The organism is Atopostipes suicloacalis DSM 15692, assembly GCF_900129085.1.
In the GTDB taxonomy this organism is placed as follows: Bacteria; Bacillota; Bacilli; order Lactobacillales; family Carnobacteriaceae_A; genus Atopostipes; species Atopostipes suicloacalis.
This window is the reverse complement of sequence record NZ_FQUF01000002.1, coordinates 42,786-153,404: the sequence shown is the minus strand read 5'-3', so window position 1 is coordinate 153,404 and position 110,619 is coordinate 42,786. Positions and strand designations below refer to the sequence as shown.

Below are 110,619 nucleotides of genomic sequence, written 5' to 3'. Positions count from 1 at the left end.
TAGATGACAAAGTACCATATGACGAAAAAAGAGCACTAGGTCTGCGGCAACAGAAACTAGTACTCAATTAAGTAAATATTTTTAAAATTTTCATGATTTAATTATACCATGAGAGGTGCTTTTTTGTCTCTTTTTAGCATTTTCTTTTCAAATAAAATAACCCCCATAAAGTTAGAATTTTCACTCTAACTTTTGGGGGTCACCTCAATCACATAATTTTCTTCTCTTTTTAATTAATATTCGTAGTCATCAAACCAATGTTGTGTTTTATTTGCAAATCTGACCAATAGTAACATCGTGGGAACCTCTATCAGCACACCGACAACAGTTGCTAAGGTTGCTCCCGAGTTTAATCCAAATAAAGCGATCGAGACAGCTACAGCTAATTCAAAAAAGTTACTCGTTCCAACCATAGCTGCTGGTGCTGCAATAGAGAATGGCAATTTACATGCTTTTGCTCCACCATATCCGAGGAAAAATATAACAAGATTTTGAATGATTAGTGGAATAGCAATTAACAAGATATGAAGTGGATTGTTTAAAATTTGATTCCCTTGGAAAGAAAAAATGATGATTAACGTTAATAATAAACCAATCCGTGTGGTTCCATCAAATTTATCGATAAAATCTTTTTCAAAATAGTCTGTTCCTTTTTGCTTCACCACATATTTTCGAACAATAATTCCTAGAGCCAAAGGAATTACTATAAATACGAATATGGAAAGAAACAGCGTGCCCATCGGTACAGAAACATTACCTACCCCTAATAAAAATGCAACGATTGGCGCATAAAGAAAGAGAACAATAATATCGTTTATAGACACTTGCAAAAGTGTGTATGCTGGATCACCCTTTGTTAATTCACTCCAGACAAATACCATAGCTGTACAAGGCGCAGCGCCTAAAAGAACGGCTCCAGCTATATACTCTCTCGCTAGTTCTGGACCTAAAAATGGTTTGAATACCACTAAAAAGAAAAAGGCAGAGATAGCAAACATTGTAAATGGTTTAATCAACCAATTAATGGTTGTTGTTAAAATTAATCCTTTGGTTTTTTTGGTTGCATTGACGATACTACTAAAATCAATTTTTAACATCATTGGAAAAATCATTAACCAAATTAAGATCGCCGTTGGAATAGATACATTATAATATTCAAATTGACTTAAAAATTCTGGAATTGCAGGTAAAACTTGACTTAATAATACCCCAGTAATCATCGCAAGTGCTACCCAAAGACTTAAGTAACGCTCCCATAGCCCCATACCGCTATTTTTTTGTGATACTGTTTCTTGTACTTCATTTTCCATCATGACTTTCCTCCAAATTTTACTTTTTTGATCAAGAACGAAAGAAGCCAAACTGCCTTACTTCGCTCTACTTTCTTTTGCTTTACAGACACAATCAGTTGAATATAGTAATAAATAAATCGTTCCTTAATTGTCCTGTTCTGAAATTTCTTCATTAACTGATTCATGCTGCCAGATATTATTTTTTAGAAAAAACCTTTCCTACGTTCACTAATATCTCGATATAGTGGGATAAAGTCGGTTATGTGAAAACAAAAACCTTTAAAATATAACGGCTCCACATTTCTTCGCATGTCAGCATGTCCAAAACCTTTCCTCATCTTGGTTGGGACAAGGCTTAATTCTTTTGTATATTCTTCGTAATTTATTGCGTTAATCTTTCTATTAAACTATAGAGTCTTCAGTTTCTTGCAAAGAAACATCTAACCAATCAGCAATTTCTTCATTCGTTGGATAAGCACCGGTTTTAACAATTTCTCCATCTAACACAGTAATTGGAAGAGAGTCTTGTCCTTCATTTTGCATGGTGTCTATGACGTTTTGATTTCGTACAAACGAATTAGGATTGGAGGCAAGATTGTAACGGACCATCATTACATCGTCTTCTTCTTTCACTTGTTTCATAACACCCGTAATACGTAGTAAATCCTCGTCTACTGAAGGACCGCAAACTCCGGTACTACAGCATAGAGCAGGTTCATAAAGGGCTAACTTTTTCATATTGATCTTCCTTTTCATTTATTGTTGTATGACAAATACATCTTTCCGAACTTGAGAAAACACTTTGAAGGACTTCTGTTATCTCGGTAGATAATTCTCGATTCACAGAATAATGATGCCAAGTTCCTATTTTTTCTGTAACAATTAAATCCGCATCTCTTAATACTTTTATATGATGGGAGAGAGTTGGTTGAGTGAAGTCAAAATGTTCAAGCAAATCACAGGCACATAAAGTATCGCAGGATAGTAAATCGAGTATCTTTACTCGATTTGGATCAGATAAAGCTTTCATTTTTTCAGCAAATAATTCATAATTCATTTATATTCTCCTTTGAGATTAAACAATTGTGGCAAGAACATCCTCTTTTAACTCAAAAGGACTCCAGTCGATGACCGCAAAATGTCCATTTGATAATCCATCGACACGTTGAATCCATTCTTCTTCCGATTTTGCACGAGCTAACAATGTTTCATTTGTAGTCCCTGTTGATAATAAACTGTTATTAACCACCCACCAAGTATGTGCAATACCTGCACGATCTAAATCTTCTTGCAGACGAATGGATTCATAGACAGGTGTATTTTCAGGTAATGTAACCATAACCACTTCTGTTTGGTTGTGATCTTGTAAAATAGGCAGGAGTCGGGTAATAGACTCTGGTACTTCTCCAGAAGTTCGCTCCACTTCTTGGGCGTAACTTTGAGAAGATTCTAAAAGTAAAAGTGTGTGTCCCGTAGGCGCAGTATCAATAACCACCACATCTGCTTCCGTCATCGAAACAATTTCAGCAAATTTTCGAAATACCGCAATTTCTTCTGTACAAGGTGAGTTTAGATCTTCTTCTACATAAGCTAAGTCCTCTTCTGACATCGATTCACGCGCTTTAGCTAAAACTTCATTTTGGTAAAGCTCTAACTCTTTTTTCTCATCAATATGACTAACTCCAAGAGTATCTGATTCATGGACAATATAATTTAAGTGAGCGGCAGGATCGGTCGTTGTTAAATGCACTTTTTTACCTTTTTCTACAAGACCTTTCGCAATGCTGGCTGCAATGGTTGTTTTCCCTACGCCACCTTTACCCATTGTAAAGACAACTCGTTTGTTTGTGTTGTATAAATCATCAATAACAGTTTGTAAGCGTGGGAACTCCTGAGCCTGCACTTCTTCATGCTTGATTTCAGGTTGTTCTTCACTAAGTAATAAACCGATACTTTCAATACTTGCTAGATTATATGGTCTTAATGGAATTTCAAAAGTAGGCAAGTTTTTAAGATTTTCAGGCATTTCACTTAAAGCCTCTTGTTGAATGTCATAGTATGTTTGAGAAATCGTATCTGTTGGATTTTCTAAAAGACCATTCACAATCAATTTTTGGTTTTCAACCCCTAATGCTCGTAATTCTTCGGACGCACGATTGGCTTCGACTAATGGTCCTTCTTGCGGACGAGTCACGAGTAGTAAAGTTGTCATTTCAGAATTAGCAAGTGTTTCTACTGCCAAACTATAACTTTCTCTCTCTTCATCTAAACCAGATAATTGACCCATACAGCTTGTGCCAGTTGTATTTTCATCAAAGAAGTTTGTCCAAGCAGAAGGTAATTGTAAGAGTCTTAATGTATGGCCGGTAGGTGCTGTATCAAAAATGATATAGTCGTATTGGTCAGATATATCAGGGCTTGTTAAGAATTTTGCGAACTGATCAAAAGAAGCAATTTCTGTCGTACATGAACCACTTAATTGTTCTTCCATATTTTGTACCGCAGCGTCTGGTAGAATCCCACGATAAGGACCCACAATGGATTCTTTATATTCTTCTGCAGCACTGACTGGATCAAAGTTAGCGACGGTTAAGCCAGGTATTTCTTCAATTTCTGTTCCGTTATCATCTAATTCTCGTTCAAAAACATCTTGTAAATTACTGGCAGGATCTGTACTCACTAATACAACTTTGAAACCATCATTCGCTAATTGAATGGCCGTTGCACTAGCGGCAGTTGTTTTCCCGACGCCACCTTTACCCGTATAGAATAAATACTTTGTATTAATATGCTCTTTTGGATTAAAAATTTCCATTCTATTTTCCACTCCTTTATTAAACAATTTGGACGAAATGATTGATTTTTCTTCAACCATCGACTAACCACGTATATAGGTGATTGTCTATATAATGAATATATAGGCACCTATCTATGTATTGTATGTAAATCGATCTCTATGATGCAAGAAAACTTGCAATCTTTCTCTAGATTTCATATACTTTACTCACATAGATACTTGTCAATGTATTAAATATAGATGAATCTCTATGTTTAGTCAAGCCATCTTATCATTTTTATTTACTTCATTTTATCGAAGGGTAATTAGGGATATCTCTTGAAAAATCCCTATCTCCTTTAGCTACAGGTAAATAATAAATGAATACAAAACTATCAGGAGGAGTACCACAAATGAAAAAAATAAATCACAAAGATATCAATGATCAGCAACTGGTTGATGTTCGAACACAACATGAGTACCAAGCTGGACATCTAAAAAATGCACTTAACCTGAATCCAGGCAACTTCAAAAAGTATGCGACTTATTATCTCGATGTAAATCAACCAGTTATCTTTATCGTTGGTTCTGAGGAAGAAAGTCATTTAGAAGAACTTTCTGAGTCTGCTGATGAATTAGGTTTTACTCAAAACAATGGATATCTTTTGATAGATGAAGTCCCCAAAGAAAATCTACAAACAACTGGAACTATTCCAGCTGAAGAATTTCTCAATAAAAATGATGACTATATCTTACTTGATGTCAGACATCCAGATGAAATTACACGACCAGCACCTGAGAAGAATTTGGTCAATATTCCATTTGAGGATTTAGTTAATGATTATCAATCACTGGATACGAGCAAACAAATTTTTACGCTTTGTGGATCTGGTAACCGAAGTACTGCAGCGGCTTCTTTCCTTGAATCAAAAGGATTAAATCCTAAAGTAATTGAAGGCGGAATGAAAGCCATTCAAGAAATTGGTAAATAATAAATTATAAGATATTTTCAAAAAAATGGCTTTGCAGATTCTTACAGAAACTGCAAAGCCATTTTTTTATGTTTTATTGTTAGTAAAGATTGCTGTAACAAGCATTTTGAAGGCATTTCAAGTCAAGAGCAAGGTAGTTGTCTGTTTGCTTTTCTATAAACGTTCATTAGAAAAAGGCACTTTCCACTTGCACTATTTTACCCTGCACAACACGATAATTTTGAAATATCATTATTATAACCAAGCGCTGCAAGTTTCAATCCTTCCACCATCGTTAAATAGGGAGCCATTGTGTCCGTTAAATCCTCGATTGTTAACCCAAATTTAACAGCTAATGTGCCTGCATAAATGACTTCACCTGCATTTTCAGCGACGATATGAACGCCTACTATTTGTTGATTTTGAGTATTGACAACAAGTTTGATTAATCCAGTTGTATCATGATTAGCTAATGCCCTTGGCACATTATCTAAATCTAGGATTGATGTTTTAACATCTATACCTATATCTTTTGCTTGTTCCTCTGTTAACCCAACTGTACCTACTCCAGGATTTGTAAATATTACTCCAGGAACAGCGGATAGATCGATCTGTTTATTTAAACTACCAATTGCATTATCTGCTGCAATCTTGCCTTCATATGCTGCTACATATACAAATTGAGGGCCTAAGGTAACATCTCCTGCCGTATAAATCCGATCATTGCTTGTCTGCCCATATTCATTCATTAAAATTTCATAGTTTTCCCCGATATCAACACTAGCGGCACTTAAATTTAAGGCGTCTGTATTCGGACTTCGACCGGTCGCAACTAATACTTGGTCAGACTCAATCGTTTTTTGAATACCGTTTTTAGTGAGTGTTAGTTTTTTAATATCACCGTCTTGTACGATATGGTCATAATTTATACCCGTAATAACCTGTATGCCTTGTTCATGCAGGGCTTTTTCGACTGCTGCCGAAACTTCTGGATCATAATCTTTTAGTAATTGTTTACTTCTCTGTACTAATGTTACTTCGGCACCTAAATTGTGGAATAATTGACCGAGCTCTAGCCCAATATAACCTGCCCCAATAACAGTCAATCTTTCTGGAACTTCTTCTAGCTCTAATAAAGTTGTACTCGTTAAATAATCGACATGTTCAATTCCAGGAATTTCAGGAATGAATGAAGTTGCACCTGTTGCAACTAAAAAGCGTTTTGCAGTTAATTTTTCTCCATTTACTTCTATGGCATTATCCGCAACAAATTTTGCTTCGCCTTCAATTAAATCAAAACCATACTCATCGATTAAATCAATATATTTTTGCTGACGTAGTGTATCGACTAATTCATCTTTTTGTTTCACTAATGCTTTTAAATCAACTTCTCCAGCTGTTGTTTTTAATCCATTGAATGGATTTTCTTTAACTAACTGATTAATGGAACCTGCTCGAATCAGCGTTTTAGATGGAACGCAACCAATATTTACACAAGTTCCACCGATTGTATCACGCTCAACCATCCCTACTCTCGCGCCATATTCAGTCGCTTTAATGGCCGCTGAAAAAGCTGCACTTCCAGAACCTATAATCAGAAAATCATAGTCATAATCTTTTTCATTTTTAAGTGCCAACACGGGTTGAGAAGATATTTCTTCAATTTTTTCTATCTGATAATGTGTTTGTTCAATCGCTTTTTTAATATTTTCAATTTCGACAGTGTCAGCTAAATCAAATTCTGTTTTTCCTTCACGATAACTCGTTTTTATATCTTTTGCACCAATGTTTTTAAGTGCCCTTGTCACATGTTCTTCACAACTTGTACAAGTCATACCCTGAATACTTATCTTATATTTCTTCATACGGAAACTCCTCTATTCATCATTAATTAATGTTTCAATAATCGGACAGGCATACATTTCTTTCTCATTTGGACAACATTCTTTTAAGTCGCCTAACATTTTTTCAATCCGTTTTAAATCTTCTATTTGTTTTTGGACTTCTGCTTGCTTTTGAGAGACAAAATCAAACAAGTTTTGGCAACGAACACTATCTTGATCGACTACACCTAGCAATTTATAAATTTCTCTTAGAGAAAAACCAAGGTCTTGTATTTGTTTAATGAATTTTACTCGTTTAATATCCTCATCTGAATACAATCGATAACCAGAATCTGTACGAGTTGGTTCTTCTAATAATTTTTTGTTTTCATAATATCGTATTGTTTCTTTGTTAACGCCACTTTTTTCAGCAAACTCACTAATAAGATACATCATTTTTCACCTCTATACTATTATAAACCATGTACTATGGTACATAGTCAAGGTATATTTATATTTTTTAAGAAAACTTACTCTTTTAATTTTCTCCTTTTAATTTTCTGGAAGATTTTTTAATTTTCTGTTGAAAGTCATTATATTAATTTAAGAAATCTATTATTGCAAGAAAATCAAATTATTAATAATCAAACGAACGTTTGACTATCTCCTCATGCCTAATGTATAATATCCATATCATAATCAAATGGACGTTTGAATGAGAGGTGAATGAAATGACTGAAGTCTGCCAAACGACGATCATACATCCTGAAAAAGTAGATGTAGTAAAGAATAAATTAGAAAATAAAGATTTGTCGAATTTACTTGTGTTAGGAAAATGTTTTAGTGATCCTTCTAGAATTAAGATATTCTATGCTTTAGAAACCTTCAAAGAAATGTGTGTCTGTGATTTAGCCGAAGTATTAGACGCTAGTATTGCTACGACGTCACACCATTTGCGCTATTTAAAAAAGCAAGGCGTGGCGAAATCACGTAAAGACGGAAAAGAAGTCTACTACTCTTTAGCGAATAAAGAAATCCTTTCGACTATTCGTATAGTTTTAGACATGCCAAACAGCTTATCTTTGACGTCTTAGTTTGGAGGAAAATATTTTGTTACAAACTATTTTTTCAGCGATCGCTGTGTATATCTCTACCAGTATCGATTATTTATTTATCTTGCTGATTATTTTTTCTCAAAGTCAGACAAAAAGAGGTCTTCGTCAGATTTATTTAGGTCAATATCTTGGGACAGGTATTTTGGTAGCCGTTAGTTTATTTGCTGCTTATGTGCTGAACTTTATTCCCCAAGATTGGATCATTGGACTGCTCGGACTCATTCCCATTTATCTGGGTATCCGAGTCGCTATGGGAAGTGAAGAAGAAGCAGAGGAAGATGAAGTCATGGAGAAGTTAGGGTCCAGAGGGTCTAACCGCTTGTTTTGGACTGTCGCTTTAATAACCCTAGCTTCAGGAGGGGACAATTTAGGGATTTATATTCCATATTTTGCTTCTATCTCTTTTTCAGAAATTATCCTTGCTTTAATCGTTTTTGCTATCTCAATTGCAGTGCTTTGCTATATCAGTTATCAATTAGCAAAAATTTCTTTTGTCGCCGAAACGTTAGAAAAGTACGAACGAATTATTGTACCTATTGTATTTATTGGATTAGGAATCTTTATTATGTTAGAAAACGGGACCATTCAAACAATATTCGGTTTATAAGGCTCGTTGTTGAAAGGAAGAAAATGATGAATGAAGTTAACACCTCACATAAGTGGCTCTTAGAAGGAATAGATTGCGCCAATTGTGCTGCTAAAGTGGAAAGCGCTGTGGCGTCAATTCCAGGAGTCCAAGAAAGCAATGTGAATTTCATGACAGAAACCTTAAACTTTGAGGTTTCTGACAAAGAAGAACAATTAGTTTTAACTAATGTACAAGAAAAAATTAACAAGTTGGAACCAGCTGTTACTTTAAAAAATAAAGCAGATGGGCAATTGATTAACATGAACTCATCAATTACTTTGGGAAGCAAGCCCAAAGAAGATGAACAAAGCCATCATGAATGGCTTTTAGAGGGAATAGATTGCGCCAATTGCGCCGCAAAGATTGAGAATGGCGTGTCTGAAATAGATGGTGTCATGAATAGTAATGTGAACTATATGACCCAGACATTGAGTTTCGATCTTGTCGCAGAAGATGATGCAAAAACACTTTCTTCGGTTAAAACAAGAATCAAAAAATTAGAACCTGATATCACCCCTCTTATAAAGGCAACAGGTCAAAAAGTAGGAGAAGATAAGGTTCTTCAATCAGAAAAAACAGTTCAAAAGCAGAGTCGCAATAAACCAGATAATTTGGGGATTAAATTAACCATCGGTCGCTTAATTCTAGCGCTTACGGTGCTTCTGACTGCAAGTTTTGCGCCAGTCGCCCCTTCCCTTTCCTTTGGTTTGTTTGTGGTCGCTTACCTTGTTGCCGGCTATGATGTTATCTGGCGAGCGATTCGGAATATTTTTAATGGACAAGTCTTTGATGAAAACTTTTTAATGACGATCGCTACACTTGCTGCCTTCTATGTGCAAGAATATCCTGAAGCAGTAGCCGTCATGCTTTTCTACCAAGTAGGAGAGCTTTTCCAAGATGTGGCTGTAAACAAATCACGTCGCTCCATCGCAGATTTGATGGATATTCGTCCTGATTATGCCAATGTGAAATTAGCAGATGGCAGTACTCGGCAGGTTTCCCCAGAGTCAATCAAAGTTGGCGATACGATTTTAGTGCGTCCAGGAGAAAAAGTCCCCTTAGATGGAAAGGTGATCGTCGGCTCTTCTGCTATGGATACCTCTGCTTTAACGGGTGAGTCAATGCCTCGAAGTGTTGAAGAGGGTGACGATGTTTTAAGTGGTTTTATTAATAAAAACGGCTTGCTAGAAATAGTGGTTGAAAAGCCATTCTCAGAGTCAACCGTGACAAAAATTCTTGAGCTCGTTGAGAATGCGAGCAGTCGTAAAGCACCGACAGAACAATTCATTACAAAGTTTGCTCGATACTATACGCCGATCGTGGTCATTTTAGCTGTCTTATTAGCTGTTCTTTTACCATTGATTATTCCTGAAATGACCTTTAATGATGGAATTTACCGGGCAGCCATTTTCTTAGTTATTTCTTGTCCTTGTGCCTTAGTTGTTTCTATTCCTGTCGGTTTCTTCGGTGGCATTGGTGCTTCTTCACGGAAAGGTATTTTAGTGAAAGGTGCCAACTTTTTAGAAGGTTTAAACGATGTCAAATATGTCATCATGGATAAAACAGGTACCTTAACCAAAGGAAAATTTGAGATTACCGATATAGAAGCTTCAGAAGGCTTTAGTGATGAAGAACTCTTAGAACTAGCAGCTTATGCTGAAACCCATTCTTCGCACCCGATTGCGGATTCCATCAAAGAGCGTTATGGGAAAGAAATTGATGAACGTCGAATTGATGAATACAATGATATTTCAGGTCATGGAGTTCAAGCGATTGTTGATGGAAAAGAAATATTAGCAGGAAACGCAAAATTAATGGCCAAATATAGTATTCCCTTTAAAGCAGTAGAGGAAGTCGGAACGATTGTTTATCTAGCCATTGATGGAGCCTATGCTGGTTACCTTTTAATTGCCGATACGATTAAAGATGATGCTGCAGAAGGCATTAAGTTAATGAAAGAAAAAGGTGTCGAACACATTATCATGCTTACAGGCGATTCAAAAGCGGTGGCCGAAGCTGTTGGGAATAAATTAGGGATCGATGAAATCCACTCGGAACTTCTTCCGCAAGACAAAGTCGAGAAAATGGAAGAAATTATGGCGTACAAAAACGAAAAAGAAAAAGTCGCTTTTGTGGGCGATGGTATCAATGATACGCCCGTACTGGCCCGTTCAGATATCGGGATTGCGATGGGTGGCTTAGGATCAGACGCAGCCATTGAAGCGGCGGATATCGTCATCATGGACGACAAACCTTCTAAGATTGGAACGGCTATGCAAGTCGCCAAAGATACTCGCCAAATTGTCTGGCAGAACATCATTCTGGCTATGGCCATCAAAGGGGTATTCTTGATTTTAGGTGCCTTTGGTGTCGCTTCGATGTGGGAAGCTGTCTTTGCAGATGTAGGAGTAACAGTAATAGCAGTACTGAATTCTATGAGGATATTAAACAAATAACATTTTCAATTCGTTTTTACAATCTATAGGTTACCAGAAAATTTAATAGCTAGTGACCTATTTTTACAAATCGAAATGAACAAAAAAGGCAGCGATTGTAGTTTATCGCTGCCTTTTTTGATTCTAAAATAGTCCTTTTTTCAATATATAAATACTTTAACTGCCATAAGCATACCCTTTTTCCAGTTCGTCTTTACTTGTAGTTATTTCTATTGTGATATGATTCTTTACACCCGATGTATGGGCAAGCTCTGCAATTTCTTCTTTGATTTCCCTAGTCTTGTTTATATCGGAAGAGTCTATAAGAACCGTAACGATAAGGGCATTTTCTTCTCCGTCCAGTGACCAAATGTGAAAATGAGAGAGGTCCTTTACAGCAGGAATATTGTTAATGGAGTTCGCCAGGTTCTCTACGTTTACATTTTCCGGCGAACCGTTCAATAAAATTTTCATTGTACTGAAAAATTCAGGTACAGTTTTATAGAGGATATAGAGTGCTATCAAAATCGATAAGATTGGATCCAATCGATAAGCCTCGGTAAAGTTCATTACGATACTCACAACCAAGACCCCAATCCACCCTAATACATCTTCTAGCATATGCAGGTTCAACATGCCTTCGTTTTTAGATGACCCTTTGCTTAGAATCCAAGCCGCATATCCATTCAATCCAATAGCCACGAGTGAAAGCCAAAACATGCCACTGTAATTAACCGGTTGCGGATCAATCAAACGTGGGATACTTCGGTAAATCATAAAAAATGAGCCGCCGATCAGTACTACTCCAGTTATCAACGCCCCTAATAATGAAAAGCGGTTATAACCAAAAGTGAACTGTTCATCTTGCTGCTTTTCTGAGTACCCCTGGAAAAACCAAGCGAATCCAATAGAAATGGAATCTCCTAAATCATGAACGGCGTCGGACATAATTGACACACTATTGAAAAGAGACCCAAAGAAAAATTCAATCATGGAAAAAATAAAGTTGGTGAAAAAAGCAATTTTAATATTCTTATTCGGTTGATTTTGGTGCGAGTGATTTTCTTGTTTCTCTGACTTTGAAATTTTAAAAACCTCTATTTAGTTTTATACCTTATTAGCTTTTATTGTTCTAGTTCGTTGATATGAGTTAAGACTTGTTCGAGAATACTGAAAACATGAAGATCATCAAGACTGTAAACCATGCTTTTCCCTTCTCTCCTTGCCTTCACTAAATGCGAATCTTTCAATATTTTTAGTTGGTGTGAAATCGCGGACTGTTCCATATCCAATGCAAGCACAATGTTTCCAACACTGAGTTCTTTTTTCTGTAAGAGAAAGAGAATCGACAAGCGTGTAGGGTCACTAATCACTTTGAATAATTTGCTTATTGATTGAATCTTCTCTTTATTGATTGGCGAAGATGTTGATGTATCCATATGCTCTTATTCCTCTCATATGATTTTCCGTTCATATATATAATACCACATGAGTAAAACGATGCTAGTTTTTTGTTTATAGACAAAATTAAGACTTTTGTATTCATAATAGTAGTCCATTTGAATAAGAAGCATCTTGTCTTGACAAAACTCATACAGTGAGTTAATATGATTTTGTAAACATATGAATGCAACTTCATATTTAAATCATAATCATTCCGATTTACATATGGGACAACTGAAAGGAGTCAGAGACAATGGAAATTACATGAATACTTCTCTTCTTTTAGTGGGAATTTGTGTGATTTAATAAGTAAATGAATGGAAATCAAAGGAATTATATAGGAAGGTGATAAAAATGGAAACTATCGAAGAACAACAATCACAGGAAAAAGAGAAACATAACCATAACCACGACCACGATCACGGAAAGATGCCTATTGTTTTATACTTTATTGGTTTGGCATTGGCAATTGTTTCGCTGTTCTTAAGTGACGAATATCAAACCGTAAAAAACATCATGTTCTCACTCGCCACAATTAGTGCGGGCTATCATGTCATTATTCTGGAAGGTCTTGGAGAGACAATTGAGAATACAAAAACAAATAACAAGTTCACGCCTAATTCTCATATTTTAATGGGATTAGCGGCTATAGGAGCTTCAGCAATGGGGAATTTTTGGGAAGGAACGTTGTTGATTCTCATTTTTTCAGGCGCACATTTTCTGGAAGATTACGCTGAAGGAAGAAGTAAACGAGAAATAACGAAATTACTCGAAATGAATCCAACGACTGCTCGGTTAATTTTGCCTGATGGGAATACAAAAATTGTTGATGTCAGTGAATTAACAGTGGGAGACCAACTTCAGGTATTAAATGGTGACCAAGTACCCATTGATGGCGTCATTTTATCTGGCTCTACTTCCATTGATGAATCGTCTATTAATGGTGAAAGTATACCCAATGAAAAAACAAAAGGAGATACCGTTTTTGGGAGTACGATTAATGGGACAGGTACGTTTACAATGGAAGTCACCAAAGAAAACGAAGATACAGTCTTTTCAAAAATTTTACAATTAGTGAACCAGAACCAAGACAACCAAACAAAAGCTGCGAGTATAATCCAAAAATTTGAACCGAAATACGTTACAGTTGTTTTAATTGCCATTCCGTTATTCATGTTATTGGCTCCTTTTCTCCTAGACTGGACATGGTCACAAAGTATCTATAGAGGATTGGTCCTTTTAGTGGCAGCTTCACCCTGTGCTTTAGCAGCGGCTACTGTATCGGTAACTTTATCGACGACTTCTAACTTGGCCAAAAATGGAGTCCTTTCAAAAGGTAGTTCTTATCTGTCTCAATTAGCCGATACTCAAGCCATTGCATTTGACAAGACAGGAACCTTGACTAAAGGAAAACCTGAAGTAACCAATTACTATTTTGCTGATTCCGTGAACGAAGAAAACATGATTGATATCGTAGTAGCTCTTGAAAAAGAATCCAATCACCCTTTAGCAGATGCTATTCTAAGAAAGTTTGAGCAAAAAAATAAACTAACTATCGAAGTAGAAAACCAGATCGGCAAAGGATTGACAGGAGATTACAACGGCAAAAATTATCGTATAGGAAAACCGACTTCGTTTGACGATGTTTCAGATGAATATAGTCGTTTAAATAATCAATGGGCATCAGAAGGTAAAACTGTCGTATACGTAGCAGAAGATGAGAATGTCATTGGACTTATAGCTCTCATGGACGTTCCAAGTGAACATGCAAAAGACACTATTAAATACTTTAAAGAACAAGGCATACACACCACTTTAATCACTGGCGACTCAGAAATGACAGGAAAAGCAGTTGCTAAACAATTAGGAATAGATGAAGTAATCGCGAATGTCATGCCAGAAGATAAATCTCGAATTATAGACGAGCAAAAAGAGAAATACGGCGTAACAGTAATGGTGGGTGATGGTGTAAATGATGCCCCAGCCCTTGTGAATGCAGATGTAGGGATTGCCATGGGAGACGGAACAGATGTAGCAGTAGAAGTGTCTGATTTAGTTTTAATGCAGAATAATTTATCCAAATTGGTACAATCTCATAATATTGCAACCAAAATGAATCGTGTCATTTGGCAAAACATTCTTTTTTCAATGGCAGTCGTAGCCTTTTTAGTAGTAGTGAGTTTATTAGGTCTAACAGATATAGCGATCAGTGTCATTATTCATGAAGGAAGTACTTTGGTCGTTATCCTGAATGGACTCCGATTGTTATCCGCCAAATAATTAAATAAATCAATGTTTAAGAATGGAAATTGTCACTTTAGACGTTATATCCTACTTGTTGTGGCTGATGTTTTGCAATTTAAATATAATAATTGATATGTTCTAAAATTTTGTATATTAAATAAATTAAAACCTAAAAAAGGGAAGCAGATCCTAGGGGAACTGCAAAGCATTTTTTTATTTTATTGTCGATAATAATTGCTGTAACAAGCATTTAGAGCGCATTTCAATTCGAAAGCAAGGTAAGTGGTCTGCTCACTTTGCTGTAAACGTTCATTAGAAAAAGGCACTTTCTACTTGTCCAGTTTTACCCTGCTCATTCTGATGTGACCCCCAAAAGTTAGAGTTGAAAATCTAAACTTTTGGGGGTCACATCATTCTCGTTCTTTTTTATAGTATCTTCATTGATTTACAAAAACATTTTTCAGAATTGTTAGTTACTTAGTAACTTTAGTTGCTTCAATTCACAAACAGAATATTCATATCTAAAAAACAAGTCATCAGTCAACTTTAATTTTTCTTGGAAGTGATTTCCTTTTTAAGTTACAAAAATTCAAACCCAAAAAATACACATGATTAGATACAAATAAGTCGGGAATAACTTAGAGGTGCTTCCTCAAGTTATTCCCGACTTATTTTTATTTACTTTTTAAATCTTTGGCTTGAAAACATCTACTTAAATCCATTATTGAAACTAAAACTTATCGTAGTATCTCAACAGAACATCGTTACTCCACTAATATCTGCCCCATCATTCCATTGTCCTCATGTTCCAAGATATGACAGTGCATCATAAAAATTCCTGGTTGAGAGAATTCAATTTCGATTTTGATAGCTTCGCCAGGCGGAACGAGGATAGTATCTTTCCACCCTGATTCATAGGCTTCTGGAGGACTTCCGTTCCGAGAAAGTATACGAAATTGGACACCGTGGACATGAAATGGGTGGGGCATGTCCCCCATCATCATAGAGGTATTCGGCACTGCAATGTCCCAGACTTCCTTTTTATCTTGTTCAACGGTAAAGTCAATGCGTTCCAAATCAAATTTTCTTCCGTTTAGTGTCACCATGTGTCCCATTCCACTCATCTCAATTTGTCGATCTGGTAAGGAGTCAGCTTCCACTGGCGGTAAATCATTGAGTTTTTCTGGTAAAGGCTTAAGACTTCCTGACTTATCTCCTGTTATTTGAAGTGCTAGGATTTCTGTTGTCGAGATGTCAACAAGGGAAACTTCCTCTCCCACTTTATACTTACTCATGTCCACTACAATTTCTGCCCGTTCCCCCGGTGAGAGAAGGAACTCTTTTCTTTCTACAGGTGTTTCTAGGAAACCGCCATCTGTAGCGATCTGGTAAAAGAAAGATTCATCAGAAAGACGCAATTGATAGTTTCGAGCATTGGAACCATTGACGACACGCAAGCGAACCCATTCCTGTCCTACTTCGATATAGGGACGAATCGTCCCATTTACCAATGGGGTGTCTCCCGTGGTCCCATCAAAATTATAGACCGTATCATAATTAAACTGGTTATCCTCATCAAAAAATCGTTCTTGTAGAATGAGGGGAAAGTCATTGACTCCATACTCTTTCGGGAGATCCAAAGAGTCCGAATGCTCATCTTCCACAAAAATCAATCCAGAGAGACCATTATAGACCTGTTCAGCAGATTTTTGGTGTGCATGCGAATGGAACCAAAGGGTCGCCGCTTCCTGATCCACTGTAAAATCTACCTCTGCGCTACCTTCTGCTTCAATCGCATGGTGAGGGCCTCCATCTACATCAGAAGGGATCTTCAGTCCATGCCAGTGAAAAGTGGTCTCCTCTTCCAATTTATTTTGAAGATTGATATGAACCTGCTGACCTCTTCGCACTTGTAAAACAGGCCCCAAATAAGAACCATTATATCCGTACGTCTCTGTGAGTGGTCCTTCACGGAAGGAAGTCTGACCTTCATCGGCTACTACGGTATAGGAAACTTCCGTATCGGTCTCATAATCGCTCTTAAGGAGAGTGGGTAAGTGTAATTTGCTAGACGGCTGCTCGGGTGCCTTTAATTCTACTGTGTTTGTTTCCCTATTCATGCCGTTTCTGCTTTCCATCATGTCCCCCATAGGTGTGTCATGAGGAGAAAAGGACGGACGGAAATTTATCTGGAAGAAAGTGAAAAAAAATAAAACTTAGTAAAAGTAGAGCAACGGCAACGGAAAACAATAACGGGATCCAGCGTTTCTTTTTCATATAAATTCTCCTTCTCTTCATGAGAATTCTATCAGAAGGTTAAGCCATTTGTCTTTATGCCTCTATCAACTTAAAATTAGCTACTAACAACTGCAAACGACTTGTCGCATAAGTACTTTATGCTTATCAGTAAGCAGTGTCAATCATTTGTACTTAAAACATTTCTAATTCCCTTTAGAGAATCACTTCCGTCAGGACACAATATCTATCTCTGTATCTTCAGAATTTTCAGAGATAATTTCAATTAACAGTCGATGTGGAATATTCAAACTCGTCTCACCGGGACTTTGTATCCAACCCGTTTTAACGGAAATTTGTTGCGGGCTATTGTCTTCCTTGTTCCGAATTCTTTCTCCATCGATTTCGATGATGTTATATTGACCAGGAGCAGGGTAATAAGTAATCAGTTTATGTTCTTCGTTTCCTGTTAAAAGGAAACGATCGACTTCTTCGCCGTCGATCGATATAACGGCGTATATCTTATTGCCTTCATTTTGAGAATTCTGAACAGTAAAGATAGCTATTGGACTAAAAGAAAGGGCCACCAACAGAAAAATAATGATAACGTCAAAAGGTTTCATCATTTTTACCAATTTTTTGATTACAATCCCTCCTTGCCTTTTATATTTTCTGCGAATTTTAATCACTGAAGATATTTTTTTCTTATTAAATATTCTGCTTCTGTTATATTGCCTCTAGCGAACTCTTTTTGAAGGATTTCTAACGGTGTTTCGTGATAATCTGAATAAGCAAAGCTCGATAGCCATTGACCAATCAAGTAGACAGCCAGAACAACTAGCCCTATCCAAAAAAGCCCTTCTAATAGAAATGAACTTATTCCAAGTTGGTTCAACGAATTAAAAAAATCACCCAACTGTTATCTCCTCCTTAATCATAAAAAATATGTTCCTTTCTGATTATCTAGACGCAATTAAACCTTCCGAATAATAAGGTTTTGTAGGATAGGCTCTCCGACGATAAATCCAGAGCACGATTGCGCTAATAAACAGCACGAGTGATAGCACTTGGGAAGCTCGCATAATATCCCCAATCCACAAACTATCGGTGCGCATGCCTTCTATAAAAAAACGTCCAAATGAATACCAGATGACATAACTAAGAGCAACTTCTCCTCGACGTAATAGGCCTTTCTGATTCCTTAGGATAATAAGAAGGATAAAACCTAATAAACTCCATAACGATTCATACAAAAATGTCGGGTGGTAATAGGTACCGTTGATGTTCATCTGTTCAATAATAAACTCTGGTAAATAAAGAGTTTCTAAAAATTGGCGACTCACTGCTCCACCGTGGGCCTCTTGATTGATAAAATTTCCCCAGCGACCAATCGATTGAGCTAGGAGGACACTAGGTGCCAGTATGTCTAGTAAAAGAGTTAGCGTCATTTTCTTTCTTCTTGCAAACCAGTATACTGCGAGACCACCCGCAATTAGCCCCCCATAAATGGCAATTCCACCATTCCAGATTGCGATGATTTCACTCGGATTCTGTATATAGTAGTCCCATTTGAATAAAACGTAATAAAGTCGGGCACCGATAAAGCCAATTGGTATGGCCCATAATGCCATATCTACCATGGTATCTTCTTCAAGTCCCAGTTTTTGAGCTTCCTTTGTAGCTAATGAAATGCCGATCAGCATCGCTAGAGCAATAATAATTCCGTACCAATAAATTTTTATCGGCCCAATTGAAATAGCAACTGGATCGATTACACTAAGTAAAACATTCATTCTTCAATCCCCTTCATAGCTTACATTAGTTAATTGTTTTAAATCACATAATTTAAGTTCAATTTGTGTAGTTATTTGTTTACAGACAATAAACCCTCATTTATATTGTCAAACACATTGTCAAAATCCCCTTCACCATTGATAACGTAAAGCAGATTTTGCTCCTTGTAGAAGTGAATAAGTGATTCCATTAATTCCTTATTAATGTGTAGCCTATTTTCAATCACTTTTGGTTTGTCATCCAGTCGAATTTTTTCCCTTTTTGCTTCGATTTGGGAATTTCCTTGTTTTTCTTTTGAACGAAGATTCCCTCGTTGCGCTAACCGATGTCTTAACGTATCCTGACTTACATCTAAAAAGAAAATAGCGTCTAAATTCTGATTTTGACTTTGTAGGTAAGCTTCGAGCACTTTTGCTTGCTGTAGGGTACGTGGGTAACCATCCAGAACAAAACCATTTTCAACATCTTTTTCTTGTAAGCGACTCTTAACCAATGAGTTTATCCACTCATCTGGAACTAGCTCTCCTTTATTCATATATTCTTGCACTCTGAGTCCGAATGTATCTTTCTCCTTGGCTGCTTCTCGTAACATTTCACCAGTTGAAATAGCCGTCAGGTGGTACTTCTCTGCGATTCTTTTAGCTTGAGTGCCTTTCCCAGCACCGGGTAACCCTAAAAGGACCAGCCTCATAATTTTTCCTCCTTATAAACTAAAAAAGGAAGAGATGATTTTTTAAATTATTCCATCTCTTCCTTTCCTGTGAAACTATTGTATTTTTACACGATAAGGTCATTCAATTATTTCATGTGCCAAATAACTGTTTATTTTGGCTCTAATTTCAATGTCATAGCATTGATGGCAACAATTACAGTCGAAAGTGACATCAAGACGGCACCGACTGCTGGGCTTAATGTTATGCCGATTGGTGCTAAGATTCCTGCAGCTATTGGGATTGCGATAAAGTTATACCCTGCTCCCCAAACAAGATTTTCTTTCATCTTACGTGTGGTCTTCTGAGCCAACTCGATAAAGGATTCAATGTCGCCCGGGTCTGACTGTGTCAAGATGACATCGGCTGAATCCAATGCTACTTGAGTTCCCGCACCAACAGCTATACCAACGTCTGCCAATGCAAGAGAAGGTGCGTCGTTGACCCCGTCACCGAGCATGATAACTTTCTTTTCTTCTGCTTTAAGTTTTTCAACTAATTCATATTTGTCTTGAGGAGATTGATTAGCCAAATAATCAATACCTAAAATTTCTGCCGCTCCTTGAGCCGCTTTTTCATTGTCACCCGTTGCCATAATGGGTTGAATGTTGTTCTTTTTAAGGGCTTGTATTAATTCTTTACTTGTTGGTTTTAATTCATCCCCTAAAGCTACAGCACCGATTGCTTCGTCGTTTTCTACTAAGACACTGAGGGTTGCTCCTTTTGGAATATCCATATCTAGATTACGTCCGTATGCTTTTTGACTGATTAATTGATAACGATGTCCGTTAGCTTGACCTTCTACACCAGCGCCAGAAATAACATCAATCGAATCAAAACTTACTGGACGTATACCTTGCTGTTCTGCGTAACTGATAATTGACTGAGCGATAGGATGACTAGATCCGCCTTCGATACCTGCCAATAAGGCAACAATTTCATCTTTCGTATATTTATCATTAAAGAGTTCAACATCTAGTACTTTAAACTCACCAGTCGTTAAAGTTCCCGTTTTATCTAAAACCATAGCATCTGCATTTGTAGTCAACTCCAAAGCGTTCCGGTCTTTCACTAATAATCCCCGACTGGCCCCTAAGCTGGTACTACGAGCAGTCACCAATGGGATAGCCAGACCCAGGGCATGCGGACAAGCAATAACTAATGTGGTGACTGTAAAAATAACTGCCGTTGGTACATCAGCTATAACCATCCATATGACAAGGGCAATAAGAGCTACAATAACCGCAATATAAAAGAGCCATCCTGCAACTTTTTGTGCAAGATTTTCTGCTCGAGATGGTTGGCTTTGAGCTTGACTGATTAATGTCTGAACCTGAGAAATGAAGGACTTATCGCCCGTCTGCATTATTTCCACATAGAGGACTCCGCCACCATTGGTTGATCCACCGATGACCTCATCTCCGGGATTTTTTTCAATTGGTTTCGATTCCCCAGTCACAAGCGCTTCGTTTACACGTGATTCGCCGCGCTGAATGGTTCCATCTGCTGGAACATTTTCTCCAGCCTGAACACGAATCAAATCGCCTACTTGCAAGTCAGCAACTGGACGTGTTTCAATTGAATCGTCTTCCAATACAACGTGAGCATCTTTCGGTACCAATTCAGCCAATGCTTTTTGTGCATCTCCGGCTTCTCCAACAGCTTTCATCTCAATCCAGTGACCTAACAACATGATTAATACTAATGAAGCAAATTCAAAGAAAAAGTCCATCACATGTTCACCAGTCACATATCCAGCAATGACTGCATAAACACTGTAAAAGTAGGATACAGAGATACCAAGAGTGACAAGAGCCATCATTCCAGGAGCTTTTTCTTTAAACTCATCCACTGCTCCCATATAGAAAGGTTTACCGCCATAAATGTACAAAATCGTAGAGAGAAGAGCCACGAGTATATCAGAATACTGAAATGTAAACTGGAATGGTAGTTGGAACCCAAACATAGGGGATAATAACATAATAATGATTCCCATAGGCAATGACTTTAAAAAGAGTTCCTTGAAATCTCCATGGTGGTGATGATCGTGCCCGCCATGACCACTGTGGTCATGCCCAGCATGATGATCGTGATGCCCCCCGTGATGTTCCATTTCATTATGGTCGTGTTTTGAGTGATCCATGTCGCCGTGATTATGATGACTATGTGACGAATGTTTTTTGTTATTACTCATTTTTAATTCCTCCTTATTAGATTAGAGACTGATTTTAAAGTTTTAGAACCCTCTCATCTAACACTGCATATAATTCTCATGAAAAGGGTTCTATACTTTATCTCTATCTACTATCTATGAATAAATGGTATTCGTACTTTATGCACTTAATACTGAATAGTTAGTTTCTGCTAAAGCAGCATTGAGCGTTTCGGTATCAATCTCTGTTTGACTTTCAAGTACTGCTTTTTTAGTCGCTAAATCAACCTCTACAGATTCAACGCCTTCAATAGCTGAAAATTTTTCTTGCACTGTATTGGCACAACCTGCACATTTTACGCCATCTAATAAGACTTCTTTTTTCATTATTCTATTCCCCTTTTTATTTTTTTATCTTCTCCTATTATTAGAATAGGAAGAAGTTTAAATCCCAGATAAGCTACGTGTTTTCTAAACAACTGCTGGTTTGAATCGTCTTAACCGTAAAGCATTGAGCAAGACCGATACGGAGCTGAAACTCATGGCGACTGCCGCAAACATTGGACTCATCAATGGTCCGCCAAAAATATACAAGAGACCCATCGCAACTGGAATACCTACAAAGTTGTAAGCAAAAGCCCAGAACAAGTTTTGTTTAATGTTTCGTAGCGTTGCATGACTTAAATCAATCGCAGTCAATACAGTGGTTAAATCATTACGCATAAGGACAATATCAGCCGATTCAATCGCCACGTCTGTACCTGATCCAACTGCAATACCGATATCTGCTTGAGCTAATGCGGGTGCATCGTTAATGCCGTCCCCAACCATCGCTACCTTCTTACCTGTTTCTTGTAGTTTTTTGACTTCTTCTGCTTTATCTTCAGGTAATACTTCACTTAATACACTGTCTATACCCACTTGCTTAGCAATCGCTTTGGCTGTACGTTTGTTATCTCCGGTAATCATGATTACTTCAACACCGCGTCTTCTAAGTTCTTTAACAGCCTTCATACTATTTTCTTTGAGTGTGTCCGCTACTGCGATAATTCCAGCCAGCTCTCCGTCAATAGAGAGATACATTGGTGTTTTTCCTTCGTCTGCTAAACGATCGGATTCTTTTTCCATGCTTGATAAATCAATCTTTTGCTCTAGCATCAGTTTACGGTTTCCAATGTACATATCTTTGCCCTCAATTTCAACTCGAATCCCGTGTCCAGGAATCGCTTCAAAATGATCTGGTTTAGCTAATGTCATGTTCTCTTCTTTTGATTTCTGTACGATGGCTTCGCCTAATGGGTGTTCAGAACCTGTTTCACCGGAAGCTGCATAATATAAAAGATTTTCTTTAGTAATAAGAGGAGTGACCAAAATATCCGTCACGATAGGTTTACCTTCTGTCAGTGTCCCTGTTTTATCAAATACAATCGTCTCTAAGTTATGAGTGGTTTCTAACGCCTCACCACTTTTTATCAAGACACCATGTTCTGCCCCTTTTCCGGTTCCAACCATAATACTTGTTGGAGTCGCCAAACCTAAGGCACATGGACAAGCAATGACAAGGGTTGTAATGATAACGGATAAAGCAAATATTCCAGATTGACCTGCAATTAACCAAGCAACCCCTGCTAAAACAGCTAATGCTATAACAATCGGTACGAAATATCTAGTAATAATATCGGCCATTCGAGCAATGGGTGCTTTAGACCCTTGCGCGTCTTCTACCAGCTTGATGATTTGGGATAGAGTAGTGTCACTTCCCACTCGAGTCGCACGGTAGTCAATGGAACCATTTTTATTGATACTAGCCCCTATAACCTCGTCTCCATCTTCCTTTTCTACGGGGATACTTTCTCCTGTCAGCATTGATTCATCGACTGAAGTGCGTCCCTCAACAACAACACCATCTACAGGCATACTTTCTCCCGGACGAACTCTAATGACGTCTCCTAGAGCAACTTCTTCTACAGTGATTTCCTGTTCAACACCATCACGTATCACTCGAGCTGTTTTAGGCGCCAAGTTAACTAGTTTTTCAATCGCTGAGGACATCTGCCCCTTTGATCGCTCTTCTAAAAATAACCCTAAAGTATGGAGCGTTAAGATAACTCCAGTCACTTCATAGTAAAGTAAATCTGAAAAGTTCCCGTAACCTAAGCCAGTCCCGATCGTCGCTGCCAGACTGTATACAAAAGCGGCCGCGGTACCAAGGGCAATCAGGGAATCCATATTTGGGTGACCTTTAAATAAGGTTTTGAATCCCTTCTGGAAATATTCCCAGCTCACTCCCATGATCGGCAAAGTCAGAATAAGTTGTAAAAGAGAAAAATTAAATGCATTTATCATTGGGTCAACGATATTTGGTAGAGGCATACCGACCATTGGACCCATGGATATAATTAATAAAGGGATTGTAAATATAATGGATATCCCAAAACGATTTGAAAGTTGCTTCATTCGTTTTTCTTTTTTCTCACGCTTCTCTGCTCGTGAATGATCTTGAGTATCCGTAGTCTCTAATACGGCTGCATAACCACTATTGGATACAGCACCAGTCACATCAGATACTGAAATCGCTGACGGGTTATAAGAAACTTGCATTTTTTCTGTCGCTAAATTGACTGAAGCTTTATCTACGCCCGACAACTTTCCGACAGCTTTTTCAATTGTCTGTGCACAGGATGCACAGGTCATCCCTTCAATTGCAAAGGTTTGCGTCGTTCCTTCCTGGGTGACCATTTCATACCCTGAATTATCCACTGCTTTTTGTAGATTTTCTACCGAAAAAGTTGGTTCATCGTACTCAATACTTAACTTCTCTGTTGCTAGGTTTACGGAAGCCTGTGTGACCCCACGAACCTTTTTTGCTGCTTTTTCTACTGTCTGCGCACAAGATGCACAGGTCATACCTTCTATGGCAAATGATTTATTCTCCAATTTTTTTGCTCCTTATTCTCCATGATGATGTAAATGGCAATCGCATTGCCCTTCTGCACACTGACAATCAACTTCTTCTACTGCGAAAGCTTTTTTCATTTCTAATATTTCTTCTAGCCTTTGGATATCATCGAAACTTAAAATATGATCCTTAATGATACTCTCTATTACATTCCCGACATTCTTTCGACAAATACGATCGAAAATATCGTTTGTAAAACTTCTTACCGCTTCTTTCTCTTCGATATTTGCCGAATAAATATATTTTCTACCTTCTTGTTCTGTATTCAGTGCGCCTTTTTCCACGAGTCGACCTAAGAGCGTTTTGATTGTCGCTTGTTTCCAGTCCATTTTCTCTCCCAATGTAGAAATGACTTCTTTACTAGTCACTTGGGTATTCGCCCAGACTACACGCATGACTTCCCATTCAGCATCGGTTATATGAAGGTCTACAGCTATAGTACTCATATTCTCTCCCCCTTTCGTTTACGCGCGTAAACATTAATGTTAAATAGAGTTTATACTAGTAAACGATTATTGTCAAGAGTTTATGTAAATGAATAATTTGTGATGTATTATTTTTTATAACTTTTTAACTTTCGTTTCGATGCGACACGCCTGACGAAAATATGGATTGTGTTTTAGTTCATTAATTAGGGATTGATTCGTCGGACTTTTCTCTTTTTTTAAAAAAATACCAAAAAATAAGCTTTTTTAGAATGTCGGCGGATAGACATCCCACTGTACGGGTTTTCTATCCCCCGATTTCATTTTTATTACAAATTTGAGCCTTACAGGCTCAAGGGGTAAACATTCTAAATAACAGGTCTTCTTTGCCTATTATCGCTGTTATTACATTTTCTGATTATAAAAGTGGCAGGACTAACGCAATTGCCCCAATAATAATCGCTGTCCAGTTGAGTCCTTTCTGTGGGAAAATAGCCCGATGATTCCTAGAACGACTGCAGCTACTCCCATCCATACCGGTTGCCAAAAGAAAGCGATTATCCCTACAAGAATTCCAATCCATCCTAACCATTGCCCAGTTGTATTACTCATGATTTATCTTTTCCTTATGCATATTTTTTAATTATTTATTTAATCGAGAAACATATTCTGTTAAACGCACCAAATTAGAAACAAAACCATATTCACTGTCGTACCATGCGACTGTTTTTACTAATTGACTATCTTCATGCTCTATGACTTCTGTTTGGGTAGCATCAAAAATTGATCCAGCAACACTGCCCAGAATATCTGAAGAAACAATCGGGTCGTCTGTGTACTCAAATGATTCATTTGCTGCCTCAAACATGACTTGATTGACTTGATCGATTGTTACTTTTTGGTTTAAATTCGTATAGAATTCCACTAATGCGCCACCTAAAAGAGGTACCCTCACAGCCGTTCCATCAATAATACCATCTAATTCAGGAATGACGTTACCAACCGCTTGTGCCGCTCCAGTAGTCGTCGGTATAGCATTCATTGCTGCCGCACGTCCTCTTCTAAGATCCTCATTTGGACTGTCGTGCAATTTCTGAGAAGGGGTGTATGCTTTAACTGTTGTCATCAAACCAGTTGCAATCCCAAAGTTTTGATGAAGTGCGTTCGCGAGAGGCGCCAAACAATTTGTAGTACAAGACGCAGCTGATAGAATTACATCCTCTTTTGAGAGGTCTGTTTCGTTTACGCCAAAAACAATGGTTTTAGTTGTTTCATCTTTTGCTGGTGCAGTAATGATGACTTTATCTGCCCCGGCTTCAATATGAGCTTGTGCTTTTTCGGCTGATGTATACATTCCGGTCGATTCAATCACGATATCCACGCCTAATTCAGACCAAGGGAGTTGTTTCGCATCTTTTTCTTGGTACACCTTTATCATCTTATCATCGATAATTAAGCTATCCTTTATTGCTTCAACTTTATAAGGTGCACGGCCATAGGTTGTATCATATTTGTAAAGGTAAGTCAGTGTGTCTATATCAGCCAAATCATTAATAGCTACGACTTTTAAGTCCGATTTGGAATCAATTAACCTTCTTAAAACCGTTCGCCCAACACGACCAAATCCATTAATTGCTATTTTAGTAGTCATTATATTCCTCCATTTAATTTTTTAATTATGTACTATTTTTCTTGATGAATATATGCTGGTTATCCTTAATTAGCAGCCAAAGTTTAACATTAACCCCCCCCTCTAGGTCTACGCGCGTAAACCATAAGCTGACTTGAGTTTACATTAGTAAACGATAGTTGTCAAGAGTATTTTTAAAATAATTTTTTCGTGATCTTACTCTTACAAGTCTTCGAGATTCTTAAAATATCTGATAGAAGTTATATAAATGAACAAGTGAATTATAATAATTCCTTCTGATATTGTTATTGATTTATTACCTATTATTTTAATTTAATAAGGAACATAAAATCCCTATACACATTGAAGTTACCATAGGCTTCTTGTGTACAGGGATCTTTTTACTTCTTAAATTAATCGAATATTTATTCTTCTCCCTCTTCTTCTATATCTTCAATTAATTGTTCCATTTCAGCAATTTCATCTTCTTGGGCTTGTATAATTTCTTCACTTAATTGCTGCACCCGCGGATCTGTGAGGTTGGCATTTTCACTAGTCATGATAGCGGTTGAGTGGTGTGGAATCATGGCTCTCATCCAAGCAGTATCGTCTACGCCCACTTGGTTTTGAATAAGCCCAAACGATCCCACCACGAGTAAAACTGAAAGCCCCATTATGATGGCGTTTATTTTTTTATTATCATACATTTTCCACATAAAACCCATCATAATTATTGCCATGATAGCCCCCATTAGAATAGCCATATAAACACGGGTTTGACTCAGGTAAATATGTGCAAATTCATTTACATTCACAAACATTAGAAAGTACATAATGACTGTAGAAGTTAAAATCATTAATCCGAAACGTATATATTTATTCACAGTTAAACTTCCTTTCTTAGTAATTTTTATTATTAAAAAATTTTAAAATCGACAAGTATTTTAATGTACCAATCGTGATTATTGAACTAATTCCTCTTCAACAAACCATTTATGATAAAGAGCGACCCCCTCCCATCTGTTGGCTGATAATCCACCATATAAACATTCGTAGTTACAGCGTCATCAATTATTGCAGTTGCTCCTTCTATACCTTCCATATGGTTGGCTTCTAATGTCACTTCTTCTCCAGGTTCAAATGCGCCTTTGGTTGACTCAGAAATTTCTTCGTGGATAACCCAGCGATGATTTTCCTCTCGTTCTCCACCATTGGTTGGATTGAAAGAAACTTCATAAGCCGTCGTAGCAAATACGCCAGAAACAGTTGCTTCGGCACCTTCCATTCCAGGCATATGACCGTGCTGAAGAATAACGGATTCTCCTACTTCGTACATCGGATTTTCAGCTACCTCCAAGCCTTCGGGAATTTCTCCAGATTCATCGTGCTTCATATCTCCCATATTATCCATACCTTCTGTTGTTTTGGACTCGCTAACAGTTTGAGTATCATAGCTATTTTCCAATGAAGGTTGATTTTCAAGTGTGTAATTAGCAAATATTAAATCAGCGTTTTCAATATTAAATGCTTCAGTTAAATCGTCTACTGAAAAATTAGTACTTTGAGAAATCGCCCACAGAGTATCTCCCCAAACCACTTCGTAATTTTGAAGTTCTTCTAATGTATCGTATTGAGAAACATCAGCTCGTACTTCTTCTACTGTACGTGCTCTCCAAAATTGGTTTGAGAATTGTTCTTCTTGGCCTAATTCTTCTATTAACCATTTATGATTTTCAACAGTATCGTCTGTTTCTGTATCCGTGTACGTGACCATATAAACAGTGGTGTCTTCTGCCGAATCAATAATTGCTGTCGCCCCTTGCATACCGGGCATATGGTAAGCTTCTAGAACGACTTCGTCACCTGCTTGGTAAGGCTCGTCTTGGGCATTTTCAACTTCCTCGTGTACAACCCATTTGTGATTGGCGACTTCCTCTCCTGTTTTGGTATCGTTATAGGTGATTTCATAGGCAATTGAATCAAAGGCGCCTACAACCTCACCTGTAGCTCCCATCATTCCTGGCATGTGATCGGTTTGAATCGTTACTTCGCTTCCTTCTGGAATTTCCCCAGATTCATCATGTTCCATACCTTCGTGGCCTGTTTGAGATTTATCCGTTGTTTCGCTAGCCACCGTTTTTGAGCCAGTTTGAGCAACATTATCTGCATCATCAAGTGTATTCGCGCCTACCTTATTCACTAGTGGATAAGAACTTAATAATGCTACAGATAAAAGACTACTTATAATTGTTTTTTCATACGATTTCTCTCCTTTTGGTAATACCACCTTTGTCTACAAATATAGTTGAATGAACTTACATGTAGTTTATAATTACCCCTTATTATTGTCAAACACTTTGATTTTTATCAATTACAAATGAAGATTTATCGTTGTTTTTATTATCTCATCAATATTTAAAAAGCGATTCCATAATAAACACGTAGACTGCCTTAGAAACCAAAAGCAAGGTAGTTGTCCGTTTACTTTGCTGTAAACGTTCATTAGTAAATGCACTTTCCACTTGCGCGATTTTTATCCTGCTCATTCACTTCCTTTTTCTGTTTCGGTGTGCTTGTCGCTGAACGATCAATTAATAGTACCAATTATTTGTTTCCAATTGATGTTACTGACTCCATCGTGAATTTAGATCTAAAACGATTTGCGATTTAAAAGATACCCCTGCCCCCTATTAACAAAGGCGGAAGGTTTAAAATTAGCAGCCTTAGCCTTCGACAAAGATGTATCGCTATTGTCTTGTTCTGCACGATAAATATGTATTAATTACTTCCGAACAATTCATGAGTTAGATAATTTTGTTTTTAATCAATAGTGATACCTATCCGCAATCTTTTCGAAACATTTAATTTATGAAACGATTCGGGAAAAATGAGGCTGGGACAAAAGCCACTAAATAAAAACGACGAGAAATTAGATTAACTAATTTTCTCGTCGTTTTTGCTATATATAATTAGGCATACAAAAAGCACCCTGATATAATATTAGTAACGACACTAAACATTAAAGGGGTGCTTTTTATGTACGTACAATATAACATGAATCAAACTTCACTTCCATTAGAATTATCTACTTGTATTGATCCCAACCATATTGTTTTTTCTATCTATAACTTTGTCGATTCATTAGACGATCATTACTTTAAAATTTTTGAGACTCAGGACGGTCGTCCTGCCTATCACCCAAAACCACTCATCATGTCTCTTCTTTATGCCTACAGTAAAGGTATTTTTAGTGGTCGAAAGATTGAAGAAATGATGGAAGAAAATCTACCGATGCAATGGCTTGTTGCCCAACAAGTGATTAGCTATCGCACGATTAATCGATTTCGTTCTTCTGACAACTGTAGTCGTCTTTTAGAGAATATATTTATCGAATTTACAATTCAATTAAAATTGGAAAAATTAATCACTTTAGAGAATGTCTTTATTGATGGGACGAAGATTGAAGCCAATGCCAATAAGTATACTTTTGTCTGGAGAAAAGCAACGGAAAGATTTGCGGAACGTCTGAAAATATCTGCTCGTGAATATTACTTTGAAGAAATTCAACCGATGGTTGATGCAGGTATTCAATACGATGAAGAGTTGGAATTGGAAGAGTCTATGCTTCAAGAGATTACCGAACTAATTGAAGAAGAAGTTGAAAAACTGTCACAAGATATTGAAGAGAATCCTGTAAAAGGACCAGATCCTCGTAAACAAGCTCGTCGTCGCCTCAAGAAACATCATCGGAAAGTGAGCCAGGATTTTCTGCCTCGAAAACGAAAGTATCATCAACAGTTTGAGACGTTCGATGGTCGAAACAGTTACTCAAAAACAGATACTGATGCGACGTTTATGCGAATGAAAGACGACCATATGATGAATGGCCAGTTGAAAGCGGGGTATAATATTCAGATTGGTACAGAAAATCAATTTGTTCTTCATTATGATGTTTTTCCGAATCCGACGGATACACGGACGCTACAACCTTTTATCGAAACCTTTCCTCATCGACCTAAACGCATTGTAGCTGATGCAGGGTACGGTAGTGAAGAAAACTTAACTTACTTAGACGATAATGATATTGACCATCTTATTAAATACAACCGATTTGATAAAGACCAAAAAAAGAAACACAAAACGTCAGATAAAAACTTAGGAAATTGGGTTTATAATGAAGAAGAAAAGACCTTTACGCACCCAGACGGTACGATCTATTACTACAGCCATCAATCCAAACGGAGAAATAAATTGAGTGGCTATACTTCTCAAGTTGCGGTTTATAAACCAACAGATCCAGAGAATGCGCCGCAAAAGGCGCTTTACTATAATGAGAAGTATCAAATTTTGAAAAATACAGAAGCAGAAAAGCTTTTATCTAAAGAAGGTTCAATAATCTTTGCCAAACGAAAGATTGATGTTGAGCCAGTCTTTGGCCAGATAAAGGCTAATTTAGGGTTCACTCGATTTAACCTAAGGGGTAAATCGAAGGTAAAAACAGACATTGGGTTGGTCTTGATGGCCAACAATCTGAAGAAATATGCAAAAAATAATGTAATAAAATAAGAGAACTTACAAATTCTTTGACAGAAAATGTAAGTTCTCTTTTATTTTAGAATCCAGGACCTTTTGTCCCAGCCTCATTTTTATATTTCTATTCAATTCAAAAGCGGTGCAACTCTATTTTGGTAATTAATCTTTTGTTTTACCCCATTCTCATAACATCTTTTTTTATTCTGTAATCGACTATGGTTACTATTTCCCAAGACCTGCATTCTTTAATGTATCAAAATTGATACCTCTATTCCTGCAACAATCCGCCAGCTCACCATTTATTGCAACTGCTGGAACTGTTTCTATTCCATATTCCTCAGCTTTTGTCTCACATTCCTTAGTTTCACATTTCTTGTTTAAGTCATATACTGTTATCTCACAATTTGGGCATGCCTGTTCTTTTACATGTTGAACGGCATGTTCACATAAATAACACCCTGCAGTAAATATTTCTATCCTTTTTTTATTCATGACTATCTCCTCCTGTTAAACTGGTAATGATTGGACATCTGCCATCAGAACTTCTTGATCCTGAGCATTGGACAGTTAAATCTTGCAAAGTTTTTTTAATTTTTTCTAAATCTTTTATCTGCGCTTCAATCTCATCAATTTTTTGGGCAGAGTATTGAAATACTTCTTCAGAATTAACTTGTGTCTTGTCATCGGAAATAGAAATGAGTTGTTTAATTTCATTGAGAGTAAATCCTAATTCCTGCGAACGTTTGATAAACTTAATACGATCTACATCTTCTAAAGAAAAAATTCGGTAGCCAGCTCTTGTTCTAGGTGGTTCTGGAATTAGTTGCCGTTTCTCATAGTACCTTACTGTTTCAATATTGACATTGGACTTTTCAGCGACTTCACTTATTTTTAATCCTGTCATGCTTTCACCTTCTATTCTAATTATCCTCCCTGTACTTAGGTACAAAGTCAAGATTATTTTAACATGTAAAAATAATCTTAGTTACCTACAGCCATTTTAATAAATCTTTTTCTTCCCCAATATCCCATAATCAATATACTGATCAATATACCGATAATACTAATGAACAATGACATATGAGGAAGTTGTGGGGTTAAAATTGCTCGTAATGCCTCATTCACGTAGACTAATGGATTTAAAAGGACAAGTACTTGAATAATGGGTGTCACATGCAAGGTATTCCATGAAAAGAATACAGATCCAAGAAACACTAATGGAATTAAAAATCCAGGAAACATGGCAGCAACTTGACTCGGTTTAATAATCGTTCCAACGAGTAAACCGAGCGTCGCAGAAGAAATTGATGCTAACAATATAACCACAAGTAGCAGCACCCCCCCCTGTAAAGTAAGTGTTAAATCTAAAGAATTTCCCATGAAAATTAAGGAAAGTGGTAAGACAATGAGTCCACCAATCCATGCCTCAATGATTCCTACACACATTTTCGCTAAGGCACCTACACCTACATTCACTGGAGCCATCAACCGATCTTCTATTTCTCTTGAAACATTAAAATCCATCGTTAGTGGAATAGCGGTTCCGTGGATTCCGGTTACTAAAATACTCATTCCAACGATTCCAGGAAACATTTGATTTGGAAATTCATTAGATACAAGTCCAATTCTTGGCAGAATATACCCATACAACAAGATAAGCATAAAGGGCAGCATCGCTACACGAAAAACAAATTCCCACTTATCCCGAAGTTGGACAAGCAAATCCCGCTTCACCATTGCCTTGAATGCTCCCCAAGAATTTTTTGTCTGTGTATTATGCTGTTCTGTCATCTTTTATACCTCCTTTACTTGTTAAATGGATAAAGACATCATCTAATGTACTTTTACTTAAACTAATTGTTTCCAATGAGGTGTCTAATGTTCTGATCCATTCCATGATTTGATTGAAGTCAGGGTGTGCACTTTTTACATATAGTAGCAATTCTTCTTCTTTTACAACGACATTTTCGACTTCTGGTAATCGTTCTGCTTGTTGAGCAAATTCAGGAGAAAAATCAGAAAACGTTATGGATATAATATTATTTGCTGGAATTAATTCTTTCAACTCTTCCGTTGTTCCAATGGCTTGTATTTTTCCTTTATCTACAATAGCAATTCGATCGCATAATTGTTCTGGCTCTTCCATATAATGGGTTGTCAGAAAGATAGTAGTACCTGCTTTATTTAATGTTAGTATTTGCTCCCACAAAATAGCTCGATAAGCTGGATCCAATCCTGTGGTAGGTTCGTCTAGAAACAAGATTTCCGGTTGGTGCACCATTGCGCGTGCAATTTTTAGCCGCTGGGCCATTCCACCAGAATAACTTCGAACAAAATCATGCTGTCGGTCTTTCAGCCCAAACTTTTCTAGATACTCATCTGCGCGTTGGTTAGCGGTAGAGTCGTCTAATCCAAAATATTTAGCATGGTAGGTAAGATTTTCTCGAGCGGTTAGACCTTTATCAAGATTATTATGCTGAGCGACGACACCAATCTTTTGTCTTGCCCACGCCGGGTTTTCTAAAATTGGTCTATTGTTAATCAAAATCTCTCCAGAAGTTGGCTGCTTTTGGGTTGTCAACATACTAATCATCGTACTCTTTCCCGCTCCATTAGGACCTAAAAAACCAAAAATTTCTCCTTGTTTCACTTCTAAGTCGATTCCTTTCACAGCTTCAATTTTTCGGTTTTTAGAAATTAAAAAATCTTTTGTTACATTAATTGTCTGAAGAATGTTCTTTGTCACTTTACTTCCACCTCTCTTTTTTCTTCCCCTTTATAATACAGTCTGGAGTTAGGTACAGAGTCAAGGGTTAATACTTTTTCATATCTTCTTAATCAGATCCTAAAATATAACTTCTTACTCAGAGATAAATTCTAATTTTTTATAATTAGTGTAAGTTATGAAGGTAGGACGACCTAAATAGAATATAGAAAACACGCTTTACTCATGTTATTCTAGTAAGGTGAGAATTTATAATAGAGTAGCAGAAGATGAGAATGTCATTGGACTTATAGCTCTCATGGATGTTCCAAGTGAACATGCAAAAGAAACTATTGAATACTTTAAAGAACACGGCATACATACCACTTTAATTACTGGTGGCTCAGTAATGACAGGAAAAGCAGTTGCAGAACAATTAGGAATAGATGAAGTAATCGCGAATGTCATGCCAGAAGATAAATCTCGAATTATAGACGAGCAAAAAGAGAAATACGGCGTAACAGCAATGGTGGGTGTTGGTGTAAATGATGCCCCAGCCCTTGTGAATGCAAATGTAGGGATTGCCATGGGGGACGGAACAGATGTGGCAGTAGAAGTGTCTGATTTGGTTTTAATGCAGAGTAATTTATCCAAATTGGTACAATCTCATAATATTGCAACCAAAATGAATCGTGTCATTTGGCAAAACGTTCTTTTTTCAATGGCAGTCGTAGCCTTTTTAGTTGTAGTGAGTTTATTAGGTCTAACAGATATAGCAATCAGTGTCATTATTCATGAAGGAAGTACGTTGGTCGTTATTCTGAATGGACTTCGTTTATTAAAATCTAATTAATTCTATCAAAACCCATAAAGATAGGGTATAGTAATAACTGTCTGAAGTTAATATGCCTTTAACGTTCTAAAACGTTAGAGGCATATTTTTTATAAATTAATTCGTCTCAAAAACAATGAGTTTGTGAGCATAAAAGAAAATAGCTTCATATCAGCATTTGTAAATTGTAATTTTATTTTGCATTAAATTTAAGAGGTGCTTTGCACTAATAAAATAAAAAAGACTATTTCTGGGGAAAATAGTCTTTTTTCTATGTTTGTTATTGAAAGCTTACTTATAAGAAATAGTAGTTTTTAATTGCTCGGAAACTCCCAAGTAACAAATATTTACTTTTTCTTAGTAAATTTTAAATGCGTGATTATTGAAATAGTCAATATTCTCGTATGAAAATTCATTTAAAAATTGGTTAATCCATTATTTATTGAAAAATGTATCTTTTAATCGCAGATTATCTAAAAAGGACGGCAGATCCTCAAATGGAACTGCCTCCCTTTTCTGTATATTATCCTGCACAACAAGATAATTTTGAAACATCGTTATTATAGCCAAGTGCTGCAAGTTTCAGTCCTTCTGCCATCGTTAAATAGGGCGCCATTGTGTCTGTTAAATCCTCGACTGTTAAGCCAAATTTAACAGCTAAAGTTCCTGCATAAATGACTTCGCCTGCATTTTCAGCAACAATATGAACGCCTATTATTTGTTGATTTTGAGCGTTGATAACAAGCTTGATTAACCCAGTTGCATCATGATTAACTAGGGCCCTTGGTACATTATCTAAATCTAAGATTGACGTTTTAACATCTATTCCCTTATCATTTGCTTGTTCTTCTGTTAAGCCAACAGTACCTACTCCAGGATTTGTAAAAATAACACCAGGAACAACAGACAAATCAATTTTCCTATTTAAGCCCCCGACTGCATTGTCCGCTACAATCTTACCTTCATGCGCGGCTACATAGACAAATTGAGGACCTAATGTAACATCTCCTGCTGAGTAAATGTGTTGATTGCTTGTCTGACCAAAATCATTCATCATGATTTCATTATTTATCCCTATTTTTACACCAGCAACATCTAAATTTAAGGCTTCAGTATTCGGTTTTCTACCTGTCGCAATTAATAATTGATCCGATTCAAAAGTTTTTTGCTTACCATTTTTTGTGACTGTCAACTTTTTTATGTCTCCATCTTGCTCAACCCATTCATAATTAATCCCAGTAATAACCTGGATGCCTTGTTCATGAAGTGCTTTTTCGACTGTTTCTGAAACTTCTAAATCATAATCTTTTAATAGTCGTTCGCTTCTTTGTATGAGTGTGACTTTAGAACCTAAGTTGTGGAACAATTGACCGAGTTCTAGTCCAATATAACCCGAACCAATAACGGTTAATCTTTCTGGTACTTCATCTAGCTCTAATAAAGTTGTACTCGTTAAATAATCTATCTTTTCAATGCCGGGAATTTCAGGAATAAAAGAAGTTGCGCCCGTGGCGATCAGGAAGCGTTTTGCTTTTAATTCTTCTCCATTGACCTCAACGACATCACTCCCCACAAATTTTGCTTCGCCTTCGATTAAATCAAAACCGTATTCGTCGATTAAATCGATATATTTTTCTTGGCGCATTCCACTTACCAATTCATCTTTTTGTTTCACCAATGATTTTAAATCGACTTCTCCAGCCATTGTATTTAACCCATGGAATGGATTCTTTTTAGCTAAATGATTGATCGTTCCTGCCCTAAGAAGCGTTTTAGACGGAACACAGCCAACATTTACACAAGTTCCGCCAATTGTGTGTCGTTCGACCATACCCACTTTTGCACCATATTTTGTTGCTTGAATAGCTGCTGAAAAAGCAGCACTTCCAGAGCCTATAATCAGAAAGTCATAATCGTATTCCTTTTCATTTTTAAGTATTAAATTAGACTGAGAAGCTATTTTTTCGATCTTTTCTATCTGATAATTGGATTGTTCAATCGCTTTTTCGATGCTATTAATTTCGACAGATTCACTTAAATTGAATTCTGTTTCCCCTTGCCGGTAGTTTGTTTTTATATCTTTTGCACCTATGTTTTCAAGCGCCATTGTTACATGGTTTTCACAGCTGGCACAAGTCATACCTTGAATGCTTACTTTATACTTCTTCATACAAAAGCTCCTTCATTCATCATAAATTAGTGTTTCAATGATCGGACAAGCATACATTTCTTTCTCGTTAGGACAACGTTCCTTTAAATCGCCTAACATGCTTTCAATTTGTTTTAAATCAGCAATTTGTTTTTGCACTTCTATTTGCTTTTGAGAAACAAAATCAAACATATTTTGACAACGAACACTGTCTTGATCAACAACGCCTAGCAATTTATAAATTTCGTTTAAAGAAAAACCAAGATTTTGCATTTGCTTAATAAATTTCACTCGTTTAATATCCGCATCAGAATACAAGCGATATCCTGAATCTGTACGTATTGGTTCTTCCAATAATTTTTTACCTTCATAATATCGTATTGTTTCTTTATTAACGCCACTCTTTTCAGCAAATTCACTAATCAGATACTTCATTCTTTTCACCTCTATTTATTATACACCATGTACCATAGTACATGGTCAAGAGATATTTATGATTTTAAAATACTCTACCCTAGTAGTTTTCTCTTAAAATCCCTTAAATATATTTAAAGATTTTAATACCGTAAAGAAATCGAATGGCGAAACAATCAAATAAGCATTTGACTATTAAGGCACAACATATGTATAATATTAACGATACAATCAAATGAACGTTTGAATGAGAGGTGAATCAAGTGACTGAAGTTTGCCAAACAACCATTATACATCCTGAAAAAGTGGATGTGGTGAAAAATAAACTAGAAAATAAAGACCTGTCGGATTTGCTTGTGCTAGGAAAATGCTTTAGCGATCCTTCAAGGATTAAGATTTTCTATGCTTTAGAAACCTTCAAAGAAATGTGTGTCTGCGATTTAGCGGAGATTTTAGACGCTAGTATTGCTACAACGTCACACCATTTGCGCTATTTAAAAAAGCGTGGCGTGGCGAAATCACGTAAAGACGGAAAAGAAGCCTACTACTCGTTAGCGAATGAAGAAATCCTTTCGACTATTCGACTGGTATTGGACATGCCAAACAGCTTATCTTTGACGTCTTAGTTTGGAGGAAATCATTTTGTTACAAACTATTTTTTCAGCGATCGCTGTGTATATTTCGACCAGCATCGATTATTTATTTATCTTACTGATTATTTTCTCGCAAGCCTATACACAAAAAGGACTTCGTCAGATTTATTTCGGTCAATATCTTGGAACCGGCATTTTAGTAGCCGTTAGTTTATTTGCTGCTTATGTGCTGAATTTTATCCCCCAAGATTGGATTATCGGACTTCTGGGACTTATTCCCATTTATTTAGGTGTCCGAGTTGCTATGGGAGGCGAAGAAGAAGCAGAAGAAGAGGAAGTCGTGGAGAAGTTAGAGTCCTGCAAGGTCCATATTACGTTCTCTACCACTGTCTGTGAGTGAGTAGAGACTGACATAACACCTTTTACAAGTTCAAACTTTCTGTGAATTGATATTATTGTCCAAACTTGGGACAACTTATGGGGCAACTTTAAAAAAACATTAAGTCGCACGGTGAGTTTTGTAAACGATATAAAACGATTTGTGAAGAACACAAATTACATAAAAACAAAAGCACAAGGGGCTGGGAATTAAGTCGCCCTAAATAGTAAAATGCGATGAACCAATCAGAATTCTGATTGTTTTATCGCATTTTATATTTTTGATTGAAGAACTCCGAGAAGCTTCTGCTTGTCTTCTTGCTTCTATTGCTAATTTTGTTTGCCAGCATGTAATAACGTGTCCCCTTATACGACCTCGATCACTACTGACACCAGCACCCGGTTTTTGATCTCTTTATAAAGACTTTTGTCCTTAGTATCAATGAACGTGATAAATCACTCAAAGTGCTGGAATCTAAGGATTTCTAGGTATCGTCCCGACGTATCGAAACCACGCACTCTATGTGTGTTGTAGCTTAGCTATCGATGCAAAATAATATGTGAAGTGGGAAGTTTAAAGGTTTCATCTATTTTTTCTTGAGTCTCCCCAGAAGAAGAGTGCCACAGTTCCTGGACCGGTATGTGAACCTATTGTAGTTCCAACATTATTTATTTCAACCTTGTTCTTCAAGTTGGGAAATGATTCCTCGATTAATCTCGCGACTTCTTGAGCTTCAGTATTAAAAGCAGAATGAGATATATAACATTTATCAGAATATTCAAGATCTTTAATAGCATGATTTTTCATTTTATCTACAATTAAACTAATTACACGTCTCTTACCTCTTACTTTTTGTTGAGGAGTTAATTTTCCATTTTCATCCATATTTAACAATGGACAGATTTTAAATGTTGTTCCAACAAATCCAGATGTCTTTGAGATTCTTCCTCCTTTAACATAAAAAGATAAATCAGTCGAAAAAAACCAATGATGTAGATTCAGTTTGTTATTTTCTACCCAGTCATACAACTGTTCAAGTGTGTATCCGTCGTCCCTTAGATCTGCCAGTTTATCCATCAATAAACCATAACCAGACGATGCCGCAAGAGAGTCAACGATGTATATTTTTCGATCCGGATATTCCGCTTCCAATAGTTGCTTTGCTGCACACGCTGAATTATATACTCCAGATAATCCTGAAGACAGTGATACGTGTAAAATATCCTTCCCTTCTTTCAGAAACGAAGAAAAGTAATCTACAAACTCTCCTACATTTACTTGTGATGTTTTCGTCTCAGCCCCATTACTCATTGCTTTATAAAAATCGTCATATGAAATCGACTTACCAAGATCATCTTTATATTCTTTTCCATCTACCATAAAATGAAAACAAACATAATTTATACCACGACTGTTGAAGTGCTTTTCTGTTAAGTCTGCAGTCGAACAACAACTTAAAATAAATTCTGACATCATCTTACCTCTTTTCTCTTCTCACATACGCCTTTAATGAAATAATTGAATCCATTTGCAGAAAGTTCAGAAAGCTTAACTGAAATCTCATCAATAGACACGTTCTGATTGTTTCTAAACCAAGTTTGATATACAGCTATAATCCCAGCTATTGTATAGTCAATGATCATATCTTTATCAATCTCGTCCAAATCAGCAAACATGGTTTTATTCCTCTTGATTATTTCCTTAAGTTTTTTTGCTATTTTCGCAAGAAAATTATGATTATTACCTACCATAACATAAAATGTTGATAAAATTCTAGATTTTCTCTCACTAAATCCGTTAATCCGTTAAAGTTTCAAAAATCAATTGCGGGTTAAATGCACTTTCACTAAATTCCATTTTATTAATTGGTTTTTCGAACATTTCAATTAGATCATTCTCCAATTCATCAATTAATTTTTCATAACTATCATAGTAGGTGTAAAAAGTTTTTCGTGTAATATCTGCCTCTTGTGCAATCTCAGTAACAGAAATATTTTCTATCTCATTGTTGTCTAGAAGATTTATTAAAGCTTTTCTTATTGCTCCTTTGTTTTTGATATACGACGATCTATGGTCATAAAATTCGTCACTCTCCTTAGATAAATTGCATTTAATATATTTGAATTTACCCAAAATTTTCTAATTTAAAGAATAACTATAAAAGCCCGAGAAATACACATGTGGAAAACATGGATTCCTCGGGCTTTTTAGCTGTCCACAGCATAAATCTGTGGACTATTTGCATCCTGTTCCATGTTATAATTGAGTCACGACAAAACAAAAAAACAAAAACAGGAACTGAGGTTATTCTACCATGAAATCTACAGAAATTTATCAAATGAAGCGAAATTTACTTACTTTTTTAGAAAAATTGACCAAAGGTCTTTCGAAACCGCGAAAGAAATTTTACAGTGATATTTTATATGGAATGTCTAAGGCGCAAAACACACTATTATCAGATATTGCACGAGCCTTAGAAGAAAAGATTGATTTACAGTACACCATTAAGCGCTTATCTCGTAATGCCGCTGAGGAAAACGATTTGAAACAGATCCATCGAAACTACTTAAATACTTTAAAAACATCTATTTCGGATAACCCTTTGGTTATTGTTGATGAATCAGAAATCGTTAAACCATATGCTGAAAAAATGGAAGACTTAGCGCTAGTGCGTGATGCCTCAAAAAATGTGCTAGAAAAAGGTTATCCTACCCTTAATTTTTCAATGGCTACTCCGAAAACCAAACATCCCTTACCGCTTTATAATCATTTGTACTCTTCCAAAGAAGAAGATTTTCAAAGTCAGAATATAGAAATAGCCAAAGGCTTTAATACCGTCCACACTTTTTTAGGAAAGAAAAAGGCAACTTTCGTGATGGATCGCGGTTATGACCGAAACATGATCTATGAGTATGTTGAAGAGCTCGGGCATCACTTTATTACTCGTCTGAATGATAATCGTTATTTACTCCATAAAAACCGTCGAATAAAAGTGCCGGATTTAGCGAATCGCCGAAAAGGAAAAATCAACTTTAAGACAGAGATTCAAGGCGAAAAATATCACTTAAAGGTTAGCCATATTAAAGTAGAACTACCCGTTCTACAAGATACGCCTCTCTATATGGTTGTCGTGTATGGTTATGGGGCAAAACCCATGAAATTATTAACGAACCATTCGATTAAAGGAAAGGACGATGTCCTTCGAATCCTAAAAAGTTATATTACTCGCTGGCGAATTGAAGAGCTGTTTCGTGTGCAAAAAGAAGAATTCCAATTAGAAAAAACGCGAACGATGACCTTAAGTTCTCTACGAATTTTATATACCATTTTGAATTGTATCATTGGGCATTATTCATTAGCGATTGAAAAGAACAACTATCATACCCAAATCGTTTTAGCTCGAGCACGACCATCCAATAAATTAAAGAAAATAAAATTTTATCTGTATCGGTTTATCCGAGGAGTTTCAAAGATCCTCACATTTGATACCGTAGGTATTCGGTATTTTCACAGAATAGAACAACGCTCGAATCAATTATCATTATTATGAATGAAGTAATTGAATAATTTTTAAAACGCGCTTATGGGGCGTTCTATTTGTGTGCTTATTTTTTAAAAAATACATAAAAACAAGTATTAAACGAGCTTGTTTGTCTATATTTGGCACTTCCAAAATTTTATTTACGTAAAAAGGGTAAATTCAAATATTATTGCCCTTGTATGTGTAAGCTAATCATGAAGAGAACTCCTTTCTTATGGTTGGTTTAGACACCTTTACCATATCAGAATGGGATTCTTTTTTCATCACTTAACAGGTGAAAATGAAAAAGTAAATTTAAGCTGCCGTTAGGCAGTTGGCACATGTTTCAACGAAAAGTATGAATTGTTCAGGTTATTTTTTATTCCTTATTTCTATAATTTTTACAACGTCGCTCCATACATTCTTATAGGTAGTATCCTCTTTATTGAAGCCTGCTTCTTGTAAATTTTTCAAGGTTTGTCTATTGATATTTGCGCCCCAAATATGCAGGGGGATAAAATTGATACGATCCATAATTTTTCCAACAACTGGCTTGTTGCTTCGCATATGTTCCAACATAATAACCTTGCCGCCATTCTTGCAGACTCTTCGTATTTCTTTTAATCCTTTAACAGGATCAGGAACAGAGCAAAACACGCAGGAGGTGACCACTGTATCGAATGTATTATCTTCGAAAGTCATGTTTTCTGCATCCATTTCCATTAACGTGACATGATCCTTATCTTTACTCTTATTTTTTGCCTTTTCTAACATCTTTTCGCTGAAGTCTATTCCGGTGACTTCTTTATCTGTCGAATAAAACTCTAAATTTTTACCTGTGCCCACACCGACTTCCAATATTTTTTTCCCTTCTATTTTTTCGAATAATTCTTTTCTCCAATCATCCATCAGCATAGATTCCATCGGTTTTTCCATGAGGTCATATATTTTTGATACGCGATTGTATCTATTTTTTATTTTGTTGTTATCCCCAGCCAATCTTTCACCTCCTCAAAGCGGTTGCATGGACATATTTTACAACTAACTTTTATATCATTTAAAATATTTAGAAGTAACTATTTTTTATCTAGTTTACAGGTCCAAATTCTTTTTACGCCGACTATATTCTTGATCATTGATTTCTCCCCTGGCATATCTTTCATTTAAAATTTCCAGCGAAGAACTCTCTATCGGTCGTTTTTTCTGTCTATTATTTTTGGCTATCATGATCATGGACAAACCAATCAAAAACACAAGCACCACTGGTATCGGCCATAAAAATCCACTGCCTATTATTCCAGAACAAACTCCATCGTACATTTTACCATCTCCATTACTCTCTTATCTATTTATTCAACTAAAAATTGACCCATCATACCCGCGTCTTCATGTTCCAATATGTGACAATGATACATGAACAAACCTTTCTGCTTGAACTTAACTAAAAGCCTTACTTCTTCTCCACTTTCTACCATCACCGTATCTTTCCATCCTTGTTCATTTAAAGGCGGTTCTCCTCCATTTCTTTCAATCACTTGAAACTGTACGCCATGGACGTGAAGAGGATGTGGCGTCTCGCTGCTCATCATTCCCATTCCAGCAGACTCATTAGTAACGACCCACTCTTCCAGTTCATTTAAATTCAGGTATTCATCTATTCTATCCATATCCATTTGCTTACCGTTTATAGCCACCATGGGTCCCATACCACTCATGACAAAGTCACGGGTCGTCACGACGTCATCTCTGTCATATTGAACGATGTCGACCAGTTCTTCAGGTATACTGCTGGAGCTGTCAGATTCTTCTGTAATAGTTATCGTCATCACTTCATAGCTGCCATCTCTCAAAACGACTTTATCACCTGTGTTGTAATCTGAAAAATCTACGAGTATCTCGGCTCTTTCAGCTGGCGCCAGGGATACCTCATGCATTTCTATACTGTTTTCTAAAAAGCCTCCGTCAGAAGCAATCTGATAAAACGCAAGATTATCGCTGAAATTAAAGTCGTAAGCACGTGCATTCGAACCATTTAAAAGTCTGAGTCGAACAACTTCACTTTTCACATCCAGTTCAGGTGCGATTGCTCCATTGACCAGTACAGTGTCTCCCTTAAATCCATCCATCACATCTCTCATACCTAACTCATAGGGAATCTGTCCATCCTGTGTAAACCGTTTATCCTGTACGACAAGAGGAATATCATTGACGCCATGTTCTTTAGGTATGTTCAATTCTTTAGATTTTTCATCTTCTATATAGAAAAGGCCAGCTAATCCTTTGTAAACTTGTTCACCTGTTTTATGCAGCAGATGTGGATGATACCAAAGCGTTGCAGCCGGTTGATCAATTGTAAAGTAAGGCTGCCAGCTTGACTTCGGGTCTACGACTTGATGGGGCCCACCATCCATCTCTCCAGGGACTTCTAATCCATGCCAATGAACCGTTGTCGGCTCATCCAGCGTATTCGCTACATTGATTTTTACGTCGTCACCTTTATCCACTCTTATAATAGGGCCTAAATAATCACCATTGTAACCTAACGTTTCAGTTTCCTGTCCTTTAATGAATTCCTTTTTTCCATATTGTACATTCAAATCAAATTCTGCTTTTCCTTCTTCAGGATTTTTATCCTCTAGTAGGGGCGGAATAGGCAACTTATTTTTTTTTTCATCTTTTGTATTATTCATTATTCCCGAATCAACTGCTTGTCTGTTGGGATTATCCACCCTTTCAAGCCCCCTTCCTGAATTTATGAAAAAGTAACCAACATACACTATAAGCAGGAGCATAGAAATGATTATAATTGTATACCATTTTCTGTTTTTATTCATTTGATCATCCTTATCGTTCTCAGACTATATTTATTCATCTATTACTCAACTAAAAAGTCATCCTAAATACAATTTAAGACAGCTTTAATTACTTTTTTTAAACAGTCGATTCTATTGATTGTCTAAGTGTCCCCTCAACTTCTTTGGCAATTTCATTCAAATTGAAATCATCGAATAAATCGATTAAGGCTTCCGGACGTGTCATACCAATATATGTCTGATTATTTTTTTCTCTAACAACCATTTTACACGGTAGAACATAGCCGATATGGATATTTTTTCCCATAACTTCTTTTGCTTTTTTAGGATTACATACTTCCATTACAACAAAATCCTCTTCAAAGTCTAATCCTTTTTCCTTAAGTTTGTCTTTAAAGTTAAGTTGCCACAATACACCAAACCCATTTTCTTTTAATTGTTCAGTTAACGAATCAATAGCCTCGCCAAGTTTCTTGTTTGTCTTTTTTTCATATACGATATGCATTGGTTTCTTCTCCTCGTTATATTTTTGATTACTCTCTCAACTTGTTTAGTTTATCTCTATACTCTTCCTCTGATATTTCTCCTCTAGCGTATCTCTCTTTTAATATATTAATGGCACGATTTGAGTTTGATGCATGGTCATTATTCGAACGATTCATCAGCATTTTTGCGATAAAGATGACTGCCCCAATAATAACTAACAATTTCAATCCATCATATATCATAAACCACCAACTATTCTCATAACCAAAATTCATCATGTTATCAAAACCGTTATACCAATAGCCGTGCATTGAATCACTCCTTATTCATTTAATGTTTCTTTTTTTATTCTATATGTTTCCTCATCTATTTCACCTTTGGCATATCGTTCATTTAAAATATCCAACGCACTATTCTGCTCTCTAAAAATACTTGTTCCATTCTGTTTATCTTCCAAGTATTTATAAATGAAATAACCAACTATAACAAATAATATGAGTCCCAAGCAGTCTCCTCCTTTTTCTATTTCCGCTTCCTTAACTTTACTGACAATTTATGGAGATTTTATGGATTCACGAATATACCTGAATTATTCATACCTCTAAATGTGGATAACTATTTCTATTAAACTCACTGCTTTTTTAGACATTTTTAAGTATTAACTGTCTATCATGCCACTTTATATCCTTCTCAATTAGATCGAAAACAAAAAGATGGAAAAAAGAGTATAAAGACCCCTTGGTCTTACAATCGTCAAAAAATTAATATGATCTTCTGGAGTAGCTAATGCAACAGAACCAGCTGTTGAATATTCTCCAATATTGTCCAGAACAGTGAAGAGAAAACGTAACCTGTGGACAAGCGGACTTTTATTTTACGCGCATGTCGTGTCAACCTTCCAGCAATGTGGAAAACTTTAAACCGAATAGTCGCCACCGTTGATTTTTTCTCTTTATCTGGGAATGTTAGCTCTTTCATCAAATGAATGACTGTATAGGCAATACAACTCATCATCATGCGAGCCTGATTCGCAAGAAACGTTGAACTATCGGTCTTGTCGAAGGAAAAACCATGTTTGATTTCTTTAATATAATTTTCCATTGTCCCTCTCTTTTGGTAAAGCTTGTACACTGTTTGGGCAGGTATATCAACGAAATTTGATACGATAAACTCAAACGTCGTAAATAAGAGTTCGCCAGCTTCTCGAGTGGCCTTTACAGCTACTTTACGAACCGTTTCCCAAGATTTAGCTTGATAATCAATCTTGAAATACTGTGATTCTTTATGTGTAAAGTCTGTATCTGGTCCGTAAAGGACCTTTTGTTGAGCCATGTTCTTCAGTCGTGCATTGACTTTTAAACGAATAATATACTTCACTTTTTCTTGCTCGCTTAACTCATAGATCTCAGGTTTGGCAAAGCCACTGTCCCCTCGGACAGTTAAAAACATATCACATGAGTGCTGTTTGTGTTGAGAGATGATGTCTGCTAAAAAGACTTCTGCATTGTTAGACGTGTACACATTGCCCGGACGAAGTTCGGCACCCAGAAACAGACCAGTCAGTCCATCAAAAGCCACTAAGGGATGATAACCCGTTGTTCCGTAGTGAGTATTGAAATCAGTCTATTCTTGTTTTCCGAAGGTGTCTGAGTGAGTAGAATCCACGTCAATGATCATATGCTGTGTATTTTTTTGGCCGATATAGATAATGGTCAATGCCTTGGCAATTGATTGAAGTTGAACGTTATTCTCCTCCGACAGTTGATGAATAAAACGAGAAACCATCGACTGTGAACCTAAGGTCGTTTTATTTAGCACCTGCTGAAAAACTGGATCGTGACGTAGCCAGTTGGCTGAAGAATCCGTTGAGTAACTGGCTATTAACTGCACAAGAACCTGCATAAATAAATCAATATAGTCATGTGTACAATAGTTTCTTGAATCGTCAATAATCAATAACTCGTTAACCAGCTCTTTGAACTTGATCTTATGAAAAAATTCAAAGAGTAAAAGGAGACCGGAATCATTGGATAATTGACCGCCATCGTTTGACATAACCAAATGGGGATTGAATTGTAGTTGCTTTTCTTGTAAAGTTGACATTGAGCACACCTCTTGTTTTTGTTGTTTTGGTCGACTTTACAATAACATAGAGTGTGCTCTTTTTGTATATTTTTTTCTTCACCCAACGGGTGAAGAAGGAATAGAGTGATAAACCTTATCAAAGCGGGATAAATGCCTGTTCTGACAAGGTACTATGAATTATTCAGGTCTTTCTGTTATTTGTAATGATTCTAATTAAGTACACTATATACTTAATTTAATTACATGTCAAAATAATAAGCTTAATCAATGGTGAAAACCTTTTTTTAGGATAGAGTTCACAAAAACTATCGGGTTCTCACAATTAAGTTGATGGCTTCTTGAATGGATTCAGAATTTTCTTCGTCACTTTCTTCTCTCAGACACTGTGCCAAATTTTCTGCGACAATAAGGCCAATAGCCCGATCAATGCTTGTGCGAATGGCTGATAACTGTGTCACGACATCTTTACAGTCTTTTTCTTCTTCCATCATATTTAATACACCCCGTATTTGACCTTCAGACCTCTTTAAACGGTTCTTTACATTTTTTTCATATAAGGAACTCATTCCATCTCCCCTCTCCAGGCTGACATGCCGCCTTCAACATTGATTACATCATACCCTTTTTGTGTCAACATCTGACAGGCACCAGAAGATCGGCCACCACTTTGACAAATAACATAATAGGTCTTTTCCTTATCCAATTCTACTGGAAAAGTACTTAATGGTTTTGATTTTGCTCCTGGAATATGTCCCATCTCATACTCGAAATCTTCTCGTACATCAAGGATATTAATATGTTCATTCCTTTTGTAAAGCTCACTAAATTTAGAAATTGAAATAGCTTTGGTCATCACTCAATCATTCCTTTATTCTAATAATGTTCTCTGGTTTAGCCATTGAATACAATGCAAAGGCGCCGTCTAGATTTTTCACATTCAAACCACTTTGTTTCATCATTCGTTCAGCTATATAGCTCCGTTGACCACTATGGCAACTTACTATATAGGATTGCTCTTTATCCAGTTCTCCTAAACGTGTGCGTAAATCATTTAGAGGGATGTTTAAAGCATTTGGCATAGCTCCATTTGTTTCGATCTCATCTTCATCTCGAACATCCAGCAAAGTCCAGCCGTTGTTTTGCAACTCTTCTAAGTCATACCATTGCGCAATATCCGACAATCCTTCAATGACGTTCATAGCTGCATAGCCAGCCATATTCACCGGATCTTTAGCTGAACCAAATGGCGGTGCATAAGTTAATTCCAATTCTGGCAAATCATCTACAGTCAAGTGGCCTTTAATGGCTGTTGCAATGACATCAATCCGTTTATCTACACCTTCTTTTCCTACAGCTTGTGCGCCATAAATGGTTCCATCTTCCGGATTAAACAAAAGCTTTAAGACAATGGTTTCTGCTCCCGGATAATAGCTAGCATGGTGTTTGCTTTGGATATGGATCGATTCGTAATTAAGATGGTTTGCTGATAACTGGCGTTCATTCAGTCCAGTAGAAGCGGCAACTAAATCAAATACGCGGACAATAGCGGTCCCAATACTTCCTTTATTTTGTCTATCATATCCTGCAATCACATCCGCTACTTGACGACCTTGACGATTTGCTGGTGAAGCTAAAGCTATCATGGTATCTTCGCCGGTCAATTGTTGTTTTACGATAATCGCATCACCGATTGCATAAATATTGGGTTGACTGGTTTCGTAAAATTCATCAACTAATATACCACCGCGCATGCCTGTCTCAATACCAGCTTTTTCTGCCATTTCAGATTCTGGCCGAACCCCGACAGACATTAAGGTCAAATCACTTTCCAATCGTTCACCATTTTCTAGTATGATGACTTGTCCTTCATCTTCAAAAGCTTCCGCCGCTACGCCAGTATATAAAGTGATTCCTTTTTCTTTAAGTTCTGCCGTAACATATGCAGCCATTTCTTCATCAAATGGCGGCAAGACTTGAGGAGCCATTTCCACCACCGTGACATCTAAACCGCGAGTATGCAGATTTTCTGCCATTTCAAGTCCGATAAAACCCGCACCGATGACAGTTGCTTTTTTCGGTTGTTTCTCTTCTATAAATTGGGTAATAGCATCTACATCGGGCACATTACGCAGGGTGAAAACATTCTTTGCTTCTGTTAGCCCCTCAGTTGGTGGCACAAACGGCTTTGCTCCGGGAGATAAAATCAATTTGTCATAGGATAATGTATAGGTGCCCTCTTGATTTTCCACTGTTACTATTTTTCTTGCGAATCAATAGCTACCGCTTCACTGTGGACACGCACATCCAAATTAAATCTTTCCTTTAATTTTTCAGGTGTTTGGACCATCAATTGATCTCTGTCTGTAATTTCACCACCGACATAGTAAGGCAATCCACAATTCGCGAAAGAGACATAAGGTCCTTTTTCTAAAATCGTTATTTCAGCTTTTTCATTTAATCTTCTTAGACGAGTAGCTGCTGACATCCCGCCTGCAACCCCTCCAACAATCACTACTTTCATTCCTATTTTCCTCCTTTGGTTGGGCCATTCCATTTATGCATTCCACCCTTGACATTAACCACATCATAGCCGTTCTTATCCAAGATTTTGCTTGCTTGTTTACTACGCATACCACTTGCGCAGATTACATATGCTTTTTGTTTAGGATGATACGAATGAATGGTCTCCAGGGGAACATTCTTTGCTCCCTTAATATGTTTGCTTTTAAATTCATTTGGTGAACGGACATCAATAATCAAAGGCTTTTCATTTAGTTTCTCATTTAAATCTTTTGTCGAAATAGAAGGTATTCTTCTAAAAAACATGTGATCTCTCCTTATTCTTTGGTGCTTTTTCCTTTTCTGTCATTCATTTACCCTAATAATATACCCCCACCGGTATGTAAAGTCAAGTCAATTGGTTTATCGGTTAAGAAATGACCAACCATTCAGTCCTCACCCCACAAAATTATATTTCTAGTTGCTTAATGAATAAATGATTTTTTACAATTGTTGAATAATAAAAAACGATTTGTTCTATTCAATCTGAACAAATCGTTTTTATTCTTCTCTCAAAATGTCCAAGGAAAAACTTTAATAGACTTCAATTAACCCCATCATACCGTTATCTTCGTGTTCTAAAATATGACAGTGGAACAGAAATATTCCTTTTTCAGGAAAAGAAACCAATTATTTGACGCGCTCCCCTGATTCAACTAACACACTGTCTTTTAACCCTTGCTCATTTGGGGATACTTCAATGCCATCACGTGAAATAACCTTAAATTGTGTCCCTTCGATATGAAATGGATGGGTCATCCCACCCACCATATAGGGACGATTATAAATCTCCCAAACTTCTGTAACGCCTTGTTCTTGTCTTAAATCGATTCGATTCGGATCAAATTTACGTCCATTAATGGTTACTATATTCATACGCCCGAATTTACAGCGATACAAATTAAGTGCCTGTTCTATCGTGTTCGGTCTTCTCTTAAAATCTCTTTGCGATGCAAGTACTCCTCTTCCGAAATATCACCACGCGCATATCGTTCATTCAATATTTTCAATGCTTCTGCGGTCGAGTCTTCCTTTTCTGCCAGAAAATCTGAGCGATCATTCAATGTTTTCACAAGAATATACACAATCAAAAGGGCAATAATCAGCACTGCAAGCCAACCGAGCCAACTCCACCAATGTCCTCTCATGCCATACCAATGGTACATAAAGCAATCCTCCCCTTTTTAAACCACTGCTTGAATCGCTTCTTTCAAAGTGTTTTCCACTTCTTCAGCAATTGTTTTCAAACAATCATCTTCAAGCAAGCCGATCAATACTGTGGGTTTTAAAAGTCCAATATATACTTCGCCTTCTTTCTCGTAAACGACGACTTTGCAAGGTAGAAAATAGCCTACTTCAATACTTTTTTCCAGTACTTCCTTTGCTTGTCCAGGGTTACATACTTCTAACACCTCAAAATTCGTAGAAAAATCTAAGCCTTTAGCTTCAATCTTTTCTTTGAAATTCACTTGGTACAATACGCCAAATTCTCTTTCTTTGAGACTATCGGTAATATCTTCAATGGCTGTCTGGAATGATTTATTTGTTTTAATTTCATACTTGAAGTTCATTTACATTCCCTCTCTTTCAATGAAGATTACAATACAATCATTTTTGTTCTATCGATTCGTTCTATAATGATGAGAGTTGTAATATTGCGGTAGTCCGTTTGGATAAAATTCGTTGTCTGATTCACGATTTCTTCTGAAATTTCCATAATTATTTTGCCAGTATGGTTCATTGTGGTAATCTTCATGGCAATGATTTCTATAAAATCTTGAGTCATGTCTTTGATTCATAACCTCAATATTAAAATGTTCTCTTGTAGGATTGTGATGATACGGTTCTGCTAATCCAGTGTTTGGTCTCATTATGCCAAAAGCATTGATGCCTCCTATTAATACACTACTTATCAATTTTCTTAGTAGCATACAATCGTCCTTTCATATTTCGCACCTATTATACACCCCGGGGTATAATTGAACAAGCCTTTTAGCATATTTTATTACTATTTAAAGATCTCTTTGCGATAGCAGAAACGTTAGTCAGGTATAGCATACGGTATAGAAATTTTACTTCATTAGCAGTTGACTTTCAGGCTTTATGCCTTTTACTAAAAATTATCTGTTATAAAATCCAAAGTGCAAGTATATTTAGATAATATAGTCTTTTCTATGTATTCAACCGACTTTGGCGATTGAATACATGGAAATGAAGAGTACATAAAAATTGAATAAGGTCTTAATGTTTCTTGTTTTTTTAAAATAAGTTTCCGAGGAAATAATGACACATACACCCCTCTAGGTAGCCTTCCCAACTGCTTTGAGGCTGTGTTATACTCTAATTAAGCAAAAAAATTATTGCTATCCTTGATTTCATAAAGCATAGGCGTGTGCGTGAATGAAAGGAAAAGATAATAATGATAAAGAAATACAGTTTAAAAAATGGCGACACTCGATATATGTTTCATTCGTACATTGGACTTGATCCAGTGACAGATAAAGATGTGTATCGTAAACGAAGTGGCTTTAAAACGAAGAAATAAGCAGAAATTGCTGAAGCAAGATTGATTAATGATTTTAATAAAAATGGTTTTCCATCTCAGAGGAAACGGAGTACTTTTAACGATGTTTATGACTTGTGATTAGAATCTGAATATATAGATAACGTTCAAGAGTCTACACTCAATAAAACAATGTGTGACTTCAAAAATCACATTGTCCACTCTTTTGATGACATGAACATTCGTGATATAAAACCTGATCATTGCCAGTCTGAATTAAATAAGTGGCGTGATAAGCTGGTCAATTACAGACGCATAAAGAATTATGCGCATCGTGTATTTGATTATGCTTTAAGAATGGATATTATCGACAGCAATCCCTTTGATAAAGTAACTGTTCCAAAACGGATTGAAACAATTGAAGAAAGTGAATTTGAGAATTTCTATAGTAAAGAAGAATTAAATGAGTTCTTAGAATATGTAAAAGAAGATTTAGAACTAAATTGGTACACATATTTTAGACTATTAGCTTACAGTGGTGCCCGTAAATCGGAGCTGTTGGCTCTTAAATGGTCGGATATTGATTTTGATACATCTTACCATCAACATCAACAAAACACTCACTAGGGGTCTAAATAACAAGATTATCGTGCAACCTACGAAGACAGTGAACGGTCGAAGAATGATTGATATGGATTATGACTCTATCAAGCTTTTAAAGCAGTGGAAGATGTATCAAGCTCAGTTCATGCTGAAACTCGGTTTTAATACGAATTCACCCGATCAACTTGTCTTTTCAAATACTAGGAATAATTTCTATTTAATCAATGTGCCGAATGAACGTATGAGAAATGTGCAAAAGCGTAACGGACTTAAAAGAATTACGGTGCATGGATTGCGACACACGCATTGTAGTATCCTCTTCTCTATGGGAGCGTCAATAAAAGATGTTCAGGCTCGCCTAGGACACACAGATATTCAAACAACAATGAATATCTATGCTCACGTCACAAAAGAAGAAAAGAAAGACACAGCAGATAAATTTGCGAAGTTTATGGAGAACTAAGCTTTTATTTACGAATTGGAGAGGAGGTTAATTATTAGTAAAAAAGAAGTGGTATTTTCAGGATTAAGTATGATTATGAGTCTTATCTTCCTTGTTTTAGTTTTTGGAGCAGTGCATATTTATTGGCTAGGGGAACCTTTTAAAAGCTTGTTAAGTATTCTAATAAGCATATATTTTAATTTATACATGCGCTTTTCTGAGTAAAACCTACTCGACAACCATTTTATTTGCGGTACAATTTGCTTACCCTAACTTCAAAGGAGTTTTAACAATTGAAAAAAACTATTAACCGAGCCAAGCTACTCAATCCTATTGTTCTTGTAATTTATACAATTGCTTGTTACTACTTAGCTCAATTGGCACGCTACGGTGGTATAAGCCGTCGTGTTCCTATTATTATTGCCACATTTATTCTACTCTTTTCATGGTTCATCTACGCTATCTACAAAACAAGGAAACAAAAGGACACTCAGCAAACTCAAAAACCAGATGAGAAATTTATGAAAATTATTCGATTGTGGTCTTATATTGCACCGCTTCTTATTGGTGGCATCACTCTGTCCACCGGCTATCATATTTATCAAAGCTCAATTCCCTATAACGGAAAATTATCTTGGTACCTTCAGGAATTTAACTCTGAACGTGAAGTCGCTTTTGAGCGTAATAATATTTATAAGGATGGACTAAATGGATTAGTAGAAGTTGTTAGCGAAGAAGTAGACCTTCCAGAAGAATTGTATATTGCTGAAGACGTTTCACTTACTTTTACTAGCGACGGAGAAATCACTGATTTTTATGGATTTTTGTATGGTGAAGACGAATCAGGCGGCACCGATACTTATTTAATTACTTATGATGAAAACAAAAGCGATCAGTTGGAGATTCATTTGGATAACTATGTAGATACTACTTATGATGAAGATAAAAAATTTCAACCTTTACTCAATGGTTTAAACACTACAGCGGTTTATGAACTTTTTGGCGATCAGACGGATAAGACGTTAATTCTTTCTTACGGAGGTTTTGAAACTCGCACGGATAACTTCGAATTAACTAGATATTATGATGAAAATGGTTTGGTCGATCGTATACGCCCTCGTAGGGAAATTCATGTAGGCTATTCTTTTGTAATATATTTTGAAAATTTAGGTTCTGATTTTCCAACTTATTTTATTTCATATGACCCTGAATTGATTCAAGAATTTGATGAACAAAGAGCACTTGAAGAAGCACAAGCAAATGATCCTAATTATTTCTCAGAAGAAGAAATTGCCGAAGAAACCTTTTTAAATGAAGAAGTTGGCTATCAGTTAGTGATTCTTGATGCTATGACAGGCAGCCGCTATTACGGCTTACGACATACGACAGATGGTGGCCAGAATTGGAATATGCTAAATTCTGATCCTTTCCTTGGGTCAACGGGAGTTGCTGATGGCATCCATTTTATTGATGAAAATTTAGGATTCGCTATTCTTTCTCATAATGGTGGAGCGAATGCTAATTTATTTCGAACTGCTGATGGTGGCCAAACTTTTGAAAGAGTTGAGCTGCCTCCTGTGATTGTCGAGCAAAATGACAGTGAATTCGAGCCTTTTGACTATCCCGAATTACCTTATGAAGAAAACAACCAACTCATTTTGTATGTCAACCAAGGTATTGACGGTGATTACTTAAATAATGCGCGAGCGCGTTATGTTTCTGATGATAATGGGAGTACATTTGAGTTCATTGAAATTGAATAAACCTTGCAAAAGAGTTAATCCTTAATATACAGTGTTAAAACAAATAATAATTTTTATAAAACAATTAACATTTAATATCCTTGATTTCATAAAGCATAGGCGTGTGCGTGAATGAAAGGAAAAGATATTAATGATAAAGAAATACAAATTAAAGAACGGTGACACTCGATATATGTTTCATTCATATATTGGAATTGATCCAGTAACAGATAAAGAAGTCTATCGTAAACGAAGAGGCTTTAAAACGAAGAAAGAAGCAGAAATTGCTGAAGCAAGATTAATTAATGATTTTAATAAAAATGGTTTTCCATCTCAGAGGAAACGAAGTACTTTTAACGACGTCTATGAATTGTGGCTAGAATCTGAGTATATAGACAATGTTCAAGAGTCTACCCTCAATAAGACAATGCGTGACTTTAAGAATCATATCGTCCCCTCTTTTGATGGCATGAATATTCGTGGAATAAAACCTGATCATTGCCAGTCTGAATTAAATAAATGGCGTGATAAGCTTGTCAATTACAGACGGATAAAGAATTATGCGCATCGTGTATTTGATTATGCTTTAAGAATGGATATTATTGACAGCAATCCATTCGACAAAGTGACAGCTCCAAAACGGATTGAGACGATTGAAGAAAGTGAATTTGAGAATTTCTATAGTAAAGAGGAATTAAATGAATTTTTAGAATATGTAAAAGAAGATTTAGATCTGAATTGGTACACATATTTCAGATTACTAGCATATAGTGGTGCTCGTAAATCGGAGCTGTTGGCTCTTAAATGGTCAGATATTGATTTCGATACATCTACCCTCAATATCAATAAAACACTCACTAGGGGCTTAAATAATAAGATTATCGTGCAACCTACGAAGACAGTGAATGGTCGAAGAGTAATTGATATGGATTATGACTCGATGAAGCTTATAAAGCAGTGGAAGATGTATCAGGCTCAATTTATGCTGAAACTGGGTTTTAATACCAATACACCCGATCAGCATGTTTTTGCGAATACGAGAAATAACTTCTATTCGATTAATGTACCCAATGACCGTATGAGAAATGTACAAAAGCGTAATGGACTCAAACAAATTACCGTTCATGGGTTGCGACACACGCATTGTAGTATCCTCTTCTCTATGGGCGCTTCAATAAAAGATGTTCAGGCTCGTCTAGGACACACAGATATTCAAACAACAATGAATATCTATGCGCATGTCACAAAAGAAGAAAAGAAAGACACTGCAGATAAATTTGCGAAGTTTATGGAGAATTAAATAATACCAAATAAAAACAGCAGTTTGAGGTGATTATTTGAAAAAATTTAAAAAACAATTATTAAGCTTAGCTACCGGTGAATTAGCAGCGGTGATTGTATTTATCTTTGTTTATTGTTCATTTAGTCTAGGAAAGGCAAGTTTCATTGTTTTTTCTTTTCTTATTTTTATCCTTTTGCAAGGAAGTCTCTATTGGTTTTATCGATATACACTAGTTGTTTATCAAAAAAAAGTACACTCTATAGTAATACGACTCCTAAGAACTCTAAAAATATTGAATCTGATTGCTTTATTCGGAATAGTCATTGCCATCCCAGCAACCCAAACAGATATTAAAGATCTAATCGTTGCTGTCGCTATCTTCTTATTTGGAGTCATAGAATACATTAATTACTACTGGTATCGATTAAGCTATGGTAAAACTGGATTTAATATTAAAATTTTATGGAATACAGGACTTAAAAAATCAAGTATTAATAAACTAATCTCTAAATGAATGATTTGAAATAAAAAACCATTACCCTTTTTAAATGAGTAATGGCTCAATAAATCCTTATGTTGACAGGTTTCTAGTCGATAATCATGCTAAACCATTACCATTTTTCGAGTAGTAATGGAAATGGTAATGGTTGGTAATGGTTTATAGCATTTGTAAGCAAAGCTTTAGAATTAAAAAAGGCTTCCTACCAGCGTTTAGAAGCTGTTAGGAAACCTTAGTAAAGCTATTATGGAGTTGAGGGGAGTCGAACCCCTGTCCAGACATATTGTCACTTCAACGTTTACGTTCATAGTTATATTATTTAGAGGTTTCGCGCCACATACGCCATATAACAGGCGACATGCTTTGCTAGTCCGTTTAGTCTCTTCTTAAGTCTCCAGACGTAAGGATTAAGCGTATCCCACTTCTAATTTGAGACCCTAGCTAGCACATGGGCGATACTAGTTCGGATCGCTTAAAGGCTGCTTACGCAGCTAAAGCAAAATTATTTTCTTGTTTGTCAGTTAAGTTTAAACTGTGACGTTGTTGGTGCAGTCATCACCTGCAAAACGTAGTTCAAGCTCAACCTATGCCTGTCGAATCCAGAACAACCCCGTATTCGAAATGCCTCTCTTGAGGCACTATTATAATAACATTTGTTTGGCTTAAAGTCAAGATTTACGCGTGTTCTGGCAACTTTTTCGCTACTTATTAAGCAAAAGAGCTACCTAAAAAGCAGCTCTCTCTTTCAATATTTAATTACTCATTGAGTTGTTCTTTAAGGGTGTTAAAATCTTTCTGAGAGAAAGAAGACTGAACTTTGAAATATTCTGTTCCATTCGTATCTCGGATCACGCTATCACTTAAACGTTCAAATCTTTGCTGATAACCATGCGCAGAAACAATATATGTATCCTCAACAACTTCTATATTTAAATCTTCATAATGCACCATGCCCTCTTCTAAGCCCATTTCAGACCATTCTTCAGACGATGATTCTACTAAATCGTTAACATCAATGTTTGGTTTAATTGCACCTGGTGCGTATTTATTTCTTATAATTAAATTTTTCGAATCAAAAAATAAATTCGATTGAACAAGATTTTCAGTTGGTGCATAGACCATTTCCCAAGTGCTTTCTATTAGATCATTGGGTTTTAATCCATAAGTATTTGCTTGGTTATTTTGATGTCTTTTCCAAGCAGAGAATAAACTAGTTCCTATTAACACTAATAGCAATAAACCTAACACAATATTTGTCATCTTTCGACGTTCACTCTTCTTTACTTTTGCAGTGATATTTTTTACCATTTCTGAATCCTCCTTTAATAAATCGTCCAAAGGGGTATCGTATAATTCACTAATGGCTACTAACACATCTAAATCAGGATATGTTCGTCCAACTTCCCAGCTTGAAATGGTTTGTCTTGAAACATGTAAAATTTCTGCCAACTCTTTTTGAGTGAGGTTAGCTTCTTGCCTTTTCTCTTTCAATTTCTTTCCAATATCCATTTCGTCCACCTCCTTGTGTAAACTTTAGCAGATGAATTTCTTTTTGCCTAGCAACAACTTGAAGAATGATCATCTAATCTCATATTTTTCAATGCCACGATTTGTAGCATCCTTTCGTAACAAGGTTTACCAATAAAAATATAAAAGGTTTGAACCAAAAGAGCTGCCTAAAAAAGCAGCTCTCTCTTTCAATATTTATTTAATTAATTATCTAATTCTTCTTCGTCTACAAAATGCGAGACATCACCATACTGATCTAAGTGGTAAAGGCCATTGTCATAGTGAGCGACAGACACGCTCGCGTTTAACAATGGGTTGGGATCATCTAAGTCTGGGATTAAGTTTTCTAAAATTAGACGAATCGTTCCACCGTGAGCGACAAGTAAGATGTTGTGACCTGTGTCTCGGTGTTTGTCAATGATTTTGAGGAGCCCTTTTTCGACACGCAGCCAAAATTCCATAAAGTCTTCAGCATGGCCATAAGGATCCATTTCTTTAAAGGCACCCATCCGCTCAAATTGATTGACATCACTAAACATTTTTTCGGCTGTTTTAATGCCTAAATGTTCCGCTACTTTTTTATAAACGGTGTCGTTATATTCCCCTTCAAAGATACCGAAGAATATTTCTCGGAATTCAGGCATCATAACGATTTCCATATCAGGGTCTGTTTCTTCGTTTTCGCCTAAGATTAGTTCGGCTGTGTCAACGGTTCTTGTGAGGTCACTTGAATATACGGCGTCGAATTTTATATCCTTTAATCCGTGACCACTTCGTCGGACATCTATTTCCCCTTGTGGTGTGAGAGGCGTGTTTCCCCAGCCTTGCATGCGGTTATAGAAATTAAAGTAAGTTTCTCCATGTCTTACGAAATAAATGGTTGTTCCATAATCTTTCATATTGTTTTATACATCCTTTCTTTTTCTCCTTATAATCATAGCAAAAATTAGGCATTTTATTAACTGATAATTCTTTTTCGTTCAATAAAAAAACATAGACTGCTTCTATGGTAGAAAGAGTCTATGTTTGGGATTTAATTGTACCGATCTTTTAATGCGCGCTGAATTTCACGTTGTTGGTCTTTACGTTTGAGTGTTTCACGTTTGTCAAATTGTTTCTTCCCTCTTGCTAGACCCAGTAAAACTTTCGCTACTCCATTTTTAATATAAACTTTAAGAGGGACTAAGGTATGTCCTGCTTGTTGAGAGAGTCCCATCAAACGATTCAGTTCTTTACGTTTTAATAGGAGCTTTCTTGTACGTAGCGGGTCATGATTAAATTGATTTCCCTCTTTAAATGGAGAAATATGCACATTGTATAAAAAGAGCTCATCGCCTCGAAAGCCAGCAAAGCCATCCTGAAGGTTGATCGAACCTTTACGAATTGATTTAATTTCAGTACCTCTTAAAACAATACCGGCTTCAATCGTTTCTAGAATGTCAAAATCATGTCTTGCTTTTCGGTTCTGAGCGATTGTCGGATTTTGATGTTTAGTTTTTGACAATCCACTCACCTTCCTTTAGTTTCTATTTTTTTCTACCTTTGCCTTTTCTTTTTCCTTTTTTCGGTCCTTTTTGTTTGTCTCGACCGCGAATTTCAAAATCGATATTTTTCGATTTCTTCGTGTCTTTGGGCTTTTTCTTTTTAGACGCTTCTTTTTTCTGACCCTTTTTCTTGTTGTTCGTATCTTCCACTAATTCAAAGTCAATATCATATTGCTCGACATCTACATTCATAAGTTTGACTTTGACGGTTTCCCCGATTCTGAAAACTTGCCCTGTTCTTTTTCCGATTAAAATCATGCTTCGTTCATTAAATTCATAATAATCTTTTTTCATCGTTGAAAGATGGACCAAACCTTCAATCGCGTCTTCCACCTGGACAAACATACCAAAGTTTGTAATCGATACAATAATCGCTTCAAACTCCATACCTACTTTATCCACCATGTACTCTGCCATTTTCAAGTCTTCCACTTCACGTTCCGCATCCACTGCTCGACGCTCAGCCATTGAGCTATGTTCCGCAATTTCTGGCAATCGCTCTGCCCAATAGTCCTTACTTCTTTTATCCGTTCCTTCCTCCTGATAATAATGAATTAAACGGTGGAGGGTTAAGTCGGGATATCGACGGATTGGCGCGGTAAAATGCGAATAATATTCTGCTGCTAACCCATAGTGTCCTAAAGGTTGCACATCATACCTTGCCTGCTGCATAGAGCGCAGCATCAGCATATTAACGACTTGTTCATACGGTTCGCCTTTTGTTTCATCTAAGACACTTTGAAGGGTTTTAGGTGAAATTTTTTCCTTTGTTCCTTGAATGCGAATGCCTAAAGCCGATGCAAATTCTAAAAAGTTCTGCATTTTAGCTTCGTCAGGTTGTTCGTGCACTCGATATAAAATTGGTAAATCACGTTTTGAAAAATGCTCGGATACTGTTTGGTTGGCCGCCAGCATAAAGGACTCAATCATCCGCTCACCAATTCCTCGCTCAACGACTGAGATATTTAATGGTTTTCCTTCTTTATCCACTTCAAAATCAATTTCTGTTGAATCAAAGGAAATCGCCCCATTATTTGAGCGTTTCTTTTCTAAAATCGTATGCAATTCTTCCATCAAATGGAACATTTCCACTAGATCTTCGTGTTTATCCATCATCGCTGGATCTTCATCCATTAAAATACGATTCACTTCGTTATACGACATCCGGCGATATGAACTTAAAACACTAGGATAGATTTCATAGTTTACAACGTCTCCCCGATGGTTAAATTCCATATCACAGCTTAAGGTTAATCGATCAGCATTTGGATGAAGGGAACAAATTCCATTTGATAACTTTTGAGGAAGCATCGGAATTACTCGGTCAATCAAGTAAGAACTGGTCCCTCGGTCATACGCTTCTTCATCAAGTGCCGTATTTGCTTGCACATAATGGGAAACATCCGCAATATGTACGCCTAGGAAATAATTTCCGTTTTCAAGAACTTCTACATTAATGGCATCGTCTAAATCTTTCGCATCTTCTCCATCAATGGTTATAATTTTTTGTCCACGTAAGTCTTTACGATTTTCTATTTCTTCAGGGAGAACCGTATCTGGGACTTTTTCGACTTCCTCGAGCACTTCTTTGGGGAATTCTGGTTCGATGCCATGTTTATAAGCGATTGACAGAATATCAATGCCTGGGTCATCTCGGTGCCCAATAATTTTTGTTGCAATGCCTTTTAAGTCTTCGTCTTTGTAGCGTGGGAATTGGGTAATTTCAGCAATGATAATTTGCCCTTCCACCGGACGTAAGCCTTTATCTTCAATTTGAACGGTTAAATGTTTTTGTTTACGGTCTTCTGGATGCACATAGCCATATATCTGATATTCTTTTACTTCTTCGTCTGTATAGGCATGGAATTCTCCAACCACCGTTTCTGTACTTCGTTCAACGACTTCAACTATTTTTCCTTCAGCGGCTCGTTCCTTCCAAGGCTGTGCGTCTTTTGTTAGTTCAACTCGCACGATGTCCCCGTTTAACGCAGTGTTGACGTCATTTTGATGGATGTAAATATCTTTTTCGAAATCTGGGATAGCCACGAAACCAAAGCCTCGTTCGGTTCCACTAAACTTCCCAACAAAGGTGGGTTCAGGTTCTAAAATTTTAAACTGTCCATCTTTCGTTAATAATACGCGACGATCTCGCTCTAATGCTGCGAGGGCTTTAACCACTTCTTTAAATTCATCCGAAGATGTTTTCTCTATTCCTTCACTGATATCTTTGACGTAATAACTATCTTCAGCAGTACGCTCCATATAATGAATAATACTTTCTTTTAATTCTTGGTTATTTTGAGTCATTCGTTAAAAACCTCCATTCTAAAACAACTTACTTTTCATATTTTACAACTTGTTTGTAATAAAGTAGTTGTGTCTTTCTTCATTTTTTCTTTAGGCATTTTTTTCTAAAAATGCGATTAAGTCTTTTTGTAATTGTTTCCCAACGCGTCCGGTGGTAATGACATGAGGCGCTTCTTCATAACAATGGAAATCAACAGGTGCTTGGGTTAATGCGTCTTTGAAAGCTCCTGCCTGCTTGGCCGAAATCATTTGATCTGCTCCACCCTGTGCAATGAAGACAGGAAGTTGGACGGTATCATAAGCTTTTGACAATTCTTCAGTGTAGTCATTAATTCCTATTAAGATATCTTCTACGCGATTCATGACGTCAGTTTTTTTAGCTTGGATTTCTGCATCTTCAGCGCCTAGCTTTTTCATTTTGAATGTGTACCATTGCCAAAACATTTTAGGGACATTGGTTTCAGACGTTGAAATTACCGGCGATGAAAATACCCCATAACTTTTTACGTCCTCATTTAACATGAGATGTGTCGCAATTACGCCCCCTAAAGATAGGCCAAAGACGGAAATATCAGTATATCCATCCTCTTTTAAGGTTTGATAGGCTTCCTCGCCATTTTTTACCCAATCTTTAATGCCATATTTCAAAATTTCATTTGGATCGTCTAAATCATGCCCATCTAAAGTCGGCATAATCACCGTATAATTTTCTCTTTCTAACGCTTTCCCTACCGCATTCACATCAAGCGGTGTTCCGGTAAATGCGTGAAACAAAATTACGGCCTTTGGTCCATTTTTTTCATACTTTAATTTTTTATTCATTCTAACCACCTCATAGTTCTTATTCATTTTACAATAGTTTTGGTCTGTACTCTAATAATTGCTTTCATTCAACAAAAAGCCTATCCGATGATTGAAAAGAAGTGAAGTATCCTCAATAGAACCCCCATTCCTTTCAAACGCTCAGATAGGCTTAACTGATTTGACTATTTCCTTACAACTGTAAGAATAGGGCCAAAGCAAAAAACAGAATTAAACACCCTATAGTGACCTTAATTAAAAAGGCTTCGAATCCTCTGGCTTTTTGAGTAGTAAATAATTCACTACTCCCCATAAAAGCATTGGATGAGCTTTTAGTTTTTGTTGGTTGCATAGCAATCACAATAATTGAAAACACCGATAAAATGAGCATCAAATTGACTACGATATTATACATTTACGGGACTCCCTTCAAAAAATTTCTACATTACTAAGATTAACATAAATGAAGATTGATTTCTATTGAATTTTTCAGACGTATGTGTCAATATTTCCTCGGAAACCTGTTTCCTAAAAAATAAGACCTTATTCAATTCACAATTCTACTTCTCTTCGCTGTATTCAAATGACTAGGGTCATTTGAATACAGCGAAGAGGCTTACTACCTAAACATGCCTGCCAATCGTCCCATAGGACTAGAAGTTGGCCCATAATTTGCGATTCTACCTGTTACCGCACCTCGTGAAGGTTGGACTTTCCCTTTCTTCAAAGCGTTTCTTACGGCAGATTTAAATTGATTATTTCCTTCTTCTTTCAGCACTGGCAGTTCAGTTGTTAAGATTTCTAAAAATGAACCATTTCGACGGGCTGAGATGACAGCTGCTAAGTTTCCAGCACCTTTTTTAGTAAAACCTCGCCCTTGGTGTTTCATGCGATAACTAAACGGTCGATGATTGCTTTCACAAACACCTAAGCCCTTTTGGACAGGTAAACCCCTCATTCTTATCGGTTTAATACTTTCCCAATTGCGCTGTATATATTGATCGAGTTTATACACATTTTCTATGTAGTCTTTTTCTTTTATATCATCATCAATCCGTGATAAGGTCGTGTTTAAAACAGCTTCAATCTGAGCCTGGTCATATAAGCGGACGGCTCGAATCATGGCGCTGGCCATTTGCTTATCAAAACTCAGACGTTCTTTGATCTTTCTGTTCACATGGTAAGGATCTCGAAAGTGCTCATGCCGCTTCGTTTGACCAATAATCGCATCAAATTTATCTCTTTCATACCCACTTCCACCATCACTGTTTGAGATTACGATGGTGTCCCTTAAATCATATTTTTTCTCCAACCATTTTCCTGCGCGTTCAAAAGCCTTACGGCTTGATTCAGTACTTTCAAAGAGTAAAATATTTATTAGTTCTGGACGCTTACTGTTCACAGTGACCCCTTCATGAATCTGTACACGATGCAGCTGCGGACGGTTTTCTTTAGAGCCCTTCAGTAGTAAGCCGTCTCCCTCAATAAAGAGTACAGGGACTTTTTTCTTGTCTCTGATGGATGTTTCATCATGAAGAGGCGCTTCATCTGTCCATTTTTGAATGGTTTCTCCAATTCTTTGTGTCATTGAATGAATCGCTCCATGACTAATCGATAAGGGCGTTAATAGTTCAATCGCATCAGAAGCCTTTCGGTAAACCGAGTCAGAGGCTAATGTCACAGCCTTCATCTCCACCAAAGGTGAGTATCGCTTGTGTTTCTCTAAACCGATAGCTATATCTAAAGGGACAATACTTTTCTCACCCTTTTTGCGCATACGGCGTCTTTTTAAGACCACTGGTCCAAAGCTGAATTGAACAGTTCGCTCTTCAATCCGGTCAATTTCAAAGCCTTTATCCTTGTAGTCCAGAATTAATTCCAAGTCGATACGTTCGAGTGCTTTGGAAAATAATTGACTCAGAATCTCCATAAAATAGGTATCCATAGCCATTTCAATGTCAATAAGCGACTGGTTGTGATGTATAATCTCTACAATTTCTGATATAATATTATCCATAAGGAGACCTCTTTCTATTGTTGTAGTGATTTTAGAATAGAGGTCTTCTTTCTTTTTGTCTAATTATATATATTGGTCTTTCCGAGAAACATTATACACATAGTTTTCAGACAAATTCTTTTGTTTTCGTCTTTATAAAGAAAGCCCCTCCCTCGGAAATACGAAAAAGAAGATGCAAAGTAGATGCATCTTCTTTTAAACTTATTAGAAAAACTATCTAACTAGTGTTTTACCCAAGGAAGAGGCTTTGACTAAGAATTAATGCACTTCACCTGTTTCAGCATCTATTTCTATGTCGTCAGCGCCTTGTAAATCAATATCGTAAACTGGGCGTCCATCTTCGAACTCTAAGGTCCATTCTTCAACAAAATCTGTTGAGGAAGCATCAACAGCTGCTTGCATAGCTTCTTCTGGCGTAATATAATTTTCGATTTCTAAGATCTCATCATCCGGATCTTGATTTTCTTTGGTTTTTTCTTTGCGAATATCTCCGGTATTGGCATGAATATCTAATTTATATTCTGTAGTTCCTTCCCAACCTTCGATTTCGTAATAGTATTCTCCATGATCCTCATCAAATTCGACTTCTTCAATATTTACGGTCTCACCAAATGTGTCATGGAAAGTTTGGACCGCGTCTTCTAGTGATATTTGAAAGGTCATTGAAAGGAGACCTTCTGAAGCTGTGCCTGTTTCCGTGTCTTCCGTACCTGCTGTATCAGATGAATCCGTTGTTTCTTCTTCGCCTGTTTGATCATCCGTTTGTTCATCGGTTCCATTTTCAGTATCTGCTGGATCCTCTGCGGGTTCTTCGGTTGTATCCGGCGTTTCGGTATCAGGCAAGGGATCATTGTCTGTTCCACAAGCGGCTAAAAGTGCAAGCGCTGAAAGAGAGACAAAGCCTAATTTCCACTTTCTAAAAATTGTTGTATCCATAATCTCTTCTCCTTATCTTTAAATCGTTTTGGGCTATTCCAAAGAGCATTTCCCTGTTTAAGCCATCATTTAATCTCATCTACAGTTTAAATTAAACCCTTTTTCATGTCAAAGCATGTGCATTCACGCTTAATGGTTATGCAATATTGGATATCGCTGATGTTCTATCCAAAAAAAACAGCCCTATACCAAAAGGGTATAAGGCTGTCTTGGATTGAATTTTATTCTTTTACTTAAAGAGTTGAATTAAAGATTGTAGAATGCGTCTTTACCAGCGTATTCAGCTACGTCACCTAGACGTTCTTCAATTCTTAACAATTGGTTGTATTTAGCTACACGGTCTGTTCTTGAAGTTGAACCTGTCTTAATTTGACCGGCATTTGTAGCTACTGCAATGTCAGCAATGGTTGTATCTTCTGTTTCACCAGAACGATGTGAAACAACTGCTGTAAAGCCAGCTTTTTTAGCCATTTCAATTGCTGCAAATGTTTCTGAAAGTGTACCGATTTGGTTAACTTTGATTAGGATTGAGTTACTAATTCCTCTTTCGATACCTTCAGCTAATTTTTCAGTGTTTGTTACAAATAAGTCGTCTCCAACTAATTGAACTTTGTCGCCTAGACGATCAGTTAATACTTTCCAACCATCCCAGTCGTTTTCGTCCATACCATCTTCAATAGAAATGATTGGGTATTTGCTTACTAATTCTTCTAGGTAGTCTACTTGTTCTTCAGCTGAACGAACAGGTGCGCCTTCCCCTTCGAATTTAGCATAGTTGTATTTACCGTCTTCGTAGAATTCTGAAGCAGCAATGTCAAACCCTAACATAACATCTTCGCCTGGTTTTAATCCTGCTTTTTCAATAGCTGCCATAATTGTTTCTACAGCATCTTCTGTTCCATCAAATTCTGGAGCGAATCCACCTTCGTCACCAACAGCTGTTGTTAATCCACGTTCGCTTAAGATTGCTTGTAGTGAATGGAATACTTCTGTTCCCCAACGTAGAGCTTCTCTAAATGAAGGAGCAGCTACTGGTAAAATCATGAACTCTTGGAATGCAATAGGTGCACTTGAGTGTGATCCACCGTTAACAATGTTCATCATTGGTGTTGGTAATTGGATTCCACCGAAACCACCTAAATATTGTGAAAGTGGTAGGCCTGAATATTCTGCAGCTGCACGTGCAACAGCGATAGAAACACCTAAAATTGCGTTAGCACCTAATTTACCTTTGTTTGGTGTACCATCTAAATCGATTAATAATTTATCGATTTCTTGTTGGCTACGAACATCTAAACCAATAACTTTTTCAGCAATAATGTCATTTACGTTTTCAACAGCTTTTAAAACACCTTTACCTAAGTAACGGTCTTTGTCGCCATCACGTAATTCAACAGCTTCGTGTTCACCTGTTGAAGCTCCAGAAGGTACAATTCCTCGACCGAATGCACCTGATTCTGTTACAACGTCTACCTCGATTGTTGGGTTTCCACGAGAGTCTAAAACTTCACGGGCTTTTACATCAATAATATATGGCATTTCTTTATTCTCCTTATTTTGTATGTATTTAGCTATGTTTATTTATTCAAAACATAGCTAGATAACATTTTTTATTTTACCTTTTATTTTTAACGAATACAAATATTCGCTAAATGAATAACCTTATTTAATTAAGCTTTGACCAGTCATCTCAGCAGGTTGTTCTATCCCTAATAATTCAAGCATAGTAGGGGCAACATCCGCTAATTTTCCGTCACCACGTAACGTTAAACCTTTTTTCGTCACAATCACAGGAACCGGAACCGTCGTATGAGCAGTATGTGGTTGCTCATCGTCCGTAATTACTGTATCCGCATTTCCATGATCGGCAAAGATAATGGCATAACCATCTTTTTCAAGAATTTTATCCACAACACGACCTAGATTCTCATCCGTTGCTTCTACTGCTTTGATTGTAGCATCTAGTTTACCAGAATGTCCAACCATATCAGGGTTAGCGAAGTTTAAGATAATCGCATCGTATTTATCTTCATCAATTCCTTCAATCAATGTGTCCGCTACTTCATAGGCACTCATTTCAGGTTGTAAATCATAGGTTTCAACTTGTGGTGAAGGCACTAAGATACGACTTTCCTTAGGATATTCTTCATGGACGCCACCATTCATAAAGAATGTGACATGCGGGAATTTTTCCGTTTCAGCCACACGAACTTGGTCCATGTCGGCATCAGACAATACTTCACCCAAAACATTTTTCATCAATTGTGGTGGGAAAAGAACTTCCGCATTCATCTCATCGGTATAGTTGGTCATGGTTGCTAAAAAGACGCCTTTAGGTTTTTCTCCTAAATCAAATTCACTAAAGTTTTCTTCCGATATCGCGCGGGACAATTGAATCGCACGGTCTGGTCGGAAGTTAAAGAAGATAATTGCGTCATTATCTTCAACTTTTGCAATCGGTTGACCATCTTTTTCGATAACTGTTGGAATAATAAACTCGTCAAAAACTTCTTCTTTATAACTATTTTTGACTGCTTCTACAGGATCTTCTGCATGGTTCCCTTCCCCATGATAAATCGCATCGTAAGCTTTCTTAATTCGAGGCCAGCGATTGTCTCGGTCCATTGCGTAAAAACGTCCAGAAACCGTAGCAATTTCACCAACGCCTTCTGCAGCTAAAAATTCTTGTAATTTTTTAATCGAATCCGCTCCAGAATCTGGTGCAACGTCACGACCATCAGTAAATGCATGAATATAAATTCGTTCGATCCCATTGCTTTTTGCATCTTGGATGATTGCATTTAACTGTCTTTGATGCGAATGCACGCCACCGTCAGACACTAAACCAAATAAATGAAGAGCTGAATCATTTTCTTTTACATGATTAAACGTATTTAGTAGCACATCGTTTTTGGCAAAGTCACCATCTGCGATAGCTTTATCAATACGTGTAATACTTTGATAAACAATTCGTCCTGCACCAATATTGGTATGTCCAACTTCAGAGTTCCCCATTTGTCCTTCAGGTAACCCAACCGCTAAACCAGAAGCTTGCATCGTATTATGTGGAAATTCATTCCAATAACGATCAAAGTTTGGTTTATTTGCTTGGTTGACTGCATTTCCATGGTCGTCTTCTCGCCATCCAAAACCATCTAAAATGATGATGGCTACTGGTGATTTAGTCATTATTATCCGCCGCCTCTAATAGTTTTAAGAATGAGTCAGCTTCTAAGCTAGCACCACCAACAAGCGCACCATCGATATCTGACTGATCCAATAATTCAGCAATATTGTCAGGTTTTACAGAACCGCCATACTGAATACGAACAGCTTCTGCAGTTTCTTCGTCATATAATTCTTGAACCGTTTCGCGAATGACTTTGATTGTATCATTTGCTTGTTCAGATGTTGCTGTTTTACCTGTACCAATTGCCCAAATAGGTTCGTAAGCAAGAACTAATTCTTTTACTTGTTCAGCTGTTAAGCCTTCAAGAGCTGCTTTTACTTGACCAGAAACCCATTCATTTGTTTCTCCAGCTTCACGTTGGTCTAAAGATTCACCCACACAGATAATAGGTAACATCTTATGGTTGAAAACAGCGTGAGCTTTTTTATTGACTTCTTCGTCTGTTTCTCCAAAAATATCTCGACGTTCTGAGTGGCCAATAATAACATAATCTGTTCCTAAGTCAGCAAGTGCTTTAGGACTTGTTTCTCCTGTAAAGGCACCTTCATCTTCAAAGTAGCTATTTTGTGCGGCTACTTTTAAATCAGTACCTTCTGTCCATTCCACTAATTTTTGAGTGAAAATGTTTGGTGCACCTACAACGGCATCTACAACATCATTTGCTGGAATATTATTTTTAACTGCTTGAACGAATTCCTCTGCTTCAGCGAGTGTTTTGTTCATTTTCCAATTTCCTGCGATAATTGGTTTTCTCACAATATCACCTTTCCAATCAATTATTTCCCTATTTCCCATAAAAAATGATCTCATATGGGTCAAAGGTTCTTTCAATTAAAGAAATTTCGATTCTTACTTATCAGAGATAGAAGAAATTCCTGGTAATTCTTTACCTTCTAAATATTCTAAACTTGCGCCACCACCGGTTGAAATATGACTAAAGTCATCTTCAAAACCTAATTGTTGTACAGCTGTTGCTGAGTCTCCCCCACCAACAATAGTTGTAGCTCCTTCTAATTCAGCTAAGATTCTAGAAAGTTCTTCTGTACCTTTCGCAAAGTTTGACATTTCAAACACACCCATTGGTCCATTCCATACCACTGTTTTTGCGCCTTTTAATTCTTCTTTAAATAGCTCAATGGTTTTTGGTCCAATGTCTAAGCCCATTTTATCGGCTGGAATATTTCCTTCAACGACTTCTGATGGAGAATCATTATCAAATTCTGATGCTACCACATTATCAACTGGTAAAACAAGTTTGTCGCCTGCTTTTTCAAGTAAAGAACCAGCTAAGTCTACTTTGTCTTCTTCTAATAATGAAGTTCCAATTTCTTTTCCTTGAGCTTTGAAGAATGTATAAGCCATTCCTCCACCGATTAGAACTTTATCTGCTTTTTCTAATAAGTTTTCAATAACTCCAATTTTATCAGAAACTTTTGCTCCACCTAAAATAGCAACAAATGGACGTTCTGGGTTATCTACTGCTCCACCGATAAAGTCAATTTCTTTTTGGACTAAGAAGCCAGCAGCTGATTCAACGTTTGAAGCAATTCCTACGTTTGAAGCATGTGCACGGTGAGCTGTACCGAAAGCGTCATTAACAAATACATCGCCTAAGCTTGCCCAATATTTACCTAATTCTGGGTCGTTGCCACTTTCTTTTTTACCATCTAAATCTTCAAAACGTGTGTTTTCAAACATGAGAACTTCGCCATTCTTTAATTCATCAACAGCGTCTTCTAATGCTTCACCACGTGTTTCTGGAATAAATGTAACGTCTTTCCCTAGAAGTTCACTTAAACGCTCTGAAACAGGTCGTAAAGTATTTTTAGCTTTATCTTCTTCTGTTTTAATACGACCTAAGTGAGAAAATACAATAACTTTTCCGCCTTCATTTAGGATATATTCAATTGTAGGAAGTGCTGCTTGAATACGGTTATCGTTAGTAATCTCGCCATCTTTCATTGGCACGTTAAAGTCTGCACGAACCAGTACTTTTTTTCCTTTTAAATCTAAGTCTTTTACTGATTTTTTAGCCATACTTCTCCCTCATTCTTTTATCATTCATAAATTTTCTTCATTAAAAAAAGCAGGAAGCGCGATCGCTTCCCGCTTTTTAAAGCTTTAAAAATTTTATTTGTTGACTGAATTAACCTAATTCTGCAAAATGTTCTAACGTACGAGCCATGTTTGAAACAAATCCATACTCGTTATCGTACCATGCAACAGTTTTAACTAATTGTGATCCATCTTCTGATTCTTGGATTTCTGTTAGTGTTGCATCAAATACTGATCCTGCTGGTAAACCAACAATGTCTGAAGAAACAATTTCATCTTCATTGTAAGCAAATGCTGGGTTAGAGAAATCTTTCATTTTTGCATTGATTTCTTCAACCGTTGTTTTTTCTTCTAACAATGAGTAAAGAATTGTGTGTGAACCAGTAATTGTTGGAACACGTAAAGCAGAACCGTCTAATAATCCATCAACTTCAGGAATTACTTTACCAATTGCTTTAGCTGCACCTGTAGTTGCAGGAATAATGTTTTGTGCTGCTGCACGTCCACTACGGAATTTACCGTTTGGTGAATCTTGTAATGCTTGTGTAGCTGTGTAAGCATGAACAGTAACCATGTTACCTGCTTTAATTTTGAAGTTGTCATTTAATACTTTAACAACGGGTGCTAAAGAGTTTGTAGTACATGAAGCTGCTGAGATAATTGTATCTTCTGCAGTAATTTCATCGTCATTAACTCCGAAAACAACCATTTTTGCATCGCTAGCAGGAGCTGAAATTAATACGCGTTTTGCACCAGCATCAATATGAGCTTGTGATTTTTCAACGCTTGTATAGAATCCTGTACATTCTAAAACAATGTCAATTCCTAGGTCGCCCCAAGGTAATTTGCTTGCATCTGCTTCTTCGTAAGCTTTAATTTCTTTACCATCAATAACGATTGCGTCGCCTTTAGCTTCAACTGTACCGTCAAATGTTCCAAATGCAGTATCGTATTTGAATAGATATGCTAAATTATCGTTATCTGTTAAGTCGTTAACTGCAACAACCTCTAAGTCACTACCTGTTTCTAATAAACGTCGTAACATTAGACGTCCAATACGACCAAAACCATTAATTGCTACTTTTGTTGTCATAAATGATTTCCTCCTTAGAAAATCTTACCTTTTTTTATTTTAAAGGGTTTCCCCCATTTAAAATCTCATTTGCTGCTGCTTCATCTGTGATTAACCACGTATGGGATGGAGCAGTCTTTAAATACGCATTGATTGCATTCGCTTTTCGTTTTCCACCTGCTACGGTGACGATATGTTCGATCTTTTTGAGTGATGAAGACTGTAAGCCAATGTTTGACAATTTATAAATGACTTCACCATTTTTATTAATAAATTCTCCGAAAGCTTCTGCAACGGCTTCTTTTTCTTTCAATAACTTCAACGTATCTTCTTCAAGTCCCCGACGTTTGGCCATCTCAATTGGGGTACCTATACTGTACAAAATTAGCGAGGCACTTTCAACTATTTCTAATGTCTTTTTGATCTCTGGCTCTTTCAGTAATTCTTCATAAATTTTCTTGTGAACATGTTCTGGTGCATATAGCCCGTGACTTTGTCCTCCTGTTTGTTGAGCCATTCTTTGAGCAATCACATTTGCTTCAATCATTGCATCGTCTCCAAGCCCACCACGAGCTGGAACAAACAATAATTCTCGGTTATAGCCTAAGTTGGCATCCATATGGTTGGCGACTTCGTTTAAAGTCGTACCTCCCATTACAGCTATAATCTGTTCGCCTTCGCCTAGTAAATGATTGATGATCTCTGTTGTTCTTTCCGCCATAGTGGAAAGAATTTTATAGTCTTTATCAAAATTACCAGGAACGATTGAACAAGATTGGATATCTAAATGTTTAGCCAATTTATCCTGTAACTCAAGCAAATAATTTTGCTCTTCTAATAACTCTCTCAACTGATTGAGTGTATCGAGTCCTTCAGCAGTTAATAACATTCCCGCCTTTGTCGTAGAAATTAAATTCGATTTTTTTAATATTTCTACTTCACTTCGAATGGATCGTTCAGTAAGTTGAACTTTTTCTGAAAGTAGTCTTCGACCAATGGGGCCTTCTTGGCTAATCACGTTAAGAATGTGATAACGTCTCAACAATAATTCATAAGCATCAGGAAGTACTTTTTTTATTACGGATAACATTGTACACTCCCTCTCGCCTGCCTCACATGTATAAATATACCAGCAAGCGGGACAAATGTCAACCACATAAGACTATCCATGGGACTTTTTTTGCCCGAAGTGACTCCCCGTTTTTCCCAAAGATTCATTTGTATTATACGTTGTTCAAGAATAGAAAACAAACAATAAACAATCCACTAAAATATGTTTTTTATTTTCCAGTTCCTTGAGAGAAAGATTTTTATTTATATTCATTTTGGAACTTGAGGAGGGAAAGTGCAAAAAATAAAGCCTCTTCTCGATTAGGAGAAAAGGCTTTGTGTTCGATTAAAAATTATGAGATTTTATTTGAATTTTCAACGATTTCATCAATTAAACCATATTCTTTTGCTTCTTCGGCGTTCATGAAGTTATCACGATCGGTATCTCGTTCGATGACTTCGATAGGTTGGCCTGTTGCGTCTGCTAGAATTTGATTTAATTTTTCTCGTGTTTTTAGAATGTGACGAGCGGCAATTTCAATTTCTGTTGCTTGACCTTGTGCTCCACCAAGTGGTTGGTGAATCATAATTTCAGCATTTGGTAAAGCAAATCTCTTGCCTTTGGTTCCAGCGGTTGCTAGGACACTTCCCATTGAAGCAGCCATTCCAATAACGATGGTTTGAACATCGGCATTCACAAAATTCATCGTGTCATAAATAGCCATTCCTGCGGTTACACTACCCCCTGGAGAGTTAACGTATAAAAAGATATCCTTGTCTGGGTCTTGTGCATCTAAGAAAAGGAGTTGAGCGACCACTGAGTTGGCCACGGTATCGTTAATTTCTCCACTTAACATGATAATACGGTCTTTAAGTAAACGCGAATAAATATCATAAGCTCGCTCACCACGAGGCGATTGTTCAATAACTGTTGGTACTAAATTCATGTAAATCCTCCTAATATTTAAAATAAGATTAAATAGTTAAATTTTCTTCATTTATATAACAGTATTTATTATAAATCTTTGGTCAGTAAAGGTCAAACAAAAAGCCCCTCTTCTATCCAAAGTGTTTATTTTTCTAATTGATTCAAATTAATAGATGAATGAGCCACCAAAAATCCTTAACTCACACCGATTTCATCCGCCATTTTCATAATTTTACGCATGCGGTGATTCACAGCACTCTTAGAAATAGGATCTCCAGGTAAGATTTCGCCTAATTCTTTTAGACTGGCTTCTGGATTCTCCAAACGAAGGGTAGCAATCTCTTGTATTTTTTCTGGTAAATTTTCTAAACCTATTTCTTTTTCAACAAGTAAGATCCCCTCAATTTGTTTGGTCGCTGCATCCACGGTTTTATTTAAATTGGCCTGCTCGCAATTGACTAAACGGTTCACTGAATTTCTCATATCTCGGACAATCCGGATATCTTCAAAATGAAACAAACCATTGTTTGCGCCAATGATACCTAAAAAATCCGCAATTTTTTCGGCCTCTTTTAAATACGTCATATAGCCACCGTTTCGGCGCTCATGCGTCTTCGGATTTAAATCAAACATTTCCATCATTTCAAGATGATCCTCATTCATCGCCTGATGACTCGAATGAATCTCTAAATGGTAACTGTTAGTTTCTGGACTATTGACAGAACCTCGTGCCAAGAAAGCTCCTCGTAAATACGACCGAGCTTTCTGTTCGTTTTCCTGAATGCTTTTTGGAAGACGAATCTCATGCAGCATAGCTTCAAAAATATCTAATGCCATCAAAATGTCTTTTGCTTGCTGATTGAGACGAATAAAATAAACATTATTTTTGTTTAGTTTCATTCGACGACGGACACTAATCTCAGCTTGCACGTCAAATAAATCTTTAATCAGCGAATAAATACGTCTCGCGATCGCTGCATTTTCTGTTTGAATCGTTACACGTATGTGATCGGGTGTTTGTTTTAATGTGCCATTTAGGCGAATTAATGCGGCTAATTCAGCTTTGGCATGTTCAGGATGGACTTCAAGCATCGTTAATTCTTTTTTGACATCAGATGCATATGACATTCCATCAACTCCTCTAATTTCCTTTAATATTTTATAACTTTAATGTTCGATGGTTAAATGAAACGGCTCGTAATATTTCTTCGACCACTTTATCTCCGTTATGATAAACGCCTTTTTCTGTAATATTTAAAAAGTCATTGGATATAATTTTAGGGACTTTTGCTTCAAGCTTTTTAAAATCATGGTCCACTTGAAACAAATATTCATCATTAGCCATTTTGGCTACATGTTCTTTAGGAACTTCTGCATTATTAACTAGTACCGTATCTATGAAATCATGATTTAAATGTCTACACAAAACTTCTACATGATTGGCATCGCTAAAACCTTCTGTTTCTCCCATCTGTGTCATAATATTGCTAATGTAGAGCACTTGGGCTGAGGTATCAATAATAGCTTGGCCAACTTCTGGGATCATTAATGAAGGTAAAATGCTTGTATATAATGAACCCGGTCCTAAAACGACCATATCTGCATCTAATATCGACGAAACAACTTTTTTCCCAGCTTTGGCTGTCTTTTGATCAGGGTCTGTTGTAGAAACAGAGACATAATCAATTGTTTTATCCGGATGGCCAATCTGGGACTCACCTTCTCCAAAAGTGCCATCTTTGTAACGAGCATGCAAAATTAGAGGCTCTTCTGAAGCTGGGTAGACATGACCATCGACATACATCATCTTCGCCAGTAATTGAATGGCTTGATAAATACTTCCTTGCATTTCAGAAGTGGCTAAAATAATGAGATTTCCAAGAGAGTGACCATTCATTGTTTTATCTTCTGATTTAAAGCGGTATTGGAAAATGTCTTTTTGTTTTTCGGGAATATCGCTTAAGGCGACTAAGACATTTCGAATGTCTCCTGGCGGCACAGTATTAAACATTTTCCGTAATTCTCCACTGCTTCCCCCATCATCCGCAACGGTCACGATGGCGGTTACCTCGGCATCTTTATTCTTCAAACTATTTAAAATAACAGGTAAGCCCGTTCCCCCACCAATCACGGTTATTTTTGGTCGTGAACGTTTTGGATGGTATATTTTCATGATCTCACCTTTGAATTTTTTACCACATTAAAATCTCGATGGGTAATATTTACAGGATAGCCTGCAGCCTCAATTTGTTTGGCCATTCTTTCAATTAAAGCCACTGAACGATGATGCCCACCTGTACAACCAATCGCTATGGTTAAGCTACTCTTCCCTTCTCGACGATAGCCTGGCAAGGTATAATTAATTAAATTCATAAATAAATTATAGAAATCTTCTGTTTCTGGCTGACGCATCACAAAGTCATACACTTCTTCATCGGTTCCTCGCAAAGGTCTTAACTCTTCGTCATAGTATGGATTGGGTAAAAAGCGAACGTCCATCACGATGTCTGCATCAATCGGTAAGCCATTTTTGAAACCGAAAGAAATCAATTCGACATGAAAGGGTTCAGCTTCTTTTGCACCGAACTTATCCATTAATTGTTGGCGTAGTTCTCGAGGTGTGGTGTGGGTTGTATCAATACATTCGCCTGCTCTTAGTCGTATTTCATCAAGGAAATTACGTTCTTCTAGGATTCCATCAATTGTTCGGCCTTGTTTGGCTAAGGGATGGGATCGTCTGGTTTCTTTATAGCGGGAAACGAGTTCTTCGTCCGTGGCATCTAAAAAGACAATACGGCTTTCGATGGCTGTTTTTTCTTCCACGTATTCGATGGCGTCGTAGATTTCTTGAAAAAATAATTGTGAGCGCAAGTCCATGACAAGGGCTAATTTATCAAACTTATGCACACTTTGTATTAATTTTAAAAATGTGGGGATTAGATTCGGTGGCATATTGTCGATGCAGTAATATCCCATATCTTCAAAGCTTTGTATGGCGACTGTTTTTCCTGCGCCGCTCATTCCTGTAATAATGACAAGTTCCATTTTATTTGCCATGTTGATCACTCCATTTAAGACGTTTCTTTATTTTTGACTCTTTCATAATTATAACACATCCGGGCGTATCATAATATGAAAAAAGGTTGAAAAGGCTTGTTTCTCTTTTAAATAGGAGGAAAACTTACAACCTAGAAGCTGTAAGTTCCTCAAACAATTTTTTTATTCTTTAATATATTCATTAATGCTATCTTCGAAGCGAGCGACTTTTTGGTCCGCTTCTTCGTTGGTTGAAGCTACTGCTCCAATATAAAATTTGATTTTTGGTTCTGTTCCTGATGGGCGTGCGGCAATCCAGCTACCGTCTGCTAAGTAGTATTTCAAAACGTCTGCTTGATCAAAATCAATGGTTTCGACTTGGCCATCGTTTCGAGTTTTTGTACTCGCTTGATAGTCTTCTACTGCTTCTACTTGGACGCCTCCAAAGGAAGTAGGTGCTTCTTGTCTTAGGGAGGTCATCAGTTGCTTGATTTTTTCGGCACCTGTAATCCCACTCATGGTAATTGATATGGTTTTTTCTTTAAAATAACCATATTCTTCAAATAGGTTTTGTAAGCCGTCATAACAAGTCATGCCTTGTTCTTTGTAGTAAGCGGCAATTTCTGCTAAAAAGATTAAGGTTTGAATCGCATCTTTATCGCGAACAAACGATTCTAATAAGTAGCCATAACTTTCTTCAAAACCAAAAAGAAATTCTTTTTCACCGGTTGCTTCATATTCTTTGATTTTTTGAGCGATAAATTTGAAACCAGTGAGTACATTTACCGTTTCTACTCCTGATTTTTCAGCAATTACGGCTGGCATTTCACTAGATACAATAGATTTTAATATCGCGCCATTTTCAGGTAAGGTTCCTTGCTTTTCATATGCTTTTAATAAGTAATCGACAATTAAAGCTGCGATTTGGTTTCCGGTTAAAACTTCATATTCCCCATTTTCTAATAAAGCCGCCATACCAAGACGATCGGCATCTGGGTCAGTCGCAATTAGAATTTCTGCGCCAATTTCTTTACCTAATTCAATCGATAATTCAAAGGCAGCAGGATCTTCTGGGTTTGGTAATTTTACTGTAGTAAAATCAGGATCTGGCTGGGCTTGTTTAGGTTCTAAAGTTACATTTTCAAAACCGGCATTTTCCAAAGCACGAGAACCAATCATCGTTGCTGTTCCATGAAGGGGTGAGAAGACAATATTTAAGTCTTTGTTTCTTTTAATTAGTTCATGGTCAATATTTACCGTGTCTAATTTTTCTAAATACGCTTCATCCACTGCTTCGCCAATGATTTCTAATAGATTTTGTTCAAGGAGTTCTTCTTTTTCTAAAACATCAATTTCTAAAATATTCTCAACTTGTCGAACGTATTCGGTTAGCTTATTCGCTTCGGCAGGTGGAAATTGTCCCCCATCTTCCCCATAAACTTTATAGCCGTTATATTCTGGAGGATTATGGCTTGCGGTCATCATTATTCCAGAAAATGTATTTAAATGACGGACAGCAAAGGAAAGTTCTGGTGTCGTGCGTAAACTTTCAAAGAGATACGTTTTAATTCCATGTTTTCCTAAAGTCTTAGCAGCTTCTAGTGAAAACTCTGGTGATTTGTGGCGTGAATCATAAGCGATGACGACCCCACGCTTCTTAGCTTCTTCCCCCTGCTCTTCAATAAAACGTGCTAGTCCTTCTGTCGCTTGACGGACGGTATAGACGTTCATTCGATTGGTTCCTGCACCGATCACTCCACGCATACCTGCCGTTCCAAACTCAAGATTTGTATAAAAGGCCTCTTCAAGTTCTGCAGTGTTTCCTTCTAAGGAGTCTAAATTTTCTCTCATTTCATCTTCCAAGTTTTCAAAATCATTCCATAAGGTGTATGTAGTTTCCCAGCTCATTTTAATCCCTCTCTTTAAGTTCTTTCTTTTTATTATAACATGTTTGTAAAAGTAAACCCTTTATTTCTTATTTTTTATGAAATTTTCATTTTTCCAGAATCTGAGTCGTGTTTTGAATAAAAAAAATAGGAAAATGAATCGCATTGGACCCATCCCCCGTTATTTTTATGCTTGATTATTTAGCTTCTTCTGTGAGTGCCAGTTCTTCTTTCAAACTTTCAATGTATTTATAAGCGGCATCTCCTGCTATGGAGCCATCTCCAACGGCTGTCGCGACTTGTCGCAAGACGGTGTCACGTACATCGCCGACCGCAAAAATTCCTGGGACGGAGGTTTCCATATTATTGTCTGTTAAAATCCAACCTTCTTCGTCGGTAATTCCTAATTTCAAAAAGGCTTCTGTATTTGGAATAAGGCCGATATAAATGAATACTCCATCGGCTGGAAGTTCAGAGACTTCATTTGTTTTTACATTGCGTAAGACGAGCGCTTCAACGTTATTTTCGCCTTTAATTTCTTCAACCACGGTATCCCAGATGAACTTCATTTTGTCGTTACTGAAGGCGCGGTTTTGTAAAATTTGTTGGGCTCGTAATTCATCTCGTCGATGAATGACTGTGACTTCGCTCGCAAATTGAGTAAGGTACGTTCCTTCCTCAACCGCTGAGTCACCTCCACCTACCACGACGAGTGGACGATCGCGGAAGAAGGCTCCATCACAAACGGCACAGTAGGAAACACCTCGACCATTTAATTTGCTTTCACCAGTTACGCCTAATTTTTTATGTTCAGCTCCGGTAGAAATGATGACCGCACGTGCTTTGAATATTTTGTTGGCAGTCACAATTTGTTTATATTCTTTACCGTCAATGATTTCTCGCACATCACCAAAGGTATATTCTGCACCAAATTGTGTGGCCCCTTCGTACATATTGTTAGCAAGTTCTGGACCTTTAATGGATTTGAAGCCGGCATAATTTTCTACTTCTGCTGTATTAATTAATTGTCCACCAGGCACTCCACGTTCAATTAATAAGGTAGATAAATCAGATCTTGAAGCGTAAAGAGCGGCCGTCATTCCTCCTGGACCCGATCCTATGACTACTACATCATAAATTGTATCTTGTATTTCTTTTTCCATTTAATCATTCCTTACGTAATATCACTTGTTATCTTTAGTTTTTTAAAAGTCTATTTGAAGCTACTTTACTAGTATACAGGCTTTGACATGATCTGACGAAAGATTTGCTTAAAGAGAGGCTCTCACTCTATTCCGCTTTTCCTTCACGGCGCATCAACTCTAAGACCGTTTCAGAAACATTCGCTCCTTCGTAAACCACCTGATAAATCGCTTCGGTAATTGGCATTTCAATCGAGCATTCTTCAGCTAATTCCTTGGCTGCAATCACAGTAGATAACCCTTCAACAGCCATGCCAATCTCATCTTGAATCGTTGTTATATCATGGCCTTCGCCAATTAATTTCCCTGCTCGCCAGTTTCTAGAATGCACACTGGTAGAAGTCACAATCAAGTCACCTACCCCACTCATCCCCATAAATGTTCGGGGTTCTGCGCCAAGCGCAATGCCTAATCTCGAAATTTCGGCTAGTCCTCGAGTGACTAAAGCCGCAATTGCATTATCGCCGTAGCCTAGGCCTTTTAATGTCCCAGCTCCTATTGCGATGATATTTTTTAAAGCGGCGCCCATTTCCACACCAATAACATCCGTATTGCGATACACTCTAAAATAATCATTCATGAATAAATCTTGAATGATTTTAGCTACTTCTTCGTTTTCACTTGCAGAAGTGATACTAGTTAAATCTTGGACGACGACTTCTTCTGCATGACTTGGGCCAGATAGAACTGCAACGCCTTCTCTTTTCTCTTCAGAAATTTCTTCTTCAATAATCGTTGAAATTCTTTGATGCGTCTTTTGTTCTAAACCTTTTGAAGCGTGGACAATTATTTTTGGCTCTGTAATTAACGGCTCTAGTTGCTTGGTTAATTCTCGAATGCCCACAGTAGGAATCACGATTACAATCACTTTTCGATCGGTAATAGCTTCCTTTAAGTCCGTCGTTGCCGTGATGGATTCAGGGAAAATAACATCTTGAAAGTATTTTTTATTTGTATGGTGCTCATTAATTTCATTTACTTCCAAAAGCCCACTCGGACGTGACCAAATTTTTACATCATGGCCATTCTCTGCCAACACCTTAGAGAGCGCCATACCCCAAGACCCTGCTCCTAAAACAGCTACTTTACACTTTTTTGGTTGTTCCACAAAAATCCTCCTAATAATTAACCATCTCTATTTATTTTTATTTTCTTCGTCGTATTTCATCTTTTTCTTCTCAAATTCTTTTTCATAGGTCATCCCATCTGTGTAGTATTGAGGTTTTGGATAGGCGTAGTATCGTTGGTAAACAATTAAAGCCACTCCAAGTAAAATGATGAGGATCGAAACGATTTGTGAAACACGAAGGGAACCAATATATAAACTATCGGTGCGCATGCCTTCAATGAAGAAGCGACCGAAGCCATACCAGATTAAATAAAGGGCGGTAGATTCTCCCCGCAATAATAAATGCTTCCGATTTCGGATGAGTAAAATAACAATCACGCCAATTAAACTCCATAAGGATTCATATAAAAAGGTCGGATGATAATACGTGCCAGCGATGTTCATTTGCTCAATAATAAATTCTGGCAACATGAGTTTTTCTAAGAATTGACGACTCACTTCGACACCATGCGCTTCTTGGTTGATGAAATTACCCCAACGTCCAATCGCTTGCGCAAGCAATAAATAAGGAACTACTACATCCGTTAAAAGTAAAAGAGGCACTTTGTCTTTTTGACTTCTGTAATAAAAAGTTAAAAACCCCGCTATAATCCCACCATAAATGGCGATGCCCCCTTCCCAAATCGCAAAGATTTGTAAAGGATGATTTAAATAGTATTCTAACTCAAAGACGACGTAATACAAACGCGCTCCGATAATTCCAATGGGTAGCGTCCAAAAAGCCGTATCAATAATAAAATCTTCAGAAATACCTCTTTTCTCCGCTTCGCTTGTCGTTAAATAAATGGCTAAAATCATACCTGTAACAATAATAATCCCATACCAAGCGACTGAAATGGGGCCTAATTTAAAAGCAATTGGATCGATTGCCATTAGTTTAAACATATATTCCACCTTCTACAGTTCTAAAATTTTGTTGTTGCGTTACATGTTATTTTCTCTATAATCTCTTGAATTTTTTTCAATTAATTTTGTGAGGTTTGCTTCAAATTTCTCTGTCGCATCATACCCCATTTGTTTGGCGCGGATGTTCATCGCCGCGACTTCAGTAATGGTCGCTAAATTACGGCCGACTCGAACGGGAATATTTAACATAGGAACATCTACATTAAAGAAACGTTTGTTTTCGACGTCATTTCCTAGACGATCATAAGCATCATCTTTATCCCAGTTTTTTAGGTTAATGACTAAATCTAAAACTTGTGTATCACGAACCGCTCCAACTCCAAACATATTGGCAATATCAATAACCCCAACGCCACGAATTTCAATTAAATGACGTAAAATTTCCGGAGCTTCTCCAATAATTCGGCTTTCGTCCATCATATAAAGCTCAACTCGGTCATCTGCTACTAAGCGATGGCCTCTTTGAATCAATTCTAAGCCTGTTTCAGATTTTCCGATTCCAGACTCTCCAATAATTAAAACACCCATCCCATAAATATCCATAAATACACCATGCTGGTCCATTCTTTCGGATAAATACTCTTCTAAAAAGTTTGTGACGTTTGCAGCCAAACGAGTCGTACTGCGGTGCGACACCAAGACAGGAATTTCTGCTTTAGTGGCTACTTCAATTAATTCCTCAGGTGCTTCTTTATCTCTTGCGATTAAAAAAGCAGGAGTCTCTGGTTGACACATACGTTTAAAAATAATTTTTTTCTCTTCTGACGTCATTCGATTAATAAACGATATCTCTGTTTTTCCAAATAATTGAACCCGTTTAGAAGGGTAAAAATCAAAATAACCCGTTAGTTCAATCGCTGGCCGTGATAAATCACTACTTAATATTCTTCGATTTAAAAACTCTTCTCCAGAAGCCACTTTGATATAAGACATTTCTTCAATTAGCTCCCTAACTGTGACAACTTTTCCGCTCACATTATTCACCTCTAATTATTTTATGAATGGTCTCTTTTAAACTTTTATTTCACAAATTATATCGTATTTATATTTTTCAAGCAATAATACAATAATAGCATAGATTATCTACTTCGCCTATTTGATTAGACGAAATTTCCGGGATTTTTCACAAATATATAATGGAAAATTAATGAGAGAAGTTCATTATTCGTTTTAAATAACCACTTGCACGAGGTGAGGATCTCTCGCATGTTTCTAGCAGCGGTTCAGATGAGCGGGAGCACGCCTGCGCGTATTTATTCGGGATTTTTGTGGGGGTGGAACTACTTGCGCGTATTTATTTACAGTTTGTGTGAGGTGAAGCTGCTTGCGCGTTTTTATTCGTGATTTTTGTGCGGTAGAGCTATCTGCGCGCATTTATTCGCAATTTTTGTGCGGTAGAGCTATTTGCGCGCATTTATTCGGGATTTGTGGGCGGTGAAGCTGTTTGCGCGTTTTTAGTCACAATTTGTGGGCGTTGAAACTATTTACGCGCATTTATTCGGGATTTGTGTGGGGTAGAGCTATTTGCGCGCATTTATTCGAAATTTGTGTGCGGTAGAAAAATTTGCGCGCATTTATTTGCAATTTGTGTGGGGTAAAGCTATTTGCGCGCATTTATTCGAAATTTGTGTGCGGTAGAAAAATTTGCGCGCATTTATTTGCAATTTGTGTGGGGTAAAGCTATTTGCGCGCATTTATTCGAAATTTGTGTGCGGTAGAAAAATTTGCGCGCATTTATTTGCAATTTGTGTGAGGTAAAACTATTTGCGCGCATTTATTCGAAATTTTTGTGCGGTAGAGCTATCTGCGCGTATTTATTTGCAGTTTTTGTGCGGTAGAGCTATCTGCGCGTTTTTATTCGCAATTTTTGTGCGTTGAAACTGTTTGCGCGTATTTATTCAGGATTTGTGTGGGGTGAAACTATTTGCGCGCATTTATTCGAGATTTATGTGCGGTAGAGCTATTTACGCGTATTTATTCGGGATTTATGTGCGGTGAAGCTGTTTGCGCGCATTTATTCGGGATTTGTGTGGGGTAGAACTCACTGCGCGTATTTATTCGTGATTTTTGTGCGGTGGAACTATCTGCGCGCATTTATTCGCAATTTTTGTGCGGTGGAATTATTTGCGCGCATTTATTCGCGATTTGTGGGCGGTGAAACTATTTGCGCGCATTTATTTGAAATTTGTGTGCGGTAGAGCCACTTGCGCGTATTTATTTGAAATTTGTGTGCGGTAGAGCCACTTGCGCGCATTTATTTGCAATTTGTGTGCGGTGAAGCTATTTGCGCGTTTTTATTCACAATTTTTGTGCGGTGAAGCTATTTGCGCGTTTTTATTCGTGATTTTTGTGCGGTGGAACTATCTGCGCGCATTTATTTGCAATTTGTGGGCGGTAGAGCTATTTGCGCGTATTTATTCGAAATTTTTGTGCGGTGGAACTATCTGCGCGCATTTATTCGCAATTTTTGTGCGGTGGAATTATTTGCGCGCATTTATTCGCGATTTGTGGGCGGTGAAACTATTTGCGCGCATTTATCCGGGATTTGTGGGCGGTAGAGCCACTTGCGCGTATTTATTTGAAATTTGTGTGCGGTAGAGCCACTTGCGCGCATTTATTCGCAATTTTTGTGCGGTGGAATTATTTGCGCGTATTTATTCGGGATTTGTGTGCGGTGAAGCTGTTTGCGCGTATTTATTTACAGTTTGTGTGAGGTGAAACTGCTTGCGCGTTTTTATTCGTGATTTTTGTGCGGTAGAGCTATTTGCGCGCATTTATTTGCAATTTGTGTGCGGTGAAACTGTTTGCGCGTATTTATTTGCAGTTTTTTTGCGGTAAAGCTATTTGCGCGCAATTATTTACAATTTGTGTGCGGTGAAACTGTTTGCGCGTTTTCATTTGCAATTTGTGTGCGGTGGAATTATTTGCGCGCATTTATTTGAAATTTGTGTGCGGTAGAGCCATTTGCACGTATTTATTTACAGTTTGTGTGCGGTAAAGTTATTTGCGCGCAATTATTTGCAATTTGTGTGCGGTGAAATTATTTGCGCGCATTTATTCGGGATTTGTGTGCGGTGAAGCTGTTTGCGCGTTTTTAGTCACAATTTGTGTGGGGTAGAACTCACTGCGCGTATTTATTCGGGATTTGTGTGCGGGTAAGTTATTTGCGCGCATTTATTCGCGATTTGTGTGCGGTAGAACTATTTGCGCGTATTTATTCGGAATTTGTGTGCGGTAGGCTATTCGCACTTTATGCGCGGTAGACTTTTCTAGCTATTTTTCTGGTTCTCTTGGTGATTCATGGACACTTCATCGTGTTGGGAGCGACAGCGACTAAGGGAGGAATGAAAAAAATCCTCTACCATAGATTTTTCAGCCTACGGTAGAGGATTCGTTGTTTTTAAATGTTTGGGTTATTCCGATGTGACGAGGGAATTGACTAGGGACAAGATGATTGAAACTAAGATTGCTTGCCCGAAGGAGTGTACAACAAAACCTGGTACAAAATAGCTGGTTAGCCAAATCATTAGGCCGTTAATCACAAAATAGAATAGCCCGAGCGTAATGAGTGTAAAAGGTAAAGAGAAAAGCGTCACGATCGGTTTAACGAAGCCGTTTAACAGGCTTAATATTACTGCAGCAAGCACCGCGGATTGCCATTCGTAAACGTAAAACCCATTTAAAAAGTTAGCAAGGACTAAAAAAATCACGGTATTTAAAAGGACTCTTTGCCACCATTTCATATTTAAAAATCACTCCAGTCATCTTCATCAATTTCTTTTGCTTTTGGTGCATTTTTATCTTTATTGGCTGTTTGTTGTTCATCTGGTCTTTCGGGACGATCAAATGGTCGGTTTTCTCGACGATCTCTTGGGCCACGTCGACCTCTTGGACCTCTTGGATTTCTTCGATCAAAACGACGTCTATCCCGGTCGTATTCTCGAGGAGCTTTTGGAATAATGATAGCCGCTAAAATATAAAGCGGGATCACACCCCCAACGCCCACAAAAGTTAATATTACAAACCCAATTCGTAAAAGTGTTGGGTCGATATTGTAATGCTCACCGATACCGGCCAATACTCCGGATACTACTACATCATCTCTTGATTTTGTTAATCTCATCCAAACTCCTCCTTCCATTCTGGCTTTTTAGTGATTATTGCCTTCTGGAATAATCACTGAAAGTAAAAGATACAATAAGATTGGAGAGCCTACGCCTAGAAAAGTAAAGATTAAATAGCCCACTCGAACAATCGTAGAATCTACTCCAAAGTATTCGGCGATCCCACCACATACTCCAGAAATCATTGAATCTGTTTTAGATTTTGTTAATTTTTTCATCACTTTTTCTCCTCACTTTTTATTGATCGGTATCTTTAAATAAGATATTTCCTGTGGTTGTTTGAACATTTACACGACAAATTTCACCTGAACCGAGACGATGCAATCGGTGTGTTTTTCTCTTTTTTTCTTCGGTTAATGAAGTGTTTGTGTTTGAGAGACGGCTTTTTACTTTTCCAAAAGTAGATTTTGCTTCAATTTCTAGACCTGCATCTTCTGGGAAAGAAATCTTCACATCTCCGTTTACTGAGCCTCCAGCTACGCGGATTAGTTCGTCCCCTGTTAATGTTAAACGAATATCTCCATTGGTTGTGTTTATGTCAGAACTTTGAACATTCCCTATAATTCGAATATCGCTATTTACAGTGTTCACTAGTAAATCTCGTAAAGCTGCTTCTTTAAGTGTGATATCGCCATTCGTTCCTTTTAATTCTAACATCGTTGCTTCAAGAGTGTTTAATACAATGTCACCATTTGTGGCTTTTACATAAATATCTCTCACATTAAGCTCTTGGAAGGTAACATCTCCATTAAATGAATTTGAACGAATATAATCATAATCTCTTTTTGGTAGATAAATGATCATGTTAGCGGCAATATTTTTATTGGGAACATGGAAAGTAAATTTATCTTCATCGATATTTATCGTACTACGTGCTTCAAATGCTGCTAAAGGCGTTGCTTCTTCAACTTTTCCATAAAATTTAATGTTCGCGCTGATTTTAATATTCTCGTTTACACTTGGTTTAAATTGAATATTCCCGTTCGCGTTTTTGAAATCAAGGATCGTCGCAGTGGTGTCTTCGAATAACCATTCATGATCAAATTCACTTTGAACTTTTCTTGGGACGTTGAGGTTAAAATCAATGTCTTTCCAATCGATATTATCTAGGCTTTCTCGCGTGCTTTTCATAGTTTGACGGAAAACGTCTCCTAGTGTTTTTGAGGTTTCATCGAAAATATCACTAGCTTTATCGATGGTTTTATTGGCTCCTTCTCGCCATTCTTTAGGAATATCCATGTTTTCAGACACTTGTTTTGCTTTTGCTGTCCATTGTTTCATTTTGACGGAATGCATTTCTTTTAAATGCTTATTTTTTTCTTTATTTAAATCAGCTATTTCTCCACGTAATTTTTCAGCTTCGTCTTCGAGCTCTTTGATTTCTTCATCCGTGGAAGCAGTATTTTCTAATTGATTTAAATCTTCCATCGCTGTGGTTAGTTCTTCATTTAAGCTTTTGAGTTCTTCATGATTGTCCACTTCGTCAATGGTTGAAATGAGTTCGATTTCTTTTTGAAGGTTAACAATTTCATCTTCGAGTTCTTTTTTATTTTCATGATACTCTTCATTTAATGAATCTTTTCGGTCGGTTAACTCTTCTTCTACATCGGTTAATTCTGCTTTTGCATCGGTTAACTCTTCATTTAAACCATCAATTTCAACAGAAAATTGGTTTAATTCGTTTGCTATATTTTCTAGCTCATCTTCAAACTCTTTCTTTTCTTCTTGATTTAAAGAATCGAACTCTTCTTGATCCTCTTTATCTTCTTTGTCCTCTTGGTCTTCGAACCCTTCTTCAGAAAAATCTTCGGTTGCTTCAGCTTCATCTTTATGATCATCTGTTGTTTTTTCAGTAGTGAATTCTCTTTGTTCCGTTTGTTTTGATTCTTTTTTAGCCACATTTTCTAATAAATCGAGGGCCTCATCTACAGACAAAATTCCTTCACGAACTAATTCTAAAATTCTTTCGCGCTCACCCATTATTTTTCCTCCTTGTAATGGATAATTAAGGGTTACTCTTTTAAAGAATCCTTAATTAGCATTTCTTCATTTCTACAATCCCATTATCTAATAAATAAGCGGAGTTGTCATAGGTCTACAGTCTGATTTCAAAAAGAAATTTATGCTTCTTCCTCTTCTTTTTATTATAACACTGTTAAACGACTCTTCAAACCTCTCTGCTCTTTGATTGAAACATTGATTGAAGAAACAAGAGTGACGTTCTCCTTTTCAGAAACACGAATCATATTCTTGGATTATACCTAGAAAATATTAAATATGAAACATTATAAAAATAACTTCTCCCGTCTAACATTTAGGCGGAAGAAGTTATTTTTTCGTTATCTTTTAGTCTAAAACATTCTTTAAAAATTGACCGGTGTAACTTTCGGGAACTTCTGCAATTTCTTCAGGGGTTCCTGTTGCGATAACTGTTCCTCCACCATTTCCACCTTCTGGTCCTAAGTCGATAACGTAATCAGCCATTTTAATGACGTCTAGATTATGCTCAATCACTAATACTGTATTCCCATTGTCCACTAAACGATTGAGAACTTTTAATAAACGGGCAATGTCATGCGTGTGTAAACCGGTGGTTGGTTCATCCAAAATATAGAAATTCTTCCCGGTTTGGATTTTTTGCAATTCACTGGCTAATTTCATCCGTTGAGCTTCTCCCCCAGAAAGAGTCGTTGAGGATTGTCCTAAACGAATGTAACCTAATCCAACATCATAAATTGTTCTTAATTTACGTTCAATCTTTGGAATTTTTTTAAAGAATTCGAGTGCTTCTGTCACGGTCATATCCAAAACATCCGCGATTGATTTTTCTTTGTATTTTACTTCTAATGTTTCAGAATTGTATCGTTTACCATTACATACTTCACAAGGGATATAAACATCCGGTAGGAAATGCATCTCAATTTTTTTGATACCGTCTCCTCTACAAGCTTCACAGCGGCCACCTTTTACATTAAAACTAAAGCGACCTTTTTTGTAACCACGTATTCTTGCTTCGTTGGTTTGTGCGAATAATTCACGGACATCGTCAAACAAACTCGTATAAGTGGCTGGGTTACTTCGTGGTGTACGGCCAATAGGACTTTGGTCGATATTAATGACTTTTTCTATGGATTCATAGCCACTAATTTCATCAAATTTTCCTGGTTTATCTGTGGATCGTCCGACGACTCGTGCTAAAGCTTTTTTCAATACACTATTAACGAGAGAAGACTTGCCGGATCCAGAAACTCCTGAGACCACATTAAATTTACCTATTGGAAACTCAACATCGATATTTTTTAAATTATTTTCAGCAGCTCCGGTCAATTTGACTTTCCCTTTATCTTCCGTTCGTCTTTCTTCAGGGATTTTTATCTTTTGTTTCCCAGATAAATATTGCCCCGTAATGGAGTCTTTATTTTTTTCTACTTCTTTCGGGGTTCCTTGGGCAATGACTTTTCCGCCATTTTCTCCGGCCCCTGGGCCAATATCAATTAAATAATCTGCTGCTCGCATGGTATCTTCATCGTGTTCTACGACGATTAATGTGTTGCCTAAATTACGCATGGTTTTTAAGGAGTCAATTAAACGGTTGTTGTCTCTTTGGTGTAAACCGATGGACGGTTCATCTAAAACGTACATGACTCCGGTTAGGTTTGAACCGATTTGAGTTGCTAAACGAATTCGTTGGGCTTCCCCGCCGGATAAGGTTCCAGCTTGTCGGCTGAGCGTTAAATAATCGAGGCCCACATTTTGAAGGAAGTTCAAGCGGTCGGAGATTTCTTTGTGAATTGGTTTGGCAATCATTTGATTGCTTTTAGATAATTCTAATTGATCAAAGAAGGCTAAAGCTTCGCCCACTGAAAAATCACTAACATCCGCAATATCTAAATTATCAATTTTAACACTTAGTGCTTCACGATTTAGACGCTTCCCATTACAAACTGGACAAGGAAGTTCTGTCATATATTCACCCATGACTCGACGTGTATAATCACTAGAAGTTGTATGATAGCGGCGTGAGATATTATTTATAACCCCTTCAAAAGGCATGTCTGAGTCACGAACATTTCCAAAATCATTTTTATAATTAAAATGAAATTCTTTTTCTCCTGAGCCATATAAAATGAGTTCTCGTTTGGCTTTCGGTAATTTTTTAAAAGGAACTTGCTGGTCAATATCAAATTGTTCACAGAATTGCCGTAACATTTCCGGATAATATTGAGAACTAATTGGTTGCCAAGGAACAATCGCACCTTCTGCTAATGTTTTTGAGTCATCTGGAATCACTAAATCAATATCGACAATTAATTTCGTTCCTAAACCATCACACTCACTACAAGCCCCGAATGGCGCGTTGAATGAAAAGAGTCTAGGTTCTAAAGTAGGAATTGTAAAACCACAGACTGGACATGCGTGATGCTCACTAAAAACAATTTCTTCGCCATCAATCACATCAATTGTTGCATAGCCTTCTGCTAATTCTAAGGCTGTCTCTAAAGAGTCAATGACACGAGAGCGGATACCTTCTTTAATGACTAAACGGTCTACTACAACATCAATATTGTGTGCTTTATTTTTTTCGAGTTCAATTTCTTCCCCAACATCGACCATTTCTCCATCAATGCGCATTCTGACATACCCATCACTTTGGATTTTTTCAAGAACTTTTTTATGTTGACCTTTTTTTCCTTTAATTATGGGTGCTAGGACTTGGATTCGGGTTCGTTCAGGCAATTCTTTAATTTGTTCCACCATTTGATCCACGGATTGACTAGAAATTTCCGTTCCGTCATTGGGACAAATTGGAGTACCCACTCGTGCGAATAATAATCTTAAATAATCATTGATTTCAGTGGTTGTTCCCACTGTTGAACGAGGATTATTGCTGGTTGTTTTTTGATCAATCGAAATAGATGGACTAAGACCATCTATGCTATCAACATCCGGTTTATCCATCTGTCCTAAAAATTGACGGGCAAATGCTGATAGAGATTCTACATAACGTCTTTGCCCTTCCGCATATAACGTATCAAACGCTAAAGAGCTTTTCCCAGAGCCAGACAATCCAGTAATGACGACAAATTGATCACGAGGAATTGTTACATCAATATCTTTTAAATTATGAGTTCGTGCACCATGTACTTCTATTTTATCATTTGCCACTAACATCATTTCCTTTTTACATTTTTTACTTTTACCTGCTTAATTAGAGTCATTCTTCTCGTCTTTATATTATATCAAGAAACCAACAAAAAATACAGAAGATACGTTCGGATAACCCAAATTTTCTTCTCCACTATAACACGAAAAGCCAGCTAACTCTTCTAAGTTAACTGGCCAAAAATTTGAACTTTTAACTTCAATCTAAATCCACAATTTCTCCCGTATCTAAATAAACAATCCATTCAGCAATATTTGTAATGTAATCCCCGATTCGTTCCAAATGCATCCCCACAAAGGAATAATCCGCTGCAGCTAGGACCGACTCTGAATCGCTTTTCATTAACTCAATTGATGACATACGCAACTGATGGTATTGTTCATCCACTTCATCATCCATTTGAGCCGTTACTTTTGCTTTATCCACATCAAATTCTACAAAAGCATCAATAATATCTGAACACATACCATTGATTTTATCCCCAATTTGGGCAATTTGTTTTTCTAAACCTGCATCACGTTTATTACCTTTAACATTAATCGTAACTTTCGAAATGTTTTCCGCATGATCGCCCATTCGCTCTAAATCCGATGAAGCCCGCATAACCGCTAAAACTCTTCGTAAATCCGACGCATTGGGTTGTTCTAAAGCAATAATTGCATAACACTTTTGATCAATCACATTTTCTTTTTGGTTAATTTTAAGGTCCCCATCAATTACTTCTTGGGCTAATTGTGCATCATGATTAATTAAAGCTTTTACCGATTTATAGATGGCTTCATTCACCATTCGTCCTAATTGAGATAATTCTCGGTGAATTTCAGCTAATCTTTCATCAAATATGCTTCTCATACATTGTCCCTCCTATTAAATTTTTAGGTTTATCCAAAACGTCCTGAGATATAATTTTCAGTATCTTCTTTAGCCGGGTTTGTAAAAATCTTAATGGTATCATCTGTTTCAATTAATTCTCCACTTAAAAAGAAAGCGGTCCGGTCAGAAACTCGAGAAGCTTGTTGCATGTTATGGGTTACCATCGCAATCGTATACTCTTCTTTTAATGAAGTAACCAATTCTTCAATTTTAGACGTTGAAATAGGATCCAGCGCACTTGTTGGCTCATCCATTAATAAAACTTCAGGCTCTACAGCCAAAGCACGAGCGATACAAATACGTTGTTGCTGCCCTCCGGAAATAGACAAAGCACTTCGATTTAAATAATCTTTCACTTCATCCCAAATGGCTGCAGATTTTAACGAATTTTCGACTATTTCATCTAATTTATTTTTATCTGTAATCCCATGCGTTCTAGGTCCATAAGCAATATTATCATAAATACTTTTACGAAAAGGATTCGGATGTTGAAAAACCATTCCTACTCTTTTACGTAAAACGTTGACATCCGTTTTAGAGGAATAAATATCTTCACCATCTAATTTAATCGTTCCCTCTACTCTAGCATCCTCAACTAAATCATTCATCCGATTTAGTGTTTTAATATAGGTTGACTTACCCGAACCAGAAGGCCCAATAAAAGCGATAATTTGATTTTCATAAATATCCATATTAATATTTTTCAATCCTTGAAAATCACCATACCACAGATTTAAATCTCTTATTTTCATTTTACTCTTCATTCTATTTGCCTCCTCCAGCCAGTTTCCGACCGATTAATGTCGATAATCCATTTAAAGCTAATACAAGAATCAATAAAATAACAGCTGTTGCATAGGCTTCATTGACATAAAAACCTTCACTAGACAGAATATACATATGAACAGCCAGTGTTCTTCCCGATGAGAATACAGAATGCGGAAGATTGGTAGATGAACCTAGCGTATAAATTAAAGCTGCTGATTCCCCTATAATTCGTCCAATCGCTAGAATGACACCAGAAAGTATCCCTGGCATCGCCACAGGTAAAACAACATTAAAAATCGTCCTTAATTTTCCAGCACCTAAAGCAAAACTTGCTTGTCGTAAAGACATATCCACTGATATTAATGCTTCTTCCGTTGAGCGGATAATTAAGGGCAGTACCATAATCGTAGTCGTCATGATTCCGGCTAGCAATGAAAATTGAAACCCAAGAAACGTTACAAAGAACAGAAAACCAAACAGGCCGTAAACAATTGAAGGGACCGCGGATAAGGTATCTATCGCCATCGAAATGACTTTAACTACAAATTTACTTCGATCAGCGTATTCCACCAAATAAATAGCAGTGAATACTCCAATAGGTGTCGCCACTAAAAGTGAACCACCAATCACATACAAGGTTGTAATTAATGCCGGCATTAAGGAAACATTCTCTGTTGTATAGTTCCAAGCAAATAAAGAAGGTGTAATATGCGGAACGCCTTTGATTAAAATAAACAAAACAATGAAGCCTAATACACCAAAAGTGACCGACGCACCAAAGTAAACCAATCCTCGAGCCATTTTACTTTTATTCATTCGCTTGTGTCCTCTCTATTTTTAATAACAATAAAGATTGAGTTAATTATTAAGATAAAGACAAACAAAATAACTCCTGTTGCAATTAAGGCTTGACGGTGATCGCCGGCCGCATAACTCATCTCTAAAACGATATTGGTTGTTAATGTTCGAACACCACTTAATAAACTATCAGGGATGATGGGCTGGTTTCCAGCAATTAATACCACAGCCATCGTCTCACCAATCGCTCGACCAATTCCTAATACAATACTTGAAAGAACTCCCGATGAAGCTGCAGGTAGCATGACACTAAAAATCGTACGTTCATGCGTTGCTCCTAAGCCAATACTTCCATTATAATAACTCCTTGGAACTGCACGAATTGCCGACTCAGACAATTCTATAACCGTCGGTAAAATCATAATCGCTAAAAGTAACATCGCGGTCAACATACTATAGCCATTTCCACCGATATAATCTCTAATAATAGGCACGACTAATTGCAAAGCAAAAAAGCCATAAACAATGGATGGGATAGAAGCCATTAAACTGATCCCTGGTTTTAATATTTTATACAAGTTGTTTGGGCAATACTCTGCCATAAAAATGGCGGTCAAAATACCAATGGGCACCCCAATCATCGTTGCTCCAAGAGTGACGTATATAGAGCCTAAGATCATAGGAAATAATCCAAAACTCGGTGAACTTGCAGTCGGTCGCCAGACTGTTCCAAACAAAAATTCACTAAAACCGTATTTTCTCATAACGGGAATCCCATTAGTAAACATGAATACAATAATAAGAACTAATGACACAATAGACATAAAGGCTGAGATAAAAAAGATGCCATTCATAACCCGTTCTTTTTGTTTAAACAACCGAATCATCCTTTCTCAATGTAAAATGGATACTCTGACATGAAGCAAATAACGATTATCTATTAAATTTTATAGATCAAATATAACAATAAACGGTTTCCAACACTAGTAGATTGCTACTGCTGAGCCCCATTTGCTTCTAATTGATACACAAGAAAATAAGGGAAGATCACTGAGTATCCTCCCAATTTTATTCAAATATTTTTCGTTATTTTTTTATATTATTGAACTTCATCCCAGGTTGTTGTATCTCCTAAATAAATACTTTGAATTTGTTCTAAGGTGATTTCTTCAAGCGGGTTGTCATGATGAACAATCAACGCAATCCCATCTACCGCAATTGCATCGACTCCAGCAACCTGTGTCGCTTCTTCCTCATCAAGTTCGCGTGAAGCCATTCCAATATCGGCACTTCCATCAATAACGGCAGTAATTCCTGCACCTGATCCAGGAGCGGTGATATCAATCGTTACATTCGGATTGTGTTCTTTGTAAGCTTCAGCGAAGGCTTGCATTAAAGGTTCTACTGAAGTTGAGCCTACAATATTAATCTCGCCCGATACTTCTTCAGATTTGTATTCTGGAGTTTGTACATCTACAGAAACGTAGCCTTGTTCTTCCACAATATTTTGCGCTTCTTCTGAAAACATAAAGCTATAAAAATCTTGTGCTGCTTCATTTAGATTCTCACCATAAGTGATATTAAAATTTCGAGCGACTTGGTATTCACCAGAAGCTACAGTTTCAGGCGTAGGTTCTATCCCGTCAACTGCTAGACCTGCAACCGATTCATCAAGTGATCCTAAAGAAATATAGCCCAATGAATGAATATCACCAGCAACAGCTTGCATAACTCCACTTGTACTATTTTGAACCGTAGCTGTTGGGGTTGTATTATCATCTTCATTTTCATCAACAACTCCTGTAATTTCAACAAAAGCACCGCGAGTTCCAGAACCATCTTCGCGTGTAATCACATGGATATCTGAAGTATCCTCAAAAGCGGAAGCGGAAGAATCAGCTTCCTCATTTCCACAAGCCGTTAACAATAAAGATCCACTAAATAATGCTAGCCATGTTACTGAACTTTTCAAAGTCATATACAAATCTCCTCTATTTTATAAAGTTGAAGGACATCTCTCTGTCTTTCAGCTTTATCATACAACTCGATTATTTATATACGATTTATTTCATGTAAATATTGTGTAAAAGTATATTCTTTTTTATTGTTTTCCACAGGATTAATCGGAAGAATCACTCCAAAGGTTGTCCCTATGTTCTCCTCACTAAATAGTTCTAAACGTCCATTCATATTCTCAACCAACCATTTTACAATGGATAAGCCTAATCCGGTCCCCCCGGAATTTCGACTTCTGGCTTTATCTACGCGATAGAATCTCTCAAAAATCCGAGTTTGATCTTTTTTCGACAGACCAATCCCGTTATCAATCACTTGAATATGCGCTTCATTATCTACTTGACTTAAGTGAATGATAACCATTCCTTCTGCCGGCGTATATATAATCGCATTGGCGACTAAATTCATTAAAATTTGTTTCAGTTGATCACGATTGGCTGTGATCGTTACAGGTGAGTCTTCTTCAATCCAGCAAGTCATCTTTTTTTGGTCGATTCTTTGTTGTAAAATAGTCAACACTTCTTCGGCTACCTCGCGCAGGTTTACCTTTTCTGTAGAAACAGACAGTTTTCTTTGTTCTAATTTGGATAATTGTAAAATATCTTGCACCATAGAATCTAATCGGGTGGCTTCTTTTGACATAATTTCTAAAAATTCTTTTAAAACTTTTTCGTCATACATGGCGCCATCCAGTAAAGTTTCACTAAAACCTTTTAACGCAGTCACTGGCGTTCTGAGTTCATGCGAAACATTCGCCGTAAAATCGGTTCGAATATTTTCTAAGCGCCGCATTTCTGTAATGTTATACAATAAAACGATATAGTTCTTCTCCCCTTCTTCTTTTCCAGGAATCGGTACAACATTCGCATCCAATACTTTTTCATCTGGAAAATAGATGGTGATTTCTGCATTTAATGTTTTTTTCAATGCATATGAACGCTCAATCAATTCGGTTAATTCGGCACTTTTTATATAATCTGTATACAATAAGTTTTTTTCTCCATAGAGATTTACATTTAATAATTCATTCATGGCTGGGTTTACAATTCGAACGATTCGATTCTCATCTAATAACATCACACCCACAATTAAGTGATTAATTAATCGCTCCATACGTTTTTCACTTGTTTTTAACTCTAATTCTTGTTGTTCTAAATTTTCCGCAAGTTCATTGATTGAATTTCCTAAGTCATTAATTTCTTTATAAGATTGCCCGACATAACGCACCTCATAATCCGCTACCGATAATTCGCTAAGTACACCTTGCATCTGATCGATAGGCGTTGTAATTTGGTCCATCCACTTTTTTAGCAGTAAAAATAAAAAAGTCGCTAATAATACCATTCCAATTAATAAAACAATAAAAACCAATCGAATAATATCGGCTAAATCTGGAATTTCACTAGCAATTCTTAAAATACCAAGAGGCTGATTTGTTTCATTATAAACTGCTTGAGCCACAAAATATAAAGGCTGTGCAGATCTTTTTGTTGTATAGTCGGTAATCCGCACCATTTCACCCTCTAAAAGCTTTTGAATTTCAAAAGCATTAAATATCTCCCCTATTTTTTCAGATTCTTGGCTCGAGTCATACAATACATTTCCCTCGGGGTCTAAAAAAGTCACTCGTTCATTTACAATCGGAACGATGGTTTCTAAGATTTGTATCGCTTCTTCCGTATCTGATTCGTCAATCCTATTTTGATGAATTTGCTCATCTATATAGGTCGTTAAAGAGATCATATCATGATCAAGTCTTTTTGTTTCTTGTTCTTCAATTCTATTTTCTACAATATTAGATAGAACAAAATAAAAAACGAGCATGAATATGGCAACAATAATAAAATATAAAAGATAAAGCTTTCGTTTGATATAATTCATCTTGGCGCCTCTAATTTATAACCAAACCCCCGAGCCGTGATAATGTATTCGGGTTTTTTTGTATCTTCTTCGATTTTTTCTCTTAAATGACTGATATGAACATCCACAATCCTCGTTTCTCCTGAAAAATCATAGTCCCAAATCGCATGTAACAATTGTTCGCGGCTTAAAATACGACCCATTCGGCGAGACAAATACAATAACAGTTCAAATTCTTTTGGAGTCAAATCAATTAATTGATCACGAACATAGACCTCGTATTTTTCAGGATAAATTGTGATATTCCCCACCATAATCACTTCTCCATCCGATAGCGAGGAGTTTGAAGATTTCGGTTGACGAACTCTTCTTAAAATGGCTTTGATTCGTGCGACAACTTCTCGCGGGCTGAAGGGTTTAGTGATATAATCGTCGGCCCCAATTTCCAAACCAAGAATTTTATCAATTTCTGTATCTTTTGCGGTCAACATAATAATGGGAACCTCCAACTTTTCTTGCCGGATAGCCCGACAAATATCCATCCCATCACAACTTGGTAACATTAAATCTAATAAAATAATGTCATATCTATTTTCCAAAGCCATGTCTAAACCTTCCTGGCCATCCATTGAAGAATCAATCTCATAGCCTTCTTGCTCCAAGTTATAGGTTAAGAGCTTTAAAATAGAGAATTCATCTTCAATAATGAGCACTCGTTTCATATCCTCATCTCTCTTTCTAGGTAATATTTTTCATGTTCCGTTTTCAATCTTATTCATCTAAAAGCAATAAACCTAAATTATTATAATCATCATCATATAAAGGAGTTTCTGCAATTACTATTTCGCCATCTGTTCTTTGAATCCGTAATTTTATATATGAGCGATTATAAGCGAGGACTTCATTAAATTCTGCTCGACTCTCCATATCGATATCATTAATCGTTAGAATCAGATCCCCTATCGATAAATTAAGTCGTTCTGCAGGAGAATCTGGACGTACAGCAATAACTCTCAATCCTATATCTGCAGGGCCATACTGAATATTTGCCATTTTTTCTCTTCTTCGATGTCTATACATTACGAATATGCCTAAAACAAGTAGAACCCCTGTAAGCCAAATACTTACTGCAGGATAAAAATAAGCGAAAATAACACCTATTCCTCCTACTAAAAATAAGTTTATAAAATCTTTTTGTATTTTTTCTCTCGCTATACGAAGTAATTGCGAAGACACCGTGTAATGTAAGCCTACTAACACTGGAAGGAGTACTAAAGCATAACGTTCACTTCCAATATTAAATAATGGCCACCATTTAGCAAAAGGTTCAATAATATTTCCAGGTACAATGATAGCCATGGGAAGAACCCATAAAATTTTATTCGGATATTTTGCGACTTTTTTTCCTCGTTTACTGTCACTTAGCATTGGAAAAACTTTATTTTCCTCTTGTTTTTTCATCATAAAAATAGTTAGTAATAAAATAAGCAACATGAAGATCAATATATTATTTAATAGTGGAGAAATCGTTTCAAGTTCAAAATCTAAGTTAAATAATTTTTCATTCAAAAGAGGTTTGAGTTTATTCAAGTTTAACCCTACTTCGAATCTATCAGACATATATAATAAGATAGAGGAAATAGAAAAAGTAAATAACGGATGAATAAAACGTGAGCCACCTAGAAGTAATAATACAATCGTCGTGGCTTGGTAAATCAGATACCATTCAAGAGTTAAAGGTATCCCTAAAAAAATTGAAACCATTGACAGGATAAGTCCTGGCAATAACCCTTTCATCAAATAATCTTTTATTTCAAAGTTTGTCCGATTAAAATTAACACGAAAATGCTCTCTCGAGTATTTCACCCGTTGCTTATGATTAAAGTATGCATAAATTAAACCAATAATAAAAACGGGTTGTAAAAAATAGAGAAGAATTGCCCATAATAAATTTGTCGTCATCATTTTTCACTTCTTTCCAGTCAGTCATTTAATGTGCTTAAAGTCATTCTACAATCTTCAGAATTTCTTTTCAATAAAATTTGAAGGAATAGGAATTCATTTAAATATTTAATAAAAAATTTTGTTTGTTTTCTCTAAAAAAAGCTTTATTTAAAGAGCCCACACGCGGGCGCTCTTCTCCGCGCGTGAGCGGGGTGAGCTCGCGTGCGGGCAACTTACTCCGCGTGTGAGCGGGGTGAGCTCGCGTGCGGGCAACCTTCTCCGCGTGTGAGCGGGGTGAGCTTGCGTGCGGGCAACCTTCTCCGCGTGTGAGCGGGGGTGAGCTTGCGTGCGGGCAACCTTCTCCGCGTGTGGGCGACCTCTTTTATTGTTTGTGTGTAGATACTCTTCTCATCTACTTCAATTTTTAAAACTATTTATCAACTTGATAAACCTTGTATTAAAAAAAGCCTCAAGTAACTTGCGGTTACGCGGTTACCTTGAGACTTTAAACGAATGTAATTTTTGGTTGAATCGTAAAATTTAAATTTTAAAGGATTTTCTTTGACTTAACGTCCAAATCCAGCAACATAGTTTGACCAGTATCCTGAATTAATTGTAGATACGGCAACTCCTGTTGAAGTTTGTGAACCGATAAAGCTTCCACCACCTAAGTAAATTCCTACGTGATCAATTCCTCCGCCTTGACTGAAGAAAACTAAATCACCAGGTTGTGCTTGGCTTTGTGAAATTCGAGTAGTTGCACTATATTGTCCAGCTGCAGTACGTGGTAATGAACGTCCAGCTTGGTTAAAGACATAAGACGTATATCCTGAACAATCAAATGCCGCAGGTGTTGTACCTGAATAGCTATAAGGTGTACCTGTTAAGCTATGTGCAATACTTACGACTGAACCACCATTTGCTGCTGGTGCTTTTGGTGCTGCTGGCGTTTCAGTTTTAGCTTTTGAACTTGCAGAAGATGAACTAGCTGTTGAACTAGCTGTTGAACTAGCTGTTGAACTAGCTGCTGAACTTTCTGTAGAACTTGCTGTTGTTACTTCATCCGAGCTTGCAGATGCAGAAACTGTTCTAGCTGTTTCTAGTTCTTTACGTCTTTGTTCAGCGGCTTCTGCTTGAGCGACAAGAGTACTACGTTCTTCTTTAGCTTTTGATTTTTCTGCTGCAATGCTTGCTAGCATACTTTCTTGTTCAGCTTGACGTTCTGCCAAAGCATTTTTATTGGCTTCTAATTTTCCAGCGATTTTGTTTTGTTCTTCTTGTTTCTTCACTGTTTCATTCTCTTTTGCTTCAACTTGTGCTTTATCTTCTTCTTGTTGAGCTAGAGTTTGTTTATTTGAAGAAATCAAAGTAGAAACCACGTCAATTCGGCCAACAACATCATTTAGTGAGTCTGCATTTAAGACAAAATTAACGATGTTCCCTGACTCACCCATAATTTGTAGGGCGCGTGCTTGATCTTCTAAGTGCGCTTCACGAAGGTCAATTACTAGATTTAAATCTTCAATTTCATTTTGTAATTTTTCTAGTAATTCTTTTGTTTCTTCCATTTCAGCTACTAAACTTTCAGCTTCTGCTTCATTTTCTTTAATTTCTTTTTGAAGTTTGGCTAATTTATTTGATGCTTCGTTTTGTTCTGAAGTAAGATCAGAAATTAACGTATCAAATTCTGAAACAGTTGAGGGAGCAGCCTTCGCTAATACAGTAGGTGAAGCCAAAGTTGTTAAACCGATTGTACCTGCCATCGCTAATGACAATAATTTTTTCTTGATCATTTAATTTTTATCCTCCAAATATTTATATTCGTTTTTTAATTTTTAATTTATTACACTTTTAAGAATCTTCTAATGGATAGTGCGGATCCTGTAGCTCCAATCACAATACCAATTCCTGTTAATAATAGGATTAATTGATACATAAAAGGTGACGGTGTTAATAATGAGAAGTAAGTTCCTTGGAAGAATCCAGAAACTGCACCATATACTGAGTTATAGATAAACCATAAAGCAGCGGATGGAATTACTGCACCGATAAATCCGATGAGGGCTCCTTCAATTAAGAATGGCCAACGAATAAACCAGTTAGTTGCTCCCACCAACTTCATGATTTCTATTTCTGTACTTCTTGAGAAGATAGTAATTCGAATGGTGTTTGAAATTAAGAATATTGCGGTGAATATCAAGGCGATGATAATAATTCCACCAATATTACGGATAGTTGCTGTCATTTTGAATAATCGATCAGCTTCTGCTCCGCCATAGTTTACTTCTGAAACAAAATCCATTGGCTCAATTTCTTTTGCTACTTTGGATGTTTCTTCAGGAGAAGTCGTGTCAACTATAAATACATTATATAACGGATTTTGATCTCCTTGGTATAACTCAAAGGTATCTCCATAACTTCCAACAACGTTTTCTAATTCTTCTTCACGACTTGAAAACGCAACATTTTCGACATTTTCTAGATTTTCTAAATCTTTTTGTAGTTGTTCTTGCTCTTCTTCTTCAGCCGCAAGATCTACGTATACTCGAACACTTACATCATTTTCAATATCTGCAGCAAGTTCGTTAATGTTCATCACTGTAGCGATTAATCCACCGACTAGCAATAATGTGATGGCTACCGCACTAATTGCAGCAAAACTCATCCAGCCATTACGTTTTATACTTTTAAAGCCTTCTTTTATATGTCGGCCAACAGTTCTAATTTTCATACGTATAACCCCCTTTTTCTTCATCTCGGGTAATACGTCCATCATCGATTACAATGACTCGATGTTTGTATTTATTAACGATCTCACTATTATGAGTTGCCATAATAATGGTTGTTCCTTGAGCATTAATTGTTTCTAATATTTTCATAATCCCAGCAGATGTATCAGGATCCAAGTTCCCTGTTGGTTCATCCGCTACTAATACGCGAGGCATGTTTGCAATTGCTCGAGCAATGGCCACACGTTGTTGCTCTCCACCAGATAGTTCATTAGGATACATGTCTGTTTTGTGTTCTAACTTCACTAATTTCAATACTTCTTCTACTCGAGCTTCAATTTGCCGAGTACTTTTTTCTAGAACTTCCATTGCATACGCAATATTTTCAAATACAGTGAGCGTTGGTAATAATTTAAAGTCTTGGAAAACAACGCCGACTTGTCTTCTTAAAAATGGAACGTTCTTTTCTTTCATTTCATTAATATCAAAGTCCCCTACTGAAACAGTCCCTTTTGTAGGTAAAACCTCTCGATACATTAAGCGCATAAAGGTCGATTTCCCTGCTCCACTAGGCCCTACTACATAAACAAATTCGCCTTGTTCAATTTGAACAGACAAATCATGAATAGCTGTTATGCCATTCCCATATACTTTCGATACGTTTTTCATTTCTATCATAGTTTATAAACACCTTATTTATAGATTTATTAAAGTAAAAATGGCCGTATCTACCGCCATCCGAAGGTAGTATAACACCCCTTGCTAATGAATATGTGTGAATTACATTACATTAATATTTCAAACTTAACATAATGTTTCATAAATCACGCCTACAAGTAACTTTTAGATATAAATCCAGTAGGTATCACACCTTAATATTTCAAGTGATCTCATTTTCCCAAACTTATTACTTGATTTCTTTTTAAATGTCAAAAGATTAGCTTTCTATTTTTAACAAGCGTTTTAACTGACAAGGGGTTTTATTTTATGAGATAGTTAACTTTCGTCATCATTTCGTATTTATTCATTAGAAAAGAACTCAAAAAGCAGAGACCGAAGTCCCTGCTTTTTTATTATTGGATTATTTTTCGTGTTTTACCTTAAATTTCTTGATGGTCGTTGATGGTTAGTCTTAAATAGGCTTCGATGAATGGATCGAGGTCTCCATTTAACACCCCATCGGCATTCCCTGTTTCTTCATGGGTTCGGTGATCTTTTACCATCGAATAAGGGTGGAAAACATAGGAACGAATTTGTGATCCCCAGCCGATTTCTTTTTGTTCTCCTCGCATTTTTGCAAGTTTCGCTTCTTTTTCTTCTAACTCTTTTTGAAACAATTTAGATTTCAAGAGTTGCATAGCGGTTTGGCGGTTAGCAAGTTGAGATCGACCAGCTTGACTGGTTGCGACAATACCTGTTTTTAAATGCGTAATTCGTACCGCGGATTCTGTTTTATTTACGTGCTGACCACCCGCTCCACTTGCGCGATATACGTCGACTCGAATGTCATCCGGCTGCACATCAATTTCAATATCATCTGAAACTTCAGGAGTGACTTCGCATGAAACAAAAGATGTATGGCGACGGCCGCTTGAGTCAAAGGGAGAGATTCTGACTAAACGATGAACCCCTTTTTCGGCCTTTAATAACCCATACGCGTACTCTCCTTTAACCAGTAAAGTTACGCTTTTGATTCCGGCCTCTTCACCGTTTTGGTAGTCAATCATTTCATAACTAAATCCTTTGTGTTCAATCCAGCGGGTATACATTCGAAGAAGCATTTCACCAAAATCTTGAGACTCTGTACCTCCTGCGCCAGGATGCAACTCTAAAATCGCATTGTTTCGGTCATACGGTTCACTCAATAGAATAATTAATTCAAAGTCTTCCGTTTCTTGATGCAGTTGCTTGATTCCTTCATTTAGTTCTTCTTTAAGGTCCTCATCGTTTGTTTCTTCTACCATCTCTAACATCAACTGATATTCCTCAACACCCTCACTTAATTTCATAAATGAGTCATACTTGTTTTTTATATCATTTGAATCATTAATCACTTGTTGTGCTTTTTGTGAATCATCCCAGAATCCAGGTTCCGCCATTCTTTCTGTGTATTCTTGGATGTCCAGGCTCATTTGTTCTAAGTCAAAGAGACCCCCTAAAAGCCTCTATTTTTTTATCTAGGCGTTCTAATTCTTTACGTATTTCACTAATTTCCATTCTATTTCCTCCTCAAGAATAAAGAACCCCTCTGTTGGAAAGCAGGGGTTCAAAATGACAGGTTCGAGTTGTTTTTATTTTCTTCTTCTTTTAACTTTTTTAGGTTGTGTGGCTGGTTGAGTTTGTTCACGTTCTAAGTTTTGTCGAATTCTTGATTTCAATAGCAAGCGTGTTACTTCATACTCTACGTCTGCAATCATTTCTTCAAATAAACGATACCCTTCTTGTTGGTATTCGATTAGTGGGTCGCTTTGTCCATAAGAACGTAGGCCGATTCCTTGTCTTAATTGATCCATTTCATCAATATGGTCGGTCCATTGTTGGTCCACCACACGTAAGACGACAACTTTTTCAAACTCTAAAAACATTTCTTCGTTTTCGAGTTCTTCTTTTTGAGTGGTGTAATTCTCTCTAGCTATTTCTTGGAGATAATCTCGTATTTCACGGGCGGTTTTGCCTTCTAAATCTTTTTCCTCTAAACCTTCTTCTCTTAAAAGAACGGTATGAGCAAATTCTACAAGATAGCTTAAATTCCAATCCTCGGCTTTTTCTTCTTGTGTATACATATCAACATAGCGATCAATCGTACGTTGAATCATTGGAATGGTCACATAGTTTAGCGATTTATCTTGTAAAATGACTTCTTCACGTTGAGAATAAATCACTTCACGCTGTTCACGCATAACATCGTCATATCTTAAGACGCTCCGACGTGTATCATAGTTGTTTCCTTCAATTCGTTCTTGGGCAGATTCAATCTGACGAGTAATCATACGGCTTTGAATGACCGCATCATCCCCTTCGATTTTTAGACGTTCGAGTAGTTGTTGAATCGCGTCTGAACCAGCACGTCGCATTAAATCATCTTCTAAAGAAAGATAGAATTGAGAAACACCTGGGTCTCCTTGACGACCTGAACGTCCTCTTAATTGGTTATCAATTCGACGAGATTCATGTCGTTCAGTACCAATAACAGCTAAGCCGCCAAGTTCGGTCACTCCAGGACCAAGTTTAATATCTGTCCCACGACCAGCCATGTTTGTTGCAATCGTCACTGAACCTGGTTGTCCAGCATTTACAATAATTTCAGCTTCACGGAAGTGATTTTTAGCATTTAAGATTTCGTGTGGAATACCTTCTTGTTTTAGATATTGGCTTAATAATTCAGACGTTTCAACGGCAACGGTACCGACTAAGATCGGTTGGCCGGCTTCATAACGTTCTTTAATATCTCGAACAACGGCTCTAAATTTACTATCTAAGGTAGGATAGATAATATCATCGCGGTCATCACGAACCATTGGACGGTTTGTTGGGATCGCAATAACATTCATATTATAAATTTCAGTAAATTCTTCTTCTTCTGTTTTAGCTGTACCGGTCATCCCGGCTAGCTTTTCGTACATCCGGAAGAAGTTTTGGAAAGTAATAGTTGCCATTGTTTTTGTTTCTTTTTGAATTTCAACATTTTCTTTTGCTTCAATGGCTTGGTGCAAACCATCTGAATAACGACGGCCTTCCATGATTCGTCCTGTAAATTGATCTACAATTTTCACTTCATCTTCATCCACTACATAATCAATATCGCGCAACATAATGTAATTTGCACGAAGCGATTGGTCTAAATGGTGTACAAGTTCTTGATTGTTTACATCATATAAATTTGAGGTACGGAAAGCTTGTTCTGCTTTATCAATTCCTTCTTCTGTGAAACTGATGGTCTTTGTTTGGACATCAATGGTGTAATCTTCATCTTCTTTCAATCCCTTAACAAAGAAATCACATCGCGTGTAAAAAGAAGAAGAAATGTTAGCTTGTCCTGAGATAATTAAAGGCGTTCTGGCTTCATCAATTAAAATGGAGTCTACCTCATCTAATATCGCAAACGATAAAGGACGTAGAACCATGTCTTCTTTATAAACAACCATGTTATCTCGCAGATAATCAAAGCCTAATTCATTGTTTGTCGTATAGGTAATGTCTGACTCATATGCTTCACGTTTTTCAGCCGAAGATTTTGAATTTAAGTTTAAACCTACTGAAAGGCCTAACCATTCATATAATTCACCCATTTCTTCCGCATCACGTGTCGCTAAATATTCGTTAACTGTAACCACATGAACCCCTTTACCTGAAAGGGCATTTAAATAAACTGGCATTGTAGCGGTTAATGTTTTACCTTCACCTGTTTTCATCTCGGCAATATTACCTTCGTGTAAAGCCATCCCTCCCATTAACTGAACACGGAATGGGAATAAACCTAAAATACGTTTCGACGCTTCACGTACCGTGGCAAAAGCTTCGGGTAAAATATCATCTAAAGATTCTCCCGCTTCTAGGCGGCTTTTAAAATCAGGTGTTTTAGCTTGTAACTCTTCATCCGATAGCGCAGCATATTCATTTTCTAATGCTTCAATACGATTTGCTATTTTGCCGTATCGTTTGAGCGATTGGCGATCCGTATCGAATAATTCTTTTAAAAATTGGACCATTTTTTAGTCTCCTTCAGTAACCGTTCTATTCTTGTTTCATTCTTTTTATTCGTTTATTATGTAATTAAAAAAGCTCAATTTCAAAATATTGAGCAATCGTATCATCATGAATGTTAGACTACTAAATATCTTAGCAATAATATTATTAAAATACAATTGGAAATCTAACATTTATTCGCAAAAAGAGGAGCAGCATTATTCGCTGCTCCTCTGGTTGATATAAATTTTAATCGTAAGTAGATTATTATTCTATTTCATCTGTTTCAATCAGACCATAATCTCCATCATCACGTTTATAGACGATATTTGTGCTATCTGTATCGGCGTCTAAGAACACAAAGAAATCATGACCTAACATTTCCATTTGTAAGACTGCTTCTTCAGCATTCATTGGTTTTAAATCGAATCTTTTCGTACGAACAATTCGAATAGCTTCTGACTCGTCTACTCCACCATTCACTTCTTCGTTAATTTCATCATCTAGGTCTTTGGTTTCTTCTAATAAATCTGGAGATATTGCATCAGGAAGCCCTGTTTGTTGGCGGCGGAATTTACGATTTATTTTTGTTTTATATTTCCTCATTTGTCGTTCTAACTTATCTGAAACTAAATCAATACTTCCATAAAGGTCCGGAGAAGTTTCTTCCGCTCGTAAAACAATGTTTGGTAACGGAATCGTTACTTCAGCTTTTCCCGTACGGTCAGAGTAGATTTTTAAATTGACATGAGCATTTGCTTCTGGCACTTCGTCAAAATATTTCTCTACCTTCCCCACTTTTGATTCAACATATTCTCTGATAGCTGGTGTAACCTCAATATTTTCTCCGCGTACATTATAATTCAACATACTACCTCACCCTTCCGTCCTGTTTAACTATATTTGTTACGAAATAAAATAAAAATACATCCAGTTATTTGCATTTATTTTATTTATATTAAGTATACAGGAGTGTGTTTTTTTTAACAAGAGAACGCTATCTAAATTCTAGGAATCTTCTTTCTTTTTTTAAACTTTCACCTTTATTCTTTATCGAAATAAGGAGAAGGTTTTGATTTCATAAGGATCAGACAGAGCTGTTTCAAATAACAAGCGTGCATGCAAGATTGTCCGACCGGTCGTATACACGTCATCTACAATTAATAGTTTATTTTTTGAACTTTTTTGTAATGTTTTTTGGTTTATTAATTGAAAAGGCTGTGGTGTTTTTAACCGTTCCGGTCGGTTTTTACTCGATTGAGATGCTTCGTGTCTAACATTTTCAAGGAAAGGAATGTAAGGGATCTCTGCTTTTTCCAGTAACAGTTCCACTTGGTTAAATCCTCGTTTCTGTTTACTGTGAGTATTTAGCGGAATTGGGGTAATCAAATATTCCTTTTGATATTTATTTAAACACTCATGAAGATCTTCTGAGAAGATATTTGCTAAGAGTAAATCTCCTTGAAATTTATATTGGTCCATATATTCTTTAGCTATTTCATTGTATGCATATAAAGCTTCATGATTTAGATGTGTTTTTGGATACTGTTCTTGCCATTTTTTACAATCTTTACAATAGTCATGAGAACTTTGTGGTCGAAAGCAACCAGGACAACTATTGGTAGAAACAATTTTTTCGAATTTATTTCTGCACTTCTCACATAGAAATTTTTCTTTTATTTTTTGACGCGAAAATATAAAGGATAAGCTCAAATTATTTCTGAGGCTCTGATTACATAAAACACAAGTGTTCATTGAATCAGCCCTCTCGTCCTTGCAAGTTTATTCATCTGTTTAATTTGCTTAACCGCTCGTTTCATCGCAATGCTTTTACCGTCATGATAAAAAATAACTTCTCCTGTAGGATAATCCGCCGCTCTTCCGCAACGTCCAGCAATTTGTACCAAAGCTGATTCTGTGAAAATGCCATCCTCTGCTCCAATCACTAAGACATCTATATTTGGAAAGGTGATCCCTCGCTCAAGAATGGTGCTACTCATTAGGAACTGAAATTCTTTATTGCGCATGGCGCTTACTTTGGCTTTTCTTTCCGGATCTTCCGCAGAAACAGACGCAAAGGAACACTTAGGAAAGACAAGGCGCATCTTTTTCTCTAATTTTAGCATCCACTCAATATTTGGAATAAAAATTAAAAACCTTCTCTCTTCTTTTATGAGCTGCTGAATTTTCTTCCCACAAGGCGTTCTTAATGGTGATTTTAATAGTTTTTCATGCCAATTCCAACAGGCTTTTAACTTCGGAACAGGTAAAGGATGCCCATGATAACGTGCCGGAAGAATAGTGGATAGCAGCTTTTTATTTTTTACTTGTTTTTGCATTACCAGAGTCGGCGTGGCCGATAAGTAAATAAGACTACTTATTTTTTTCTTTGCTTTATTGGCTGCAAAAAACAAGGACTGATTAGAATGAAATGGAAAAGCATCCACTTCATCAATAATTAAAACATCAAAAGCCTCTTTGAATCGATACAACTGATGAGTCGTCGCAATAACCAATTGAGTATAACCATATTTTTCTTCCATTCCGCCATATAATACAGCTATTTTCGTATGTGAGAAAGCTTCTTTAATTCTTGGGGCTAGCTCTAAACAGACATCAATTCTAGGGGAAGCAATTCCTATTCGTTTTTTATTTTTTAAGCCATAAGCTATTCCTTCGTATAACATTTCTGTTTTCCCAGCTCCCGTAACGGCCCAAAGTAAGCGGGTTTGGTTTTTCTTTATCGTTTCCACAATATCTTTTGAGGCTTTTTCTTGTTGTTCCGATAAAGTTCCTTTCCAATGAAGAACTTCTTTTTTAGGGATTGGAAAATCATTGGGTTCTTTTAAATGGTAAAAATGACTACAACGTCGAACTTTTCCTAGTTTTAAACAGTTTCTACAATATCCACATGCTTCGCCACAAATGCAATGCTCTTTACTTACTGGAGTAAAAATAGTTTGACATCTTTTACAATAATATTTTCCTGCTTGTTTTGTGAAACTATCGGTGATCTCAACCTTGAATGGCTTCTCTTTAATTGCTTCTTGAACATTTTGAGGCAATTCGCTATCAAGTAGCTCTCTTCCGTATAATAATTCTTCCATGCTTCTTTCCTTTCTTATCATATTTTTTATTCCTATATATATAATTTGCATAAAATCTTGAATTTCTTTTATTTATTTTATTTTTTTTAAAATATTCATGTGAAAAGAAGTTTTGAACGCGCAATCAAGTCGTATTTGCGTGTGCTGGAACGCTCCAGCGCGCAATTTTCGGTAATCTGTGAGCGGTAACTCAACTTGCGCGCACTTTTCGG

At 36.9% G+C, this 110,619-nt stretch carries 99 protein-coding genes, 1 other RNA gene and 7 pseudogenes; 18 read left to right on the top strand and 89 right to left on the bottom strand.

What is annotated here, in order from left to right; all coding sequences use genetic code 11:
* Positions 1–233: 233 nt before the first annotated feature.
* The 4 genes from arsB to arsA all read right to left on the bottom strand — a co-directional run bounded on the left by arsB (position 234) and on the right by arsA (position 4,107).
* The gene (gene arsB, locus BUB96_RS00720) at positions 234–1,313 is read right to left on the bottom strand and encodes an ACR3 family arsenite efflux transporter (RefSeq protein WP_143274242.1); all 1,080 of its coding nucleotides are present in this window, start codon (positions 1,311–1,313) and stop codon (positions 234–236) included.
* Between the two features lie 381 nt (positions 1,314–1,694).
* Entirely contained in the window at positions 1,695–2,030 is a 336-nt protein-coding gene (arsD, locus tag BUB96_RS00715; RefSeq protein ID WP_073294670.1) for an arsenite efflux transporter metallochaperone ArsD, read from the bottom strand.
* Positions 2,008–2,349 carry an ArsR/SmtB family transcription factor gene (locus tag BUB96_RS00710; protein ID WP_073294667.1) on the bottom strand — a complete coding sequence of 114 codons (342 nt, stop codon included), beginning with the start codon at positions 2,347–2,349 and terminating at the stop codon, positions 2,008–2,010. The genes arsD and BUB96_RS00710 overlap by 23 nt, the downstream gene beginning before the upstream one ends.
* 18 nt (positions 2,350–2,367) lie before the next feature.
* The gene (gene arsA / locus BUB96_RS00705; protein WP_073294664.1) at positions 2,368–4,107 is read right to left on the bottom strand and encodes an arsenical pump-driving ATPase; all 1,740 of its coding nucleotides are present in this window, start codon (positions 4,105–4,107) and stop codon (positions 2,368–2,370) included.
* A 374-nt stretch (positions 4,108–4,481) separates the two neighbouring features.
* On the opposite strand from arsA, the gene BUB96_RS00700 reads away from it, so the two are divergent.
* Entirely contained in the window at positions 4,482–5,060 is a 579-nt protein-coding gene (locus BUB96_RS00700) for a rhodanese-like domain-containing protein (protein ID WP_073294659.1), read from the top strand.
* Between the two features lie 197 nt (positions 5,061–5,257).
* Here BUB96_RS00700 and merA (BUB96_RS00695) read toward each other — a convergent pair whose 3' ends face one another.
* Positions 5,258–6,904 (bottom strand): mercury(II) reductase, encoded by a 1,647-nt coding sequence (gene merA, locus BUB96_RS00695; RefSeq protein WP_073294656.1) that lies wholly within the window; start codon positions 6,902–6,904, stop codon positions 5,258–5,260.
* A 12-nt stretch (positions 6,905–6,916) separates the two neighbouring features.
* Positions 6,917–7,318 carry an Hg(II)-responsive transcriptional regulator gene (gene merR / locus BUB96_RS00690; RefSeq protein WP_073294652.1) on the bottom strand — a complete coding sequence of 134 codons (402 nt, stop codon included), beginning with the start codon at positions 7,316–7,318 and terminating at the stop codon, positions 6,917–6,919.
* Between the two features lie 275 nt (positions 7,319–7,593).
* Here merR (BUB96_RS00690) and BUB96_RS00685 point away from each other — a divergent pair, with 275 nt between their 5' ends.
* From BUB96_RS00685 to BUB96_RS00675, 4 genes and pseudogenes are all read left to right on the top strand, one after another.
* Positions 7,594–7,956 carry an ArsR/SmtB family transcription factor gene (locus BUB96_RS00685; RefSeq protein WP_073294648.1) on the top strand — a complete coding sequence of 121 codons (363 nt, stop codon included), beginning with the start codon at positions 7,594–7,596 and terminating at the stop codon, positions 7,954–7,956.
* A 16-nt stretch (positions 7,957–7,972) separates the two neighbouring features.
* Positions 7,973–8,584, top strand: coding sequence for a CadD family cadmium resistance transporter (locus BUB96_RS00680; protein ID WP_073294643.1), 612 nt, complete (start codon positions 7,973–7,975; stop codon positions 8,582–8,584).
* 23 nt (positions 8,585–8,607) lie between these two features.
* A pseudogene (locus tag BUB96_RS10495) lies at positions 8,608–8,799 on the top strand (cation transporter); the annotation flags it as partial.
* 66 nt (positions 8,800–8,865) lie between these two features.
* Positions 8,866–11,061, top strand: coding sequence for a heavy metal translocating P-type ATPase (locus BUB96_RS00675; RefSeq protein ID WP_234945763.1), 2,196 nt, complete (start codon positions 8,866–8,868; stop codon positions 11,059–11,061).
* A gap of 156 nt (positions 11,062–11,217) precedes the next feature.
* Here the strand turns inward: BUB96_RS00675 and BUB96_RS00670 are convergent, their stop codons facing one another.
* A complete protein-coding gene (locus BUB96_RS00670) occupies positions 11,218–12,069 on the bottom strand; it encodes a cation diffusion facilitator family transporter (protein WP_234945762.1) in 852 nt (283 codons plus the stop codon).
* A gap of 95 nt (positions 12,070–12,164) precedes the next feature.
* Positions 12,165–12,479, bottom strand: coding sequence for an ArsR/SmtB family transcription factor (locus tag BUB96_RS00665; RefSeq protein WP_073294632.1), 315 nt, complete (start codon positions 12,477–12,479; stop codon positions 12,165–12,167).
* Between the two features lie 358 nt (positions 12,480–12,837).
* On the opposite strand from BUB96_RS00665, the gene BUB96_RS00660 reads away from it, so the two are divergent.
* The gene (locus tag BUB96_RS00660) at positions 12,838–14,763 is read left to right on the top strand and encodes a heavy metal translocating P-type ATPase (RefSeq protein WP_073294629.1); all 1,926 of its coding nucleotides are present in this window, start codon (positions 12,838–12,840) and stop codon (positions 14,761–14,763) included.
* A gap of 728 nt (positions 14,764–15,491) precedes the next feature.
* Here the strand turns inward: BUB96_RS00660 and BUB96_RS00655 are convergent.
* Together BUB96_RS00655 and BUB96_RS00650 are read right to left on the bottom strand one after the other, a co-directional pair.
* Positions 15,492–16,847, bottom strand: a complete 1,356-nt coding sequence (locus BUB96_RS00655) for a multicopper oxidase family protein (RefSeq protein ID WP_234945760.1) — start codon at positions 16,845–16,847, stop codon at positions 15,492–15,494.
* 348 nt (positions 16,848–17,195) lie between these two features.
* Positions 17,196–17,588, bottom strand: a complete 393-nt coding sequence (locus BUB96_RS00650) for a NusG domain II-containing protein (RefSeq protein ID WP_073294626.1) — start codon at positions 17,586–17,588, stop codon at positions 17,196–17,198.
* Positions 17,589–17,730: 142 nt separating this feature from the next.
* Here BUB96_RS00650 and BUB96_RS10610 point away from each other — a divergent pair, with 142 nt between their 5' ends.
* On the top strand, positions 17,731–17,865 hold the full coding sequence (locus BUB96_RS10610; protein ID WP_268761841.1) for a hypothetical protein: 135 nt from the start codon (positions 17,731–17,733) through the stop codon (positions 17,863–17,865).
* Between the two features lie 56 nt (positions 17,866–17,921).
* Here BUB96_RS10610 and lgt (BUB96_RS00640) read toward each other — a convergent pair whose 3' ends face one another.
* The 10 genes from lgt (BUB96_RS00640) to BUB96_RS10220 all read right to left on the bottom strand — a co-directional run bounded on the left by lgt (BUB96_RS00640) (position 17,922) and on the right by BUB96_RS10220 (position 28,919).
* A complete protein-coding gene (gene lgt, locus BUB96_RS00640) occupies positions 17,922–18,755 on the bottom strand; it encodes a prolipoprotein diacylglyceryl transferase (RefSeq protein WP_073294620.1) in 834 nt (277 codons plus the stop codon).
* Positions 18,756–18,826: 71 nt separating this feature from the next.
* Complete coding sequence (locus BUB96_RS00635; RefSeq protein ID WP_073294617.1) at positions 18,827–19,447, bottom strand: adenylate kinase; 621 nt, start codon at positions 19,445–19,447, stop codon at positions 18,827–18,829.
* Positions 19,448–19,578: 131 nt separating this feature from the next.
* Positions 19,579–21,660 carry a heavy metal translocating P-type ATPase gene (locus BUB96_RS00630; protein WP_073294614.1) on the bottom strand — a complete coding sequence of 694 codons (2,082 nt, stop codon included), beginning with the start codon at positions 21,658–21,660 and terminating at the stop codon, positions 19,579–19,581.
* A 138-nt stretch (positions 21,661–21,798) separates the two neighbouring features.
* Positions 21,799–22,005 carry a copper chaperone TcrZ gene (gene tcrZ, locus BUB96_RS00625; protein WP_062532177.1) on the bottom strand — a complete coding sequence of 69 codons (207 nt, stop codon included), beginning with the start codon at positions 22,003–22,005 and terminating at the stop codon, positions 21,799–21,801.
* 84 nt (positions 22,006–22,089) lie between these two features.
* Positions 22,090–24,555: a heavy metal translocating P-type ATPase gene (locus BUB96_RS00620; RefSeq protein WP_073294611.1), complete on the bottom strand. Its 2,466-nt coding sequence runs from the start codon at positions 24,553–24,555 to the stop codon at positions 22,090–22,092.
* A 12-nt stretch (positions 24,556–24,567) separates the two neighbouring features.
* Complete coding sequence (tcrY, locus tag BUB96_RS00615) at positions 24,568–25,023, bottom strand: copper-responsive transcriptional repressor TcrY (protein WP_073294608.1); 456 nt, start codon at positions 25,021–25,023, stop codon at positions 24,568–24,570.
* A gap of 414 nt (positions 25,024–25,437) precedes the next feature.
* Positions 25,438–25,614, bottom strand: coding sequence for a C4-dicarboxylate ABC transporter (locus BUB96_RS00610; RefSeq protein WP_234945759.1), 177 nt, complete (start codon positions 25,612–25,614; stop codon positions 25,438–25,440).
* Between the two features lie 31 nt (positions 25,615–25,645).
* Positions 25,646–26,653 (bottom strand): type I glyceraldehyde-3-phosphate dehydrogenase, encoded by a 1,008-nt coding sequence (gene gap, locus BUB96_RS00605; protein WP_073294605.1) that lies wholly within the window; start codon positions 26,651–26,653, stop codon positions 25,646–25,648.
* A gap of 404 nt (positions 26,654–27,057) precedes the next feature.
* Complete coding sequence (locus BUB96_RS00600; RefSeq protein WP_073294602.1) at positions 27,058–27,516, bottom strand: DUF305 domain-containing protein; 459 nt, start codon at positions 27,514–27,516, stop codon at positions 27,058–27,060.
* Positions 27,517–27,602: 86 nt separating this feature from the next.
* The gene (locus tag BUB96_RS10220; RefSeq protein WP_073294599.1) at positions 27,603–28,919 is read right to left on the bottom strand and encodes a DUF1541 domain-containing protein; all 1,317 of its coding nucleotides are present in this window, start codon (positions 28,917–28,919) and stop codon (positions 27,603–27,605) included.
* A gap of 749 nt (positions 28,920–29,668) precedes the next feature.
* On the opposite strand from BUB96_RS10220, the gene BUB96_RS00590 reads away from it, so the two are divergent.
* Positions 29,669–31,198 (top strand): IS1182 family transposase, encoded by a 1,530-nt coding sequence (locus BUB96_RS00590; protein WP_073294597.1) that lies wholly within the window; start codon positions 29,669–29,671, stop codon positions 31,196–31,198.
* Positions 31,199–31,387: 189 nt separating this feature from the next.
* Here BUB96_RS00590 and BUB96_RS00585 read toward each other — a convergent pair whose 3' ends face one another.
* The 4 genes from BUB96_RS00585 to BUB96_RS00570 all read right to left on the bottom strand — a co-directional run bounded on the left by BUB96_RS00585 (position 31,388) and on the right by BUB96_RS00570 (position 33,911).
* On the bottom strand, positions 31,388–31,657 hold the full coding sequence (locus BUB96_RS00585) for a thioredoxin family protein (protein WP_073294594.1): 270 nt from the start codon (positions 31,655–31,657) through the stop codon (positions 31,388–31,390).
* Entirely contained in the window at positions 31,650–32,069 is a 420-nt protein-coding gene (locus BUB96_RS00580) for a MerR family transcriptional regulator (protein ID WP_073294591.1), read from the bottom strand. The genes BUB96_RS00585 and BUB96_RS00580 overlap by 8 nt, the downstream gene beginning before the upstream one ends.
* 77 nt (positions 32,070–32,146) lie before the next feature.
* A complete protein-coding gene (locus BUB96_RS00575; protein WP_073294588.1) occupies positions 32,147–32,956 on the bottom strand; it encodes an ABC transporter permease in 810 nt (269 codons plus the stop codon).
* Positions 32,940–33,911: an ABC transporter ATP-binding protein gene (locus tag BUB96_RS00570; protein WP_073294585.1), complete on the bottom strand. Its 972-nt coding sequence runs from the start codon at positions 33,909–33,911 to the stop codon at positions 32,940–32,942. Before BUB96_RS00570 ends, BUB96_RS00575 begins: the two co-directional genes overlap by 17 nt.
* A gap of 238 nt (positions 33,912–34,149) precedes the next feature.
* On the opposite strand from BUB96_RS00570, the pseudogene BUB96_RS00565 reads away from it, so the two are divergent.
* Positions 34,150–34,722: pseudogene (locus BUB96_RS00565) on the top strand (HAD-IC family P-type ATPase); the annotation flags it as partial.
* A 502-nt stretch (positions 34,723–35,224) separates the two neighbouring features.
* Here BUB96_RS00565 and merA (BUB96_RS00560) read toward each other — a convergent pair.
* Both merA (BUB96_RS00560) and merR (BUB96_RS00555) read right to left on the bottom strand, forming a co-directional pair.
* Complete coding sequence (gene merA / locus BUB96_RS00560) at positions 35,225–36,871, bottom strand: mercury(II) reductase (RefSeq protein ID WP_027109179.1); 1,647 nt, start codon at positions 36,869–36,871, stop codon at positions 35,225–35,227.
* Positions 36,872–36,883: 12 nt separating this feature from the next.
* Positions 36,884–37,285, bottom strand: coding sequence for an Hg(II)-responsive transcriptional regulator (merR, locus tag BUB96_RS00555; RefSeq protein WP_027109178.1), 402 nt, complete (start codon positions 37,283–37,285; stop codon positions 36,884–36,886).
* Between the two features lie 242 nt (positions 37,286–37,527).
* Here merR (BUB96_RS00555) and BUB96_RS00550 point away from each other — a divergent pair, with 242 nt between their 5' ends.
* Positions 37,528–37,890: an ArsR/SmtB family transcription factor gene (locus BUB96_RS00550; protein ID WP_073294579.1), complete on the top strand. Its 363-nt coding sequence runs from the start codon at positions 37,528–37,530 to the stop codon at positions 37,888–37,890.
* A gap of 16 nt (positions 37,891–37,906) precedes the next feature.
* A pseudogene (locus BUB96_RS00545) lies at positions 37,907–38,215 on the top strand (cadmium resistance transporter); the annotation flags it as partial.
* A 603-nt stretch (positions 38,216–38,818) separates the two neighbouring features.
* Here the strand turns inward: BUB96_RS00545 and BUB96_RS00540 are convergent.
* Genes BUB96_RS00540 through BUB96_RS00530 form a run of 3 tightly spaced genes read right to left on the bottom strand, consistent with a single transcriptional unit; the run spans position 38,819 to position 40,369 of the window.
* Entirely contained in the window at positions 38,819–39,709 is an 891-nt protein-coding gene (locus tag BUB96_RS00540; protein ID WP_073294576.1) for a DegV family protein, read from the bottom strand.
* The gene (locus BUB96_RS00535; RefSeq protein WP_159431711.1) at positions 39,709–39,987 is read right to left on the bottom strand and encodes a TetR-like C-terminal domain-containing protein; all 279 of its coding nucleotides are present in this window, start codon (positions 39,985–39,987) and stop codon (positions 39,709–39,711) included. The genes BUB96_RS00540 and BUB96_RS00535 overlap by 1 nt, the downstream gene beginning before the upstream one ends.
* 46 nt (positions 39,988–40,033) lie before the next feature.
* Positions 40,034–40,369 (bottom strand): TetR/AcrR family transcriptional regulator, encoded by a 336-nt coding sequence (locus BUB96_RS00530; protein WP_073294570.1) that lies wholly within the window; start codon positions 40,367–40,369, stop codon positions 40,034–40,036.
* A gap of 181 nt (positions 40,370–40,550) precedes the next feature.
* Here BUB96_RS00530 and BUB96_RS00525 point away from each other — a divergent pair, with 181 nt between their 5' ends.
* Positions 40,551–41,786: a transposase gene (locus tag BUB96_RS00525; protein WP_073294567.1), complete on the top strand. Its 1,236-nt coding sequence runs from the start codon at positions 40,551–40,553 to the stop codon at positions 41,784–41,786.
* 342 nt (positions 41,787–42,128) lie between these two features.
* On the opposite strand, the gene BUB96_RS00520 is transcribed toward BUB96_RS00525, so the two are convergent.
* From BUB96_RS00520 to BUB96_RS10355, 15 genes and pseudogenes are all read right to left on the bottom strand, one after another.
* Positions 42,129–42,755 carry a class I SAM-dependent methyltransferase gene (locus BUB96_RS00520; RefSeq protein ID WP_068710712.1) on the bottom strand — a complete coding sequence of 209 codons (627 nt, stop codon included), beginning with the start codon at positions 42,753–42,755 and terminating at the stop codon, positions 42,129–42,131.
* Between the two features lie 93 nt (positions 42,756–42,848).
* Positions 42,849–43,076 (bottom strand): SHOCT domain-containing protein, encoded by a 228-nt coding sequence (locus tag BUB96_RS00515; RefSeq protein ID WP_073294564.1) that lies wholly within the window; start codon positions 43,074–43,076, stop codon positions 42,849–42,851.
* 29 nt (positions 43,077–43,105) lie between these two features.
* Positions 43,106–44,590, bottom strand: coding sequence for a multicopper oxidase family protein (locus tag BUB96_RS00510; protein ID WP_073294560.1), 1,485 nt, complete (start codon positions 44,588–44,590; stop codon positions 43,106–43,108).
* 97 nt (positions 44,591–44,687) lie between these two features.
* Positions 44,688–45,074 carry a DUF302 domain-containing protein gene (locus tag BUB96_RS00505; RefSeq protein WP_010620814.1) on the bottom strand — a complete coding sequence of 129 codons (387 nt, stop codon included), beginning with the start codon at positions 45,072–45,074 and terminating at the stop codon, positions 44,688–44,690.
* 28 nt (positions 45,075–45,102) lie between these two features.
* On the bottom strand, positions 45,103–45,366 hold the full coding sequence (locus tag BUB96_RS00500) for an SHOCT domain-containing protein (RefSeq protein WP_017866944.1): 264 nt from the start codon (positions 45,364–45,366) through the stop codon (positions 45,103–45,105).
* Positions 45,367–45,377: 11 nt separating this feature from the next.
* On the bottom strand, positions 45,378–45,560 hold the full coding sequence (locus BUB96_RS00495; protein ID WP_010620812.1) for an SHOCT domain-containing protein: 183 nt from the start codon (positions 45,558–45,560) through the stop codon (positions 45,378–45,380).
* Positions 45,561–45,838: 278 nt separating this feature from the next.
* Positions 45,839–47,158, bottom strand: a pseudogene (locus tag BUB96_RS10440) (IS1380 family transposase).
* 287 nt (positions 47,159–47,445) lie between these two features.
* Positions 47,446–47,706, bottom strand: coding sequence for a metal-sensitive transcriptional regulator (locus tag BUB96_RS00485; RefSeq protein WP_073294555.1), 261 nt, complete (start codon positions 47,704–47,706; stop codon positions 47,446–47,448).
* Positions 47,703–47,993, bottom strand: a complete 291-nt coding sequence (locus BUB96_RS00480; RefSeq protein WP_073294552.1) for a rhodanese-like domain-containing protein — start codon at positions 47,991–47,993, stop codon at positions 47,703–47,705. Before BUB96_RS00480 ends, BUB96_RS00485 begins: the two co-directional genes overlap by 4 nt.
* A gap of 7 nt (positions 47,994–48,000) precedes the next feature.
* Positions 48,001–49,661 (bottom strand): annotated as a pseudogene (locus tag BUB96_RS00475) (FAD-dependent oxidoreductase).
* A 2-nt stretch (positions 49,662–49,663) separates the two neighbouring features.
* On the bottom strand, positions 49,664–49,966 hold the full coding sequence (locus tag BUB96_RS00470) for a rhodanese-like domain-containing protein (protein ID WP_073294549.1): 303 nt from the start codon (positions 49,964–49,966) through the stop codon (positions 49,664–49,666).
* A 267-nt stretch (positions 49,967–50,233) separates the two neighbouring features.
* Positions 50,234–50,575: pseudogene (locus BUB96_RS00460) on the bottom strand (multicopper oxidase domain-containing protein).
* Positions 50,576–50,613: 38 nt separating this feature from the next.
* Positions 50,614–50,865, bottom strand: a complete 252-nt coding sequence (locus BUB96_RS00455; protein ID WP_073294538.1) for an SHOCT domain-containing protein — start codon at positions 50,863–50,865, stop codon at positions 50,614–50,616.
* 18 nt (positions 50,866–50,883) lie between these two features.
* On the bottom strand, positions 50,884–51,270 hold the full coding sequence (locus BUB96_RS00450) for a DUF302 domain-containing protein (protein WP_073294534.1): 387 nt from the start codon (positions 51,268–51,270) through the stop codon (positions 50,884–50,886).
* A gap of 26 nt (positions 51,271–51,296) precedes the next feature.
* Positions 51,297–51,440 carry a hypothetical protein gene (locus BUB96_RS10355; protein ID WP_234945758.1) on the bottom strand — a complete coding sequence of 48 codons (144 nt, stop codon included), beginning with the start codon at positions 51,438–51,440 and terminating at the stop codon, positions 51,297–51,299.
* Positions 51,441–52,118: 678 nt separating this feature from the next.
* On the opposite strand from BUB96_RS10355, the gene BUB96_RS10205 reads away from it, so the two are divergent.
* The 6 genes from BUB96_RS10205 (at position 52,119) to BUB96_RS00425 (ending at position 56,785) form a co-directional block, all read left to right on the top strand.
* Complete coding sequence (locus BUB96_RS10205) at positions 52,119–52,244, top strand: integrase (RefSeq protein ID WP_143274237.1); 126 nt, start codon at positions 52,119–52,121, stop codon at positions 52,242–52,244.
* A gap of 114 nt (positions 52,245–52,358) precedes the next feature.
* Positions 52,359–52,829, top strand: coding sequence for a tyrosine-type recombinase/integrase (locus BUB96_RS10100; RefSeq protein ID WP_268761842.1), 471 nt, complete (start codon positions 52,359–52,361; stop codon positions 52,827–52,829).
* Positions 52,738–53,268, top strand: a complete 531-nt coding sequence (locus tag BUB96_RS10095) for a site-specific integrase (RefSeq protein ID WP_327020637.1) — start codon at positions 52,738–52,740, stop codon at positions 53,266–53,268. Before BUB96_RS10100 ends, BUB96_RS10095 begins: the two co-directional genes overlap by 92 nt.
* 272 nt (positions 53,269–53,540) lie before the next feature.
* Positions 53,541–55,010 (top strand): hypothetical protein, encoded by a 1,470-nt coding sequence (locus BUB96_RS00435; protein WP_084136557.1) that lies wholly within the window; start codon positions 53,541–53,543, stop codon positions 55,008–55,010.
* 130 nt (positions 55,011–55,140) lie between these two features.
* On the top strand, positions 55,141–56,289 hold the full coding sequence (locus tag BUB96_RS00430) for a site-specific integrase (protein ID WP_073294527.1): 1,149 nt from the start codon (positions 55,141–55,143) through the stop codon (positions 56,287–56,289).
* 37 nt (positions 56,290–56,326) lie between these two features.
* Positions 56,327–56,785 carry a hypothetical protein gene (locus tag BUB96_RS00425; protein WP_073294524.1) on the top strand — a complete coding sequence of 153 codons (459 nt, stop codon included), beginning with the start codon at positions 56,327–56,329 and terminating at the stop codon, positions 56,783–56,785.
* A gap of 229 nt (positions 56,786–57,014) precedes the next feature.
* Here the strand turns inward: BUB96_RS00425 and ssrA are convergent.
* The 45 genes and pseudogenes from ssrA to BUB96_RS00200 form a co-directional block, all read right to left on the bottom strand.
* Positions 57,015–57,382: a transfer-messenger RNA gene (gene ssrA, locus BUB96_RS00420) on the bottom strand.
* Positions 57,383–57,526: 144 nt separating this feature from the next.
* A complete protein-coding gene (locus BUB96_RS00415) occupies positions 57,527–58,279 on the bottom strand; it encodes a helix-turn-helix domain-containing protein (RefSeq protein WP_073294521.1) in 753 nt (250 codons plus the stop codon).
* Between the two features lie 203 nt (positions 58,280–58,482).
* Complete coding sequence (locus BUB96_RS00410) at positions 58,483–59,178, bottom strand: histidine phosphatase family protein (RefSeq protein ID WP_073294518.1); 696 nt, start codon at positions 59,176–59,178, stop codon at positions 58,483–58,485.
* Positions 59,179–59,312: 134 nt separating this feature from the next.
* Positions 59,313–59,783, bottom strand: coding sequence for an SsrA-binding protein SmpB (smpB, locus tag BUB96_RS00405; protein WP_073294514.1), 471 nt, complete (start codon positions 59,781–59,783; stop codon positions 59,313–59,315).
* A 22-nt stretch (positions 59,784–59,805) separates the two neighbouring features.
* Positions 59,806–62,130: a ribonuclease R gene (rnr, locus tag BUB96_RS00400; protein ID WP_073294511.1), complete on the bottom strand. Its 2,325-nt coding sequence runs from the start codon at positions 62,128–62,130 to the stop codon at positions 59,806–59,808.
* Positions 62,131–62,220: 90 nt separating this feature from the next.
* The gene (locus tag BUB96_RS00395; RefSeq protein WP_073294507.1) at positions 62,221–62,952 is read right to left on the bottom strand and encodes an alpha/beta hydrolase; all 732 of its coding nucleotides are present in this window, start codon (positions 62,950–62,952) and stop codon (positions 62,221–62,223) included.
* Positions 62,953–63,124: 172 nt separating this feature from the next.
* On the bottom strand, positions 63,125–63,346 hold the full coding sequence (gene secG, locus BUB96_RS00390) for a preprotein translocase subunit SecG (RefSeq protein WP_073294503.1): 222 nt from the start codon (positions 63,344–63,346) through the stop codon (positions 63,125–63,127).
* Between the two features lie 204 nt (positions 63,347–63,550).
* Positions 63,551–64,948 carry an ISLre2 family transposase gene (locus tag BUB96_RS00385; protein ID WP_073294499.1) on the bottom strand — a complete coding sequence of 466 codons (1,398 nt, stop codon included), beginning with the start codon at positions 64,946–64,948 and terminating at the stop codon, positions 63,551–63,553.
* A gap of 258 nt (positions 64,949–65,206) precedes the next feature.
* Complete coding sequence (locus BUB96_RS00380; protein ID WP_073294496.1) at positions 65,207–65,884, bottom strand: PepSY domain-containing protein; 678 nt, start codon at positions 65,882–65,884, stop codon at positions 65,207–65,209.
* 246 nt (positions 65,885–66,130) lie between these two features.
* Entirely contained in the window at positions 66,131–67,423 is a 1,293-nt protein-coding gene (gene eno, locus BUB96_RS00375) for a phosphopyruvate hydratase (RefSeq protein ID WP_073294493.1), read from the bottom strand.
* A gap of 123 nt (positions 67,424–67,546) precedes the next feature.
* Positions 67,547–69,073: a 2,3-bisphosphoglycerate-independent phosphoglycerate mutase gene (gene gpmI / locus BUB96_RS00370; RefSeq protein ID WP_073294490.1), complete on the bottom strand. Its 1,527-nt coding sequence runs from the start codon at positions 69,071–69,073 to the stop codon at positions 67,547–67,549.
* Positions 69,066–69,830, bottom strand: coding sequence for a triose-phosphate isomerase (gene tpiA / locus BUB96_RS00365; RefSeq protein ID WP_073294682.1), 765 nt, complete (start codon positions 69,828–69,830; stop codon positions 69,066–69,068). Before tpiA ends, gpmI begins: the two co-directional genes overlap by 8 nt.
* Positions 69,831–69,923: 93 nt before the next feature.
* Complete coding sequence (locus BUB96_RS00360; protein ID WP_073294487.1) at positions 69,924–71,111, bottom strand: phosphoglycerate kinase; 1,188 nt, start codon at positions 71,109–71,111, stop codon at positions 69,924–69,926.
* Positions 71,112–71,220: 109 nt separating this feature from the next.
* Positions 71,221–72,222: a type I glyceraldehyde-3-phosphate dehydrogenase gene (gap, locus tag BUB96_RS00355; RefSeq protein ID WP_073294484.1), complete on the bottom strand. Its 1,002-nt coding sequence runs from the start codon at positions 72,220–72,222 to the stop codon at positions 71,221–71,223.
* A 34-nt stretch (positions 72,223–72,256) separates the two neighbouring features.
* Entirely contained in the window at positions 72,257–73,291 is a 1,035-nt protein-coding gene (locus tag BUB96_RS00350; RefSeq protein ID WP_073294481.1) for a sugar-binding transcriptional regulator, read from the bottom strand.
* 313 nt (positions 73,292–73,604) lie between these two features.
* Complete coding sequence (clpP, locus tag BUB96_RS00345) at positions 73,605–74,198, bottom strand: ATP-dependent Clp endopeptidase proteolytic subunit ClpP (RefSeq protein WP_073294478.1); 594 nt, start codon at positions 74,196–74,198, stop codon at positions 73,605–73,607.
* 176 nt (positions 74,199–74,374) lie between these two features.
* Positions 74,375–75,307 carry a DNA-binding protein WhiA gene (whiA, locus tag BUB96_RS00340; RefSeq protein ID WP_073294475.1) on the bottom strand — a complete coding sequence of 311 codons (933 nt, stop codon included), beginning with the start codon at positions 75,305–75,307 and terminating at the stop codon, positions 74,375–74,377.
* Between the two features lie 31 nt (positions 75,308–75,338).
* Positions 75,339–76,352, bottom strand: a complete 1,014-nt coding sequence (locus BUB96_RS00335) for a gluconeogenesis factor YvcK family protein (RefSeq protein ID WP_073294472.1) — start codon at positions 76,350–76,352, stop codon at positions 75,339–75,341.
* On the bottom strand, positions 76,349–77,236 hold the full coding sequence (gene rapZ / locus BUB96_RS00330) for an RNase adapter RapZ (RefSeq protein WP_073294468.1): 888 nt from the start codon (positions 77,234–77,236) through the stop codon (positions 76,349–76,351). Before rapZ ends, BUB96_RS00335 begins: the two co-directional genes overlap by 4 nt.
* Positions 77,237–77,398: 162 nt before the next feature.
* On the bottom strand, positions 77,399–79,123 hold the full coding sequence (locus BUB96_RS00325) for a phospho-sugar mutase (RefSeq protein ID WP_073294465.1): 1,725 nt from the start codon (positions 79,121–79,123) through the stop codon (positions 77,399–77,401).
* 175 nt (positions 79,124–79,298) lie between these two features.
* A complete protein-coding gene (gene trxB / locus BUB96_RS00320; RefSeq protein ID WP_073294462.1) occupies positions 79,299–80,264 on the bottom strand; it encodes a thioredoxin-disulfide reductase in 966 nt (321 codons plus the stop codon).
* A gap of 127 nt (positions 80,265–80,391) precedes the next feature.
* Entirely contained in the window at positions 80,392–81,411 is a 1,020-nt protein-coding gene (locus BUB96_RS00315; protein WP_268761840.1) for an NAD(P)H-dependent glycerol-3-phosphate dehydrogenase, read from the bottom strand.
* A 27-nt stretch (positions 81,412–81,438) separates the two neighbouring features.
* Positions 81,439–82,317, bottom strand: coding sequence for a prolipoprotein diacylglyceryl transferase (gene lgt / locus BUB96_RS00310; RefSeq protein WP_073294456.1), 879 nt, complete (start codon positions 82,315–82,317; stop codon positions 81,439–81,441).
* 39 nt (positions 82,318–82,356) lie between these two features.
* Entirely contained in the window at positions 82,357–83,313 is a 957-nt protein-coding gene (hprK, locus tag BUB96_RS00305) for an HPr(Ser) kinase/phosphatase (RefSeq protein WP_268761839.1), read from the bottom strand.
* A 2,438-nt stretch (positions 83,314–85,751) separates the two neighbouring features.
* Positions 85,752–86,081 (bottom strand): phage holin family protein, encoded by a 330-nt coding sequence (locus BUB96_RS00300; protein WP_073294452.1) that lies wholly within the window; start codon positions 86,079–86,081, stop codon positions 85,752–85,754.
* Positions 86,082–86,083: 2 nt separating this feature from the next.
* A complete protein-coding gene (locus BUB96_RS00295) occupies positions 86,084–86,461 on the bottom strand; it encodes a PspC domain-containing protein (RefSeq protein WP_073294449.1) in 378 nt (125 codons plus the stop codon).
* 27 nt (positions 86,462–86,488) lie between these two features.
* Positions 86,489–86,680, bottom strand: coding sequence for a PspC domain-containing protein (locus tag BUB96_RS00290; protein WP_073294444.1), 192 nt, complete (start codon positions 86,678–86,680; stop codon positions 86,489–86,491).
* 19 nt (positions 86,681–86,699) lie between these two features.
* Positions 86,700–88,442: a daptomycin-sensing surface protein LiaX gene (liaX, locus tag BUB96_RS00285; protein ID WP_073294441.1), complete on the bottom strand. Its 1,743-nt coding sequence runs from the start codon at positions 88,440–88,442 to the stop codon at positions 86,700–86,702.
* A 366-nt stretch (positions 88,443–88,808) separates the two neighbouring features.
* Complete coding sequence (uvrA, locus tag BUB96_RS00280) at positions 88,809–91,628, bottom strand: excinuclease ABC subunit UvrA (protein WP_073294438.1); 2,820 nt, start codon at positions 91,626–91,628, stop codon at positions 88,809–88,811.
* Between the two features lie 196 nt (positions 91,629–91,824).
* A complete protein-coding gene (phoU, locus tag BUB96_RS00275) occupies positions 91,825–92,478 on the bottom strand; it encodes a phosphate signaling complex protein PhoU (RefSeq protein ID WP_073294435.1) in 654 nt (217 codons plus the stop codon).
* A 29-nt stretch (positions 92,479–92,507) separates the two neighbouring features.
* On the bottom strand, positions 92,508–93,251 hold the full coding sequence (pstB, locus tag BUB96_RS00270; protein WP_407639280.1) for a phosphate ABC transporter ATP-binding protein PstB: 744 nt from the start codon (positions 93,249–93,251) through the stop codon (positions 92,508–92,510).
* Positions 93,252–93,264: 13 nt separating this feature from the next.
* The gene (pstA, locus tag BUB96_RS00265; protein WP_407639279.1) at positions 93,265–94,068 is read right to left on the bottom strand and encodes a phosphate ABC transporter permease PstA; all 804 of its coding nucleotides are present in this window, start codon (positions 94,066–94,068) and stop codon (positions 93,265–93,267) included.
* 11 nt (positions 94,069–94,079) lie between these two features.
* On the bottom strand, positions 94,080–94,952 hold the full coding sequence (gene pstC / locus BUB96_RS00260; protein WP_143274236.1) for a phosphate ABC transporter permease subunit PstC: 873 nt from the start codon (positions 94,950–94,952) through the stop codon (positions 94,080–94,082).
* Between the two features lie 212 nt (positions 94,953–95,164).
* Entirely contained in the window at positions 95,165–96,043 is an 879-nt protein-coding gene (locus tag BUB96_RS00255) for a substrate-binding domain-containing protein (protein ID WP_073294424.1), read from the bottom strand.
* Between the two features lie 74 nt (positions 96,044–96,117).
* On the bottom strand, positions 96,118–97,962 hold the full coding sequence (gene pnpS / locus BUB96_RS00250; RefSeq protein ID WP_073294420.1) for a two-component system histidine kinase PnpS: 1,845 nt from the start codon (positions 97,960–97,962) through the stop codon (positions 96,118–96,120).
* Positions 97,959–98,663: a response regulator transcription factor gene (locus BUB96_RS00245; RefSeq protein WP_073294417.1), complete on the bottom strand. Its 705-nt coding sequence runs from the start codon at positions 98,661–98,663 to the stop codon at positions 97,959–97,961. Before BUB96_RS00245 ends, pnpS begins: the two co-directional genes overlap by 4 nt.
* A 49-nt stretch (positions 98,664–98,712) precedes the next feature.
* Complete coding sequence (locus BUB96_RS00240; RefSeq protein WP_073294414.1) at positions 98,713–99,906, bottom strand: PDZ domain-containing protein; 1,194 nt, start codon at positions 99,904–99,906, stop codon at positions 98,713–98,715.
* 545 nt (positions 99,907–100,451) lie between these two features.
* Complete coding sequence (locus BUB96_RS00235) at positions 100,452–101,678, bottom strand: C40 family peptidase (protein ID WP_084136551.1); 1,227 nt, start codon at positions 101,676–101,678, stop codon at positions 100,452–100,454.
* A gap of 50 nt (positions 101,679–101,728) precedes the next feature.
* Entirely contained in the window at positions 101,729–102,616 is an 888-nt protein-coding gene (gene ftsX / locus BUB96_RS00230; protein WP_073294411.1) for a permease-like cell division protein FtsX, read from the bottom strand.
* A complete protein-coding gene (gene ftsE / locus BUB96_RS00225) occupies positions 102,606–103,292 on the bottom strand; it encodes a cell division ATP-binding protein FtsE (RefSeq protein WP_073294408.1) in 687 nt (228 codons plus the stop codon). Before ftsE ends, ftsX begins: the two co-directional genes overlap by 11 nt.
* Positions 103,293–103,714: 422 nt before the next feature.
* A protein-coding gene (prfB, locus tag BUB96_RS00220; protein ID WP_407639278.1) for a peptide chain release factor 2 occupies positions 103,715–104,831 on the bottom strand; the annotation gives its coding sequence in 2 pieces (ribosomal slippage) (positions 103,715–104,758 and positions 104,760–104,831; 1,116 coding nt in all).
* A 122-nt stretch (positions 104,832–104,953) separates the two neighbouring features.
* Positions 104,954–107,323 (bottom strand): annotated as a pseudogene (gene secA / locus BUB96_RS00215) (preprotein translocase subunit SecA); the annotation flags it as partial.
* 244 nt (positions 107,324–107,567) lie between these two features.
* Entirely contained in the window at positions 107,568–108,170 is a 603-nt protein-coding gene (gene hpf / locus BUB96_RS00210; RefSeq protein WP_073294398.1) for a ribosome hibernation-promoting factor, HPF/YfiA family, read from the bottom strand.
* Positions 108,171–108,350: 180 nt separating this feature from the next.
* Positions 108,351–109,055 carry a ComF family protein gene (locus BUB96_RS10350; RefSeq protein ID WP_073294395.1) on the bottom strand — a complete coding sequence of 235 codons (705 nt, stop codon included), beginning with the start codon at positions 109,053–109,055 and terminating at the stop codon, positions 108,351–108,353.
* Positions 109,052–110,407 (bottom strand): ATP-dependent helicase ComFA, encoded by a 1,356-nt coding sequence (locus BUB96_RS00200; protein ID WP_073294389.1) that lies wholly within the window; start codon positions 110,405–110,407, stop codon positions 109,052–109,054. Before BUB96_RS00200 ends, BUB96_RS10350 begins: the two co-directional genes overlap by 4 nt.
* Between the last annotated feature and the right edge of the window lie 212 nt (positions 110,408–110,619).

Coding starts and splice junctions, on each gene's coding strand:
- arsB (WP_143274242.1), bottom strand. CDS start 1,313: ATGATGGAAAATGAAGTACAAGAAACAGTATCACAAAAAAATAGCGGT.
- arsD (WP_073294670.1), bottom strand. CDS start 2,030: ATGAAAAAGTTAGCCCTTTATGAACCTGCTCTATGCTGTAGTACCGGA.
- BUB96_RS00710 (WP_073294667.1), bottom strand. CDS start 2,349: ATGAATTATGAATTATTTGCTGAAAAAATGAAAGCTTTATCTGATCCA.
- arsA (WP_073294664.1), bottom strand. CDS start 4,107: ATGGAAATTTTTAATCCAAAAGAGCATATTAATACAAAGTATTTATTC.
- BUB96_RS00700 (WP_073294659.1), top strand. CDS start 4,482: ATGAAAAAAATAAATCACAAAGATATCAATGATCAGCAACTGGTTGAT.
- merA (WP_073294656.1), bottom strand. CDS start 6,904: ATGAAGAAATATAAGATAAGTATTCAGGGTATGACTTGTACAAGTTGT.
- merR (WP_073294652.1), bottom strand. CDS start 7,318: ATGATGTATCTTATTAGTGAGTTTGCTGAAAAAAGTGGCGTTAACAAA.
- BUB96_RS00685 (WP_073294648.1), top strand. CDS start 7,594: ATGACTGAAGTCTGCCAAACGACGATCATACATCCTGAAAAAGTAGAT.
- BUB96_RS00675 (WP_234945763.1), top strand. CDS start 8,866: ATGAACTCATCAATTACTTTGGGAAGCAAGCCCAAAGAAGATGAACAA.
- BUB96_RS00665 (WP_073294632.1), bottom strand. CDS start 12,479: ATGGATACATCAACATCTTCGCCAATCAATAAAGAGAAGATTCAATCA.
- BUB96_RS00660 (WP_073294629.1), top strand. CDS start 12,838: ATGGAAACTATCGAAGAACAACAATCACAGGAAAAAGAGAAACATAAC.
- BUB96_RS00655 (WP_234945760.1), bottom strand. CDS start 16,847: ATGAATAGGGAAACAAACACAGTAGAATTAAAGGCACCCGAGCAGCCG.
- BUB96_RS00650 (WP_073294626.1), bottom strand. CDS start 17,588: ATGATGAAACCTTTTGACGTTATCATTATTTTTCTGTTGGTGGCCCTT.
- lgt (WP_073294620.1), bottom strand. CDS start 18,755: ATGAATGTTTTACTTAGTGTAATCGATCCAGTTGCTATTTCAATTGGG.
- BUB96_RS00635 (WP_073294617.1), bottom strand. CDS start 19,447: ATGAGGCTGGTCCTTTTAGGGTTACCCGGTGCTGGGAAAGGCACTCAA.
- BUB96_RS00630 (WP_073294614.1), bottom strand. CDS start 21,660: ATGAGTAATAACAAAAAACATTCGTCACATAGTCATCATAATCACGGC.
- tcrZ (WP_062532177.1), bottom strand. CDS start 22,005: ATGAAAAAAGAAGTCTTATTAGATGGCGTAAAATGTGCAGGTTGTGCC.
- tcrY (WP_073294608.1), bottom strand. CDS start 25,023: ATGAGTACTATAGCTGTAGACCTTCATATAACCGATGCTGAATGGGAA.
- BUB96_RS00610 (WP_234945759.1), bottom strand. CDS start 25,614: ATGAGTAATACAACTGGGCAATGGTTAGGATGGATTGGAATTCTTGTA.
- gap (WP_073294605.1), bottom strand. CDS start 26,653: ATGACTACTAAAATAGCAATTAATGGATTTGGTCGTGTTGGGCGAACG.
- BUB96_RS00590 (WP_073294597.1), top strand. CDS start 29,669: ATGTACGTACAATATAACATGAATCAAACTTCACTTCCATTAGAATTA.
- BUB96_RS00585 (WP_073294594.1), bottom strand. CDS start 31,657: ATGAATAAAAAAAGGATAGAAATATTTACTGCAGGGTGTTATTTATGT.
- BUB96_RS00580 (WP_073294591.1), bottom strand. CDS start 32,069: ATGACAGGATTAAAAATAAGTGAAGTCGCTGAAAAGTCCAATGTCAAT.
- BUB96_RS00575 (WP_073294588.1), bottom strand. CDS start 32,956: ATGACAGAACAGCATAATACACAGACAAAAAATTCTTGGGGAGCATTC.
- merA (WP_027109179.1), bottom strand. CDS start 36,871: ATGAAGAAGTATAAAGTAAGCATTCAAGGTATGACTTGTGCCAGCTGT.
- merR (WP_027109178.1), bottom strand. CDS start 37,285: ATGAAGTATCTGATTAGTGAATTTGCTGAAAAGAGTGGCGTTAATAAA.
- BUB96_RS00540 (WP_073294576.1), bottom strand. CDS start 39,709: ATGTCAGAATTTATTTTAAGTTGTTGTTCGACTGCAGACTTAACAGAA.
- BUB96_RS00535 (WP_159431711.1), bottom strand. CDS start 39,987: ATGGTAGGTAATAATCATAATTTTCTTGCGAAAATAGCAAAAAAACTT.
- BUB96_RS00525 (WP_073294567.1), top strand. CDS start 40,551: ATGAAATCTACAGAAATTTATCAAATGAAGCGAAATTTACTTACTTTT.
- BUB96_RS00515 (WP_073294564.1), bottom strand. CDS start 43,076: ATGTACGATGGAGTTTGTTCTGGAATAATAGGCAGTGGATTTTTATGG.
- BUB96_RS00510 (WP_073294560.1), bottom strand. CDS start 44,590: ATGAATAAAAACAGAAAATGGTATACAATTATAATCATTTCTATGCTC.
- BUB96_RS00505 (WP_010620814.1), bottom strand. CDS start 45,074: ATGCATATCGTATATGAAAAAAAGACAAACAAGAAACTTGGCGAGGCT.
- BUB96_RS00500 (WP_017866944.1), bottom strand. CDS start 45,366: ATGCACGGCTATTGGTATAACGGTTTTGATAACATGATGAATTTTGGT.
- BUB96_RS00485 (WP_073294555.1), bottom strand. CDS start 47,706: ATGAGTTCCTTATATGAAAAAAATGTAAAGAACCGTTTAAAGAGGTCT.
- BUB96_RS00480 (WP_073294552.1), bottom strand. CDS start 47,993: ATGACCAAAGCTATTTCAATTTCTAAATTTAGTGAGCTTTACAAAAGG.
- BUB96_RS00470 (WP_073294549.1), bottom strand. CDS start 49,966: ATGTTTTTTAGAAGAATACCTTCTATTTCGACAAAAGATTTAAATGAG.
- BUB96_RS00455 (WP_073294538.1), bottom strand. CDS start 50,865: ATGTACCATTGGTATGGCATGAGAGGACATTGGTGGAGTTGGCTCGGT.
- BUB96_RS00450 (WP_073294534.1), bottom strand. CDS start 51,270: ATGAACTTCAAGTATGAAATTAAAACAAATAAATCATTCCAGACAGCC.
- BUB96_RS10355 (WP_234945758.1), bottom strand. CDS start 51,440: ATGAACCATACTGGCAAAATAATTATGGAAATTTCAGAAGAAATCGTG.
- BUB96_RS10205 (WP_143274237.1), top strand. CDS start 52,119: ATGATAAAGAAATACAGTTTAAAAAATGGCGACACTCGATATATGTTT.
- BUB96_RS00430 (WP_073294527.1), top strand. CDS start 55,141: ATGATAAAGAAATACAAATTAAAGAACGGTGACACTCGATATATGTTT.
- BUB96_RS00415 (WP_073294521.1), bottom strand. CDS start 58,279: ATGGATATTGGAAAGAAATTGAAAGAGAAAAGGCAAGAAGCTAACCTC.
- BUB96_RS00410 (WP_073294518.1), bottom strand. CDS start 59,178: ATGAAAGATTATGGAACAACCATTTATTTCGTAAGACATGGAGAAACT.
- rnr (WP_073294511.1), bottom strand. CDS start 62,130: ATGACTCAAAATAACCAAGAATTAAAAGAAAGTATTATTCATTATATG.
- BUB96_RS00395 (WP_073294507.1), bottom strand. CDS start 62,952: ATGAATAAAAAATTAAAGTATGAAAAAAATGGACCAAAGGCCGTAATT.
- secG (WP_073294503.1), bottom strand. CDS start 63,346: ATGTATAATATCGTAGTCAATTTGATGCTCATTTTATCGGTGTTTTCA.
- BUB96_RS00385 (WP_073294499.1), bottom strand. CDS start 64,948: ATGGATAATATTATATCAGAAATTGTAGAGATTATACATCACAACCAG.
- BUB96_RS00380 (WP_073294496.1), bottom strand. CDS start 65,884: ATGGATACAACAATTTTTAGAAAGTGGAAATTAGGCTTTGTCTCTCTT.
- eno (WP_073294493.1), bottom strand. CDS start 67,423: ATGCCATATATTATTGATGTAAAAGCCCGTGAAGTTTTAGACTCTCGT.
- gpmI (WP_073294490.1), bottom strand. CDS start 69,073: ATGACTAAATCACCAGTAGCCATCATCATTTTAGATGGTTTTGGATGG.
- BUB96_RS00360 (WP_073294487.1), bottom strand. CDS start 71,111: ATGGCTAAAAAATCAGTAAAAGACTTAGATTTAAAAGGAAAAAAAGTA.
- gap (WP_073294484.1), bottom strand. CDS start 72,222: ATGACAACAAAAGTAGCAATTAATGGTTTTGGTCGTATTGGACGTCTA.
- BUB96_RS00350 (WP_073294481.1), bottom strand. CDS start 73,291: ATGTTATCCGTAATAAAAAAAGTACTTCCTGATGCTTATGAATTATTG.
- clpP (WP_073294478.1), bottom strand. CDS start 74,198: ATGAATTTAGTACCAACAGTTATTGAACAATCGCCTCGTGGTGAGCGA.
- whiA (WP_073294475.1), bottom strand. CDS start 75,307: ATGTCATATGCATCTGATGTCAAAAAAGAATTAACGATGCTTGAAGTC.
- BUB96_RS00335 (WP_073294472.1), bottom strand. CDS start 76,352: ATGAAAATATACCATCCAAAACGTTCACGACCAAAAATAACCGTGATT.
- rapZ (WP_073294468.1), bottom strand. CDS start 77,236: ATGGCAAATAAAATGGAACTTGTCATTATTACAGGAATGAGCGGCGCA.
- BUB96_RS00325 (WP_073294465.1), bottom strand. CDS start 79,123: ATGAGCTGGGAAACTACATACACCTTATGGAATGATTTTGAAAACTTG.
- trxB (WP_073294462.1), bottom strand. CDS start 80,264: ATGGAAAAAGAAATACAAGATACAATTTATGATGTAGTAGTCATAGGA.
- lgt (WP_073294456.1), bottom strand. CDS start 82,317: ATGTTTAAACTAATGGCAATCGATCCAATTGCTTTTAAATTAGGCCCC.
- BUB96_RS00300 (WP_073294452.1), bottom strand. CDS start 86,081: ATGAAATGGTGGCAAAGAGTCCTTTTAAATACCGTGATTTTTTTAGTC.
- BUB96_RS00295 (WP_073294449.1), bottom strand. CDS start 86,461: ATGAGATTAACAAAATCAAGAGATGATGTAGTAGTATCCGGAGTATTG.
- BUB96_RS00290 (WP_073294444.1), bottom strand. CDS start 86,680: ATGAAAAAATTAACAAAATCTAAAACAGATTCAATGATTTCTGGAGTA.
- liaX (WP_073294441.1), bottom strand. CDS start 88,442: ATGGGTGAGCGCGAAAGAATTTTAGAATTAGTTCGTGAAGGAATTTTG.
- phoU (WP_073294435.1), bottom strand. CDS start 92,478: ATGAGAAGCATATTTGATGAAAGATTAGCTGAAATTCACCGAGAATTA.
- pstB (WP_407639280.1), bottom strand. CDS start 93,251: ATGAAAATAAGAGATTTAAATCTGTGGTATGGTGATTTTCAAGGATTG.
- pstA (WP_407639279.1), bottom strand. CDS start 94,068: ATGGCTCGAGGATTGGTTTACTTTGGTGCGTCGGTCACTTTTGGTGTA.
- pstC (WP_143274236.1), bottom strand. CDS start 94,952: ATGATTCGGTTGTTTAAACAAAAAGAACGGGTTATGAATGGCATCTTT.
- BUB96_RS00255 (WP_073294424.1), bottom strand. CDS start 96,043: ATGACTTTGAAAAGTTCAGTAACATGGCTAGCATTATTTAGTGGATCT.
- pnpS (WP_073294420.1), bottom strand. CDS start 97,962: ATGAATTATATCAAACGAAAGCTTTATCTTTTATATTTTATTATTGTT.
- BUB96_RS00245 (WP_073294417.1), bottom strand. CDS start 98,663: ATGAAACGAGTGCTCATTATTGAAGATGAATTCTCTATTTTAAAGCTC.
- BUB96_RS00240 (WP_073294414.1), bottom strand. CDS start 99,906: ATGATGACGACAAATTTATTATGGGCAATTCTTCTCTATTTTTTACAA.
- BUB96_RS00235 (WP_084136551.1), bottom strand. CDS start 101,678: ATGATCAAGAAAAAATTATTGTCATTAGCGATGGCAGGTACAATCGGT.
- ftsX (WP_073294411.1), bottom strand. CDS start 102,616: ATGAAAATTAGAACTGTTGGCCGACATATAAAAGAAGGCTTTAAAAGT.
- ftsE (WP_073294408.1), bottom strand. CDS start 103,292: ATGATAGAAATGAAAAACGTATCGAAAGTATATGGGAATGGCATAACA.
- hpf (WP_073294398.1), bottom strand. CDS start 108,170: ATGTTGAATTATAATGTACGCGGAGAAAATATTGAGGTTACACCAGCT.
- BUB96_RS10350 (WP_073294395.1), bottom strand. CDS start 109,055: ATGAACACTTGTGTTTTATGTAATCAGAGCCTCAGAAATAATTTGAGC.
- BUB96_RS00200 (WP_073294389.1), bottom strand. CDS start 110,407: ATGGAAGAATTATTATACGGAAGAGAGCTACTTGATAGCGAATTGCCT.